Raw genomic sequence first — 113,318 nt, forward strand, 5'->3', positions numbered from 1 at the left:
GGCCGGCGTCGTGCTTTGTGCTGGTGGTTGGTCCAGCACAGAAGGTCAATTAGCCTGCTGGGTCTCCCGTGGGCTAAGATAGACCATCTGTGCGCCCTTGTTGGCGGGACTATCCACCCCGCGCGCCAAGGGTTTCGCAAAACTTCTCGATCAGCCGCCTCGGCCTTGCCCTGCGGATGGACGGTTGTTGCAGCGCTGGTTCCCGTCTGACAGGGGAAGCGGAAGGCTCTGCAGCCGGCCCATACGCCACTGGGGCAGGGGTAAGTGGCCCGGGAACATCAAATATCCGTTCCGCAAGGCTCGCCCGGCTTCGGGGGAGAACCAGCGCGACGACAGGAGTAACGAGTGATTCAGCAGGAATCGCGGCTTAAGATCGCCGACAACACTGGTGCCAAGGAAATCTTGACCATCCGTGTTCTCGGTGGATCCGGACGCCGCTATGCAGGTATCGGCGACACCATCGTCGCCACCGTGAAGGACGCCATCCCGGGCGGCAACGTCAAGAAGGGCGACGTCGTCAAGGCAGTCATCGTTCGGACCAAGAAGGAACGCCGTCGTCCCGATGGCTCCTACATCAAGTTCGACGAGAACGCCGCCGTCATCCTCAAGACCGATGGCGAGCCACGAGGCACTCGCATCTTCGGCCCCGTGGGCCGCGAGCTGCGTGACAAGAAGTTCATGAAGATCGTGTCGCTGGCACCGGAGGTGATCTGACACATGTCGAAGATCAAGAAGGACGACCTCGTCCAGATCATCGCCGGCAAGGACAAGGGCAAGCAGGGCAAGGTCCTGCGCGTCTTCCCGTCCCGTGACCGCGTGCTGGTGGAAGGCGTCAACCGCGTCACCAAGCACCTGCGTGCCGGCCAGAACAACAACGGTTCCACCGAAGGCGGCCTGCAGGTCGTTGAGGCCCCCGTTCACGTCTCGAACGTGGCCGTCGTGGATCCCGAGACCCAGAAGCCAACCCGCGTGGGTTACCGCTTCGAGACCGTGGAGAAGAACGGCGAGTCCAAGACCATCAAGGTCCGCTTCGCCAAGGCCTCCGGAAAGGAGCTGTGATGACTGAGGTGCAGACTGCAGACACCACCGCCCCGCAGGTGGCCCCTCGCCTGAAGAACAAGTACCGCGAAGAGATTCGCGGCACCCTTCAGGAGGAGTTCGCCTACGCCAACCTCATGCAGATCCCCGGCCTCGTGAAGGTCGTCGTGAACATGGGTGTCGGCGAGGCAGCCAAGGACTCGAAGATCATCGACGGCGCCATCCGCGACCTGACCCAGATCACGGGCCAGAAGCCGCAGGTGACCAAGGCCCGCAAGTCCATCGCGCAGTTCAAGCTGCGTGAAGGCATGCCGATCGGCACCCACGTGACCCTGCGTGGCGACCGCATGTGGGAGTTCCTGGACCGCCTGGTCACCTTTGCGCTGCCGCGTATCCGTGACTTCCGCGGCCTGTCGCCGAAGCAGTTCGACGGCAACGGCAACTACACGTTCGGTCTGGCCGAACAGTCGGTCTTCCACGAGATCGACCAGGACAAGATCGACCGCGTGCGCGGCATGGACATCACTGTGGTGACCACCGCCAAGACGGACGACGAGGGACGCGCGCTGCTCAAGGCGCTCGGCTTCCCGTTCCAGCCGTTCGACAAGCCCACGAAGTCCACTCAGAAGTAATTATCTACGTTGCAGGTCCCACCGGTGTACCGGGAAGGGAAACCGCAACGAGGAAGGGCATGAAGCCCACATGACCATGACAGATCCTGTCGCAGACATGCTGACGCGTCTGCGCAACGCCAACTCGGCCTTCCACGACTCCGTGGAAATGCCGTCGTCCAAGCTGAAGATTCGCGTGGCCGACATTCTCAAGTCCGAGGGCTACATCGCTGACTACAAGGAAGAGGACGCCCAGGTGGGCAAGCGGCTCGTCATCGAGCTGAAGTTCGGTCCTCAGCGAGAGCGGGCCATTGCCGGCCTGCGCCGCATCTCCAAGCCCGGTCTGCGCGTGTACGCCAAGTCCACCAACCTGCCGCACGTGCTGGGCGGCCTGGGTATCGCCATCCTGTCCACCTCCTCCGGTCTGCTCACCGACCGCCAGGCTGCCAAGAAGGGCGTAGGTGGGGAAATCCTCGCTTACGTCTGGTAACGGCTAAGACGGAAGAAAGGTAGAACAGACATGTCACGTATTGGACGTCTTCCGATTACCGTGCCGTCCGGCGTCGAGATCAAGATCGACGGATCGAACGTTGCCGTGAAGGGCCCCAAGGGCGAGCTGAGCCACGCTGTGGCCAGCCCGATCGAGATCTCGTTCGAGGAGGGCACCATCACGGTGACCCGCCCGAACGACGAGCGCGAATCGCGTTCCCTGCACGGCCTGACCCGGACCCTGATCTCGAACATGATCGTCGGTGTGACCGACGGTTACGAGAAGCAGCTCGAGGTCATCGGCACCGGTTACCGCGTGCTCGCCAAGGGCTCGGACCTCGAGTTCGCCCTCGGCTACTCGCACCCCGTTCCCGTCAAGGCCCCGGAGGGAATCTCCTTCAAGGTCGAGGGCAACAAGGTGACCGTGGTCGGCATCGACAAGCAGCGCGTCGGCGAGACCGCTGCGAACATCCGCAAGCTGCGCCGTCCTGACCCGTACAAGGGCAAGGGTGTGCGTTACGCAGGCGAGGTTATTCGCCGCAAGGCCGGAAAGGCAGGTAAGTAATGTCCACGCTGAAAGTGAAGGGCAAGGGGAAGTTCGTCTCCCGCACCCGCCGCCACTTGCGCGTTCGCAAGCGGATCTCCGGCACTGCCATCCGTCCCCGTCTGGTGGTCAACCGCTCTGCACGTCACATCTTCGTGCAGGTCGTGGACGACACCCGCGGTGTCACCCTGGCCTCGGCGTCCACCATGGAAGCCGATCTGCGCGCCCTCGAGGGCGACAAGTCCGCCAAGGCGAAGAAGGTCGGTGAGCTGGTGGCCGAGCGTACCAAGGCCGCCGGCATTGAGGCCGTGGTCTTCGACCGCGGCGGCAACAAGTACCACGGTCGTGTGGCCGCCGTCGCTGACGGTGCCCGGGAAGGTGGGCTGCAGCTGTGAGCGAGTCGAACACCGAGAGCAACAAGAAGGACACTCAGGTGACCGAAAACACCGAGAACACTGCCGTTGGTGGCGCGTCTGAGACCGCTGCCGGTTCGGCCAGCCAGTCCACTGAAGGCCAGGGCAACCGTGGCGGCCGTGGTGGCAACGACCGCGGCCGCGGCAACGACCGTGGCGGCAACGCCGGCGGGAACGACCGTGGTGGCCGTGGCGGACGCCGCGACGACCGTGGTGGTGGCCGTGGCGGTCGCGACGACGACAAGGACAAGTTCCTGGAGCGCGTCGTGGCCATCAACCGTGTGTCCAAGGTCGTCAAGGGTGGTCGTCGGTTCTCCTTCACCGCCCTGGTGATCGTGGGCGACGGCGACGGCCTGGTGGGCGTCGGCTACGGCAAGGCCAAGGAAGTTCCGGCCGCGATCGCCAAGGGCGTTGAAGAGGCCAAGAAGTCCTTCTTCCGCGTTCCGCGCGTCGGCTCCACCATCCCGCACCTCGTGCAGGGTGAGGACGCCGCCGGTGTGGTGCTCCTGCGTCCGGCTTCCCCGGGTACCGGCGTGATCGCCGGCGGTCCGGTCCGCGCCGTGCTGGAGTGCGCAGGTATTCATGACGTGCTGTCGAAGTCGATGGGGTCCGCCAACGTGATCAACATCGTGCGCGGCACCGTGGATGCCCTCAAGCAGCTGGAGGAGCCCCAGTCCGTGGCTGCCCGTCGTGGCAAGACCCTGGACGAGGTCGCTCCTCACGCGATGCTCCGCACCATGGAGCAGGATCGCGCGAAGAAGAGCGAGAAGGCAGGTGCCGCCAATGGCTAATTTCAGCACGCGTAAGAACGTCGCCGTGAGCGATGCCACGCTGGAAATCACCCAGATCAAGTCCGCCATCGGCGGTAAGCAGAACCAGCGCGACACCCTGCGGTCCCTCGGCCTCAAGCGGATCGGCCACACGGTCAACCGCAAGGCTGATGAGGTCACCGTGGGCATGGTCAACACCGTGCCGCACCTGGTGAAGGTTGAGGAGGTCAACCATGGCTGATGAACGCTCAGTTGACAGCACTGTCGAAGGCCCGAACGCGATCAAGGTCCACGACCTGCGTCCGGCCCCCGGCTCCAAGAAGGCCAAGACCCGCGTGGGTCGTGGCGAGGCGTCCAAGGGCAAGACCGCTGGTCGCGGCACCAAGGGCACCAAGGCGCGCTACCAGGTGAAGGCCGGCTTCGAAGGCGGCCAGGTGCCGCTGCAGATGCGTCTGCCGAAGCTGCGTGGCTTCAAGAACCCGTTCAAGGTCGAATTCCAGGTCGTGAACCTGGACAAGCTGTCGGAGCACTTCCCGGCCGGCGGCGACGTGACTGTGGACGATCTGATCGCCAAGGGCCTGGTCCGCAAGAACCAGCCGGTGAAGGTCCTCGGGACCGGCGAGATCACCGTTGCCGTGAACGTGAAGGCCAACGCCTTCTCGTCCTCCGCGGCGGAGAAGATCTCCGCAGCCGGTGGGTCCACCGAGACCCTCTGAACTGGCTTAGTCCGGTTCTGGGAGAGCTGAATGTAGCCTCTCGTTAATCGAGAGTTGGCCCCCGGGCCGCCATCCGCGTGCGCTTTGCGTGGATAGCGGCACGGGGGCCTTCTTCTTTCCGTTAGACTCTGTCAGTGGTTCCGGCAACGGTTCTGCCGAAGGCAACCCTTCGCCAGTGCTACTTTCCGCGTCCAACCACAGCACCATCCAACTCCAGGAGGACGCTTGTTCAGCGCGATTGCCCGGGTATTCCGGACGCCCGACCTGAGGCGAAAGATCTGGTTCACCCTAGGGATCGTCGTCATCTACCGGATCGGGGCCTTCGTCCCTGCCCCCGGTGTTGACTACGGGACCGTGCAGGTCTGCCTGGACCAGGGCAACACCACGGGCGGCCTGTACTCGTTCGTGAACATGTTCTCCGGCGGCGCGATGCTGCAGGTCTCCGTCTTCGCCCTCGGCATCATGCCCTACATCACGGCGGCCATCATCGTGCAGCTGCTGCGAGTGGTCATTCCCCGCTTCGAGGAGCTGCAGAAGGAAGGCGCCCAGGGTCAGTCCAAGCTGACCCAGTACACGCGCTACCTCACCGTGGCCCTGGCACTGCTGAACGCCACCACGATCGTCTCGCTGGCACGCACCGGCGCGCTGCTCGGTTGCAACCTGCCGATCGTGCCGGATGACAGCCTCCCCGTGATCCTGCTGATGATCCTCACACTGACCTCGGGCACCGTCCTGATCATGTGGCTCGGCGAACTCATCACCGAACGGGGCGTCGGCAACGGCATGTCTCTGCTGATCTTCCTGTCCATCGCCGCCGGATTCCCGGCTGGTCTGGGCCAGATCTGGTCCACGCAGGGCTGGCGCGTGTTCGGCATCGTGATGATCGTCGGCCTGCTGACCATCATGGCCGTGGTGTTCGTGGAAGAGTCCCAGCGCCGCGTCCCCGTGCAGTACGCCAAGCGCCAGATCGGCCGCCGCACCGTGGGCGGGACGTCCACGTACATCCCGATCAAGGTGAACATGGCGGGTGTGATCCCCGTGATCTTCGCGTCCTCGATCATGATGCTCCCGGGCATCCTCATCCAGTTCAACACCCCGCAGGATGGCACCACGCCGCCGCAGTGGGTCATCTTCCTCTCCGAGTACTTCGGCACCGGCTCGCACCCGGTCTACATGATCCTGTTCTTCCTGTTGACGATCGGCTTCACGTACTTCTACGTGACGATCACGTTCAACCCGGTTGAGATCAGCGACAACATGAAGAAATACGGCGGCTTCATCCCCGGCGTCCGTGCGGGCCGCCCGACCGAGAAGTACCTCGAGTACGTCATCAGCAGGATCACCTTCCCGGGTGCGATGTACCTTGGTGTCCTGGCGATGATCCCGATGATCGCCTTCGTGCTGATCAACGCCGACCAGAACTTCCCGTTCGGCGGCATCTCCATTCTCATCATGGTTGGCGTTGCGCTGCAGACCATCAAGCAGATCAATGCGCAGATGGAGCAGCACAACTACGAGGGTCTGCTGCGGTAGCGGTCCTCGACCCCGGTGGGCGCGCCCGGACCCCGCGTTGGAACCGGGAGATGCCACGCGTGGTCACCCCCATAGACGTAACCCGTAGACATAACCCCGTAGACGTAACCCCCAGACGTACTCCTGAAAACCGAATATTCACGCTGATCGACAGTAAGGAATACCTATGACCCGCATGCTGATGATGGGCCCCCCGGGGTCCGGCAAGGGCACCCAGGCTTCCCGTATTGCGGACAAGCTCGGCATCGTGGCCATTTCCACGGGCGACATCTTCCGGTACAACGTCAAGGAAATGACGGAGCTCGGCAAGGAAGCCAAGAAGTACATGGACAATGGCGACTTCGTCCCGGACGAGGTCACCAACCGCATGGTCGCCGACCGCATCCGCCAGTCCGACGCCGAGCACGGCTTCCTGCTGGACGGCTACCCGCGTACTGCCGGGCAGGTGGAGGCCCTCGACGGCTTCCTGACGGAGGACGGGCAGGCACTGACTGTCGTCATCGAGCTGACCGTTCCGGACGAGGAGCTCGTGGCGCGGCTGCTGAACCGTGCAGAGACCGATGGCCGCGCTGACGACACCGCCGAGGTCATCCAGCACCGCCTGGATCTCTACCATGAGCAGACCCAGGCCGTGATCGAGTCCTATGTGTCCCGCGGCATCGTGGCCCGCGTGGACGGCACCGGCCAGATCGACGACATCACGGAGCGCCTGCTACAGGCCGTGTACTCCGTCCGGGAGCGCACCGGCAACCTTCCCGTGGTCCAGCCGATCGGTCAGGGTGACGGCGAGAACCCCGAGTAATCCAGAGCTCGAACGGCTCAGAGACCGAGCAGTCCAGAATCTGAGCAGTTCATAGACCGAGTAGTCCAGAACCCGGATAATTCAGAACCCGCGCAACGAAGGATCAGAGAAGCCGCTGTGATGAGCCGCCGCCAGGTCGAACTGAAGTCCGTCCCTCAGATGCAGACCATGCATCGTGCCGGACTGGTCCTTCACCGCGCCCTGGACGCGGCCGTCGCGGCGGCTGTCCCGGGAACGACGACGGCCGCCGTCGATGCCGTGTTCGCCGCGGTTGTCGAGGAGGCCGGCGCCACGCCGAACTTCCTGGGCTACTACGGCTTCCCGGCCACCATCTGCGCCTCGGTGAACGAGGAAGTGGTGCACGGGATCCCGGGGGAGCGGGTCCTCCAGGCGGGGGACGTGCTGAAGATCGACGGTGGCTGCATTATCGACGGCTGGCACTCGGACTCAGCCCGCACCGTGATTCTCGGCTCCTCGGGAGCTGGCACGGCCGACCCCGAGGACGAGCGACTATCCGAGATCACGCGCCAGGCCCTGTGGCACGGCATCGCCGCTTTCGCCACGGCCAAGTACATCGGTGACATCGGAGACGCCATCGATGATTTCGTCTCCTCGCAGGAGGGTGCTCCGCTGGGCATCCTCCAGGACTACGTGGGTCACGGCATCGGCACGTCCATGCACCAGGCCCCTGACGTGCTGAACTACCGGTCCCGACACCGTGGCCTCAAGGTCAAGCCGGGGCTGTGTCTGGCGATCGAGCCCATGCTCGTGCGCGGGGGGCTGGCCACTGATGTTCTCGCCGACGACTGGACCGTGGTCACCCGCGACGGAGCCCGGGCCAGCCAGTGGGAGCACTCGGTCGCGCGGCATCGCGGCGGTATCTGGGTGCTCACCATGCCCGACGGTGGTGCAGCCGATCTCGCCCCGCTCGGCGTAGTGCCTGTTCCCATCGGCGAGTAGACCACAGCATTAGGGCAGAGCCCTAGAGCACAGCCGCAGAGCCCTAGAGCACAGCCGCAGAGGGCACCGGCACCGCTCGCGGCCTGGAGGCCGGCTGGGTTGACGGGCGTGGCTGGGAGGCCGGAAGAACGGCTGGGTGACGGGCGCCGCTGGGAGGCCGGCCGGCGTCGTGCATTGTGGTCTAGCCGGCGAGTGGCTGAACAACTTGCTGAACCACTTGCTGAACCACTTGCCGAAGGACTTGTTGATTCGCGCGAGTTCCGTCCTCAGCCTGAGGGGGAGGCGATATCACTCCTCCTTTCCCGGGGCGCTACCCCTCCTTTTCCAAGGCGCTACCCCTTTCCCCAAGGGCGGTCAACTCTGACGCGGGTGAATTTCACTTCTGTGCTCGAAGCAAGTAGTATTGCTTGCTGGTTGTCTCTGCGGTGCGCCGTGTCCTGGGGAGTTCCTTCGGAATTCCCGAGGTACCCCTGGAATGCGCCCTGGTGGTCAGCCGGAAACATCCCCGCCTGATTTCATCCGTCCAACGGACGTGGGGTATTCGAGTCGCCTGCGACCCGGATGCACCGCCCGCGCCGACGCCTGGAGTCTGGCACAACGTAAGTGGAGGACATGGCTAAGAAGGAAGGTGTCATCGAGGTTGAGGGCACGGTCAACGAAGCATTGCCGAATGCAATGTTCCGCGTCCGTTTGCAGAACGACCATGTCGTTCTAGCCACGATCTCGGGAAAGATGCGTCAGCACTACATCCGAATCCTCCCCGAGGACCGGGTCGTCGTGGAACTTAGCCCATACGACCTCAATCGGGGTCGTATCGTGTACCGCTACAAGTAAACCCATCCACCACTAAACAGCAAGCGCTGGAGGAGGAACCATGAAGGTTCAGCCGAGCGTGAAGCGGATCTGTGACAAGTGCCAGGTGGTGCGCCGTAAGGGCCGCGTCCTGGTGATCTGCGAGAACCCACGCCACAAGCAGCGCCAGGGCTGACCTCGTCTTTCGACGGGATCATCTACGCGCAGCACCCTCAGGTCGACCGGAGCACAACCGGATGACCAGGTCCAACCGGACCAAACAGCAGCACAGCCGGAATCCGCGGATTCCTGTCTGAGTCCCCCCGGGGTCCAGCAGGGGCCGAGGTGGACGGCAACCCCTGGACGCAAGGGCCGGGGACCCGAACCGCGGTAACGCCGGTCGGCGGAATGAAACTCCGGAACTTCGCCGGAACCGTCACCCAGGCACCGCAGGGAAGAGATTCCCAGGGGAGGGGACGTGCTGGTGCAGACCTTTGCTTCAGAAGAACAAGGAGGACGGCCATATGGCACGTCTAGCAGGCGTCGACATCCCGCGCGAGAAGCGCGTCGTCATCGCTCTCACGTACATCTTCGGTGTGGGCCAGACCCGCTCCGAGCAGGCCATCGAGGCGACGGGCATCGACCCGAACACTCGCGTCAAGGACCTGGCAGACGAACAGCTGGTTGCACTGCGCGACTACATCGAGGCCAACTTCAAGGTGGAGGGTGACCTGCGCCGCGAGGTGGCAGCCGACATCCGCCGCAAGGTCGAGATCGGCTCCTACCAGGGCATCCGCCACCGCCGCGGCATGCCCGTCCACGGCCAGCGCACGAAGACCAACGCCCGTACCCGCAAGGGCCCGAAGAAGACTGTCGCCGGCAAGAAGAAGTAGTCACCCGGAACGGGACGGCCCCCGCGCCGCAATCCCGGTTCACGGTTGGCTCCAGCTTCTCCCCAGCAAGACAGTCACTTCCGCACAACACCAGCTTTCGTAGGAGAGACACATGCCCCCCAAGACACGTGCTGCGGTCACCCGCAAGCCTCGTCGCAAGGACAAGAAGAACATCACCGTGGGCCAGGCCCACATCAAGAGCACCTTCAACAACACCATCGTGTCCATCACGGACACCACCGGTGCTGTCATCTCGTGGGCCTCGGCCGGCGATGTGGGCTTCAAGGGCTCCCGCAAGTCCACCCCCTATGCCGCACAGATGGCTGCCGAGAAGGCTGCCAAGGCCGCTCAGGAGCATGGACTGCGCAAGGTTGACGTCTTCGTGAAGGGTCCCGGCTCCGGCCGCGAGACCGCGATCCGCTCGCTCCAGGCCGCTGGCCTCGAGGTCGGCTCCATCTCGGACGTCACCCCTTCTGCCCACAACGGTTGCCGCCCGGCCAAGCGCCGCCGCGTCTGACCTCGTACCGAGCGCACGCCCCTCGGCTGGTTCCGGGCCCTTCCGGCCAGCCGGGGCGTGCGCATCGGTGCACTCCCGCCCACCCCATTCGTTTCCACCCATCGTGTGCGTCATATGGCGGACGCTCGCCGAAAGGAAATGTCAGTGCTCATTGCACAGCGCCCCACGCTGACTGAAGAAGTCGTTGCCGACAACCGCTCCCGATTCATCATCGAACCGCTGGAGCCCGGTTTCGGCTACACCCTCGGAAACTCCCTTCGCCGGACCCTGTTGTCCTCCATCCCGGGCGCTGCTGTCACCAGCATCCGCGTGGATGGGGTGCTCCATGAGTTCAGCACCGTTGCCGGTGTGAAGGAAGACGTCACCGAGGTCATCCTAAACATCAAGAAACTCTCGGTCTCCTCCGAGCACGATGAGCCCGTGGTCGCCTACCTGCGCAAGCAGGGTCCCGGCGTTGTCACCGCTGCGGACATCACGTCCCCGGCCGGTGTCGAGGTCCACAACCCGGACCTGCACATTGCCACCCTGAACGGCAAGGGCAAGTTCGACATGGAGCTCATCGTCGAGCGTGGCCGCGGCTACGTCACGGCAGCTCAGAACAAGACCGGTGACGCGGAGATCGGCCGGATCCCGGTTGACTCCATCTACTCGCCGGTCCTGAAGGTCACCTTCAAGGTCGAGGCCACCCGCGTGGAGCAGCGCACCGACTTCGATCGCCTCATCCTCGACGTCGAGACCAAGGAGTCCATGCTTCCGCGTGACGCCGTGGCCTCTGCCGGCACGACTCTCGTAGAGCTCTTCGGGCTGGCCCGCGAGCTGAACCTGGAAGCCGAAGGCATCGAGATCGGTCCGAGCCCGACGGACACCACGGTGGCCGCCGATATGGCACTGCCGATCGAGGACCTGGAAATGACCGTGCGCTCCTACAACTGCCTGAAGCGCGAGGGCATCCACACCGTTGGCGAGCTCGTTGCTCGCTCGGAGGCCGATCTCATGGACATCCGGAACTTCGGTGCCAAGTCCATTGACGAGGTCAAGGAAAAGCTGACCGAACTGGGTCTGTCCCTGAAGGACTCCCCGGCTGGCTATGACCCCTCGCTGCACTCCCAGGAGTCCGAGGAGTCCTACGGCGAGTACTGAGCCGTGAACCGGGATCGGGCTCCGGCCCGGTCTTGAGTCAGTCTCTTCACTCGCTGTACCACCACCAATAGTGTCCTGATGGCCGGTAGCCGTCAGGGTCCATCTGAGGAGAAACACCAATGCCTACCCCCACAAAGGGACCGCGCCTGGGCGGCGGCCCTGCCCACGAGCGGCTCATGCTGGCCAACCTGTCGGCCAACCTGTTCGAGCACAAGAAGATCACCACCACGGTGACCAAGGCCAAGCGCCTGCGTCCCTTCGCCGAGCGTCTGATCACCTTCGCCAAGAAGGGTGATCTGGCTTCGCGTCGCAAGGTGCAGGGCATCATCTCGGCCAAGAACCGCACCAACAAGACCATCGTGCACGAGTTGTTCACGGTGATCGGCCCGGCCATGGCCGAGCGCGAGGGTGGCTACACCCGGATCACCAAGATCGGCAACCGTCACGGCGACAACGCCCCGATGGCAGTCATCGAGCTCGTCATGGAGCCGGTGTCCCCGAAGCAGGCCGTGGTCAAGGAGGCCGAGAAGGCCGCCGAGACCGCTGCTCCGGCGGAGGCCCCCGAGGCCGAAGTTGCCGAGACCGAGGCCGCTGAGGCTGCTGAAGCTCCGGCCGCCGAGGCAGCTGAGGCTCCGGCTGCTGAAGCAGAGGCCGCTGAGGCTCCTGCCGCAGAGGAGAAGACCGAAGAGAAGTGATCTTCTCGGTCTGAACCGGCTGTCTGCAGAGGATTCGCCAGACACTAACCGAACGACCCGTTCCGACGCACAACACGTGCGGAGGTGCGGGTCGTTTGGTTTAACGGTCGCGACTTCGGGGCGTGGGCGGCGCCAGTAGGGCTTTCTGGTTGGGGTAGGGCTTGCTCCAGGCAGGCAGGCAGGCAGGCAGGCAGGCAGGCAGGCAGGCAGACAGACAGGCGGACAGGCAGGGGGCCAGGGGGCCAGGGGGACAGGCAGGCAGGCGAGGACAGGCTGAGACGAATCAATACGCGCCCGTGCAAGGCAGCGCAGGTCAAGTCAATTCGTGACAGCGCAGCGCAGGCCGATACGCGTCAGAGGGCGAGGCGCGTCAGATGAGCCCGGACGTCAGCAGGAAGATGGCGCCGCCGTGTGCCACAGTCGCCCCGAGGACGCCGTGGCGCATCGCGATGCCGGCACAGACGAGCCCTTCGAAGAGGGTGAAGGCGAGCAGCGGCCACCCCATGCCGGTGATGTTGTAGGCGAGGAACAGGTGTCCGGCGGCAAAGATCAGTGCCGAGAGCAGCGCTGCTCGCCAGCGGCCGGACCGCCCTGGCAGGTGATCCTCCAGATGGGCCTGGAGGAAGCCACGGAACAGGACCTCCTCCACGAGGTTTCCGCATAGGGCGAAGACGGCCAGGAGGACCATCACACCGGCGGCCACCGTCCCGCCGCGCTGCTCAACCGGGATTACGGGACGGTCGACGGGTGTGCCGTCCAGGATGGGGAGCAACTCGACCAGGGTGCCGTGGAGGTACAGGAAGGGCAGCGCGATCACCACGACGCCCACGAGGCCCACGAGTGCTGAGTTCCACCATCGTGGCCCCGTCCACAGCACGATCCACCGGAGGTCCCGGCAGGCGAAGACGATCGCTGCTGCGAGTGCCAAGGATGCCGCGGTCATCACCAGGAGGGCGACGGGGTCGTCAGTAAAGCGCAACCACAGGATGGGCAGGTCGAAAGAGTCGGCTGCCGTCGAGGTGCCGGGTGGACCCACCAAGCTGGACGGATCCACCATGCCGAACGTCCACAGGCCGCGGGGACTCATAGCGTCGCGGACGAAGATGAACCCCAGGACCAGCATGAGGATTCGCACACCGTGCGCCTGCCGCGGTAGCAGGACCACGATGATGCCGATCAGCAGCACACCGGGCAGCACGGTCAACAGATAGGCCACCCACGGCTCAAGGTTCTCCATTCTGTCCATTCTGGCCCGGGATTTAGAATGATCCCCATGCCCACGCCGTCTGATCCCGCCCTTGTCCGTGTCCGGATGGACTTGGCCTATGACGGCACCGACTACAAGGGATGGGCCACCCAACCTGGACTGCCGACCGTCCAGGGAGCCCTCGAGGATGGGCTGGCCATGATCATCCGCCGCCCCGTTCGTACCGTGGTCGCTGGGCGCACAGATGCCGGAGTGCACGCTCATGGTCAGGTCGTGCACTTTGACCTGACCGAGGTCGAATGGAACGCGGTGACACGGAATCCGGACGAGGCCGGACCGGCGCCGACCTTGGCGCGGCGTCTCAGTGGCGCTCTGAGCCGCGAAAGGGGTGCGCTGGTGGTGACTGGAGCATCCTTGGCGCCCGAGGGCTTTGACGCCCGGTTCTCGGCGTTGTGGCGCTCGTACCGATACGCCATTAGCGACTCCGCCGAGACGCGGGACCCGCTGAACCGCAGATCCACGTACTGGCACAAGGAACCGTTGAATGCCGAACTGATGGACGCCGAAGCGAAAGCCGTCCTCGGTCTCCACGACTTCTTGACATTCTGCAAGCCACGGGAGGGTGCCACGACCATCCGTGAACTGCAGGACTTCGGTTTCATCCGCGACGGGCAATCCGGACTGATCACTGCCCACCTGCAGGCCGACGCGTTCTGTCACAACATGGTCCGTGCACTCGTGGCGGCCGTCGTTCAGGTGGGCGAGGGGCGCCGTCCCGCCGGCTGGGTCAGTGAACGTCTGGAGGCCATGGTCCGTGACTCGCAGACGCGGCTCGCACCGCCGCACGCCTTGGTCCTTGAGCACGTCGAATACCCCGACGTCGGCTCTGATCCCCGTGCTTTGGCCTCGCGCGCCGCTGGGACACGGGCGCGTCGAACGGTGGTGTGACTGCTGCCCATGATCCATGGGGCTACCTCCGCCAGAACCGATTGCGCTGTGGTTGTCGACGTGGATCCAGATAGGGGGCCGGTATGAACCACGGCCGGCCGGAGTCCATATCGATGTCCCATGCGCCGGCGTGGACGGCGTGATGATGGTGGTTGCAGAGTAGGACCCCGTTGTCGACTGAGGTGGGTCCGCCGTGTTCCCAGTGTTCGACATGATGCACGTCGCACCACGGCGCGGGAATCCAACAACCGGGCGCGGCGCATCCTCCATCGCGGGCAGCGATCGCCTGCCGGAGTCGGGCGGGGAAGAGGCGCCGCGCTCGGCCGACGTCGAGCACCTCTCCGCTCGATCCGAGAACCACCGGAAGGATGTCCGCATCACAGGCCATGGCCCGGATCGTGGTGGGGTGGATCGGACCGGTGAAGGTTGCTGAGGACTCGAACCGGAGGAGGTCTTCGGCGGTGACCGTGCCGGCCTTCTCCAGATCGCCCAGCAATGTGTGGAAGTCGATCAGGACCGAGACCTGAGGGCGGATACCACCCGTCGAGGGCAGTTGATCCGTTTCGATCATCGCCAGGCCGCCGGCGATGCACGCCATCAGCCCGTCGAGTTGTTTCTGCTGGGTTGAGCGCGGGTCGACGGCGGTGACCGCCGTCGAGGAACCGTCCCCTTCGGAATGAACCTCTGCCGTCAACAGGTGGTCCACATGCTCGCTCCCGGTGGCGCCACCTTCGGCACCCTCCATCGACTGGCCGCGGTAGGACGCCCGGGGATTGGTGGCGGCGTTCGCCACCGTCAGCAGATACTCGTTCTGTTCATCATTGACCGCGAGCAACCACTGGTGCAGTCCATTGCGTTGACCCTTGCGGATCAGACCCTGCAGCTGGGGCAGCGTGGCATCGTTCGGCTCGGAGCCGTCGGGATCCACGACCGCCTCGACCCACTTCAGCCAGTGGGCCGCGACTTTGCGCAGCGTACCCGGGTCCACGGACTCGGCCTGCGCCACTAGGCGCTCCTCGCCGTCATCTAGGAGGTCGAAGACTGCCTGTGGATCGGCCTCCACGCGACGAGCCATCTGCCGCACGTTGTCCAAGGCCGTGGTGATGATATCCACGGCGGCACGGTCCAATTTCCCCTCGTGGACGGCGGCGGACAACCGGGGGAGGGCGGGAGGCAGGGGCTCACCGGACAGAGCGCGGGTCGGCCGCAGAGTGGCCGCCCAGCGCGTCCGGCGCCGAGCTTCGGTGCCGTCGATCCGCAGTGCGATCTTGAGGTAGTCGGTAGCATCGCGGAAGGCAGTCTTCCCTTGAGGAAGTCCGAGAAGTCGACGACGTTCTGGTGGATTGTCGAACACCTCCACCGTGTGACCCGTCAAGGTCATCTGGGCCGTCGCGACAGAGCGCCCAACGGTCTCCAGAACCTGGTGCAGCACCGGGAGGGTGACGACGGCGGGTTGAGCGGTGGCTTCCCCGGGCGGGGCAAGGGTCGACTCAAGGAAAGTGGCAGAGTCCAGCCCTGGTATCGCGTCATAATCCGGCTCGTCGGGAACGGAGGACAGCATTGCTCCCCAGTCCCTACTGCCGCTGTCGTCCGGGACAGTCATGGCGTTCAACTCGCGCAAGGCATCGGGGCCGGACAATCGACGCACCATGGCTCGGGTGGCCTCCTGCAACAAGGCCGTCAGGTGACCGAGCGGGAGCTCGCCCAGAGAAGGGAGCGGGGCGGTCCCTGAGCCATGTTCGTCCACATTCTTGTGCTCGCCCTGGCGCTCAAGTCCGTCTGGGGACTCATATTCATCAGTCACACCTGCCCTCCTTTCCCCTACTGGCTTTCCCGTACCTGTTCGCTACCGCCGACGGAGGTGACTTCTGCTGTTTCCCCGCTTGCCGTATGGGAACAGATGTTCGAATAGATCCATTCGATCACACCCTTCTGGAGCCGAAAAGGGCTTCTGGAAATCTGTGGATGACACGCCGTGATCAGTTTTCTGTGGAGTAGCGCGTTGGGTTGGAGGCGTGTGTCAGGGGGTGACGCGTTGGGGTGGAGGGTTGCGGGAGGGGAGGGAGTGGTGCGGCCGAGTGGCAGCATGCGGGGCGCCTGACGCTCGGCCCTGTGGGGCTTCCATCCCGTGGCTCACCTGCCCCTCGGCTCTCCTTCGGTATCTTCGCCTCCCTCCGCCCCGCTGTTCTTCTGCACCCGTCGTCCTGGGGGTCTCCTTCCCCCTTGGGCTCCCGCCTTCACTCGCCGGTCACCCCCTCCTTCCTCCTCGCCCGCCACTCTCCTCCCACTCTCCTCCCGCGCTCGCCCCGCGCTCCCCCCCACCTTCCTCCCACCCTCCTCCCGCGCTCATTCGGTCCTCCTCCCGCCATTCCCGCGCGCCCCCGTCCTCGTGCCGCCGTCGATCCGCGCTCATTCCACGCTCCTTTCGCCCCGCATTCCCTTGATTTCCAGCTGCTTTGCCCCGACTGCGTGGACACGGTAGTATTGACCTTCGTTGTGCGTGTCCTTTCCCGGATTCGCTGTACCCTCGGGTGGCCTGGTTGCATGGTCGCGATAGCCCAGGGCACCGCCGGGAAGCTTTCGGACCCGGCCTCACTCCAGTCCTCACCTGGCGTACCGGCTGCGCACCGATGAACTCAGTGACTGGCCCCCGGACTCACCGCCGCGGGCCGGAAATCTGTAACCGACACCGAACACGAAGGCAAACAACGTGCGTACGTACACCCCGAAGCCCGGCGATGCCGACCGCCAGTGGCACGTCATTGACGCCACTGATGTCGTGCTGGGTCGTCTTGCCAGCCAGACCGCAACACTGCTGCGCGGAAAGCACAAGCCGACCTTCGCCCCCCACATGGACATGGGCGATTTCGTCATCATCATCAACGCCGAGAAGGTGGCCCTGACCGGCGCCAAGCTCGAGAAGAAGCGCGCCTACCGCCACTCCGGTTTCCCGGGTGGTCTCTCCTCTGTCTCCTACGCGGAGCTGCTGGAGAAGAACCCGGTGCGCGCTGTGGAGAAGGCCGTGCGCGGCATGCTCCCGAAGAACTCCCTCGCTGCTGAGCAGCTTCACAAGCTCAAGGTGTACCGCGGTGCCGAGCACCCCCACACCGCGCAGCAGCCCAAGACGTACGAAATCGGCCAGGTCGCCCAGTAACGGGTCAGCACCACCACAATCTTTCAAGGAGAACCATGACTCTCAATGAGAATGAGTCCACCGAGGAAGTGGAGCTGACCAGCTACACCTCCGAGTCCACCAATGCCCCCGAGGCTGTTGCTGTCGCTGAGCGCCCCGCGCTGACCGTCGGCGGCGGCGCAGTGGGTCGTCGCAAGCAGGCCATCGCCCGCGTGCGCCTCGTCCCGGGCTCCGGCGCCTGGACCATCAACGGCCGCAGCCTCGAGAACTACTTCCCGAACAAGCTGCACCAGCAGGAAGTCAACGACCCGTTCAAGCTCCTCGAGCTCGAGGGTGCCTACGACGTCATCGTGCGCATCACCGGCGGTGGCCCCTCCGGCCAGTCCGGTGCCGTGCGTCTCGGTGTCGCCCGCGCTCTGAACGAGATCGACCGCGAGAACAACCGCGCCGCTCTCAAGAAGGCCGGCTTCCTGACCCGTGACGCCCGCGTCGTCGAGCGCAAGAAGGCCGGCCTCAAGAAGGCCCGCAAGGCCTCGCAGTTCTCGAAGCGCTGATCTTCACTCTGCCCCTGGTGGGCGGGACCGCTTCGGCTGCCTCGCCCAGCATGCAGTAGCGCAGGAGAAATCCCGCGCACGACGCCGGCCGGTCACCCGGCGCGCGTCGGCCCACGGAACCCCGTGGTCCCCTTCCCTTTGTGGAACCGGGACCGCGGGGTTTTGTATTGCCCGCAAGAAGTCTGATGCGGAGGGGAGGCCCGCAGCCAGCGCAGGGCCCGCTGGCAGTAGGAGGCCTGCTGGCCGTAGAAGGCTCGCTGCCGTAGGTAGCCCGCGGCCAGCGAGATCCCGCCGCGCGACTGACTACTTCGCGTGCTTCAGAGCGGCCCACGTCTCGGTGCCGGCGACGCCGTCCACGGTCAGCCCACGGGCCTTCTGGTAGGCGGAGACGGCGGCCTCAGTCTGATCCCCGAAGAAGCCGTCGGTGGCCAGGTCGACGCCGCTGGAGGCCTTCAGGCCCCGCTGCAGGTACTCGACCTCGGTCCCCGCGCTCCCGGAGCTCACCGTGGAGCCGGCGGCGTGATGCGTCGCGAGGGCGCCCCAGGTACGTGGGCCGGCGATGCCATCCACGCCCGTGCCGAGCGAGGACTGGTACTCGCGCAGGGCCTTCTCGGTCGCCGGACCGAACACACCGTCGGCAACGCCGGGATCGTGGCCGATGACGTCGAGGGTGACCTGGACCCGGCGCACGGCATCTCCCTCGTCACCGAGGCGCACGGTGGGGTAGTCGCCGGAGGCGCCCGAGCCGCCGTCGACCCCGTTGACCAGCGCCGAGGTCACCTCGTCACGCAAGGCGGAGAGCTTGCCGTAGAAGGCATCCCCGCAACACAGCGTCTGGGCGCCGGGCACGTCCCGGTGCGCGATGATCCGGTCCACGTGGAGCCCGTACCGCTGGCAGATGAAGGCGCTGAGGTGCACGAGGGAGCTCCACTGCGTGTCCGTGGGGACATCGTCCGTGTACATCCCGTCGACCTCGATTCCCACCGACTGGTCATTGAACCCGTAGGCATGGGCGCCCTCGATGAATCGGGTCCCGTCCACCAGAGCGTCGAGCGAGCCGTGCCGGCCCTCGAGCATCTGGCCGCCGCGGGCGATGGTGAACTGCTGGCCGGTGTCCGCCCAGCCATTGGTCATGTGGTTCCGCTGGATCAGCCGAGCCACCTCCTCGGCGGCGGCAACGGAGAAGTCGTTCGAGTTCACGTGCGTGGTGTGGTGGATGACCAGGTGCGTCGGCCGGCGCGTGAGGATCGGAAGCGACCCCTGGGCGGCCGAGGCGCCCCAGTCGCTCGTGGAGATGATGTCCGGCTGGCTCACGGTGGCGGCGAACGCAGGGGTGCTGGAGGCGGAGACCGCGGTCCCGAACGCGATGGCGCCACCCAGGGCAGCGGTGCCCTGCAGCAGCCGTCGTCGGGACAAGCGGGCCGACCGTGAGGGCGCGGAGGCGGCAGCAGTCGCGGTTGCAGTTGAGGGTGTGGATGCGGACGCAGGTGCAGGCGTGGGGACGGGCGCGATGATGTGGTCTGTCACGTCAGGCTCCATTCAGGACGGCTCGCCTTCTCGCGGGGGACTGCTGGGGAAGCACGCGAGGGACGGACCGCTGGTGGTGGTCGACTTGAGACGGTGACCCCACCGTACGCACGTGACCAGCGTCAATGCCGGTAGAAACGCCGGGGATCCGGCGACGCCGCCCTGGTCCCGCCCGTCATCGGCCCGGCCCCGTGCCCGTATTGACCTGCCCTGCCCGCCCCGAGAGCAGGTGTCGGAAAGTCTCGGGAGCCTCGAGGATCCAAGTGCCCGCTCCGGCTCGGCCCACCAGCAAGCCGAGCCAGATGACCATTGGCGCCACCACGGCAACGACTACTGGCGCCGACCAGTCGGACACCTCCACGTCGGCGACGTGCAGCAGACATGCCACTGCCACGATGAACACCGTGTGGGACAGATAGACCTCCAGGGTGTGCCGCCCCACGTGGACCAGCGGCGCCAGCACGACGCCGGCCACCAGCCATCGCGCCCGGCCCGCCCGACGTCGGGATGGGGGAGCAGAGCGGTCCCGGGAACCGAACAGCGCTGCGCCGATGAAGAGCACGAAGTACTGGGGGAAGCCATAGAGCCCGGTGCCGAGCGAGTCGCGCTGGTCGGGGCCGATGGCCGGCTGCACCACGCCAGACCAGAGGACCGAGACACCCACGGCGGCACCCAGCACCAGCCACGGCGGCAGTCGCCAAACCAGCCGTCCCAGGGAGAAGAACACGATCAGGGCCCACAGGAACCAGAGTTCGGCGTTCGGTCTCAGCGGGCTGAGTACCAGGAACAGCACCTGGCTGCGGAGGTTTCCATCGGTCACCTCGGGCAGAACGGCCCCGCCGACCACCCGATAGCCGAGGACAGTGACCGGCCAGAGAAGGAAGGCCCACAACAGCACCCGGCCTGATGCAGCCACAGCGTCGTGTGCAGGACGACCACCAGGACGATCGAGAGCCCTTTGGCAGCGTCCACCCAGTCCGTGCGTTGCATGCTTGATCCACCGATGTCACGAAACTCGAGCGCATCCACGCCGCCTCCGCCCAGGCCCGCGACCTGTCCATCGGCGTGTTCGGCTTCCTCACCCGCGCCTTCAGCCGGAACAACCGGGCCGAGGCCGTGGTGCTCGGGGCCATCCTGGGTGCCGGGTTCCTGCTCGTGTCCGCCGGACACATCACCGCCGGTGCCGTGACCACGGCGGCCCTGCTGTTCCACCGGCTGTTCAACCCGATCGGGGCCCTGGTCGGCATGTTCGACCAGGTCCAGTCCGCCGGGGCCTCGCTGGCCCGGATGGCCGGCGTCGTCTCCCTGCCGGTGCCCGAGCGTACGGCACGGCTGCACGGCGGCACGCTGGAACTGGCCGGCGTCTCCCACACCTACGACGACGGCACCCCTGCCCTGCACGACGTCCACCTGACGATCGGGCCGGGAGAGGTGGTGGCCGTCGTCGGGACCACCGGTGCGGGCAAGTCCACGCTGGCACAGATCGCGGCGGGCCTGACAGCACCGACGTCCGGCACGGCGCGACTGGGCGGGATCGAGCTGGTCGAGACCGATCCGGGCAGCCTGCGCGAGCACATCACCATGGTCTCCCAGGAGGTGCACGGCTTCGCCACCACGGTGGCCGAGAACCTGCGTGTGGCCCGGCCGGAGGCTGACCGATCGGTACTCGAGGAGGCCCTGGAATCCGTGGGTGCCAGCTGGGTGGCGCACTTGCCGCAGGGCCTGGACACAGAGGTCGGAGAGGGCGGATACCGGCTGGATCCCATGCAGCTGCAGATGCTGGCCCTGGCCCGGGTGGCGCTCGCCGACCCTCAACTGGTGGTGCTGGATGAGGCCACAGCGGAGGCCAGTTCGGCCGGAGCCCGCCGGTTGGATGTCGCGGCGGCACGGGTCCTGCAGGGTCGCAGCGGACTGGTAGCGGCGCACCGGCTCAGCCAGGCCGTGGCCGCGGACAGGATCCTGGTGATGTCAGCCGGACGGATCGTGGAGTCGGGGACGCACGAGGAGTTGAGGGCGGCCGATGGGCACTATGCCGAGCTCTCCCGCGCCTGGTTCGGCGACTGAGATAGCGTTCGGTGACCCCTGCAGGTGCGGCTACGACGTGAACCAGCTGTTGTCGTAGTCCTCGATGTGCTGTGGATAGGGATAGGCGGTCAGGGCCTCGGTGATGACCTCGCGGAGCCATTCGACCGAAGGTGATGGAGCGACCCGTCGGAGTGTGTGCAGGCCGACGTGTCCGGGCTCCAAGGTGAAGGGGAGAATGAACTTCCGCACCGGGCTGCGCTTGACGAACATGTCCCCGAGGAACAGCGGCACCACGCAGTACGAATCGGTGGCCGCAATGGTCTCGTCCACCACCGAGTAGTTCGGCAGGGCGATGGAGGATGCGTGCTGCCCCGGCAGCTGACCGAGCGTCTGTTCCACATGCTGGTGACCTAGGGCCCCGGATACCACGACTCGCTGTTCCGCCGACAGTTCCGGCACCGTCGGTGCCGCCGAGAGGCGAGGGTGGGATGCGGCGCAGACCCCTACGTAGGGCATATCCATCAGGTGGTCGCGGACCACGACGTCCGGTGAGAAGGACGGCACGGCGATAGCCCCGTCGATCTCATTGCGGCGCAGTTGGTCCTCTAGCTGGGCGACATCCAACAGCGTCACCTCGATCTTGGCCAATGGTGCCTGCTCCTGGATGGCCTTGACCACGAATGAGAAGAGTGCCATCAGGGCCAAGTCGGTCATCATCAGGCGGAACGTGCGGGTGGTCTCAGCGGCCCGGAACTCGGTGGCGCTCTGTACTACCGAGTCCATCAATTGGATGGCCTGGATCATCCGTGGGTACAGCGATTCCGCCACGGGAGTCGGTTCCAAACCTGCGCGGTTGCGCAGGAACAAGGGATCAGCGAAGAGTTTCCGAAGCTTGCCCAGGGCATAACTGACGGAGGGCTGGCTGAGGTACAGCACGTGCGCGGCTTGAGTGACGCTCCTGGTCTCGTAGACGACCACGAACGTCCGCAACAGGTTCATGTCGTATGAATCAGCCGTGCCCATGCTTCCCCAAGTCAAGCGGTTATATAGATGGTCCCGATGTTGAGTTCGGCTCTTTTGATTGGCTTGATAGTGCCTCCGATCCTACCGTTGGTTCCAGAGTGCTCTACATCACACCAAGCCGGCTCCAACCCCCACGGAGCCCTGTTCTTCGAGGTGACATCATGGGTCTTCCCCTTCGTTCTGAGCGCCGCTCCACCGTCCTCTGGACTAGTTCGGCCGCCGCCGTCCTCGCCCTGTCCTTGGCTGCCTGCGGCGGTGGCTCCCCCTCTGGCGACACTGCACCCACCGGGGCGGCGGACGACGCCGGCGCCTCGGGTGAGGTTCAGACGGTCACTGTGGGTGTCATGCCCCTGGTGGACCTGGCGCCGCTCCATCTGGGTATCGACCAGGGAATCTTCGAGAAGCATGGTCTGGAGTTGGAGCTCGAGACCGCCCAGGGCGGCGCCGCCATCATTCCCGCCGTCACGAGTGGCCAGGCAGACTTCGGCTTCAGCAATCCCACCAGCCTGCTGATCGCAGCCTCGAAAGGGCTGGACATCAAAGTAATCGCCGCTGGCGGCTCCAGCACCGGGGACGAAGCGACGGACTACGGCGCCACCGTGGTCCTGCCGAACTCGGATTTCGAGTCCGCCGCTGACCTCGAAGGCCACACCGTGGCGGTGAACACTCTGAACAACATCTCCGACTCCACTGTGAAGGAGGCCGTGCGCCAGTCCGGTGGAAACCCCTCCGCAGTCGAATTCGTGGAGATGCCCTTCCCGAACATGGTCGCGGCCGTGGAGCAGGGGACCGTTGATGCGGCCTTCCTCGTGGAGCCCTTCCTGACCATGGGTCTAGCGGAAGCGATGAAGCCGGTCTTCTGGAACTGGATGGAGGTATCCCCGGACCTGATGGCTTCCGCCTACTTCACCACCGGAGCCCTGGCCGAGGAAGACCCGGAGCTGGTCGCGGCGTTCCAGGCGGCGATAGCCGAGTCCGCGGACTATGCCGAGTCCCACCCGGAGGAGACGCGATCCATCCTCGACACCTATACCTCGATTCCTCCGGAGACCGCGGCGGAGCTTCGGTTGCCGCGCTGGGTCGACGACATCAATGACGACTCGCTCGAACGGCTGATCGAGATCAGCACGGAAGATGGACTGCTGGACGGGGGGCTCTCCGTCGAGGACGTGGTCCTGCCGGACGCTCGCTGACCTTTCACCCGCCGGCCGGAGGCAGCCGAGGTTCCGGCCGGCGTCGGAACACCTCGAACTCAACACCGCAGAGCACCACCACCAACCGAGGAGAGAACCAGATGGCCTATACCGTTCAGGACATGCGCAAAGGGCCCGAGGGCTACGCCTGGAGCCGCTTCGGATTACCCGAGTACACCGATTGGATGGACGAGAGTCTGTCCTGGAAGGAGTCCTGCTACATCGGCGACTGGTCCTTCCTCTGGCAGCACCGCTTCACCGGTCCGGACGCCCTGAAGCTGATCGCGGACTTCACCGTCAACAGCTTCGAGACCTTCGAGGTCGGCCAGTCAAAGCACGCCGTCCACACGAACAAGGACGGCAAGGTCATCCACGAGGGCGTGCTGACCAAGTTCGGCGAGGAAGACTTCATGGTCCACGGACGCGGCGGTTACTGGTTGTCCTTCAACCTGGGGCGCGGTGAGTATGACGCCCAGGTCACCCGCGACGACTGGTTCATGTACCAGGTCTCAGGGCCGAAGGCGATCAAGGTGCTGGAGTCGCTCACCGACGCCGAGGTGCTGCTGAGTGCGAAGTTCATGCATGCCGTGCCAGTGCGGATTGCCGGTCATGACATCTTCGCCCTGCGCCAGGGGATGGCCGGTGAGCTTGGATTCGAGCTGCAGGGGCCGAAGGAGTTCGGCGAAGATGTCTATCAAGCAGTCTTAGAGGCCGGGCAGGAGCACCACATCCGCAAGATGGGTGGGCGCATTGCAATGATCAATCACCTCGAGGCTTCCTACCCGACCATTGCCAGCGACTACATTCCGGCCATCTTCGACGAGGACATGACTGAGTATATGGAGTACTTCCTGGCCTCCATGCCCTCCTTCGCCCAGCCCGCCTACATCGCCGGCAGTTTCGAAGGACGGGACCCCTCGGAGTACTACCGCAGTCCCATCGAACTCGGGTGGGCCAAGGTGGTCACCACGCGGCGTGCGGACTACCTCGGCGCCCAGGCCCTCGCCGCGGAGAAGGCGAATCCGCGCCGCGTGCTCCGCACCCTGGAATGGAACGCCGAGGACGTGGCCGCGGTGCAGAACTCCCTGCTCGGGGAAGGGGAACACTATGACTTCATGGAGATGCCCCGGGACCAGCGCGGATACATGTGGTGTGACCGGATCGAGGTAGACGGGGTTCTCGTGGGCACCGCGACCTCCCGCGGCTACAGCTACTTCTTCCGCAAGATGCTCTCCCTGGCGACCGTGGACGTGGAGCACGCGGAGATCGGCACGTGCGTCAACGTGATCTGGGGTGCCCCCGGTCATCCGCAGAAGTCAATACGCGCCGTGGTGCGGCCTGCCCCCTATAAGGAGGATCGATCACGAGGCGAGCTGCGGGCCGCCTCCTGATCCTTCGCCACCACATCCTTCGCCACCACATTGTGCGGGCAGAGATGACCAGTCATCTCTGCCCGCAAAGTTGTTCTTAGGTGTGGGGTCTGGTCAGGAGCCCTCAGCGCGGCCGATCTTCCAGTACCCCATGAAGGAGACGCACTTCCGGTCGATGCCCAGGCCCTTGACCAGGTGGCGGCGCAAGCCGGTGATGGTGCCGGCCTCACCAGCCAGCCAGGCGTACCAATGGCCATGCGGGGTCTCCGGGGGAACCTCCCACAGGGTGGCTTCCGTATCGGCTGCCTCTGCGTCGGTCTCGCCCACGACGCCGGCCGCGCCAACCGCGCCGTCGGATGCGGTCCCAGCAGCACCAGCACCGGCCACTTCCGCGCCGAACTCGCGGCCCCAGGCCTGTACGGCCTCGGTCAGGGCCTGGCCGTGCGGACGATCACCGCGGGCCAGCCAATTCAGCTGCATCCCGGGTGGTGTGGCAACGGGCAGGATGTCCCCGGCGTCCGGCACCTCGATGAACACGTGCCCGCTGAAGCTCTCGTCGAGGGTCTCCAGAATGGCGCAGATCGCGGGGGCGGCGGTCTCGTCGCCCACCATCAGCACCGTGCGTGCCGTGCCCGGATCCCACTCGATGCCCCCGCTGCGGCCGCGGCCGCGCGTCTCGGAGCGCTCGTCCGGCCCGAGGATCACCATCTCGTCCCCGATGGCGGCCCCCAGTGCCCACGCAGATGCGGGTCCGGTGGTGCCGTGCAGCACGAAGTCCACGTCGATCTCGCGGACCTCTGGGCGGACCTCGCGCACGGTGTAGGTGCGCATCGCGTTGCGCTCGGCGTCCGGCAGCTCACGCCAGCGGGTATACCACTCCATCATCGCGGGGGCGGGCTCGGCGAACAGGCCCACGTCCGGCAGGGTGCCGTCCGCGCGGGGCAGCATGAGCTTGATGCGCTGATCGAGGCCGCCGGTGCCGAAGAACTGCAGGTCGTCGTCGGCGAAGGTGAACCGGACGAAGTGCTCGCCGAGCCGGCTGATCCGCGCCACCCGAGTCCGGTACGCGCGGGTCGAGGGGTACGTCTGGGTCGCGGTCGCGGTCATGGTCTGCTTTCCGTAGGGATCGAGGCGGGGCCTCCGCGTGCCAGTGGGGGGGAAGGTTAGGCACGCCTAATTAATCTACGGAATCATGTCGTAATGTGCAACGAGGGGGTGTGCTGCCCACCCCTCACTGCCCGTTCAATGTCAGCGCGGCCACCAGCAGGGCCAGATGACTCAACGCCTGGGGAGTGTTCCCCAGGAACGAATCATCCGCCGGATCGATCATCTCGGTGTACAGGCCAACGTCGTTGGCCAGTGCCAGCATCGCGTCCATCTGCTCCCGGGCCTCGGTCCGCCGGCCGACCAGGGCGAGGGCCGCCGCGCACCAGAAGCCGCACGCAGTGAAGGTCCCCTCCTCCGCGTCCATCCCGCTGTACCGGAACAGCAGCGGTCCGCGGCCCAGCTCCTCACGGAGAGCATCGATGGTGGATGACATCCGTGGGCCGGTGTCGAACCCGCTGATCGTGTGCAGCAGGACGGAGGCGTCCAGTTCCTCGCTCCCGCGGTACCAGACGTAGGCACCGCGCTCCTCGGACCAACCGTGCTCCTCGATCCAGGCCCGGATCCGGTCGCGCTCGTCTCGCCACCGGTCGTCGGTCCCTGGCAGGTGGCCGCGCTCGGCGAGGGCGATGGCCCGGTCCAGAGCCACCCAGCAGCCCATCTTCGAGCTGGTGTAGTGCCGGTGCTCGGGCAGTTCCCACATGCCGGCGTCGGGCCGGATCCAGAGGTCGCACACGGCGTCCGCCAGCCCGGACAGCATCCGGGCCGTCTCGGCGTCCAGCACATTGCCGCCGTCCACGTACAGGGTCGCCATGTCGAAGATGTCCCCGTAGACGCCGAGCTGCAACTGGTCTGCGGCGTCGTTGCCGGCCACCACGGGGCCGATGCCGCGCCATCCGGGCACCTCCAGCTCCGTGGTAACGGCCTCGGGGACGTGCCCGTTGAGCCGATTCAACACGTGCAACCGGGGCTGCTGCTGCCGCGCCAGCCGCAGCAGCCAGGAGACGGCGGCGTGCACGTCCTCCTGCTCGTCCAGCCTCAGGAGCGCGTGCAGCGTGTAGGTGGCATCACGGATCCAGGCGAAGCGATAGTCGTAGTTCTTGGTGCCCTCGCGATTCTCCGGCAGGGACGTGGTGGCGGCCGCCGCGATGGACCCCGAGGGGTCGTGCTCAAGCAGCTTCAGCACCAGCGCGCTGCGGCGCACCTCATCCCCATAGGGCCCGTCGTACTCCAGCAGGTCGGTCCAGCGCCGCCACAGGTCCACGCTGAGGTCCACGTTGCGGCGGATCGCGTGGGTCGCCGGCAACCGCAGCGGCTCCGCCGAGGTCCCGACGACGGCCAGCAGGTGCTCGGTCGCCTCACCCGAGGCGAACCGACCGGAGATGGCCTGCGGGCCGGCGTCGTGCACGCCGATGTTCTCGCCGCGCACCGCGAGGGAGACCTCGCCCACGCGGACTACCGGACCCTGGTCCGTCTGCTGGACCCACGGGGAAGCGGTGTTCAGCATGGTCCCCGGGACCACGCGCCACCGCATCGGCACCTCGCCGGCGAGGCCCTCCACACAGCGCGCGAGCTCTGTCCAGGGCAGGGCGCCGGTGGAGCCCATGTTCACGGAATCCGTGACCCGCACGGAGCCCACCGGGGTGCGGTAGGTCGTGCTGAGCACATTAGTGCCCTGGACGTACTGCCGATGGATCTGCAGTTCGGTGGTCACGTCCACGCCGGCAGCGGCGAGGGCCTCGCGGTCCGGGTGGAGTTCGATGCAACCGCCGTGGTCCGCGTCCAGCAGCCGGGCGAAGACCGGGGAGGAATCCAGGTCCGGCACGGGGAACCAGTCCACGGAACCGTCATGCGCCACCAGGGCCACCGTCCGGCCGTTGCCGATCGCGGCATAGGAGCGAAGGTCGACATAGCCGTCCCGGCGGTCCTCCAGGTTCATGCGTCCCCTCTCAGCATCTCCACTCTCAGCGTCCTCGCTCACAGCATCGGCGAGCCGCCCGTGACGGCCACGCGCGCCCCGGAGACATAGCTGCCGTCGTCGCTGGCCAGCATCACGTAGACCGGGGCCAGCTCGGCCGGCTGGCCCGTGCGGCCGAGCGGCACCTGCTGGCCGAAGTCGTGCACCTGCTCCTCCGGCAGGGTGGCCGGGATCAGCGGAGTCCAGATCGGGCCCGGGGCGACCGAGTTCACGCGGATGCCCTTCGGTCCGAGCAGCTGCGCCAGGGAGGCGGAGAAGTTGGCGATGGCCGACTTGGTCGCCGCGTACGGCGCCAGGGTTGGGCTGGGAGAATCCGCGTTCACCGAGGAGGTGCCGATGATGGAGGCTCCGGGCTTCAGGTGCGGCAGCGCGGCCTTGGCCAGGTAGAAGTAGTGGCCCACGTTGAGACGGAACGTGTGGTCGAACTCCTCGTCCGAGATGTCCTCGAGGTTTTCGTGGCTCATCTGGAACGCGGCGTTGGCCACCAGTACGTCCAGGCGGCCGAACTCGTCGACGGCCCGCTGCACCACGCTGCGGCAGTGCGCTGGATCAGAGAGGTCGCCGGGGACCAGTACGGCACGGCGTCCGGCCTCTTCGACGTAGCGCGCGGTGTCCTGCGCGTCCTCGTCCTCATTGAGGTAGGCGATCAGGACGTCCGCGCCCTCGCGGGCGAAGGCGATGGCCACAGCGCGGCCGATCCCACTGTCCCCGCCGGTGATGATGGCGGCCCGTCCCTGAAGCTTGCCGGAGCCCCGATAGCTGGTCTCGCCGCAGTCCGGCAGCGGAGTCATCTGCGACTGCACGCCCGGCGGCTGCTGGTGCTGCGCGGGGATGTGCTCCGGGTAGCGGTCGGTGTTCGTCTCGGGTGCTGGAGTCATGGTGTTCTCCTGTCGTCGATCACGTGCAGCCCACTGTAGCGAGCACTCCGGACGTGAACCACCGGTGGCGGTCACGGCCCTATGACGGGCACCGCCGAGTCCTGGTGGTCCGAGGGGGTGGGAACGCTGGTCGTGGCCGATGAGCTCGTCGAGGCTGGCGAGGCCGGGGACGCAGGGCTTTGGCGCAACGATCCCGGCCACCATCGCGGTGCCGACCACCGCCGCAGCGCCGCTGGTGTCTCCAGCAGCCAGGTGCCCCGGGCGGCCCGGCCCAGCAGCAGTCCCGCGCCGATCGCGGTGAGCGCCACGGCGAGCACCGTCCACGCCGCCCAGGGGGCCGTGAGCAGGGGGGAGCCGGTCAGGTAGAGCACGCAGGTCAAGGCGACCACGATCGTGGTGTGGGAGAGGTACACCTCCAGCGTGTGCCGGCCCAGGAACGCCAGCGCGTGGGCCGCCGGGCGAATCCGCTGCAGGGACACGGCGAGGGCGATCCCGCCGAGCACCCCGCAGACCTGGCACAGGAACACGACGCCCGGCTGCTCCCGCTGGTCCTCGAGCAGCCCGAACCAGGCGAAGGCCACGAACCAGCCGACCGCGACGGCGGCCCACACGGTCTGGGGGACCCGGGCGACGCCGTCGCGCACCCAGGAGCTGCCGCGCGCGGCGGCGATGAAGAAGAGGAAATACGTGGGGGCCTCATAGAGGCCGGTACCCACCAGGTGCCGCAGTTCACCGCCCTCCAGCCCCGTGGAACCCGGCCAGACCACGCCGGACCACACCATGGACAGCGCCGCGGCCGAGCCGATCATCCACCCGGTGGGGATCGTCCGCAGGAGGCGGCCGGCGAGCAGGAACAGCACCAGGGCCCACAGGAACCACAGTTCGGCGTTGGCGCGCAGCGGTGACCACGCCCAGGTCTCCAGCTGCGACCCCAGGTCCGTGTGCACCATGCCCGGCAGCAGGTGCCCGCCGATGATCCGGTAGGCGATCACAGGGATCTGCCACAGCAGGAACACCCAGGCCAGCAGGGAGGCCTTGGTGCGGAGGAACTCGCCCCAGCCCGCGGTCAGCCACTTCGCGGCGAACAATCCGGACACGGCGAAGAACAGCGGCATGCGCAGGTCCTCGAACGCGGTGTTCAGGGCGCTGAACGCGGGAATCCGGTCCATGTCCGCCTGGCGCAGCCAGAGGCTGGTGTGCAGCAGGACCACCAGCAGGATCGAGATCCCCTTCGCGGTGTCCACCCACTGGGCACGCGCAGATTCGGCGTGCTGGGTGCGGTGCATGGGATCTCTTCTGCTTTGGCGGTGCGGTGGAGGGGCTGGGCGGTGCGCAGCGGCCCACATTACCGTGTCCGGCTTCCACGGCGACGGCGGGGGTATGATGGGGCACACGCTGATGAGAGTCAGCGCGTTCTGTGGGAGCCCCTCCGGGGCTGAGAGGGCCCGAGCGCCGACCACCATACCTGATGCGGGTCATGCCGCCGTAGGAAAGGACATGTGGGTGACTTCTGCGCATCGTCCTGGCCGTCCACGCCCTGGGGCCGTCGATGTCGCCATCGTGGGCGCTGGGCTGATTGGCTTGGCCACCGCGTGGGAGCTGCGCCGCCGCGGTCGCTCCGTCGCGTTGATCGACCCGGCTCCGGGAGCGGGGGCGTCGCGGGCGGCCGCCGGAATGTTGGCTCCGGTCAGCGAAGTCCAGTACCAGCAGGAATCTCTTTATTCCCTGATGAGTGCTTCGGCTGCGGAGTACCCGGTCTTCGCCGCGGCTGTCGAGCAGGCGGCCGGAGAATCCGTGGGATACCACTCCACCGAGACCCTGGTCTGCGGCGTGGACTTCGCCGACCGGCAGGCTCTGGCGGACCTGCGTCAGTTGCAGCTACGTCAGGGCATGGAGGTAGAGCCACTGGCGCTCCGTACGGCCCGCTCCCTCGAACCGGCGCTGACGCCGCGACTGTCGGCGGTGTACCGCATCCCCTCCGACCACCAGATTGACCCAAGACGACTGGTGACTGGATTACTGGCAATCCTGGTCGAACCAGAGGTGGACCCTCGGCGCCCCGCTGGTGCCGTGGACGGTGGGCCGGTGCGCCTTGTCTGCGAGCATGCGAGGGCGCTGCGTCGGGACAGACGCGGAGCAGTGACCGGCGTCGCCCTGGCCGACGGGCAGGACGTGGTTGCGGCCCAGACGATCTTGGCCCCGGGCCTGGGAACCCGTGAGCTGAACGGCCTGCCCGCTACCTGCCGGTTGCCGCTACGTCCGGTGCATGGCGACATCGTTCGCGCCCGCCTTCCCAGTGGCGCTCGGCGACTACTCGAACGCACCGTCCGGGGACTGGTCCACGGTGTGCCGGTCTACCTCGTCCCGCGCGCCGACGGCACCGTCGTGATCGGAGCCACCTCTCGCGAGGACGGCCTGGCCGGAGTCAACACCGGGGGCGTGTTTCGGCTGTTGCGCGACGCCCAGACTCTCGTGCCCAGCGTGGGTGACCTGGAACTGACAGAGGTCATGGCCCGAGCCCGGCCTGGCACTCCGGACGACATTCCCTATCTCGGCCGCATCCGTACGCCCGACGGGGACCCCGTCCCCGGCCTGGTGGTCTCGACCGGTTATTTCCGCCACGGCGTGCTGCTCACCCCTTTGGCTGCTCGCCTCGCCGCTCAATTGGTCACCGGCGAGACGGGGACCGACCCGGACGCCGACGCCTCCCACCTGACCACCACCGATCCGCACCGCTTCGACGCGACGGACCTCGATCGGCGCACCGTCGAGGTCCGAGCATCCGCGTCCGCATCCGAGTACAGGAGGACTTGATGTCCGGCATCACCCTCAACGGCGCCCCGCACGCCGTACCTGAAGGCACGACCATCGTCGACCTTGTCGCCGAGGCCGTCGGCCGGCCCCTGGGCCCCGACGGCAACATGCTGGATGGGGGCCGCCTGGGCATGGCCGTGGCCGTGGACGCCGCAGTCGTCCCCCGCAGCCGCTGGCACCGCACACCCGTGGTGGAGGGCCAGAGCATCGAGATCATCACCGCCGTCCAAGGAGGCTGAGACATGACCACCATGCACCCGGACCCGCTCGTCCTCGACAGGGTAGAGCTGTCCTCCCGACTGATCATGGGCACCGGGGGCCTGAGCTCCCTGCACACGCTGGAGCAGGCCCTGCTCGCCTCCGGCACCGAGTTGACCACAGTGGCGCTGCGCCGTTATTCCCCCGGGCAGGGAAATTCGCTCTTCGCCCTGCTCCGGCGCCATGGCATCCGGATCCTGCCCAACACGGCCGGCTGCTACACCGCACGCGACGCCCTGTTGACCGCCGAGCTGGGCCGGGAGGCGCTGGAGACCGACTGGGTCAAGCTCGAGGTCATCGCCGACGAGGAGACGCTGCTACCCGACGTCGTCGAACTGCTGGAGGCCACCGAGCAGCTGGTGTCCCGCGGCTTCAAGGTCTTCGCCTACACCTCCGACGACCCAGCTGTCGCCCGCCGCCTGGAGGACCTCGGCGCTGCCGCCGTCATGCCCCTGGGCGCGCCCATCGGCACCGGACTCGGCATCCTCAACCCGCACAACATCGAACTCATCGTCTCCCGCGCTCGCGTACCAGTGATCCTCGATGCCGGTATCGGGACCGCCTCCGAAGCCGCCTTCGCCATGGAACTCGGGTGCGACGCCGTGCTGCTGGCCAGCGCGGTGACCCGGGCCCAGGATCCTGTGGCCATGGCCACGGCGATGCGGCACGCCGTGGCCGCCGGACGGCTGGCCGCCGGTGCCGGGCGCATCCCCGCGCGCCGCCACGCCATCGCGTCCTCTCCCCTGGACGGACGGATCGATGCCAACGAGCCGGCGGATGTGCCGCGAGGGGACTGGATGCCCGTAGGGGAGCGCCGGTGAGCCGATTGCGCCCGCTCGTGGAGCCCGGGCCCGAGCTGACCCCGGAGGAGCTTGAGCGCTACGCCCGCCACTTGTCACTGCCCCAGGTCGGTGCCCTCGGTCAGCGGCGCTTGAAGAACGCCCGGGTCCTCGTTCTCGGGGCCGGAGGTCTGGGCACCCCGGCACTGCAGTACTTGGCCGCCGCCGGGGTCGGAATGTTGGGGGTCGTCGACGACGACGTGGTCACGGTCTCCAACCTGCAACGCCAGGTGATCCACACGGTCGCCGACCTCGGACGGACCAAGACGGACTCCGCCGCCGACGCGGTTGCCCGGCTCAACCCGCTAGTGGTGGTCCGGACTCACCCCGTCCGACTCAACGTGGACAATGCCGTGGACCTGGTGGGCCAATACGACCTTGTACTGGACGGAGCAGACAACTTCGCCGCCCGCTACCTTGCCAGCGATGCGACGACCTTGACCGGACGCCCGTGCGTGTGGGGCTCGATCCAGCGCTTCCAGGGACAGGTCAGCGTCTTCTGGGCCGGGCACGGACCCACCTACCGGGACCTCTACCCCGAGGCGCCACCGCCCGGGGAGGTGCCCAGTTGCGCCGAGGGCGGTGTGGTGGGGACTCTTCCAGCGATGATCGGCTCCATCATGGCCACCGAGGCCATCAAACTCATCACCGGTACCGGGGAACCCCTGATCGGACGCGTCCTGATGCACAACGCTCTGGAGATGACCTGGCGGGAACTCGGTCTGGCCCTGGACCCAGACGCCTCGCCGGTGACAGCCGTGGAGGACCCCGCACTCAGCTGCGAAGTGCCGGGCGACGCCCCGGCCGCCGCGCATGAGACACTCACGGCTCCCGAATTGGCGGCCCTGCTCGAGCGTCGGGAGCGCAAGCAGGCTTCCTTCACCTTGGTGGATGTCCGTGAAGACTGGGAACGCGAGCTGGTCAGCATTCCGGGCGCGTTGCCCGTCCCTCTGCAGGACCTCCTCGACCGCGGGCCGGCCGCGCTGCCTGAGGGGTACTGCGGCACTGACCTCGTGCTGCACTGCAAGGCCAGGACACGCTCCGCCGCCGCCCTGGCCAGGCTGCGTCCGTACTTCGCCCAGCGGGAGGAGAACGTGCGGCACCTCGAAGGCGGCGTGCTGGCGTGGGTGGCACAGGTCGAACCGGGAAAACCCACCTACTGAGCCAGCGCGGAAGCACCACATCCACAGACACGTGCCACGGCAACCTCCGCGGCGCTGCCGACCTGACCGACCGGCCTACTCCGGCACCACGTGGTGCCGACCCACCGGGACCACCAGGGGACCGCCGGACACCGGGTCGTCGATGATCCGGCTGCGCAGCCCGAATACGTCCTGCACGCACTGCTCGGTGAGGACGGCGGAGGCCGGTCCTGCCGCGTAGACCCTGCCGCCTTCCAGTGCCACGAGCCGGTCGGAGTAGCGGGCGGCGAGGTTGAGGTCGTGCAGCACCATGACGATGGTGGTACCGCGGTCCCGGTTGAGGTCCGCGAGGAGGTCCAGCACCTCGATCTGATGGCTGACGTCGAGGAAGGTGGTGGGCTCGTCGAGCAGCAGCAGGCCCGTCTGCTGCGCCAGGACCATGGCGATCCAGACCCGCTGGCGCTGGCCGCCGGAGAGCTCGTCCACCGGGCGATCGGCCAGGTCCGCGGTGGCGGTGGCGTCGAGGGCGTGGGCCACCGCGGAGTCGTCAGCGGCACTCCAAGCACGGAACATCCGCTGGTGCGGGTGCCGGCCGCGGCCCACCAGATCTGCCACGGTGATCCCGTCCGGGGAGACCGGGGACTGGGGCAGCAGGCCGAGCACCCGGGCCAGCTCCTTGGAGGGCATCGAGTGGACCGAACGGCCGTCGAGCAGCACCCGGCCGCCGGCAGGGGAGAGCAGCCGGGACAGGGTCCGCAGCAGGGTGGACTTGCCGGAGGCGTTGGCCCCCACGATCGACGTCACGGTTCCTGGTTGGATCTCCAGGTCGAGGCCGGAGAGCACGTGCCGCTCGCCGTAGCCGACGGCCAATCCCTCGGCCCGCAGTTCGTGGGTGCTGGTCAACGTCGTCATGAGGTGGCTCCGGTGCGGTGTTGGCGGACGATCAGGTACAGCAGGAAGGGTGCCCCGAGCACGCCGGTCACCACGCCTACGGGGAAGCGGGTTCCGATGGCGTACTGGCCCACGATGTCGGCCACAAGCACCAGCAGCGCCCCCACCAGGGCGGACGGCACCAGCAGGGAACCGTTCGGGCCGAGCAGCCGGACCGCGATGGGACCGGACAGGAAGGCGACGAACGCGATCGGGCCGCAGGCCGCCGTCGCGAAGGCCACGAGGCCCACGGCGGCGATCACCGCCACCAGCCGCGTGCGGTTGACTCGGACGCCGAGCCCTGCGGCGGTGTCGTCGCCCAGGGTGAGGGACTCCAGGTTCGCGGACTGCCCCAGCAGCACGGGGGCGAGCACGAGCAGGGCCACCACTGTGGGCAGGACCTGTTCCCAGCCCACCCCGTTGAGCGAGCCGGTCAGCCACCGCAGCGCCTCCTGCAGGTCCCAGGATCCGGCGCGGGAGAGCAGGTAGTTGGTGATCGAGGTGAGGATCGCGGCGATCCCGATGCCCACGAGGATCAGCCGGGTGCCGGCCACCCCGCCCTTCGAGGAGAGCAGATAGATCAACAGGGCCACGCCCAGGCCGGCCGCGATGGCGAAGGCGGAGCGGGCCGGGCCGTCGATCCCGAGGACGATGATCGCGAACGCCGCCGCGGCCGAGGCGCCCGAGGAGATGCCGATGATGTCCGGACTGGCCAGCGGGTTGCGCAGCATGGTCTGGAACGTCACGCCGCCCAGCCCGAAGCAGGCGCCGGCCACCACGGCGAGCACCGCGCGTGGCAGCCGCAGCGTGCCCACGGTGAACGTGGCCCCGTCCACGTCCTGCCCGAACACCACGCCGAGCACCTCGGCGGGCCCGTAGAAGGTCCGCCCGATCATCAGGGACGCGGCGAAGACCACCGCCACGAGCACGGTCAGGGTACCGATCACCAGCGCACGACGCCGGCGCCGCCCCTGCCGCGCGCCCTCCACCTTCGCCTCGGTGCCGGCGGGAGAGCCGGCGGGAGAACCAGCCGGAGGACCGGTGGGGAGGGTGCCGGGGTAGGTGCCGTGATCGGCGGGTGGGCTGGCTGCGTGGGGTGCGTGGACGGCGTCGTGGGTCGGAGCGGGGGCGGAGCGTGTGGAGGGTGCCATCACAGTTCACGGACCTTCCGCTGGCGGACGATGTGGATGAAGAACGGGGCGCCGATCAGGGCGGTGAGGATGCCGACGTCGATCTCGGAGGGGCGGGCGATGATGCGGCCGAGCACGTCCGAGGCGAGCAGCAGGACCGCGCCGGCGACGGCGGAGTAGGGCAGGAGCCAGCGGTGGTCCGGCCCGGCGAGCAGGCGGCAGGCGTGCGGGACCACGAGGCCGACAAAGCCGATCGGCCCGGCCACGGCGGTGGCGGCGCCGGCCAGCAGCACGGAGGACAGGGCGGCCAGCCCGCGGGCGAGCATGACGCGTTCGCCCAGGCCGGCGGCGAGGTCGTCGCCCAGGGCCAGGGAGTTCAGGCTGCGGGCGCTCAGCAGGGCCAGCAGCAGTCCGACTCCCAGGAATGGGGCCACGAGGGCGATCGCGTCCCAGGCCGCCCCGCCGACCCCACCGATCTGCCAGGAGCGGATGTTCGCGGAGATGTCCCCGCGGGGCAGGGCCACGGCGGTGATGTAGGAGGTCGCCACCGCGGTCAGGGCCGCCCCGGCGAGGGCCAGCTTGAGGGGGGAGGCCCCGCTGCGGCCCGCCGAGGCGATGGCGTAGACCAGCACGGCGGTCACCGCGGCGCCGAGGATGGCCATCCAGATCATCTGGTGCGCCGCGAACATCCCGAACCACGCCATGCCGACCACCACGGCCAAGGAGGCGCCCATGTTGATCCCGAGGATGCCCGGATCGGCCAGCGGGTTCCGGGTCACGCCCTGCATCACGGCCCCGGCCACGCCCAGTGCCGCGCCCACCGCCAGGGCCAGCACGGTGCGCGGGATGCGCTTCACGACGGCGGCCTGGTCCAGTCCCTCGACCGGCTCGCCGAGCGAGCCCAGCGCCTCGACGATGATGGGCAGGCCCACGGTGCGTGAGCCGATGGCGACGGAGGCCGCGCAGAGCAGGGCCAGCACCACGAGCCCGGCCCCCAGCCAGGCCAGGCGGTGCCGCTGCCCCCTGCGCAGGGCAAGGGGCAGTCCGGTGGGTGCGGAGGTGGCGGTGAGGGTCACGCGGACAGGGTCACTTTGATGCGGCGGCGGCCTCGGCCAGGAGGTCCGCGTAGTCCTCGAGGACGTAGGGCAGGGCCAGCGGCGTCGGGTTGGCGGCGGTGCCGAGAGGGCCGGTGCCGTCCATGGCCACGATGGCCCCGTTCTCGACGGCAGGCATCTGGGACAGCAGCGGGTCCGCCTCGAGGGTGTCCACCAGGGACTGGTCGCCATAGGTGACGATCACCTCGACGTCGTCGAACTGGTCCACCTGTTCGGCGGAGACGGTGCCCGAGAACTGGTCGGTCTCATCGGTGACCTGTTGGACGGATTTGGCCACGGTCATGCCGAGGTCCTCGAAGAACATGGTCCGCGTGTCATGGCCGGTGTAGAAGTTCACCGTGGACAGGTCTGCGGTGTCCACGTGGGTGAGGAACATGGCGGAGGTGCCCTCGAGCTCGGGGTGCTCGGCGGCGGTCTCGGCGATCTGGCCCTCGAGGTCCTCGATCAGCGCGTCGCCCTCGGCCGCCATGCCCATGCCCTGCGAGTTCAGGCGGATCATGTCCCGCCAGTCGGTGCCCCAGGCGGTCTCCGGGAAGGCGATCACGGGGGCGATCTCGGACAGGGTGTCATAGTCCTGCTGCGTCAGTCCCGAGTAGGCGGCCAGGATGACGTCCGGGTCGGTGTCCGCGACGGCCTCGAAGTCGATGCTGTCCGTCTCGTCGAAGAGGACCGGTGTCTCGGCGCCGAGCTCGGCGAGCTCGTCCTCGACCCAGGGCAGGACGCCGTTGCCGTCATCGTCACCGAAGTTGGCGGCGGCCATGCCGACCGGGACCACGCCCAGGGCCAGCGGCACCTCGTGATTGGCCCAGTTCACGGTGGCCACCCGCTCGGGCTTCGACTCGATCGTGGTGGTGCCGAAGGCATGCTCTACCTCGATGGGGAACTGCTCGCCCGAGGCGGCGGCTTCGGAAGAACCGGAGGAACCGGCGGAAGCGTCCGCAGCGGGTTCCGCTGTTCCGGACCCGCAGGCGGACAGGGCGAGGGCGAGGCCGACGGCGGCAACCGAGGCGGCGAAGGGGCGGGAGGTGCGCACGATGATGACTCCACTCTGATGACACTGGATGACACTGACGGTGGCTGGGATTGGGGTTCCGCAGTCTGGCCTCAATCAGGTAAGGCTTACCTAAATAATGTAGACAGGCGTGCGCTAATGAGCAATCGCGATGAACTGCAGGGTTATGTCGTATTTCGGACAGACCGGCCCCAGAGTTAGCCCCGGAGCGAGCTCGGTGTGGTGCCCGTCAGCTTGCGGAAGGCGGCCCCGAAAGCGCTGGGGCTGCGGTAGCCCATGGCCTCGGCGATGTCCTCGAGCGGTTCGCCGTCCGCCAGCAGGGTGGTGGCTCGCTGAACCCGTACCGAGCCGACCCAGCGCGCGAAGCCCAAGCCGGTCTCGGCTCGGAACGCCCGCGTGATGGTGCGCTCGCTGACCCTGAGCTGCCGCGACCAATCGCCCAGGCTCCGGACGTCGGAAGGGTCGGCCAGGACGGCCGCCACGATCGGTTGCAGGAGTCCTGCGGTGGGTTCGTGGACGAGGAATTGGTGCGGGGCCGGGGCCAGGACGTCCAGCACCATGGTCTCGGTCAGCCGGCGAGAGTGCTCGTTCAGGCTCTCTTCGCCGAGTCGCAGCAGCAGTTCCCTCAACAGTCCGGTGACGCGGAGGGAGACCGGTTCGGTGGGCAGGGGCCGAGCCGCCTCCCCGGCCATCTCGAGAGAGAAATACGTGGCTCGGTACGCGGTTCCCGCCGGCGCCTCGGCGGAGTGCACGGTCCCGGCCGGCAGCCAGAGCCCGATCGTCGGGGTGACCGTCCAGGTCCGCGGACCGGCGCGCAGGGTGGAGGGGCCGGCGTCGTTCCAGAGCAGTTCATGCACCGTGTGCGAGTGGTCCGGCCAGCGGGTTGCGGTGTCCAGGGACTCGGCGATGCCCACGCTGGTGAAGTCCACCGGCACGGAGCCGGCCGGCTGCAACGGCATCCGCCGGTAGGGGCCGGTGGGCGCGGACGAGGCCGGCGGCGCGTCGGAGGCCTGGGTGCTGGACACGTCGACGAGCCTACGCCGGGCCAGCCGACCTCATCGCCTCCCAACGCTTTGCGGGCAGATATCAGTACTGATATCTGCCCGCAAAGCGTGGAGTTCTGGAGTCCAGGAGAGACTCGCCGCTCCGACGCGGGGCGAGCCCCCAGCGGCGGGCCGCATGAGCACCCCGCCGTGACGGCCGTCATCGGCTTCGGGTGGCCGCTCAGGGACAACCCCGCGGTAGGTATGCCATCCTTGGACCCCCGTCCACCGCACCCGTCCGCATCGAGGCCCCGCACCCATGGCCCTACTGTCCCTGCCCGACCCCACGTCTCTGCCCCACCCCGCTCTGCCGCGTTTCCTGGGCTCTCCCGACGCCGGCGAGCGGCTCCTCGTGGTGCGCACCCCGGCAGGGACCGAAGCCCAGCGGTTCGCCCACGGCTGGGCAGGTGGACGTGGCCGCGTCCTGCCGTGGCCCGTCGAGAACGGCCACGCGGTGGAGGCGGCCGAGATCATCAGCCGGGTGGGCGCGCTCCTGGAGGATCCGGCCGCGGGCCGGGTCGCCGTCGTCGCCGATCAGGGGGCACCCGTGGGGCGCCTCGCCGCCGCCTTCCCGACGCGGATCGCGGGTCCAAGGGATCTGCACCTGACGGAGTCCGAGATCCTCACGCTCGCCGAGCAGCTCTCGGCAGGCTCCGCACCGGACCCTGCCGCGGGCACCCTGACCACCGGTGAGCACACTGGCGGGCAACCTGGCCGGTTACCGCTGCCGCTGACCCCGCGCCGGATCCATCAGAAGACCGGGGGGTGGTTCCTGCCGGCCGCCATCCTCATCGCGGACCCGCTGGGGGTGCAGTCGGCGCGGCAGTCCTTGTTCTCTGCCCTGATGCGGTGGCTGCACCCGCAGGACGCTGACGGCAGCATCTCCCAGGCCGGGTACCTGCCGCAGTTCACCGAAGACGTCATCGACGCCTTCCGCCCGGAGGGTTTCGGGGCGATGCCGAGCGCGCGGGACCTGGAGTCCCTGGGTCTCCTGATCCGGGACGGTTCCGGCGGTTGGTTCATGCCATGGCTGGTCCGGGACTGCCTGCGGGACGCGATGCAGGAGGGCCACCCCCATCGTGTCGCCGAGCTGAACCGGGCCGTGGACGAGGCGCTCGCGGCCACGGGCCACATCGAGGCTGTCGTCCAGCGAACCGTTGATGCGCGGGCCTGGAACCGGCTGGAAGAGCTCTTGTTGGAGCATTGGGCCGACCTCTTCGTGTGGAACGAGCCGGTCCTGGCCTCGGCGGTTAACAGCTTCCCCCGAGCAGAGGTCGCCGGAGTGGATGTGACCGCATTCATGCCCGGACTGTTGAATGCCACCGACCCGGACACCGTGCCGTTCACGCTGCCCGCCCAGCGGCCGGACCATGACCGCGATGAGGGGTTGCAACGCCTGCGCGCCGGGACGGCCCGCCTGTACCGCACCCCGGACCGGAAGGCCCTGACTCTCGGCACCATCGAGGTGGCCTACCTGCGCCGAGTGGGGCTGTTCACAGAGTCAGCCGATGCCGCCGTGCGACTGAACGTCGCCCTGTCTGCCGCTCTGTCCACGACGCCCGTGCGTCCGGTAATGGCCAGCTTCGTCAGATTGCAGGCCGGGATCTCCCTGCACCTGGCGGACCGGGTGGCCGAGGCGAAGACGGCCTATGAGAAGGCCTTTCGCTGGGCATTGCGGAGTTCTGCCGAGCCCCTCATCGCCGAGGTGGCCGGCAAGCTCGCTCTGCTGTCCATCCACCAGGGCAACACGGACCGGGCTCGCTTCTGGGTCGCCAAGGTCGAGGCACCGCTGGCCCAGGTGCGGTGGGCGCGTAACGTCGCCGCCTTCGCGGCTGACGTGGCCCGCGCACACCTGGCCTTGACTGAACTGGACCTCGTGAAAGCCCATGCCGTGCTGGACGAATTGCCACCGGATCTGGACACAGACGAATTCTGGGCCAGTCATGCGGCCCTACTGGTCCGTGCCGCGAGTGTTGAAGGCCGCGGTGCGGATGCCGCCCGGTGGGTCCTCGGTTGGCGCCAGGAGCGGCCCGCCGCAGCTCAATCGCCCCTGGCTAAGCGGATCCTCAGCGAGGCATTCCACGCGGCGCGGATCAGTGCCGGAGACCTCACCGTGGTGCCCGGCTGGGACCGCAATCAGGAGCTGGCGGACCTGGAGGCCCTGCGGTGCCTGTTGAAGGGTGATTCGGACGCCGCCCTGCGGGCCCTGCGCATGCCGGAACGGTTCGGTCAACGGAACCGGAACCTGTCCGCCCTCATCGGGGTGCTGGCCCGAGCCCGGTGCACCCCGGCCACGGTGCCGGATCCAGTGGTGCGCCAGTTGGCGTCCATCCATCAGCATGGCGGCGCATTGGCGGATCTCTCCGCCTTCCACACGCTGGGCTGGACACCCGTCTTCCGGCGCGCGGGCCTGGTGGACGACGCCGGCCTGGCCCGGCTGCAGCAGCTGGCCAGCCCTGCGCTGGTAGAGCGAGAGGCCCCGGCGCTGACCTCACGGGAACGCGAGGTGCTGCAATCGCTGAAGGCCGGTATGACGCGCCGGCAGATCGCCGAGTCCACCTATCGCTCCGAGAACACCATCAAGGGCCAGATCCGCAGCCTGTATGCCAAGCTCGGTGCGTCCAGTGCGGCGGAGGCCATGGAGCAGGCTCGCCACTTCGGCCTCTGACGGTTGTCTCCACCGGTCCTGTCCCCACACAATGAGGCATGACCGCCCTGCTCAGATCGCTGCACACCGCCGTCCCACCCACCGTGCTGCATCAGGAGGAGGTGCGTGACGTCCTCGCTGCACAGCCGGGTCTGAGCCGGCTCGGCACCCGGTTGGTCACCGCGGCGTTCAACGCCTCGGGCATCGAACGCCGGCACACGGTCGTGGAGGAATGGCAGGACGGCGGCCGAGGCACCGGCAGCGGTGCCGGTACGTTCTTCGACCCGGAGACCGGCCACATCCTCAATCCGAGCACGGGGGTCCGCAACACGGTCTACACCGACCATGCCAACGACCTCTACGAGCGGGCCGCCCGGGGAGCGCTGGAGGGCTGCCCCGGACTCGGCCCCGAGGACGTCACCCACGTCATCACCGTCTCCTGCACCGGCTTCTTCTCCCCGGGTCCGGACTACCAGCTGGTCCGCCGCCTCGGCCTGGCCGCGACGACCAAGCGCATCCACCTGGGGTTCATGGGCTGTTATGCCGCCATCCCGGCCCTGCGCGAAGCCGCGGCGCTGTGCGAGGCGGACCAGGCCGCCGTCGTGCTGGTGGTCAGTGCCGAGCTGTGCACCGTGCACGTGCGCGTGGCCAATGACCAGGACACCATCGTGGGGGCCTCGCTGTTCTCGGACGGGGCGGGCGCCGCGATCGTGACGGGAGAGACGGCAGGGACGAAGGCGGAAGGCGGCGTCGGCGCGGCACGGACGCCGGCCCTGCGGCTGGACGGCTTCGCCACGGTGCTGACCCCGGTGGGGGAGGAGGCTATGGCGTGGAACATCGGCGATCACGGCTTCGAGATGATCCTGGGCACCTATGTCCCGCACATCATCGACGAGCACATCACCGGCGCGCTGGAGCCCCTGCTGGCCGCCGAACCCGAGCTGGCCGCCCGTCCTTACGCGGAGCTGGAGCACTGGGCCATCCACCCCGGCGGGCGCAGCATCCTGGACAAGGTGCAGGCCCGGCTGGAGTTGACCGATGCCCAGCTCGAGCCGGCCCGGGACACCCTGCGGGACTTCGGTAACATGTCCAGCGCCACGGTCCTGTTCGTGCTGCAGCGCATCCTGGAACGCGCGGGCGAGGTTGGTCAGGCCGGTCAGGACGGGGCCGGCACGGGGGTGGAATCGGAAGGCGAGCGCGTCTGCGCCATGGCGTTCGGACCGGGCCTGACGGTGGAGTCGGCCCTGATGACGTTGGTGGGATGAGGCTGCCGATCTCGGGGCTGCCCGCGCTCGACCTGCGCGAGCGCCGGCCGTCCGCCGTGGAGCAGATGGATGATCCCGACTGTGACCTGGAGGCCCTGCACCGTACCTACCAGGGCTTCGGTGTGGTCAATCCGGTGGTCGCCGGCTGGCAGCTGACCTACCGGCGCTGGATCCGCCCCTTGCTGGATCCCGTCCGCACGGTCACGGTGCTGGACATCGGTTCCGGGGGCGGGGACCGGCCCCGCGCGCTGACGCGGCAGGCGCGGCGGGACGGGTTCCGGGTGCACATCACGGCCATTGATCCCGACGCGCGGGCCCACGCCTGGGCGACCGCGCGCCCCGCCGTGCCGGGACTGGGCTTCCGCCGGTCCACCAGCGGGGACCTGGTGGCCGCCGGCGAACGGTATGACCTGGTGGTGTCCAACCACCTGCTCCACCACCTGGATCCGGCGGAGCTGGACGGGCTGTTGGCAGACTCCGAGCGGCTGGCCGTGCGCCGGGCCGTCCACAGTGACATCCGGCGCAGCCCCGCAGCCTACGCCCTGTTCTCGGCCGGCGCCGGGCTGGCGAGACCGTTGTTCCCCGGTTCGTTCATCCGCCCCGACGGGCTCGCCTCGATCCGCCGCAGCTACACGCCCGCGGAGCTCGCCGCCGTGCTGCGCCCTGGCTGGCGCGTGCAGACGCAGCTGCCTTGGCGGAACCTCGCGGTCTGGGACGCCGATCGTCACTGAGTGCCTGTCGCCACGGACATGGCTGGAATAGACCCTGGTCAGTCTGAGACCGAGCCCGGATAGGATGACGGCCAGGACGAGCGAGGGGAGTGCCAGCATGGCGGGTCAGGAGGTTCTCGACGGTTCACATCGCGGGCCTGCCGAGCACGAGTCCGAGCCGCATCCAGCGCTGGAGCGGTATCTTTCCCGGGCGGCCAGCCATGAAGCGCTTTTGATCCTCCGGGTTCCCGGGGGCACTGGATCGCGTCGGTTCGCGAGCGGTTGGCTCGCGGCCGGTGGTGGACCGGCCGGTGGTGAACCGGCCGGGGGTGAACCGGCCGGCGCGGACGGGCCCGGCCTCGAGTCTCGACTCCTCGACTGGGACCACGCCGCAGGTGACCACCAGGCCTTGATACACCGGGTAGGCACCCTCCTGGCGGATTCGCTCGGAGGCAGGGTCGCCGTCGTCGCCGGACCGACCGTACCGGTGCATCGCCTGATGGCCGCCTATCCGAGCTCATTGGTCGGCCCACGGGACGTGATGCTCACACAGGAGGAGGTGGCTGGCCTCAGTGGCCGGGGCACTGGTGATGAGGTCTTCGCCCAGGTGGGTGGGTGGTTGGAGGCCGCGGAGGTGTTGTTGGCGGATATCGGAGATCTCGAGGGGGCTCGGTCTGCGGTGCTCTCGCCCCTGCTGCGCTGGATCGCAGCCCGGGACCCGGAGCGGCTGGCCGCTGCCACGGCCTTCCTGCCCGAGGTCACGGAACAGACGCTCGAGGCCTTCCGCCCGGACCTGTCCGGCAGGGTGCCGACCATTGAGGAGCTCCGGGAATTGGGGCTGCTGTGCCGTGACAGTGGGGGCCGGTGGTTCATGCCTGAGCTCGTGCGGAACCTGCTGCAGCAGACGTGCCGAGAGCAGGACCCACAGCAGGCCAGCACCCTCAGCCTCGCGGCGGCGCAGGCCACGGCCGGCACTGGGAGCGTGGAGCAGGCCATGGAGACCGCATTTGAGTCGCGCTCCTGGAACCGGATCGCCGAGCTGATGCTCGAGCACTGGGTGGACCTCTACATCGCCAATGCCCAACTGCTGGGGAAGTTCATGGCCCGCCTGCCCCGGTTTTTGCTGGAACAGGTGGACGCGATCGGTGTGGCAGCCCGGATCGCGGCCGGGGCAGGTCCGGACCGGATGGTGTTCCTGCTCCCGAGCCTGGCGCCGGACTACGATCGGGACGAGACCGCCCACCGGCTGCGGAGGACCACGGAACGGCTGTACCGGTCTCCCGGCACCCGTGCGCTGACGATGGGCATGCTGGAACTGAGCCACCTCCGGCTGGCCGGGCACTTCACCGAGTCCGGCCACGCCGGCCTGCGGCTGCGCCAGGCCCTGGAGAAGGCCACGGCCCAGAACGGGGTCCGCCCCGTGTTGGCAGGGTTCACAGAATTGCAGGCGGGAATCTCGCTCCATCTGGCGGACCGGTTGGCGGAGGCACGGGCGGCTTTCGAGGCGGCTGCCCACTGGACACGCGGTGGTGTCAGTGACTACGTCTATGCCGATGCCTGCGGCAAACTGGCGCTCCTCGCCGTGCATGAAGGGAACATGGAAACGGCCCGCCATTGGCTGGGCCTGCACGAGCCGCCGTTGTCCACGGTGAAATGGGGTCACCCCATGGTGGCCCGCGCCGGGACGCTCGCCCGAATCGAGTTGGCGCTGGCTGACCTCGATGTGGCTGCCGCCCGCGAGCAGCTGGCCCTGTTGCCCGCGGAGGTGGACACGGACGAGTACTGGTGCGCCCACGCTCGCGTGCTGGCCCTGACCCGAACCCTCGAGGGTCACCCGGACGAGGCCGCAGGACTGGTGGTCGGCTGGCGCCAGGAACGGACCTACTCGGCGCGGGCCCCCCTGTCCGACCGGTTGCTGACGGAGGCCTTCCACCTGGCCCGTCACGTGCACGGGGAGAACACGCCCGTACCGCAGTGGGAGCGCAGCCCCGGCCTGGCGAACCTGGAGGCCCTGCGCTGCCTGCGTACCGGGAACCCGGATGAGGCCGCGAGCGCCCTGCACCGGCCCGTGCGCACCGGACGCCGGAACATCGCCGTCGCCGCGCTGCTGAGAGAGCTCGCGCGCACGGGGGCAGATCCGGCGACGTCGGATCCGCAGGTGATCGGTTCCGCCGCTGAGGCGCGGGCCTCAGGCGCGGCGCTCGCGGACCTGGCCGGACTGCATCAGCTGGGCTGGACGCCCGCACTGCACGCCGGCGGCGTGCTGGACCAGGACGACGTGGACCGGCTGGACGCGCTCGGCCTCCCGGTCACTGATCTGACTCCGCGGCCCGGGCTGACCCAACGGGAACAGACGGTCCTGGACCTGTTGCGGCAGGGCATGACCCGGAAGCAGATGGCCGAAGCCACCTTCCGGTCAGAGAACACCATCAAGGCGCAGCTGAGCAGCCTATACGCCAAGCTGGGCGCTGCCAGTGCTGCAGAGGCCCTGCAGCAGGCCCGTCACTACGGGCTCTGAGCAGAAGGGTCAGATGGCACACACGGAGGTTCTCATCGTCGGCGCCGGTCCGGTCGGCCTGTTCCTGGCCGGACTCCTCGCGACGCGGGGTGTGAACGTGGCCGTGCTGGAGCGCCGTGAGCACCCGCGGGAGCACTCGCGTGCCATCGGCCTGCACCCGCCGGCCCTGGACGCGCTCGCCGTCTTGCATCTGGACCGGGCCGCAGTGGCCGAGGGCCTGGCGGTGCGCCGCGGGTTCGGTGAGGGGGATGGCCGCCTGCTCGGCGAGATGACCTTCGAGCATGTCCATCCGCGGCACCCGTTCGTCCTGACACTGCCGCAGTCACGGACCGAGCACCTGCTCGCCGAGCACCTGGAGCGGCTGGCCCCCGGCGCGCTGCATCGTGGGGTGGAGGTGGTGGGCCTGGACCAGCCCGCCGACGACGACGGTGGCCCGGTCCGAGTGTCCGTCCGGCCGGTGGGGGAGAGTCGCGCTGACGCAGTCGCAGTGGCGGAGGCTGGCCCTGAAGCCTGGACGGCCGACGTGATCGTGGCCGCGGACGGCGCCCACAGCACGGTGCGCCGCCTGGCGGGTATCGGCACGGACCGTAAGGACTGGGGAGACAGTTACCTGATGGGTGACTTCACCGACCGAGAGGACCCTACCGGACAAGGGATCGATCCGACCGCCGTCATCCAGCTGCACCGGGACGGCGTGGTCGAGTCCTTCCCGCTGCCCGGCGGTCAGCGGCGCTGGGTGGTGCACACCGGCCGGCAGCAACGGCCGGTGCGCGCCGAGGACCTGGTCGCGCTACTCCGCGAACGCCATGGCGCGCAGAGGACTGCGAATACCTCAGCCCTACCGGAACTGCCAGATCCCGAGAGTGCCACCATGGTCCGGTCCTTCTCCGTGTACCGGCAACTGGCCCGCCGCATGGTAGCCGGACGCACGGTGCTGATCGGTGACGCGGCTCATGCCATCAGCCCGATCGGCGGCCAGGGGATGACCCTGGGCTGGCTGGACGCACTGGCGCTCTCACCTTTACTGGCTGACACCCCCTCACGGCGCGGGCCAAGGGACACCCCACCACTTTGCGGGCGGAAACAAGTACTTTTTTCTGCCCGCAAAGTCGGAGGGGCCGGGGAAGCGGAAGCGGACCGTGGGGCGCTGACGTCGGGACCGTTAGAGGACCGTCCGGAGTTCGCCGCCTGGGAACGAAGCCGACAACGCGCCGCTCTCCGGGCCGCCCGCCAGGCGGAGGCCAACATGCTGCTGGGGCGCCCCCTGGCCTCGATCATCTGCCGCGGCCGGGACGGCCTGGCCCGGAGCGTCATGGCGACACCTCTGAGGCACCGGCTGGCGCGGCTGTACACCATGGGCTGGGCGGGGCAGCCATGACCGTCGGCGTCGTCATCGCCGCCGTTGCCGCCATCCTGGTCGGCTCGGCCCTGCAGAGGCTCTCCGGCACCGGGGTGGGACTGGTGGTGGCCCCCGTGCTAGCCCTGCTGATGGGGCCAGCGCTCGGGGTATTCGTGACGAACTCGACCACGGTGGTCTCCGGCTTCCTCATCATGCTCGCCGTGATCCGAGACGTGGACTGGAAGCGCTATCTGATCTTCCTGCCCATGGCACTGCTAGGGGCAGTCCCGGCGGCCTTCATGGTGCGGGAACTCGATGCCGGGTGGCTGAACATCGTCATCGGCGCGGTGGTGCTGGTGGCCCTGGCGCTGACCTTCGGCACCCCCTCCGTGCCACGGATCCGATCCCCTTTCCTGACGGCCGCCGCCGGGGCGGTCGGAGGCTTCCTGAACACCAGTGCTGGTGTGGCCGCGCCGGCCATGGTGATGTACTCGAGGTTCGCCCGCTGGGATCAGCGCTCTTTCGCGGCCACCATGCAGCCCACGTTCATGACCATGGGCCTCTTCTCGGTGGGGATGAAATTGGCGGTCGGAGCCACGACGTTCGACCAGCTTCCGCCGTGGTGGCTGTTCCCGATCATCGTGGTCACCGTGGTGGTCGGCATCCGGTTGGGCGGGTGGCTGGCCGGGAAGGTCTCGTTGCGGACCGCGCGGACGGTGGCGATCACGCTGGCCGGGCTGGGCGGGGCCGTGGCGCTCGTCAGGGGCTTGCTGGCGTTGGTCTGAAGGACCCGAGCCACGCCGTGACGAGGATTATCCAGTCAGGGGGCATAGAATCCACGGTGATGAGCAGATTATTCGGAACTGACGGCGTCCGTGGCCTGGCCAATGGGATCCTGACCGTCGAATTGTCGATCCAACTGGCCCAGTCCGCCGCCGTGGTGCTGGGGCACCAGGAGACCCACGGGCGCCGCCCGGTCGCCGTGGTGGCCCGAGATCCCCGCATCAGCGGTGAGTTCATCATCTCCGCGGTCTCGGCCGGCCTGGCCAGCGCGGGCGTGGACGTCTACGACGCCGGCGTGCTCCCCACCCCGGCCGCAGCCTTCCTCGTGGACGACCTGGACGCGGACTTCGGCGTGATGATCTCCGCGTCCCACAACCCGGCCCCGGACAACGGCATCAAGTTCCTGGCGCGCGGTGGCGAGAAGCTCACCGACGAGCAGGAGGACGCCATCCAGCGGCAGATGGACGAGGAGCCACACCGGCCGACCGGCGGCGACGTCGGGCGGATCCAGCGCTTCGCGGACGCCGAGGACCGCTACGTCCTGCACCTGCTCAAGACCCTGCCGCACCGCCTCGACGGACTGAAGGTCGTGCTCGACTGCGCCCACGGTGCCGCCGCCGGGTGCTCGCCGGAGGTCTTCAAGGCCGCCGGCGCCGACGTCGTGGTGATCGGTGCGGACCCGGACGGCATCAATATCAACGACGGCTATGGCTCCACCCACCTGGAGAAGCTCCAGGCCAAGGTGGTGGAGACCGGCGCGGACTTCGGCATCGCCCATGACGGCGACGCCGACCGGTGCCTGGCCGTGGACGCCACCGGCACGGTGGTGGACGGGGACCAGATCATGGGGATCCTCGCGGTGGCCCTCAAGGAGGGCGGCCGCCTCAAGGAGGACACCCTCGTGGTGACCGTGATGAGCAACCTCGGGCTGAAGCTGGCCATGCAGCGCGAGGGCGTCCGCCTGGTGGAGACGAAGGTGGGGGACCGCTACGTGCTGGCCGGCATGAAGCACGGCAGCTACTCCCTGGGCGGCGAGCAGTCCGGCCACGTGATCTTCTCCGACTACGCCACCACCGGTGACGGCGTGCTGACCGGCCTGCAGCTGGGTGCCCGCATGGCGGAGAGCGGCAAGACCCTGGCCGAGCTGGCCGGGGTGATGGAACGCCTCCCGCAGGTGCTCATCAACGTCAAGGACGTGGACCGGGGGCGCGCGGCGGAGGATGCCGAGGTCCAGGCCGCCGTGGCAGACGCCGAGGCCCGCCTGGGCGAGACCGGCCGGGTGCTGCTGCGCCCCTCCGGGACCGAGCCCGTGGTCCGCGTGATGGTGGAGGCCTCCGACGAGGAGCAGGCTCGCCGCGAGGCCGAGGACTTGGCCACGGTGGTCGAGCGCGAGCTCGCGCTCTCCGCCGACGCGGTCTGAGTGTGACCGAGGAACGCCCGCCTGGGGAGGATCCTGCTGAGCCAGATCCGGCCGAGATCGATCCGGCGGCGATTGACCCGGCAGAGACGGACCCCGCCCGGGAGGTGTCGCCGATCGGCAAGTGGATGGTCTTCCTGGTGTGTGCGGTCGCCACCGCGGTGCTCGTGGCGCTGGTCTGTTTCGCCATCAGCCTGCCGGCCTGTGAGGATCCGCCGAACTCCTGGACCCCATGCATCGGACCGTGAACTGAGTCAGGCGCGCAGTCGACTGCGAGGTCAGGGATGGAGCACGAGCAAGGGCGCGATTCCCGGCTGGGATCGCGCCCTTGGTTGCCCGCGGTGGGCGGTAGCGGTCGTCCAGTGTGGTCAGTTCCCCGTCCGCGGAGGCACGGAGCCATCGCCGCGGTTCGCGGCCAGCAGGTCGCGGATCTCGGTGAGGAGGACGACGTCGTCGGAGATCTCCACGGCATCCGGGTCGATGCCGAGCTTGCGATTGCGCATCTCGATCATCTTGTTCATGGGCATCACGACGACGAAGTAGATGGCCGCGGCGATGAGCAGGAAGTTGACGACGGCGGTCAGCAGCACCCCGAACCGGATGTCATTGCCGTTGAGGGTGACCACGGCGAACGAGTCGAAGTTCGGCGCCTTGGTCAGGCCGGAGATGAATGGCATCAACACAGAATCGACCATGGCGGTGATGACGGCGCCGAAGGCGGAACCGATGACGACGGCAACCGCCAAGTCGATGACGTTGCCCTTCATGATGAAGTCTTTGAATCCCTGGAGCATGGCCTCAACGTAGACCGATCGGGCCCCGGCGGCCATCACATCCGGGGTGACACGCCGGGGACACTGGCCCTCCCATCACAGAGACGTGCAGGTCAGGGGCATCACCACCGGTGTGCCACGTCGACGACGAGTCGCGATCCGGAGCCCGGACCGTCGAGAATCATCACCCGGTACGGCAACTGGGCGCGGTTGCCGATGCCGAAGACGGTGTGGCCCTCGAAGCTGCCGCCGTAGGCCACCTGCCGGAAGGTGGAGTACCCGGCCACGTTGGCCACGTTGTCCCAATTGGACGGATTGTAGGTGGGCCGGCCAGCGGAGTTGTAGGCGTTGGCGTAGACGGTGATGCTCAGGTCCCGTCCGACCATCGGAATGTGGGTGCCGGTGCCGACCTCCTGGATGGATCCGTAGCGCGTCGCATAGCCCTTGACCTTGTAGTTCAGGTCCACGACCAACCGGTCGTAGCAGTCGTGCCGCCCGGTGCGGACCCCGGTGACCTGGGCGCTGGACATGGTGGAGACGGACTTGGCGGTGGAACCCCACGTGATGCCGCAGTACGGGGCCGCCGCGGCCGGTGGTGGGGCGGCCGCACTCATGCCCGTGGCGAGTCCCACGGCGAGAACGAAGGTCACGAGGGTTGCAAGTGGTTTCTTCATGGCCGTGCCTTCTTCCCGGGGCACCGCAGCTGCAGCGCCAAGTGAAAGAATTGTGCGCCGGGCGCCGGGAGAGGGACAGTCTGGCCGGGCGTCCAGGGCGTTTCGATTCAGTGCCCAAATTCACCGGCTCGCCGCCCCTTGGCTACGGTTCGGTCAAGGGGCGGAATCGGATCCGTAGTACGGGGCCGGGGCGAAGCCCCAGGCCGTCTCCAGCACCCCGCCGGATTGCACGACGCCGGCCGCGGACTCGGTGCCCACGTACCGCAGGTGCCACGGCTCGGGGGAGTAGCCGGTCACGTCCTCTGAGCCGTCCGGGTAGCGGATGACCCACCCGTGCTCGGCCGCGTGCTCCGCCACCCAGGCGCCTTCCGGGGTGTCTCCAAAGCACTGCTCGAGCGTGCAGGCTCCGTCCGCGGAACCGACGTCCATGGCCAGGCCGGTCTGGTGTTCTGAGAAGCCGGGGCGTGCGGAGATCCGGTCTGCCTCGACCTGGCCGTACCGTTCCACCCAGCCCCCGTAGGTGCCCTGTTGGTAGCCGTAGGAGCGGTAGGCGCTGACCAGGGTCAGGTCCACGCCGTCGGCAGCAGCGGCGGCGAACAGGTCTTCGGCAGCAACTGCCGCCTCGTCCCGGAGCTCCATGCCCGCCTTCGACGCCGGCACGTCCGGTCCACGCAGGTCCTGCGGGGCGTAGTCGGCCGGGTCCAGGGGATTGAGTTTGTTGACCACGACGTGCAGGGAGTCGGGGGACCCGTGGTCCATCGTCGACTCGTCGGGCACGGGGCTGGCCGTGGTCGTCTCCGGCGAGGCGGACGGCGTGACGGAGCTGGATGTGGCATGGGCGGACATGACGGGCGGCGAGACGGACACCGTGGGGGGAGCTGTGGCCCTTTCCGGCGTGGAGACTGTGGGACTGTTCGTGGCGGATCCGACCGGCGGCTCGGACGTGCTCGAGCACGCGGTCAGCAACAGGGCCAGGACGCTGAGCGTCAGAAGTGGGCGGACGGCGCGCATGGTCAGACCTTCCGGAGGAGTACGCGGGTGACGGTGTGGCCCACGTCCTTGGTCATCACGAGCTTGGCGCGGCCACGGGTGGGGAGCACGTTCTGGGTGAGGTTCGGCCCGTTGATGCGGTCCCAGATGTCCGAGGAGGTGGCGATCGCCTCGGCGTCGGACAGGGTGGAGTAGCGGTGGAAGTAGCTCTTCGGGTCAGCGAAGGCCCCGGAACGCAGGCGCATGAACCGTTCGGTGTACCACTGCCGGATGGCCGTGGTCTTGGCGTCCACGTAGATGGAGTAGTCGAAGAAGTCGGAGACGCTCAGGCCCGCGGTACCGTCGGAGCGCACACGGGGCGGAGCGAGGACGTTGAGCCCCTCGATGATGAGTACGTCCGGGCGGTGCACCACCACTTCCTCGTGCGGAAGGATGTCATAGGTGAGGTGCGAGTACATGGGGGCCCGTACCTCTGGGGCACCCGACTTGATGTCGGCCACGAAGCGCATCAGCCGGCGTCGGTCATAGGACTCCGGGAATCCCTTGCGCTGCATGAGGCCACGGCGTTCCAGCTCGGCATTCGGGTAGAGGAAGCCGTCCGTGGTCAACAGCTCCACGCGGGGGGTATTGGGCCAGCGGCGCAGCATTTCCTGGAGCACGCGGGCCGTGGTGGATTTCCCGACGGCGACCGAACCGGCCACGCCGATCACGAAGGGCGTGCGCCGAGTGGACTCACCGAGGAACTCGTTGGAGGCCCTCCGGAGATGGGCGGCCGCATCCACCTGAATGCTCAAGAGCCGGGAGAGCGGCAGGTAGACCTCGGCGACCTCACGCAGGGAAAGGTGCTCTCCGATGCCCCGCAGCCGGTCGATGTCCGACTGGTCGAAGGGCTGTTCCATCTCCTTCGCCAGCCGAGCCCACGTGTCCCTCTCCAGCTCAATGAAGGGGGAATAGTGATTTTCGGAGTCGGCGGGCTCCGGTGGGGAGCCTGCCCAGGTGGCGGGCCCGGCCGGAGTGACAGGCGTGGCCTGCGGGATTCCGGAGCCGGTGGCGTCGGGTGGATTCACCCACCCATTATCCATCCTGAGCGGGGCGGGCCGTGTCCTGGGTCATGGCGCGCACCGGCCGAGGCCTTGACGAGCGCCCGGACAGGACCGAACTGGAGCACTATCGGTCATTGGCCAACAGTGCCAAGTCGACGGCACGGTCCAATTCCTCTCGGCTGAGGAGGCCGCTCTCTAAGGCCACGTCGAGGATGCTCCGGTGCTCCAGCAGGGCGGCTTGTGCCAATTCAGCTGCTTTCCCGTACCCCAGATGAGGCGCCAGACCGGTCACGATGCTGACGGACTCGTGCATGCGTGCGGCTAAAGCGGGCCTGTTCGGTTCGATTCCCTCGACGCACCGAAGCCGCAATTGAAGGCAGGCGCTGGTCAGGAGCCCCACGCATTCGAACAACTCGTGGACCATGATCGGTTCGAAGGCATTGAGCTGCAGTTGACCCGCCTCCACGGCCATCGTCACCGCAGCGTCGGCACCCACCACGCGGAAGGCGACCTGGTTGACCACCTCGGGAATCACCGGATTGACTTTTCCCGGCATGATCGAGGACCCGGCCTGCACGGCTGGCAGGCTGATCTCACCGAAGCCGCCCTGAGGCCCGGAGGACAGCAGCCGAAGGTCGTTGCAGATCTTGGAGAGTTTGACCGCCGCGCGCTTGAGCATCCCGGAAATCAGGATAAAGACGCCGGCGTCGGACGTGGCTTCCATCAGATTCTCTGCGGAGACCAGAGGAAGTCCACTGATCCGGCACAGCTCACTGACCACCAGCTGGCGGTAGTCAGGTGAGGCGGTGATGCCCGTGCCGATGGCGGTTGCCCCGAGGTTGGTCTCGAGCAGGTACTCCCGGAACTCCCCGAGCCGGGCGTGATCTTCCCGCAAGGTGGCCCCAAAAGCCCGGAATTCCTGGCCGAGGGTCATGGGCACGGCATCCTGCAGCTGGGTGCGTCCGACCTTGTAGATTCCCTGGAACTCACCGGCTTTGCGGTCGAACGCCTCACTGAGAAGTCGATGCTCGGCGAGAAGCCCCTGGATCTCTACCGCCAACGCCATCTTCGCGGCCGTCGGATACACATCGTTGGTCGACTGGCTGCGGTTGACGTGGTCGATGGGATGGAGCACCGCGTAGTCGCCCTTGGTGCGGCCGAGAATTTCCAAAGCCCTGTTGGCAATGACCTCGTTCGCATTCATGTTCGTGCTGGTGCCGGCGCCGCCCTGAATGAGGTCAACGACGAACTGGTCATCGTGCAGACCCTCCATCACCTCTCCAGCAGCCGCACGAATTGCCTGTGCCACAGAGGCGGGGAGCAGGTCCAGCTCCTCATTCGCGGTGGCTGCGGCGTGCTTGATCGTTCCCAACGCCCAGACCATCGAGCGCAGTGTGCCGACGCTTCGTCCGGTCATGGGGAAGTTCTCCGCGGCTCGCAGGGTGGAAATCCCCCAGTAGGCGTCCTGGGGCACCTCCCGGACGCCCAGGCTGTCGCTTTCGGTCCGGGTATTCTGCCCAGAGTCGTTCTGCATCTGCTGCTCCATGCTCAGGACCGTCCCGACTCGGCGATGTAGTCGATCGCGGTGAGGGCCAAGGCGATCGCTCCGTCGGTGATGGCCCGGTTGGCGGCTTCGCCCACGCAATGGGCCGCGAACTCTGGCTGATGGTTTGAGGCCGGAAAACATCCCAGGCCGATGTAGGGGTGGATGGCCGGCACCACCTGGGACACGTTGCCCATGTCCGTGGAAGCGCGGTTCATGGTCGCCTGCTCCGGCGGGGCGTCGAAGGTCCGGCCGAGGGCACGAGCGTGTTTCACGTACAGCTCGAGCGCGCGCTCGTCAGTGCGGAACTCCGAATATGGTTCGGATTCCGGCGAGATCCTCAGCTCGGCGCCCGTGGCCAGGGCGCCGGCCTCAAAGCAGCGCTCCACTCGCTCCTGCAAGTCCTGCAGGTCGTCCAGGGTCTCTGCGCGGACATACCAGCGGCCCTCGGTGGTCTCGGGGATCGCATTGGGCGCCTCTCCACCGCGCGTCTGTAGCCCGTGCACCCGGGTTCCGGCCGGCAATTGCTGCCGGAGCAGACCGATCGAGACCTGCGCGACCACGAAGGCGTCGTTGGCGTTGACACCCCGGTGTGGGTAGGCCGCCGCATGGGCAGACTTCCCGTGATAACTGACGTGGGAATGCGACACCGCGTAAGGGCGGGCCTCGGCCGAGTCGACGGGGCTGGGGTGGGCCATCATGGCCAGATCCAGACCGGCGAAGGCTCCCTTCTTGAGCAGCTCGATCTTGCCGCCGCCGCCCTCTTCGGCTGGAGTGCCATAGACCTCGACGGTCAGGTCGCGTTCCGTAGCCACCTCGGCCAGCGCGATGGCCGCGCCGACCGAGGTCGCGGTGATGATGTTGTGTCCGCAGGCGTGCCCCAGACCGGGCAGTGCGTCATATTCGGCCATCAGGCCGATACGATGGCGCCCCGTCCCGACCACTGCGCGGATCGCGGTCGGGAAACCGAGGTATTGACGCGTGACCTCGAAGCCGTGTGCGGCCAGGACGTCCGCGGTCCACTCGGCCGCCTGATGCTCCTGCCACCCGAGTTCAGGGTTGGCGTGCAGTCGTTCGGACAGGGCGATCAGCTGCGGCGCTACCTCATGGACCCGGTCATGGACACGGGAGTCCGCAGGCTCGCTGGACTCGGCAGTGTCAGCGGTCGTCACCGGGCACCCCGTATCCAATGGAAGCTGCCGGGTCCAGGCCGCGGACCACATAGTCCTCGCGTTGCGGCAGCCAGATCTGGAGCAGTCGACCGAGTTCGCCGATCGGATCCTCGTGCCAGTCCACCCGCAGGTCGGTGTCCCGCCAGCCGTGGCCAGAGACCACAGAGAGGCCGGCCGAACGGACGGGACCCTCTTCGCCGCCGGCTTCCGCTCCTGCCGCGAGCCCGGCCATCAATCGCGTCTCCAACTCCCCGCTGGTGCGCGCGAACGCGTCGCAGGCGGCGTGTGGGATGTTCTCGTTCGCCAGCATGTTGCCTGCACTGACACAGCCGGCCCCAGATGCATCGGCATGGGTGCCCAGGGTGTGTGCGCCGCTGTGCACGGCGGACCGGCCAGCGGTATCCAGCACCACGAGCTGGCGGTACTCCCGCGTGGATTCGCCGGCCACCAGCGCGTCCAGTGCCGCCTGGGCCGCTTGACCCTGCTCGAGCAGGGTGAGCAAGGCGTCACCGAGTCGGGGATCGGTGATGTTCTGCGAGCTCACGGCGCCTACCCCGTCTCGCAGGTGGACGCACCGTGCTGCCACGGCGGGGGAGGACGATGAGACGGCCATCCCGAACCGGCCGGACCCGTCGGTGCCGGCGATGGAGAAGGTCACTTGGAGTCCTCCTCGGACAGGACGGCGGTGGCGTCGATCTCCACGAGCCACTCAGGCCGTGCCAGCGCCTGAACCACGATCCCGGTAGACACGGGGAAGACGTTTTTGAGGTAGGTGCCCATGGTTCGGTAGACGGTCTCGCGGTAGCGGATATCCGTGAGGTACACGGTCACTTTGACGATGTCCTCCATCTCGCCGCCCGCCTCCTCCAGGAGCATCTTGATGTTGTCCATGGCCTTGACCGTCTGGGCTTCTACATCGCCGATCCCCACCGACTCGCGGGTGTCCAGGTCTTGCCCGATCTGTCCCCGCAGGTAGACCACGCCACCGGCCACCACGGCCTGGCAGAGGTCATTGTCGAGGTTTTGTTCTGGGTAGGTGTCCTTGGTGTTGAACGGACGGATGCGCGTGTACTTCATGGGTGTGCTCTCCTGGTGGACTCAAGCGGTGGTGGGGTGCAGACGGTAGGGTCAGGCGCCGACGCCGGCCGAGACCGGCCGCGCGCCAGATTCGTCCGCAGCGGATGGTAGAGACGGTCGGTAAGCGTCGTAATCGCGCTGGATGGCGATGTGGTCGGCGAGGTACTTGGCGTCGTGCCAGACGCCCCAGATAAAGCTGGAGCCGCGGCGGGACTGCCAGGGCAGCCCCAGGAAGTACACCCCGGGCTCTGCCGAGACGCCGCGCTGATGCACGGGCTTACCGTGCTGATCGAAGGCGTCCGCGTGCAGCCAGCCGTAGTCCACGGAGAACCCCGTGGCCCAGACGATCGAGGTGACGCCAGCGGCTTCGAGGTCCAGTTCTCGCAGGGGATGCTCGACGCAGTCAGGGCTGGACCCGAGGTGGCGAGCCTCTGGCTCCTCGGGGAGGTCGAGGCCGTTTCGTTCGACGTACTCGTCGGCCTCGTCGAGCAGGGCCAGGTAGTTCGCGTCCCCACGGGCGATGTTCTCCGCGAGGTCTGCACCGAAGTGCATCACGCCGTCCTGGAACGAATTGGCTCGGCCCACGAGGGTGATGCCGCTGTGGGCCAGGTCGCGGAAGTCCACCGTGTGCCCGCCGTTGGCGCCGCTGACGGCGATCGTGACGTGTTCAGCACCCTGCGGAGGGGCCGAGGCCTCCCACTTGTTCAGTACGCCCAGCCACCACACGAAGTCGCGGCCGCGGTAACTCCGCGGGGGCCGGTCATGGGGCCCCACGGCCAGATAGGTCTGCCGTCCGGAGGCCCGGAGCTCGGCCGCGATCTGCACTCCGGAGGAACCGGCACCCACCACCAGCACGCCCCCCTCTGGCAGTTGCTCGGCGTTGCGATAGGAACTGGAATGGATCTGCGTCAGTCCGGAGTCGTGCGGTACCACCTCGGGGACGACGGGTTTCTGGAAGGGGCCGGTGGCTGCCACCACGTAGCGGGCCTGCATGGTGCCCTCTGAGGTCTCGACCGTGAATCCGGGCCGGCCCTGGTTCTTGCGGACGGACGTGACCTCCACGCCGGTGCGGATCGGTGCGTCGAAGCGCTCGGCATAGGACGCCATGTAGTCGGCCACCTGATCCTTGGTGGCGAAACCGTCCGGTCCGACGTCCGCGAACTCCATGCCCGGGAAACGATCGTGCCAGGCCGGTCCGTTGGCCACGAGGGAGTCCCACCGCTCCGTTCGCCACCGTTCGGCGATGCGGTGGCGTTCCAGGACGAGGTGGCGGACACCCTGGCGGTTGAGGTGTTCGCTCATGGCCACGCCGGCCTGGCCCGCCCCCACGATGAGTACCTCGGTGTCTTGGATCGACATGCATACCTCCGGTTGACGCGGCCCACCGAGTGATGGGGCTCACGATTTGGTTTGGTGACTGGTAATCAGTCTCCGAAGGCAGTGGATCGATATCAAATACCCGAATGTGAGGCCGTCCATCGAAAAACCAGATGCGAAACGGTGGGCGATATCAGGGTGAGGTATGCACCGGAGAAGGACTCAGGTGAAGATCGTGCGACATTCCTCGACAAAAACCTGCCCTTTGCGGGACAGGGGTTCACCGGCCCGGTGCGCCACGCCGATCTGGAGATACGAGCGCACCCCGTCAATGGGCAATCGGATGATACGGCCACCGTCGTTGGTGAGGTCGTGGGCCGGTCGCTGGTTCAGAATGGTGTAGCCGTGGCCCCGGGCCACCATGGAACGCACCACCTCGAAGCTCTCGAACCTGGCGTGGACGTGAGGCTGGAGGTGCGCGTCCTGGAAGATGGACAGGAAGTAATTGGTGCTCTTGCCCATGTTCAGCAGGATGAGGGGTTCGCTGGCAAGCTCCTGAAGAGAAACCGAGGTCCGGCTGGCCAGGTGGCTGTCCTCCGCCACCGCCGCGTAGACGGGCGCCTCGCTGAGCCGTTCGAAGTCGATGCTCCGGCCGTAGTCGAAGCTGTAGGTCAGTGCCACCTCCAGCTCTCGGCGGAGGAGGAGTTGCTCCACCTGATCGCCGGTGACCTCCCGAAGGCGGACGTCCAGCTCCGGGTGGGCTGAGGTCAAAGTCTCGTAGACCGTCGGCAACCAGAACGGGGCCAGGGTGGTGAAGCAGCCGGCGGCCAGTGGGCCCGTCAGTCGCTCGGGGCTCAGGGAGTGAATCGCATCGTCAACAGACCGGAGGATCGTCTGGGCGGCTGCGTAGAAGGTCTTCCCCTGTTCTGTCATCACGACCCCGCGGGAGCGCTGGCGCAGGAGGAGGCGGTGACCGACGGTGGCTTCCAGTTGGGCGATGGCGGTGGAGACTGCTGATTGGGCGATGAAGAGTTCTCCCGCCGTCTCCGTCATCGAGCCGAGCTCCGCGGTCCGGACGAAGTACCTGATCTGGCTGAGCGTGATGTTCCGTTGCTGTCTGGTCATGCGCCGGGATACCTCCGCAGTCAGTGCGCCAGTCACGGGATCACCGCCCGGCGGAGGGGCGGTAGGTCCGCTCGCATCTAATTTGAAGATGCTATGAGTCAATTCTACCTATTTTACAGATATGTCGTAGTTCACAACAATGATCGAAACGGTCGCGTCCATGTGGGAGCCATGGGTTCGTGCCTTCGCGACATCCCGTGAAGTGGAGCGGGTCGACGTCGAGACCGCCCCGAGGCCAAGAAGCACACGTGCGGAACCCCGCCTGGAACTCGGATCGGGCGCGAATTGAGCTAAGGAAGAGGTAGATATGACTCGCACCTATGAAGAGTGGAAAGCCGCCGCCGCAGGACTCGCATTCGACGGGCGGCCGGTGATCGGCGGAGTCCGGATGGACTCCCGCTCCGGTCGCACGGTGGAGAAGGTGAATCCGGCCACCGGACAGGTCATCTCGCAGGTCCATGAGGGCAACGCGGAGGACGTCGACGCAGCGGTCTCCGCCGCTCGCCGCGCCTTCGACGCCGGGGAGTGGTCCCGGGCTGGTGTGTCCTTCCGCAGGGAACGCCTGCTGGAGTTGGCGAATCTGATGGAAGCACACGCCGACGAGTTGGCCCTGTATGACACCTTGGACATGGGCAAGCCGATCCGTGAGTCGTCCAGTATTGACGCCCCGGGTTCGGCGGCCCTCTTCCGCTTCTACGCCGAGGCCATCGAGAAGCATGAGGACCTGATCCCGGTGACGGCCCCGGGCTCGACCGCCATGGTGACGCGGGAGCCGCTGGGCGTCATCGGCGTCATCGTCCCGTGGAACTACCCGCTGGAGATTCTGACGTGGAAGGTCGCCCCCGCCATCGCGGCGGGTAACGCCGTCGTCGTGAAGCCGCCCATGGAGGCGCCCCACTCGGCCTTGTTCCTGGCAGAGCTCGCCATGAAGGCCGGGATCCCCGCCGGCGTCCTCAATGTCATCACGGGCCGTGGCTCGGTGGTCGGTGAGGCCATGGGGCGGCATGGCGACATCGACATGCTGGCGTTCACCGGATCCACCGGGGTGGCCAAGCAACTACAGGTCTACGCCGGCGAATCGAATATGAAGCGGCTCGCGCTGGAAGCGGGCGGCAAGAGCTCGAACGTGGTTTTCGCCGACTGTGACGACCTCGAGCTGGCGGCCGAGAAAGCCGCCTTCGGTAGCTTCTACAACCAGGGTGAAGTCTGCTCCGCGAACTCGCGCGTCCTGGTTGAGCGTTCGGTGTACGAGAAGTTCCTCGGGTACTTTCACGAGGCCTCGCGGAACTTCACTCCTGGGGATCCGCTGGATCCGGAGAGCGGTACGGGTTCCCTGGTCTCCGCGGCCCATGCCGACGGCGTCTGGGCCGCCATCGAGGGCGCGCGGGCGCAGGGCACGGTCGTCGCCGGCGGCGTGCGCTCAGAGATTAACGGGTCTCGTGCCTTCATCGAGCCGACCATCGTCACCGATGTTCCGGCCGACCATGAGCTGCACACCCGTGAGATCTTCGGACCCGTCGCCGTGGTGGCACCTTTCGACACTGAGGAGGAGGCGGTGCGCCGAGCGAACGAGACGCCCTTCGGACTGGCAGCGTCCCTCTGGACGGGAAGCCTCGCGCGAGCACACCGAGTGTCCCAGCTTCTGACAGCCGGCACCGTCTCGGTCAACACCGTGGACGCGCTGGGATTCACCACCCCGTTCGGTGGCTTCAAGCAGTCCGGTTTCGGCCGCGATCTCTCCGTCCATGCACTGGACAACTACACCGACTTCAAGACCACCTGGATCCAGTGGGGCTGAGCGGCCAGGTCCAGAGACGGGCCAGCCATTCCATCTCCCCCAGCCGAAGACCCAATCACGAGGAGCAATCATGAGCACGAAATCTCCAGAGTTGAGATTCGTCGAGTTCATCCCACATAGCGAACGTCATGGCCGTCCGGCCAGTCAGTTCCCGTTGTGGTTCAGCGTCAACATGATGGTGCTGACCACCTTGACCGGTGGCATCGGCGTCCTTGCGGGGCTCAATATGTTCTGGAGCCTCGTTGCCATCGTCTGCGGCAACTTCCTCGGCGCCCTCTTCGTGGCAGGACACTCCGTCCAGGGCCCGAAACTCGGCATCCCCCAGATGATCCAGAGCCGCGCGCAATTCGGCTTCTACGGCGCCGCCATTCCGCTCCTTGCCGTCCTGGTCATGTACATCGGCTACTTCGCGAGCAACTCCGTCATCGCCGGCGACGCCATCCAGTCGGGCACGCCGATCGACAAGAACTGGGGCATTCTCCTGTCCGGGCTCGTCATCCTCGTGATCACTTACTACGGTCACGACGTGATCCACAAGGTGGAACGCTGGTTCGCCGTGATTCTCGGTCTTGGATTCCTGGTGCTGACCGTGGCGGTGCTGCAGTACGGCATTCCGGGCGAGAGCTGGAATCCGGGCGACTTCAACGTCAACGCCTTCCTCCTGCTCGTCGCCGCCACGGCCACCTGGCAGTTGACCTTTGCCCCGTACGTCGCGGACTACTCGCGCTACCTCCCCGTGAATACGAGTGGGCGGCAGACCTTCTTCTTCACGTACTCAGGTCTCGTGGTCAGCACCACATGGTTGATGACTCTTGGTGCGATGTTGACAACCGCGTTCCCGGATTTCGGCGACCGGCCCAGCGAGACCATCGCCGCGTTGTTCCCGGACGCTCTATCCCCGGCCGTCTACATCTTCATCGTCCTCGGCGTGATTGCGACCAATGTCTTCAACCTTTACGGCGCCTTCATGTCCCTCACCACGATTGTCGACACCTTCAAGCGGGTGAAGACCTCCCTCTCGGCACGGGCGGTCCTTTTCTTGATCGTCTTTGTGGTCGCCACCCTGGTAGCTGTCCTGGCCAGCAGCAACTTCATGAGCTTCTTCGGCAACCTGTTGATCGTGTTGGGCTACATGCTGTTCCCCTGGACGACCATCAACCTGGTGGACTTCTTCTTCATCCGCAAGGGCCGGTACGTGGTGGCAGACATCTTCGCCCCGAACGGCCGTTACGGCCGTTTCAACGCCCGAGCGTTGGCGGCGTACCTGGTGACAATCCTGGTGGAGATCCCCTTCATGAGCACCGCATTCTTCACCGGATTCATGTTCGAGGCCGTGGGGGGAATTGACTACGCCTGGATCATCGCCCTGATTCTGCCGGGCATCATCTACTTCGTCTTGATGAGAGACACCCGACGGATGGCAGACGAACTCGAGACGGACACGATCTCGCCTGACGACGAAAGCCATGACGAGCTCACGACCCCGGTGGGGGCCGTCTGAGCCCATGACCGGCATGGTCCTTCACTACGTGACTTCCCTGAAGAACGTCTAGAAATCAAGAGGAGCAGGAATAGTGCAAAAGTTTGAGAACACGATCTACATCGTCACCGGTGGTGGCTCTGGGCTGGGCCGGGCGACCTGCATTCGCCTTGCCGCCGAGGGCGCCAAGGTTGCCGTGATGGACCTCCGTCTTGAAGCCGCGGAAGCGGTGGCGGAGGAGATCAACCGCTATTCGGCGAACGGCGCGCTAGCCGTGCAGGCTGACGTCACCGACAACGAGGCAGTTCAGGCTGGCATCGAGAGCGTCGTCCAGCAGTGGGGCGCAATTCACGGTGTGGTGAACTGTGCCGGTATCGCCCTCATGGAGGGCGGCGTGGTGGACTGCACTGAAGGCGCCTGGGACAAGATGATGGCTGTGAACGTGAAGAGCATCTTCCTGACCGGCAAGCACGCCATTCCCGAGATCATCAAGGCCGGCGGCGGTTCGATCGTCAACATAGCCTCCGTCTTCGGATTCGTGGTCAACATGGATGAGTGCGCGTACGCAGCGTCCAAGGGCGCAGTCGTCAACCTCACCCGACAGATGGCGCTCCAGCATGCCAAGGACAAGGTGCGGGTCAATGCCGTGTGTCCAGCGGACGCCGATACCCCCCTGATCGAGGGACTCCTCGGCAAGCAGGGGGAGGAACTGCTCGCAGGCAAGGCGGAGTTGGCCGAGCCGATTCCCATGGGCCACCTGACGAAGCCAGAGGATGTGGCAGCGGCCATCTCGTTCCTCCTCTCACCGGACTCGACCTTCATCACGGGCATCTCCCTGCCAGTCGACGGAGGCTTCCTGATCCGTTAGCTCGGCAGGCTGTTCATTCCAGATCGACACGGTGTCGGTTCCTCGATGGGAGCCGACACCGTGGCGTTCCGGCTTGCCGGCGAGGGCGGCTTGGCTCGACCCGGCGAGGTCGTGGGTCCTTTGTGGACGCCGCAGACTCAGCACAACCATTCGAGGTTTCGGTTTAAGTGAGGCACCTCTCGAAAGATATCGATGGTAGTGACGCCACTCACAGACTTAGCCTGATTTCCAAGCTTCTGGGCACTATCCACCCGATCAAGGGAGAACACCATGTCCCGCACTTCCGAAGCCGACCGCCAGGTCGCCAAGACCGGACTCAAACGCAACGTCGTCGCCGGCGCCATCGGCGTTCTGGTCCATTGGTTCGACTGGGCGATCTATGCCTATCTGGCGACCACCATCGCCGTGATCTTCTTCCCCTCCCAGGACGGGGCGGCGGGCCTGCTGTCCGTGTTCGCGGTCTTCGCCGTCGCATTCTTCGTGAGGCCCGTCGGGTCCCTCATCTTCGGCCATCTCGGGGACCGGTACGGGCGCAAGAAGACGCTGTCGATCGTGATCGTCACCATGGCCGCCGGCACACTGCTGCTGGGTCTGATCCCTTCCTATGATTCGATCGGCATTCTCGCCCCGATCCTTCTGGTGGTGGCCCGCATCATTCAGGGCATCGCCGCGGGCGGCGAGTTCGGTTCGGCTGCGGCCTTCCTGGCCGAGTATGCACCCACCAAGCGGCGAGGGCTGGGCGTCTCGTGGCTGGAGTTCGGCTCCGTCCTCGGCTTCCTGCTGGCATCCCTGGTGGTCGCGGGTCTCCACTTCTGGCTGGACCCGGCCGAGGTTCTTGCGTGGGGCTGGCGCATTCCGTTCCTGCTGACGGTGCCGCTCGCCCTGGTGGGTCTGTACATCCGCCTCAAGATTGAGGACACCCCCGAATATCAAGCCCTGCAGGAACTGGACACTGTGTCCTCGGCTCCCATCCGGGAGGTGTTCAGCCACAACAGCAAGCAGTTCTTCCAGACCATCGGCATTGAGATCTTTATGAACTGCACGTTCTATGTGGTGCTGGTCTACCTGATCACCTACCAGGAACAAATGGTGGGGATGCCGAACGACCAGGCGGCCGTCTTGTCCGCCGTCGCCTCGTTGACGGCCATCGCGATCATCCCGTTGTCCGGCATCGTCTCCGACCGAGTGGGCCGGAAGCCCGTTCTCGTGACCGCTGGCATTCTGCTCATCCTGGGCTCCTATCCGCTCTTTATGCTGATGAACCAGGGTTCGGTGCTGGCCGGCTTCTTCTCCACCTTCGGGCTGGCCGCAATCCTGGCACTCATCCTGGGCACCCATGCTGTGACCGTTGCCGAACTCTTCCCCACGCGAACGCGTCAGAGTGGTCTATCCATGGCCTACAGCATCGCCGGCGCGTTCTTCGCCGGCACGCTGCCCTACATCAACACCTGGCTGATAGACCTCACGGGAAACAATATGGTGCCGGCTTTCACGCTGATGGTCGTCGGATTGATCGGCCTGGTCACCCTGTACACCATGCCCGAGACCCGCGGGGTGGACCTGCTGCACGATTCCGACCGGGCTCCGGCGCGTGCTCCCTCGAAGAACTCGAAGAACTCGAAGAACTCGAAGAACTCGGAGGGGGCGGAGCCGGACGTCGCCCGGGCCTAGCCTGCCCCTACGCTAGGTGCGGGACCCTGGACCCGGCCGTCGAGGCATCATCGATGGCCGGGTTGGTCCGTGCCCAGATGTCCACCGCCTGACCGAGGAGCCGGGAATGACCATCACCTTCAGGCAACTGGAACACTTCGCGGCGGTCGCTGAACTCGGCACGGTCACGGCCGCCGCCCAGCACCTGCATCTGTCCCAATCAGCGGTGTCCACGGCCGTTTCCGATCTGGAGAAGGCGCTGAAGGTCCAGTTGTTCATCCGGCAGGCGCGGGGACTGGTGCTGACCCGCGACGGCCAGTCGATCCTGGCGCATGCCCGGCAGTTGTTGAGGGACGTGGACAACCTGGAACGCAATGCCGGACGGCTGGGTCAGGAACTGACAGGGACCTTGCACATCGGCTGCTATGCCACCATCGCCCCGGTCCTCATGCCCCGCCTCGTGGCCGAATTTGCGGAATCCCACCCGGCCATCGACATCCGGTTCTCCGAGGGGTCCCGCAGCGATCTGCTACGTCAGCTCATGAAAGGTGAATGCGACGTGGCGGTGATGTATGACTACCGGTTCGGCGACCAGCTGACGGAGGTGGGCGATGTGGTGCCCTTGGGGTCAGTTCGGCCCTATGCGCTACTTCCAGCAGAACACCCCCGGGCCACGGCGGGGGAGGTCTCCTTGGCCGACCTGGCTCAGGAGCCATTCATCCTCTTCGATCTCGAACCCGCCAGCGAGTATTTCCTGTCGCTGTTCTCGGCAGCTGGACTGACCCCCACCGTCCGTTTCCGCACTGCCAGCTTCGAAGTGCTGCGGGGGCTGGTGGCTCAGGGGTTGGGCTGCTCGTTGCTCAGCCAGAGGGCAAGTCACATGGCCAGCCTTGAAGGACTCGACTATGCCGCCGTAGAACTGGATGGCAGCCCCGAGGCGCTGGATATCGTGGCGGTCATGCCGGGAAATGGAAACCATAGCCGACGGGTCCAGCTCTTCCTGCGCCAGGCCGCAGAAGTTCTGTCCACCAGCCCTAGGTACTACCCTGCGTGCGAACGGTAGCCAACGCCCCGAGCCGTCATGCCCTCTGACCCGCTCAGTGCTCGCCCTCAGGGCCTTCTCTGCAGGTAGGATCTGCCCTTGTGAGAGAAAAATTGGGCGATACGTCGAAGCTTCAGTGGGCGGCACTGGTCGTGTTGGTCGTGGCCATTGCGGCCTTGCTGGTGGTCCTTTTCACCCAGCAGAAGGACTACCGTACCGACGCTGAGGCAGCGGGCGAGAGCAATGCCTCCGCTCAGGAGTCCCCGGGGGAGGTCGTCGAGCCCTCGGTGAGCCCCTCCGCCAGCCCCACCGCCACGGAGGCGTCCGAGGAGGCCCCTGAGGATGCGGTCGACGCCGTCACCACAGCGGCTCAGTCCGTGGTCAACCGGGGTGATGACTCTGTCATCAACGTTCTCGGGGACTCTACGTCCAACACCAGTACTGAATGGGTGTACCGCTGGGCCGAGGAGCTCGGCGGGGACGCCGCGGTGACGGTCCATACCTGGAACGCCGAGGCAGGGACCTGGTACCGGGAGCCCCGCACCTACGGCGGCGGCGATCGGACGATCACCATCTGGAATGGTTCCGTTATCGAAGGGACCCCCGGCTTGCCGCTGGAGGTGGACGGCATGATCGAACGCGAGGCCGACCTGACGATCCTGAACTATGGGCACTGGGGTGACCCGGATTTCGTGAGCTCCTCGCTGGAGGAATTGCTCAACACCCTGGACGGCGGTGCTGAGGATGCTGCTCCCGTGGTCCTCACTGCCCAGAACCCGGCACGACCCACCTGGGTGGGTTACGCGGACACGAACCGGGACGCCATGCGCGCCGCCGCGGAGGAGCGTGAGCTGCCGGTGATCAACATCGAGAAGGTCTTTGAGGACTCCGGCGACTGGGAGTCCCTGCTGGCGGACGAGGTCAACCCGAACGAGGACGGCCACCAGCTCTGGGCGGAAGCCGTCAGCGGCTACTTCGCCGACTGAGTCATTCGGGCTGGCCACCCCTTGCAGAGTGGCCTCCGGACGCGTACCCATGGGGATATGGACACTTCCCACGGCACCCTGAACCGCGACGAGCTTCAGGACTACCTCAACCACCACCTGCTCGGATCCAAAAGCGGCGTCCGCCTCTTCCAGGCCGCCGCGAGCACCTGGAACGGCACCCCGTATGAGAAGGAGTTCCTAGAACTCTCCCGGCAGGTCAGCGAGGAACAGGACGAGCTCAAACGGCTCATCGACCAACTAGGCCTGCGTCAGTCTGTGGTGGAGAACGTCCTCGGTCTCGCCGCTGAGACGGCCGGTCGGCTCAATCCGGTGAACATCACCCGGTCGAAGTCCGAGGGCATGACCCAGGTGGAGATGGACATCCTCCAGAGCGCCTTGCAGGGCAAAGCTGGCATGTATGCCGTGTTGGCCAAGCTGGCGGAACGCATTCCGGACGCCGGCCTGGACGGCCAGCGGATGAAGGACCTCTACCAGCAGGCGCAAGACCAGCAGGCCAGGGTGCGCCGCGTCAGCGACGAAACGATGGACACCCGGTTCCTGACCTCCTGAGTCCTGCCCCTCTGCTGGCCTCTATTCGAGCGCAGAACTCGAGCGGTGACCGGCATTGCCGAGCCCCTCAGCACCGTCAAAGCCGTCCAGCAACGCCCGGAGGGCCTGCTGGGAACTGACGGTCTCACTCCAGCCGGTCGTCTCCCGCAGTTTCGTGGTGTCCATGACTGGGACGGTTGCGGCCATGTCCACCCAACCGGGGTCTGTCGGCTGGAGACGGGCCGCGTAGGTGGCGGCGACCAAGCCCTTGAACACCGGCACCGGCAACTCCAGGTACCGGCGGGAGCCGAGCAGTTGGCCCACCGTCTGGGCGTCCAGGACTGGCTCAGCGGACACGTTGAAGGCGCCGCCGGCCCGTTGCCGGACCACCTGCCAGTAGGCCTCCGCGATGTCCACCGCCGCGACGGCCTGGAACCGGATGCCCGCCGGGAACGGCAGCACCGGCAGTCGTCCCACGGCCAGCAGCCACGTCAACAGCCGGGCCGGGATCAGATCGCCGATGAAGTAGTCCCTGATCTCGGGTGCCGGTACCGCCCCGAAGATCAGTCCTGGCCGCAACCGGGTGACCAGGATCCCGGGGTTCTCCGACTCGAAGGCATCCAGCAGGTCCTCCACCTCGGCCTTCTGAGCGCCGTAGTGGGAGGTGGGCGTGCCGGTGGTGGGGTGGGATTCATGCACGGGGACGGTCTTGGAGCCTGGGCCATAGGCGCCGATCGAGGAGGCATAGACCAGGTGTGGCACGCCCGCTTGGGCCACCGCCTGGAAGGCCGTGCGATTGCCTTCCACGTTGACCGCGCGCAGGAAGCCGCGGTCGCGGTTGGGGCGGATCACCCATGCCAGGTCCACCACCGCGTCCGCGCCGCGCATGGCCGTCTCCAGCCGAGGGCCGGCGTCGGGATCCGTCACGTCGATCTTGAGCCATTCCACGCCGTCGAAAGGCGGACCGGGGCGGTCCGGGCCCCGGCGGGACACGCCGACGATGGAATCGACCTCACCGGAGGCCTTGGCGGCCTGGAGCCGGTGGAGCAGGGCGGTGCCCACGTTGCCGGTGGCACCGAGGACCACGATTCGCATCAGCGGTTCTCCTCTCCCTCGGGCTTGAGAACCACCTTGATGCAACCGTCCTCCTTCTTCTGGAACGTCTCATACATCTCCGGCGCGCGGTCCAGTGGAACCTGGTGGGTGGCCAGGTCCAGGGTGCCGAGCGGGTCGGAGGGGTCGTCCACCAGAGGCATCAGGTCATCGATCCAGTGCTTCACGTTGCACTGGCCCATGGTGAGCTCGATCTGCTTGTCGAACAGGGTCAGCATCGGCATGGGGTCGGCCATGCCGCCGTAGACACCGGAGAGGGAGATGGTGCCGCCGCGCCGCACGGCGTCGATGGCGGTCTGCAGGGCGTTAAGTCGGTCCGCCCCCGCGGTTTTCATGGCCAGTCGGCCGATGGCGTCCGGGAGCATACCGACGGCCTGGTGGGCGAAGCCGGCGACCGGCGACCCATGTGCTTCCATCCCGACGGCGTCCACCACAGCGTCCGGGCCTCGCCCGTCCGTGGCGAGGCGGAGGCGATCGCCCACGTGCTCGTCCTGGTCGATGGTCTCGATACCGTGGCGTTCGGCCATGCCCCGCCGCTCACTGACCGGGTCCACGCCGATCACACGGTGACCCAGGTGCTTACCGATCCGCGCCGCGAACTGACCGACCGGTCCTAGGCCTAGGACGGCCAGGGTGCCGCCCTCCGGGAGGTGGGCGTATTGCACGGCCTGCCAGGCGGTGGGCAGGATGTCCGAAAGGTAGAGCCATTGCTCGTCGTCGCCGGTGTGCGGGACCTTGATGGGCCCGTAGTCGGCGTTCGGGACGCGCAGGTACTCCGCCTGGCCGCCGGGTACTGAGCCGTAAAGCCGGGAGTAGCCGAAGAGGGCTGTACCGGAGCCCTGCTCACGGACCTGATTGGTCTCGCACTGGGACTGGAGCCCCCGCTCGCACATCCAGCAGTGTCCGCAGGAGATGGTGAAGGGGATGACCACCCGGTCACCGGGGGATAAGTTGGTGATCCCGGAACCGACCTCCTCCACGATGCCCATGGGCTCGTGGCCGATCACATCGTCCTTGTCCATGAACGGGCCGAGGACCTCGTAGAGGTGTAGGTCTGAGCCGCAGATGCCGGAGGACGTGACCCTGATGATGGCGTCATTGGGCGCCTGGATCACCGGGTCCGGAACGTTCTCGACGCTGACGTTTCGCTTGCCTTGCCAAGTGAGTGCCTTCATGATTGTCACGTTATGGGTGGCGGGGGGCGTGTGTGAACCCCTCTGGCGTGGTCGGTGCGCAGCGCATGGTCGCCGGCGGGATAACCTAGTGCTCATGTGTGGAATCGTCGGCTACATCGGCCAGCCCTCTTTGTTGGATCAGCACTCGTCCTTGGACGTGCTCATGGAAGGTCTCAAGCGCCTCGAATACCGCGGATACGATTCTGCCGGTGTTGCCGTGGTGACTGACGGTGCTGTGGAGCACCGCAAGAAGGCCGGCAAGCTGGCCAACCTCACGGCGGAACTCGAATCCCGTCCGGTCCCGGTGGCGTCCGTGGGCATCGGTCACACCCGGTGGGCCACCCACGGCGGTCCCACGGATCTCAACGCCCACCCGCATCTGGCTGATGATGATCAGCTGTCTGTCATTCACAACGGAATCATCGAGAATTTCGCCGAACTCAAGAAGGAACTGCTGGCCAACGGAGTCACGTTCCGTTCGGAGACCGATACCGAGGTAGCCGCAGCTCTGCTCGGCCACATCTACCGCCACGAGGGCGGACAGGACCTGACCACGTCCATGCGGTTGGTCAGCCAGCGCCTCGAGGGTGCGTTCACCCTTTTGGCCGTTCACGGCGACCATCCCGACCGCGTCGTTGCGTCCCGCAAGAACTCCCCGCTGGTCGTCGGTTTGGGGGAGGGAGAGAACTTCCTCGGTTCGGACGTCTCCGGCTTCATCGACTTCACCCGCCGCGCGGTGGAACTCGAGCAGGATCAGGTGGTCACCATCACCGCTGACTCCGTCGAGATCACTGACTTCTTCGGTAATCCCGCCCAGGGCAAGGAATTCACCGTCGACTGGGATGCCTCCGCAGCCGAGAAGGGTGGCTTCGCCTCCTTCATGGAGAAGGAAATCCACGATCAGCCGGCTGCCGTGGCAGACACCCTGCTGGGCCGCAGCGACGTCGACGGAAATCTCATCCTCGACGAACTCCGCATCGACGAGGACGAGCTCAAGTCCATCCGGAAGATCATCGTGCTGGCCTGTGGCACGTCCTCGTATGCAGGCATGGTCGCCAAGTACGCCATCGAACGGTGGTGCCGGATTCCCGTGGAGGTGGAACTCTCCCACGAGTTCCGGTACCGCGATCCGATCATCGACGCGAACACGCTGATCGTCTCCATCTCCCAGTCCGGCGAGACCATGGACACCCTCATGGCGGTGCGTTACGCCAAGGAGCAGGGCGCCCGCACGGTATCCATCTGCAACACCAACGGATCCACGATCCCGCGTGAATCCGACGCTGTGCTGTACACCCACGCCGGCCCGGAGATCGCGGTGGCGTCCACCAAGGCCTTCCTGGCCCAGATCACGGCTGCCTACCTGTTGGGCCTCTATTTGGCCCAGTTGACCAAGAAGCTGTACCGCGAAGAGATCAAGGACATCCTGTCCGACCTCGCGGACATCCCCGCCAAGGTCCAGCAGATCCTGGACAATGCCGACAGCATCAAGGAACTCGCCCGTTCCATGGCAGAGGCTTCGTCCGTGCTGTTCCTGGGCCGCAACGTCGGTTACCCGGTGGCCCTTGAAGGAGCCTTGAAGCTCAAGGAGCTGGCCTACATCCACGCCGAAGGGTTTGCAGCCGGCGAATTGAAGCACGGCCCGATTGCGTTGATCGATGAGGGCCAACCGGTCTTCGTGGTGGTGCCCTCGCCGATGGACCGTCACTCCTTGCACGCCAAGGTGGTCTCCAACATCCAAGAGGTCCGCGCCCGTGGCGCGAAGACCATCGTGGTGGCCGAAGCTGGCGATGACACTGTCAGGGACTATGCAGAGCAAGTCTTCTACGTCCCGGAGACCCAGCCCATGCTTATGCCGTTGTTGACCACTGTCCCCCTGCAGATCTTCGCCTGCGAGTTGGCGACCGCCAAGGGCTATGACGTGGACCAGCCGCGTAACCTGGCGAAGTCTGTAACGGTGGAGTGAGACGAAACACAATACAGTTCTGACAAGGAGTTTCTACCCGGTGTTTAGGAAGATGTAACTTCCACATCGGTGAACCCGGCATTGAATCACTTCCAGAAAGCGCCGTAGTTCGATTTCGATGTTTCAGGTTGTAGCCCGTGACGTAGTATCTATTTGTCACTCTGTCACCCACCTGAGGGGGCTGGGTAGAGCACGGCACAGCTGGAACGCCTAGGGGCGTGCCAGGACTCGCACATCTTGGAGGACCATGAACCGGCGGACTCGTACACGCGTGGCCAGAACGGCGTTCTTTGCCGTGGATGTAGCGAGTTGGATCATGATGATCCTGTTCGCCGCGTGGCTGAGATACGAGTTCGACTTCTCTCAGATGGCTGGGGGCCGACTGCTGGTCTTCGGTCTCGTCGCTGCGGCGCTGCAGACCATACTCGGACTCGTCAGCGGCATCTACCGGGGACGGCATGTCTACGGCACCTTCGATGAAGTCAAGACCCTGACATACATCGTCGTTCTGGTCGGCCTGATGACGACGGCGCTGATGCTCGTGGTCGGCAACGTGTTCGACGCCCCGCGCAGCACCGGCATCATTGCCACTCCCATGGCACTGATCGGCATGCTCGGCGTGCGTTATATGTACCGCTTGCTGATGGAGCGGCGACGTAAGCCGGGCAGGCAAGCCAACGCGACCATCGTTTACGGTGCCGGCTATCTAGGCGAAACCGTCATTCGCCGCATGCAGACGGATGCCGATTCCGAGTACCGGCCGGTCGCCCTTCTGGACGACGATCCTCAACTCTCCAATCTGGAGATTCGAGGTGTCAAGGTCATGGGAGGCTTTCACGAAATCAACGAAGTGGCCGAGAAAACCGGAGCCCAAGAACTGGTGCTGGCGATCGGCAGAGCCGATTCCACTCTCGTCCGCGAGATCTCTGACGCGGCGGGTGCCGCGGGGCTGCACGTTAGGGTGCTGCCGCTCATGGAGCAAATCATGGCCGGCCGTACCAGGCTTTCGGATCTGCGTGACATCTCCATCGAGGACCTAATCGGCCGCAATCCCGTCGACACCGAGGTCGAGTCGATTGCCGACTACATCGCGGGAAAGCGGGTCCTGGTTACGGGCGCCGGCGGGTCCATCGGGTCGGAACTGTGCCTGCAGATTTCCAAGTATGCCCCCACCGAGCTCATCATGCTGGACCGGGATGAAACCGGCCTGCAGATGGCCCAGATTGGGACGATTGGCCACGGTTTGCTCCACACCCGCGACGTGGTGCTGGCCGACATTCGTGAGCCTGACGTACTGGAACGAATTTTTCAGGACCGCAGGCCGCAAGTGGTTTATCACGCGGCCGCACTGAAGCACTTGCCGATGTTGGAGCAGTATCCAGAAGAGGCCTGGAAGACCAACGTTTTGGGTACGTTGAACGTCCTCAACGCTGCTAAAAATACAGATGTCGAGACCTTCATCAACATCAGTACGGACAAGGCTGCGAATCCGACGAGCGTACTGGGGCATTCCAAGCGCGTCGCGGAGAAACTAACCGCTTGGATGGCCCAGGAAACGGGGCGCCCGTACCTTTCCGTTCGGTTCGGCAACGTCATCGGCAGCCGCGGGTCCATGTTGCCGACCTTCCGTTCGCTCATCGATAAAGGGGGCCCGGTCACCGTCACCCACCCTGACGTGACGCGGTATTTCATGACCATTCCCGAGGCGTGCCAACTGGTGGTCCAAGCTGGTGCCATTGGAGCCCCCGCTGAGGTGCTCATCTTGGACATGGGAGAGCCGGTCAGAATCCTTGACATCGCCGAGCGCATGATCGAGATGTCCGGCAAGGACATCGAGATTACCTTTACCGGGCTCCGCGAAGGCGAGAAGATGCACGAGGAGCTGGTGGGCCTGGGCGAAGGTAACGAACGCCCCTATCACCCCAAGATCGCACACGCACACGTGCACACGCTATCGCCACAAGACATGGACAAGAACGTGTGGTTGGAACGTTGTGGCAAGAAGGACGAAGAATTTGGAGCCAAGATTGTCAACTGAGCGAATCCTGATGTCCAAACCTGACGTCGGTGAACTTGAAGAGCAGTATGTCGTGGCGGCCATCCGCTCTGGCTGGATCGCGCCGCTCGGCCCTGACGTCGACCAATTCGAAGACGAGATCAAGCGGCGAGTAGGCGTGGATCACGCGGTCGCGCTGGCTTCTGGTACTGCCGCGTTGCATATGGGACTATTGGCCCTCGGGGTCGGGTCCGGGGACATTGTCGTTACCTCAACCATGACGTTTGCAGCCACCGCAAACGCGATCGCTTATACAGGTGCCACACCCTACTTTGTCGATTCCGATCCGGTGACCGGAAACATTGACCCTGCGCTCCTCAATGAGGCATTGACGGACCTGGAGTCATGTGGGACACCCGCAACATTGGTTCTGCCAGTGGACCTGTTGGGGAAGGCCGTTGACTACACGGAGGTCGGCCGCGTTTGCGAAACCCATGGCGTTGAGATGCTCTGTGACTCCGCAGAGTCATTGGGGGCCTCACATAAGGGCCAGGCCGCTGGGAAGTTCGGTCGTGCTTCTGTCTTCTCGTTCAACGGCAACAAGATCATGACGACATCGGGCGGGGGTATGTTCGTCACTGATGACGAGGAGCTGGCATTGAGAGTGAGGTACCTGTCGACGCAGGCCCGGCAACCCGTCGTCCACTACGAGCACACAGATATCGGTTACAACTACCGTATGAGCAACATCCTGGCCGCCCTGGGACGAGCTCAGCTCAGCCGCCTTGATAGCATGATCGACTCGCGCCGCTGCTGGCGGGAGCAGTACCGGGAGTTTTTCTCCTCTGTCTCGGGGATCGAGATATTCGGCGGGGAAGGGGATAATGAGGACAACTTTTGGTTGTCCTCGATTGTCGTGAATCCTCAGGCCGCTCCGATCCCAGCGTCGCTGATCCAATCCCGCCTGAACGATTCAGGTATCGAGTCGCGACCCCTATGGAAGCCCATGCATTTACAGCCAGTGTTCAAGGACGCGCCCCGCAAGGTCAATGGCGCTTCCCAGACATTGTTTGAGACAGGACTTACACTACCCAGCGGTTCGGCGATGACCACTGATCAGTTCGATCGTGTACTCACGGCGTTGGACGAAGCCTTGGTGCAGCCTTGATCCCATATCGGACGCTCAAGCGGGGCATGGATATCGTGGGGTCTGCTGGAATTCTCTTGCTCTCATCGCCGATCATTGCCACCACGGCAGTCCTCGTGCGTAAGAATCTTGGCAGTCCGGTTCTCTTCACTCAGGATCGCCCGGGTAGGCACGGAGAGGTGTTCAAACTATACAAGTTTCGGAGCATGAAGGACATTGACTTCGAACTCGGCCTGATTAGCGACGAGGACCGATTGACGAATTTCGGTCGTCTTTTGAGGTCGACTAGCCTCGATGAGTTACCTTCCCTAATGAATGTACTTAAAGGCGACATGAGTTTCGTCGGCCCGCGGCCGCTCTTGGTTTCGTATCTTGAAAGATATTCGTCGGAGCAGGCCCGTCGGCATGAGGTTCGTCCGGGCATCACTGGCCTCGCGCAGGTCAACGGCCGAAACCTCGTGGCATGGGAGGAGCGATTCGAGATGGACGTGAAGTACATCGACAGCATGAGCATTCGTTCTGACCTCCAGATAATCTTGAAGACGTTCTTTGCAGTGTTTGTCCGGAGCGGTATTTCGGCCGAAGGCCACGCAACTATGGCGGAGTTCCGTGGAACATCGCGGCCGGTGACGCCGTCGGAGGTCATTACCGTGCGTGATGGTGCAACAGCGTGACTGGTCGGCAACTCGCCATCGTTGGCGCCGGAGGCTTCGGACGTGAGGTAGCCGACGTTGTAGAGGCAATCAATAAAGATTCCGAAGGCGGAGTCTGGAATCTCATCGGAGTCTTCGACGATGCTCCGTCGGAAGCAAACCTCCGACGACTCAGCGATCGCGGAATCAGTTACATTGGGGCGATCCCCGAAGTCTGGTCCGGTCCGGAGATACATTTCGTGGTAGGTATCGGCAGCCCAACGATCCGTATGAAGGTTGCGAATCTCCTCGAAGGCCTTGAATGGAAACCGGCAACTCTAGTCCATCCAGTCGCCCAGTGTGGTTCCAGGGTGCGGATCGAGCCTGGAACGGTCGTGTGCGCCGGGGTTCAGATTTCGACTAACGTCAGTCTGGGCCGTCATGTTCATGTGAATCCCAACGCCACCATCGGACATGATTCGGAACTGCAGGACTTCGTCTCTGTCAATCCGGCCGCCACTGTTTCCGGTGAGGTACTGATCGCTGCAGAATCGTTGATAGGAGCGTCTGCCACCATCCTTCAAGGACTACGAATCGGTCAGAGGAGCCTTGTTGGCGCATCCGCTTGCGTTGTTCAGAACGTCGAAGCTGACACTCGGGTCAAGGGCATTCCGGCACGATAGTCACTGCGCTGTACTAGGGAAAGTTTCAATGAAGCATGCTTGGATAATCAACCACTACACTCCTTTCGCGGAGAAGGACGGCTGGGTCGGCCTTCATCTGGAGATGGCCGATGACATGGCCGGTGGAGAGTGGCAAGTCACGGTCCTTGCCGCGAGCACCTCGCACCCGGACGGCAGACAGCATTTGCGGCAAGGAGAACGTCGCCGTCTGGTCCGATGGAGGAATACCGAGTCTTTGTGGATCAGAAGTGCCGAGTACTCAGGCAATGGACTGTCTCGGATCAGAAACATGGCGACTTTCGGTGCGACACTGATGCTGCCGGCGACGACCAGAGTGCTCCCGAACCCCGACGTTGTCATAGGTAGGGTCGTCAATCCTGTTGCAGCGTGGGCTAGTGCGCGAATCGCCAAGAAGTTCGCAGTACCGTTCGTCCTTGAGATCAGCGATATCTGGCCGGATACCTTGGTGCAACTCGGGAAACTCTCAGCGCACAGCCTCCCCGCACGAGGCCTTGGAGCACTAGAGAAGTGGCTGATCTCCAGAGCCGATGCGGTGATGTCCCCAATGCCCGCCATCGACGACTACTTGGCGACCAAGGGATTTGGCGACGTTCCGTTTTATTGGGTCCCCAATGGAGTCAATGGCAACCAGCGACTGCCCTTGAATGATGAGACGGTTAGGGTTGATGTGCGACATGAACGACCGTTTCGATTCATGTACCTGGGTTCGCTGGGGCATGCCAATGCAGTGGATACGATTCTGGAAGCGTTCCAGCAGTTCACTAGCTCTCATCCCGAAAGACGAGTTGCACTGGAGATCGTCGGTGGCGGACCGTTGAAGAGCGACCTCAAGGAGACGGCAAAGCAATTAGGAATCGATCACCTCGTTGAGTGGACGGACCGGATTCCTCGCGAGGATGTCCTGGACCGTCTCTCGGGAGCCGATGCCCTGGTGGCGAACATGCGTGATCTTGAACTGTATCGATATGGGATCGCACTTAACAAGCTCTTCGATTACCTACTGTCGGCTCGCCCTATAGTGTTCGCTTCCAACGCTGTCAACAACATCGTGGATGACGCCAAAGCCGGCATCACAGTTCCGGCCGATTCAAGTCTTGAACTGGCGCTTGCTATGGCCGACATGATGGACGCCGACGCCGAGCAGCGGAATGCTTGGGGACGTGCCGGGCGCCAGCATGTACTGGAGAACTATACGTACAGTGACTCGGCAACACGCTTGAAAAAAATGCTTTACAGGGTCTCAGGAGATTCATAGGAGTAATTTGTTATGAGCACCACGGAAGTCACCAGCGTTCTCCACCTATCTTCTGCTCATCCTTGGACGGACAACCGTATTCACATGCGGGAGGCAGCCAGCCTCTCCCAGGCTGGTTACGATGTGGGTCTGTATGCGGTCGACAATGAACTTCATGTTGGAGGTACCGGAGTCACGGTGACGAGAGTCCCTGCAGCACCTAGATGGCGGCGCGTCACCCTGGAATCGATTCGGGCTGTGCGTTTCGCCGTCAGTTCCAAGGCGTCGATCGTCCATATCCACGATCCGGAACTAGTGTGGGCGATTCCTCTGCTGCAGATCCGTGGAAAGCGTGTCATTTACGACGCCCATGAGGACCTGCCTTCCCAAGTCATGCATAAGCCATATATTCCTGAGACTTGGCGAGCTCCTGTCGCATTTGTCGCCGACCGACTGTTGCGCATCGCCAACTTAAGCGACCACGTCATCGCCGCAACCGAAGTCGTCGCCAAGCGATTCGATGCAAACAAGACCACGGTGGTGCGGAACTATCCACTGATCGATACTTCGGAACAGTGGTCGGACCCTCAGCAAAGGGGCCTTTCGGTGGTCTACGTCGGCGGTCTCTCGGAGGCACGGGGCACGAGGGTGTTGATAGAAGCGCTCGATTCGGCGCAGATGCCCACTGGATGGAGCTTAAAGCTCGCCGGTTGGGGTGCCTCAGGATTCGTCCAGTCGTTGTCCACGCTTCCAGGCTGGGACCGCGTCGAATTTTATGGGACCGTAGCTCCACCAGCAGCACGAGAGCTCGTCGGTTCGAGTCGGGTTGGTTTGGTTGTGCTGGGCGATACCCCAAACCATCGAGATGCATTGCCGACCAAGATGTTCGAGTACATGGCCTCAGGGGTTCCAGTAATCGCCTCAGACTTTCCGCTGTGGCGACAGATTCTAGAGGAACATGACTGCGGACTCGTTGTGGATCCCGACTCTCCCGAGGACATTGCGGCGGCCATCGCATTGTATGCAGGAGATCCTGGACTCTTAATGCGACACAGCGTAAATGGTTTCAACGCCGTTCGAAACTCGCTCAACTGGACCAGTGAGGCCGAAGGACTCGTTCGAGCGTATCGCGCCGTATCGCGTTAGGCAGTCGTCCGTGAATGGGATCGCCTGATCGGGCTGCAGTTTCGTCTAGCGCATAGAACTGCTATCAGAAACCCCGGAAAACAATGGATCTAAACCTCTCGGCCTCCGGAATCAGGCCCAAGGGGACGAATCAGGATGCTATTGATTGTCCACTATGCTCTGGTGTGGCGCTGCTTCTGCAAGCCGCATAAGACTAAGAATCAGGCAGACCTGGTCAAAACGCGAACTGGAAGGAACCAGTACATTGCTGAAAGTTCGAGACCGCTCCGGGATGCGACCCAATAGGCGAAGCGCTACAACCAGGAAAGTACTGCCTGGGGCCCGATTTCTCAAGATTCAGGTCGGGGGGACTCTTGCTCGAAGTAGCCGGAATAGGCGTGAGCTGGAAGTGGTCCGGGACTTGGGACTGAACCCGTTGGTCATGGTTAAGGGCGACGAATCTAGTAGCTTTGTGGTTGAAGGTTGGGAGTGTCTCCCCACGACCACACGCCCGTTGGGCGATGCTAAATCAATAGTCGGCCTCAATCGGTGGGTGAGTTTGTTGACGTGGGCAAGGCGTGCTCGTCAACTTAAACCTGCCGTAATCAGCGGGCACGACCTCATCGGTACGACAATTGCTTGGTTGTCGACCCTGGGGACCCCGAGGGATCGGCGTCCTCACCTCATTTACGACTCCCACGAGTTCGAGATGGGACGGCACACTAGTAGTCGCAGGGGCCGGGTAGCGCTCACTCTCATTCGTCTACTTGAACGCTTCCTGATTAGCCGTTGCACATTCAGCATGATGGTAAATGAGTCTATTGCGGACCGCGTACAGGCGATTCATCACTTAGAGGACCGACAACGGCCCGTGGTGGTGCGCAGCATGCCTGCAGAGTGGTTCCACCCAGCTGATTCGAAAGAGCGGCGTAGGGCAGCGCTTCTTGGTCAGCTTGGACTGGAACTCGACACGTTTCTGATGATGTACCACGGAGTTGTCGTACGCAATAGAGGAATCGAGACAGCGATCCGCGCCCTGGTGGGGAGGGACGCTGCAGCGCTTGTTGTCGTTGGAGACGGTGATCTCGGTTATCTGCAGCAACTACATGAACTCGCATCTGAGCTAGGTATCCGGGAAAGAGTCCTGTTTAGACCGGCTGTAGCATTCGATGTGCTAGGTGAGTATGTGGGAGCGGCGGATGTGGGGTTGGTGACGATACCCGCAGCCACAGAGAGCTACTACCTAATGTTGCCCAACAAACTATTCGAAAACATCCAGGCCGGTACGCCAGTTGTGGCGAGTGACTTTCCTGAGGTTCGGGCGATAGTGAGCGAATTCGACATAGGGTTGCTCGTAGACCCGTTGGACCTTGATCAGATCAACGAAGCGCTCGACAAGTTGCAAAGCGATGCCACTCTCCGGCGGAGAATGAGCTTGAACGCCAACCGTGCCAAGTCAGTTCTCTGCTGGGAACGGGAGCGCGAGTCACTCGCGAAGGCGTATGCAGAACTATTCAGCCGATGAAGCTTATCTATAACTCAAAAAAGCCCATGGACGCGCACGAATCTGGCCAGAGGGGCGAGCTGGCACTCATTGTAGTGGGAGTACTTCTAACCCTGAGGACTGCCCTTCTCGTCTTGGTTCCAAGTGCTCTGGGGTTTATAGGAATCCCCAGCGAGCTGAGCAATCTCATCGTGAATTTCGGGACTCTGGCAGTCGGCTGTGCTGCGATTCCTTGGATTCTGAGCCGAGCGCCTCGACCTGCTTGGGTGGTTGTTTGGTTTCTGGCAGTAGCCCTGGTCATTAGCATGCTCTTCTATGGTGGGGGAGTGGCACTTCTCGGGGCCTTCGGTGTGGATCTGGCGTTGGGCTTGATTTGGTTGCTCGTCATGTCTTCAATCAGTGATTTTAGGAGTTTTAGAAGGCTTCTATACTGGGGCGGTTACGTGATTCTGGTTGCGACAGCTCTCCAGCTCGTGCGGACATCTGCCGCGGAAGATGAAGTCGGATATTCGCAGTTCTTGGCGTACGTCGCACTCCCGGCGGCACTGATTTTCGCTGATGCAGCCTTCGAGCGCCACGCTTTCTTCAATGCTGCTCTGGCTACAGCAGCCGGCGTCATGGTGATGAGTACTGGCGCTAGAGGGCCTCTCGTGACAATCGTGCTGTTCGTAGCTATTCGGGGTGCCCTAAAAATGCGCTCATCCCCGCGCTTAGTTCTCCTATTTGTCGGTGGAGGCGCGGCACTACTAGTTGCATTGCAGTATGTGAGAGACTCACTGCTGTCGTGGCTGTTCGAAACGCTTGAGAACTTGGGCCTGAGCACCAGGGTTGTCACTCGGTTACTCGAAGGCACCCTTCTTGAAGATCGGGCAAGAGGTGCCCTTGCACAACACACTGTCGACCTGATTGTCGAGCATCCAGTCGTCGGCCTGGGCTTGGGGAACGAGCGAAGGCATGTGGCGGTGTTGATGGGAGATTCTGGTCCATCCCAGTGGACGGGTTGGTATCCGCATAACGTTTTTCTCGAAGTACTCTCGCAATTCGGCGTGATCGTCGGTTCATTGATTCTCATTTGGGTGGCAGTGAAGATTCTTCGAGCCGTGGTGGCGACCGATGACATGGATCGGAGTCTTACTGCACTCATTTTCGTTGGGATGGGTCTGGTGCCGCTGCTGTTCTCGGCGAGTTACTTGAGCTGGCCTCAATTCTTCGCGCTCATTGGAGTATGCCTCGCTGCGCAACGATTGCATACGTCACCATCCGCATTAGTGCGGGAGGCCAAGTGAAAAAAAAGGGGAGATTGAAAACCCGGCTCAGAGTGAAACTGAGTTCAACTTTCGTCCGGGGCGTGGGTGTACTTTCGTCAGGGGCAATGCTTGGTCATGCAATTAGCCTGGTGACTCTCCCGATCATTAGCCGTCTGTATGAGCCGGTCGCGTTCGGCGAACTTGCGCTGATCGTATCGATTGCGTCTGTTCTCACTTCCGTTGCCTTGCTTGGGCTGCCACACGCGGTTGTCAGAGCCGACACGGACGAGAGTGCTGTTAGGACTATGATTGTTGGTGCCATTCTGGGAATAGGGCTTGTCTTCGTGGCGCTGTTGATTGCTGTAGTCCTGATGTTATTGGGGGTCGAGCTGAGGACCACACTTCATGGTGCCCTTTTTTGTGGTCTTGTGGGACTGATGTCGATTCTAACGTCCATGTCCAGCTATCTTCGATATTATGCCAATCGCAGGGAAGCCAATAGCGTTCTTTTCACGAATTCGATTATTGGGTCACTGGCCACTCTCTTGATTACGGTTCCACTTGGATTCGCAGGAATGGGTACGATCGGCCTGGTTGCAGGCTCCGTGGGTTCTCTTCTGGTCGCGAATGCACAAATGTACCTCCGTCTAAAGATTCGTTTCCCAAAGATCACGGGTGTTGAGTTTCAAAACACGCTTAAATCTAATCGAGCTTTCATGCTATATCAGTACCCTGCGAACCTGTTGGAGACAATTTCCACTCAAACGCCGCGGCAAGCAATATCTGCGTTCTTCGGAACGGTTTCACTCGGTTGGTACTCCATGACGGAGAGGGTTTTGGCCATCCCGATGCGTCTTGTAGGTGCCCCTATTTCTACGTTGTATTTCCGCGAAGCGAGCAGTCGTACCAGACAAGGTAGGGCTATCGGGGCGTTTACGAATCAGCTCGTGGTGGTGCTGTTAGCCGGTTCGCTAGCTCCGGTGATAGTTCTGCTGGTCTGGGGGGAGCAGATTTTCAGATGGGCTTTGGGTGCAGAATGGGCGCCGGCTGGTGTGCTGGCATCAATAGTCGTAGTTCAGTATGTTTTCCTTTTAGCAAGAACGTCTGTTGGAACGGCAAGAATTGTCGTAGATCGTCAGGGGGTCAACTTGATTATGAGTGCGACTCGTGCGTTGATTGAGATTGGCGCACTCGTGGTCGGCGCTATTTTGACGGGCGGCATATTCGGAGCCATAGCTTGGTTTGCCATCGGTTCAACGGCCTTTCTAATACTCGATATGACGACGACAATGCGCTTGCTGGGCGCGGATCATTGGCGTTTCGTGTTGGTTTCGGTTAGTTACTGTGTCATTGTCTGCCTTGTGTGGCTCATGACTATCTATAACTAGATCCGGGGCTCATCTCGTCAAGGTAGGTTAAGAGTTTCGAATCCGCCGTCGTTTATAGAGGAAGGTCAGGACCGTGGGAGAGTCAGGGCGCCAAGATGGATGAGATACTCGGTGCGGCGTGTGTTGGTTTCGTCCCGTGGATGTCCAAAGTCAGCGTTTATCTGGGAAGTCGCCTTCGTTCAGAAGTTGACCGGCCGCTCGAGATGGGTCGAATGTCGGATCTCGTGGGTGGATGTGGCAAGACAATCATCGTCAACGAACCGGGGGGCTCAAATATTCGGCGCCCCGCCTCCACTTAGGACTTATCGATGGCATTTCAGCAGTACTTGGGTATCGTTCTGCGATTTTGGCGAGGTACGTTGGCGGTTGTTGTCGTCTGCGTCGCAGGGGCCGCCGTATTCAGCAATCTTCAGTCGCCTGTCTACTCGGCCTCTGCGTCAGTATTTTTGACCGTGAAGAGTGAAGGTGGACCAGGTGAACTTTCGCCCGGGGCCTTCTATACACAGAGCCAGTTGGCTTCATATTTGGATGTCGCGACGTCAACGCCTGTTCTAGAATCAATTATCGAGGAACTCGGCATGGACGCGACACCGGAAGCGTTGGCTACCCAGCTGAGCGTCTGGTCTCCTGAAGAAACGTCCATTATCCACATATCAGCACGGAGTGAGACTGCGAGTGGCGCAGCCGTACTAGCTAACGCCGCCACAGAGAGCGTGCTGACGGCGGTCAATGAACTCTCCCCCACGGGAGCAGACGGGCAACGTCTAGCCGGCGCGAACATGATTGACAGTGCAGTCGCCCCCAGTTCGCCCTCAGAGCCCAATCTAAGGGTCAATGTCGCCCTTGGGGCGGCATTGGGAATACTGCTCGGTGTAGGGCAAATAGCTGTTCGCAGCGATCTCGACACGAGAGTGCGAGATAAAAAGGATATCGAGTTACTGACCGGCGCTCCAATTCTAGGCGAAGTCAAGTGGAACCACGTGGAGGCACGGCAGAATGCTGAGCGCCAAGTTTCGTCAGGAGTAAACGCAGAGGCCTTCCGCAGGCTCCGAACCAACCTTTCGTTCGTGGGTTCAAAGAATGATGGCCGGGCAATCGTATTTACATCGGCAGGACCAGGGGAGGGGAAGACTGAAATCGTCTCCGCCCTTGCGCTTGTCCTGGCTCAAGCGGGAGAGTCAGTGTTGCTCATTGATGCAGACCTCCGCCACTCGAATGTTGCGTCACGGATGGGCATCGACGCTGGAAGAGGACTAGCAGATCTACTCGCGGACGCTGCTGTGCCACAAGATGTGCTTCATATTGACTCAAGCGGTTTTCTTTCTGTATTGCTGGCCGGCACTATGCCACCTAACCCATCTGAGCTGCTTGGCTCGAAATCCATGTCGAGTTTCTTGAGCATCGCCGAACGCCAATACGACTACGTTCTGATTGATTCACCGCCCCTACTCCCCGTTACCGACGCAGTTGTCTTGTCTGCCCATACGAGATCTGCCGTCTTAGTCTCGCAAATTGGGAACGTGCGGGGCAGCCAATTACGGGAGGCGGTGACAATCCTTGAAGCGAGCAGGGCCGATTTATTGGGCGTGGTGATTAATGAGGTGGAGCCGTCCGGAGAGAAAGTCAATTGGCACGCAGCTACTTCGATTTCCTTTGCAGTGCGCGACTGAGGACTTTGCGGGATTCCCATTTGCGTCTCTCAAGGGTGTCACCTCACCCGGGTGGCGGGGTCCTGGACTGATGGACGTTGTTTAGGACCGTCTGGCATAGAGCGCCAGACGGAGCCGAACCGTCAGATAGCCTTGATGGCATTGATTTGGGGAAAGCGTCATTTTCAGTTTCAGATCAAAGTCCTGGCTCTCTTCGTAGCATATAAATAATAGCCGGACTTTCGTGAGAAGTGTTGTCATTCTGTTAGGAAGGTAGGACATTCACTGGTGATTCAATGTACTCCCAAGGGGCACTCCGTAGTGGGCGTCGATATCAATATGGCCCTCGTTGATCTCGTCAAAGACGGTATCGAACTCCTCCCTGGCTAGGATCAACTTCAGTACAAACTTGCTGAGGCTGTGAACCGTGGGCACCTACGGGCGACGACTGAGTACTGTGACGAACTTCCTGACACCGGTGGTCCTGACGCAGGGCGTGCAGGCCTCGCTGTTAATTCTCGCACCTCGGCACTTCACCTCAGTCTGTTGGCTGCAGGGATCGGGCCGGGTGACGAAGACATCGTGGCCTTCACGTAAGCGGCGACAACCAACTCGGCCGCAGTTGTAGCGGATATAACGCGGGCCATTATGCCGGTATACCCTTACGGTCAGTCCGCCGATATGGCGGCATTCCCAGTGCTGGCTCAACAACATGGACTCGGAATACTCGAAGACGCGGCGAGGGCTCATGCATTGTCATGGAACGGGCAACCGGTTGGTACGTTCGTAGCATTCCCGGCGTTCAGCCTCTACCCCACGAAGAAGGTGACCTCCGGCGAGGGAGGCATGGCCTCCACTCAGGATAAGGGCGTCGCCTGGTCAGTGCGACTGCTCCGGAACCAGGGGATGTAACAGCGGCACCGGAACGAGGTCGCGGGGCTGAACAACCGCATGACGGACATCCACGCTGCCTTTGGCTGTGTCCAGGTGATCAAGATCCTCGACTGGACCGCCAAGCGGCAGGCGAACGAGGCCCCTGGCTTGATGGAGCTGTCTAGTTCAACCACCGCCAGGAGGCCTCTGTGTCCCACGTTAATGCCTGTCTGACCGTTCCGACTGCTCGTCGCACGGGTTCTCGAGGACCGACGCCCCGTATCCCCTGTCACGAGGGAACTGGGCGTCTCGCGTCAATGCGCCCACCGGTGGGTGTGCCGGTTCCGCGAAGCGGGCCCCTAGGGCCTGGCCGACCGAAGGGGTCGGCCCCGCCGGATGCCGAGCGGGACCAGCGCCGAGCGCGAGCAGGCCGTGCTCGCGGCCCGAACGCGGCACCGATTCGGACCAGCCAGGCTTGCCCGCGCGACGGAAGTCCTTGCTCGGACAGTCTCTCGAATCCTCGCCCGGCACCGATGCCGCCGCTGTCGTGGCTGGATCCGGTCACTGGGTCTGCCGTCCGTACCACCAGGTCCATAGTCCACCGGTACGAGCATTCCAGTCCTGGCGACCTCGTGCACCTTGATGTGAAGAAGCTCGGACGCATCCCCGACGGAGGCGGCTGGCGAGCGGTCGCGAAGCAGTTGCGCGTGAGCCATCGCACCGGACGATCTCGGGCCGGCTTCGACTACGTCCACGCAGCAGTCGACGATCACAACCGGATCGCCTACGCCGAGGTCCATCCCGACGAGAAGGGAGCGACCGCGGCCGGGTTCCTGACCCGGGCGGCCGACTACTTCGCCTCCTACGGCATCGCCCGGATCGAACGGGTCATCACCGACAATGCTTTCGGCTACCGTCATTCGGCCGCGTGCAAGGCAGCCGTGGCCGGCCTGAGAGCACGGCGCAAGTTCATCAAGCCGCACTGCCCCCGGCAGAACGGCAAGGTCGAGCGCTTCAACCGCACCCTCGCCATCGAACGGGCCTACCGGCACCCTTCACCAGTAGCCAGGCCCGCAGCGACGCACTGGCACCATGGCTGAGGCGCTACAGCACTGAACGCATCCACTCAAGACACGGCCTCGTCCCAGCAGCCCGAGTGTCACCAACGCCATGGCCGAGTACACCTAGTCCGTCCGGCTCGGTCGACGAATTGCTTGTCACGAGTGCTGATCGAGTACCCGGCACCGGGGACTCCAGGATTGCTCGCAACTACCTTGAGCGTGTGAGCACCTTCCTTGTCACCGGCGGAGCCGGCTTCATCGGGTCTAACTTCATCCGCTACGTCCTGGAGTCCACGGACCATCGCGTCATTGTGCTGGACAAGCTGACCTACGCCGGCAACCGCTCTTCCTTGGAGGGCCTGCCTGCCAACCGCATGACGTTCATGCAGGGAGACATCGCGGACCTCGGCCTCCTGGACGAGCTCATGCCCCAGGTGGATGCCGTGGTGAACTATGCGGCCGAGTCCCATAATGACAACTCGCTCAACGACCCACGGCCCTTCGTGGACACCAACATCCTGGGGACCTACGCGCTGATCGAGTCCGCCCGCCGCCATGACATCCGGTTCCACCACATCTCCACGGACGAGGTCTACGGGGACCTGGAGCTAGACGACCCCGATCGGTTCACGGAGACCACCCCGTACAACCCCTCCAGTCCCTACTCCTCCACGAAAGCCGGTTCAGATCTCCTGGTGCGGGCCTGGGTGCGCTCCTTCGGTCTGCGGGCCACCATCTCCAACTGCTCCAACAACTACGGCCCCTACCAGCACGTGGAGAAGTTCATCCCGCGGCAGATCACCAACGTGATCGACGGCGGGCGGCCCCGGCTCTACGGGGAGGGGCGCAACGTGCGGGACTGGATCCACGCCAATGACCACTCCTCGGCCGTGCTGAGCATCCTCGAGCGGGGCGCAGTGGGGGAGACCTACCTCATCGGCGCGGACGGGGAGCAGAACAACAAGGCCGTGATCGAGACCATCCTGGAGGTCATGGGCGAGCCGGCCGGGGCCTATGACCACGTGGTAGACCGCCCCGGGCATGACCTGCGCTATGCCATCGACTCCGCCAAACTGCGCACCGAGCTCGGCTGGCTTCCGCAGTACTCCGACTTCCGGGCGGGCCTGGAGGACACCGTGCAGTGGTACCGGGACCATGAACCTTGGTGGCGGCCCCAGAAGGCCGCCGCGGAGGCCAAGTACCAGTTGACAGGACAGTGATGGGCGCAGCTCAGACGGCGGGACAGGAACGCACGACGGCGGCGGTCGACTTCTCGAAGCAACTCGCCGCCCAGCCCACCACCATCCCCGGGCTCACCCTCTTCGACCTTCCCGTGCACGGCGACAACCGTGGCTGGTTCAAGGAGAACTGGCAGCGGCAGAAGATGACCGATCGCGGGCTGCCTGACTTCGGGCCGGTGCAGAACAACGTCTCCTACAACGTCAGCCGCGGCACCACGCGGGGCATCCACGCCGAGCCCTGGGACAAGCACATTTCCGTGGCCACCGGTTCGGTGTTCGGGGCGTGGGTGGACCTGCGCCAGGGCACCACCTTCGGCCGGGTGTTCACCGCCGTGATTGATCCCTCCACCGCAATCTTTGTTCCCCGCGGGGTCGGCAATGCCTTCCAGTCCCTCGAGGACAACACCGCCTACACCTACCTGGTTAACGACCACTGGTCCGCCGAGGCTCAAGCCGAATACACGTTTCTCAACCTCGCCGACTCCACAGCGGCCATTGATTGGCCCATCCCTCTGGAGCAGGCCGAGCTCTCGGACAAGGACCGTGCGCATCCGCCGCTGGCCGAGGTGGTGCCCATGGCCCCGGCGACCACGCTGGTGCTGGGGGCCACCGGCCAGCTGGGCCGGGAGCTGGCCCGCCTACTGGCCGACCGATCTTATGTGGAGTTCCTTGGACGCGACCGCTTCGACCTCGCCGATCCCGCCGCCGTCGGGCGCATCGACTGGCGCCGCGTGGAAACCGTGGTCAACGCCGCGGCCTACACGGCAGTGGATGAGGCCGAGACCGAAGACGGTGGTAGGGCCGCCTGGGCGGCCAACGCCGAAGGCGTGGCGCGGCTGGCGCAGGCCTGCGGGCAGCACCGTGTGACGCTCATTCATGTCTCCACGGATTACGTGTTCGACGGGACGAAGGACGGCGCCTACACCGAGTCCGACCCGCTGCGCCCGGCAAACGTCTACGGGGCCTCCAAGGCCGCCGGGGATCTGGCCGCCATGGTTGCGCCGCGGCACTACCTGCTGCGCACGTCTTGGGTGATCGGGGACGGTAGCAACTTCGTGCGCACCATGTGCTCGCTGGCCGAGCGGGGCATCGCCCCCTCCGTGGTCTCTGATCAATTCGGCAGGTTGACCTTCACCCGGGACCTGGCCGAGGCCATCGTCCACCTGCGCAACGGCGATGCTCCCTACGGGACCTACAACGTCACCAATGGTGGGGCCCCCGGGAGCTGGACAGAGGTCGCCCGTCACGTCTACGCGCACGCCGGCCGGCCGACGAGCGACGTGTCTGAAGTCACGACCGAGGAGTACTTCGCCGGCACGTCCGCGGCGCGGCGGCCGCTGAATTCGGTTCTGGACCTGGCCAAGCTCGAGGCCACCGGGTTCACGCCACGGGACCAGTGGACGGCGCTGGAGGAGTACCTCGCCGACTCCCGGCCCTGAACGTGAGGCAGTCGCACCAGACTGGACTCCCACCGCCATAGACTGTGCTCGGAGTCCATTTCCAACCGAGGAGTGACATGGTCGAGACCACTGTTGGCGTGCCCTATCCGCTGGGTGCCACCCCGGACGAGGACGGGACGAACTTCGCACTTTCCGCCGGTGAGGATGCCGAGAAAGTACAACTGTGCCTCGTGGATGCCGAGGGTGCCGAAACCTGCGTTGAGTTGACGGAGCGGTCGGGGAACACCTGGCATGTGCACGTGGCAGGAGTCGGCGATGGGCAGAAGTACGCCTACCGGGTCCACGGACCCTGGGACCCGGCGTCCGGGCTGCGGTACAACCCGGCCAAGATCCTCCTCGATCCCTACGCCAAGGCGATCACGGGCGACTTCAACTGGGGCCAGTACCAGTTCTCCTACGACTTCGAGGACCACGACGCGATCGACACCTCGGACTCGCTGGGTCACACCATGCTCGGTGTGGTGGTGGACGACGCCTTCGACTGGGGCCAGGACGAGCGGCCGGACATTCCCTTCAACGAGACCGTCATCTACGAGACCCACGTCAAGGGCATGACCAAGCTCCATCCAGAGGTCCCCGAGGAAGCGCGCGGAACGTATGCCGGCCTGGCCCATCCCGCTGTGGTGGAGCACCTCACGCGGCTGGGCGTCACCGCGGTGGAACTGATGCCGGTCCACCAGTTCACCAACGACTCCTCTTTGCAGGACAAGGGGCTCTCCAACTACTGGGGGTACAACACCCTGGGTTACTTCGCGCCGCAGAACACCTACTCCTGCGCCGGGGACACCGGCGGACAGGTGCGCGAGTTCAAGCAGATGGTCAAGGACCTGCATGCCGCCGGCCTTGAGGTCATCCTGGACGTGGTCTACAACCACACTGCCGAGGGCAACCACATGGGCCCCACGTTGTCTTTCCGCGGCATCGACAATGTGAACTACTACCACCTGGTGGAGGGCGACGAGCGCCACTACATGGACTACACCGGGACGGGAAACTCGCTGAACCTCTCCCATCCCATGGTGCTGCAGCTGGTTATGGATTCCCTGCGCTACTGGGTGCAGGAGATGCATGTGGACGGCTTCCGGTTCGACCTGGCCACCACGCTGACCCGTTCCGAGGGTGAGCAGGGGCCGGACATGATGGGCGGGTTCTTGGACGTGGTTCGCCAGGACCCTGTGCTGCGCACCGTAAAGCTCATCGCCGAGCCTTGGGACGTGGGCTGGGCCGGGTACCAGGTCGGCAACTTCCCGGGCCTGTGGAGCGAATGGAATGGCAAGTACCGGGATTCTGTCCGCGATTTCTGGCGTGGCGAACCCGGGACCCTGGCCGAGTTCGCCACTCGCATCACGGGATCCGCGGATCTCTACGAGGACGACGGACGCACTCCGCGAGCATCGGTGAACTTCGTGACGGCCCACGACGGCTTCACCTTGCGGGACCTGGTCTCGTACAACGAGAAGCACAACGAGGCCAACGGCGAAGACAACAACGACGGCGAAAGCCACAACCGCTCGTGGAACTGCGGCGTCGAAGGGGACACGGACGACGCTGAGGTCCTGCGGGTACGTGCCCAGCAGCAGCGCAATTACCTCGCCACGCTGATGATCAGCCAGGGCGTGCCCATGATCAGCCACGGTGACGAGTTGGGACGGACCCAGCAGGGCAACAACAACGTCTATGCCCAGGACAACGAGCTCTCCTGGATCCATTGGGACCAGGCGGACGAGAATCTGATCGAGTTCACCTCTCGGGTGGTGGCCCTGCGGCAAGACCATCCGGTGTTCCGGCGCCGGCGGTACTTCGATGGCCGACCCGCCGCACGGTCGGATGCGAAGGCTCTGCCGGACATCGTCTGGCTCGAGCCGGACGCCACAGCCAAGGACGAGTCCGACTGGGAGACGTACTATGCCCGGTCGATCGCGTTCTTCCTCAACGGCCACGATCTGGCCGAATCCGAGCGGGGTGCTGATGCCGACGGCAACGGGGGAGACCATGACTTCTACGTGTTGCTCAACGCGTACTGGGAGCCGGTGGAGTACACCCTGCCCGGTGAGCCGTTCCCGGCCGCCTGGGACCTGGTGGTGGACACCGCCGACGCCACCCCGGATGTTCAGGAGTTCCAGGCGGGGGACAAGGTGACCGTCCCCGGGCGGGGCATCGTCATCCTGAAGTCCGCGCAGCGGTGACACTGGACGAGCTCATGGACGGCCGGGCCGGTGATCGAAGGGAAGGCGACGCCCGCGGGTGCCGCCTGCGGAAGCAGACGGGCCGTCGTCGGGCTCGCCGGTGGATCCTGCGGGGAGTGGGACTGGTGGTGGTCGCATTCCTTGCGGTCGGCGTTGTTCTCGCGTGGCTGACCGTGAACCCGCGGGTGGATCCGGCACCGCAGGTGGACGCGTTGATCGTGCTCGCGACCCAGCCCGGCGCCCACGACGAGGCCCGGCGACTGGCCGAGGAGGGCGTGACCGACCGGCTGCTGGTCTCGACACCGCAGGATGCCCCGGCGAGCCTGTGTCACGAGTCCCCGGGCGGGGCCACCGTGGAATGCTTCGCGCCGGACCCGGTGACGACTCAGGGGGAGGCGATCAACGGGACCGAACTGGCGCGTGAGCACGGGGTCGAGAGCCTTGGGGTGCTGACCTTTGACCACCACATCGAGCGGTCCCGCCTGCTGATGGACCGGTGCTGGGACGGCGAGTTGCACATGTACGAGTTCCAACCCACCCGGAGTCGGCGAGGGTACGCGTACGACTTCGTGTACGCCATGGCCGCCTACGCGAAGACATTTATGACTCCAGGGTGCTCCTCCGAACCGCCCGAATGGATGCAGACCCCGATCGACAAGGTCAAACTGGGTCTCTGACTCCGGTGGCGCGCGGGGGCTCGTCCACCAGCGATCTCTGGCTACCTGGATAAGATGGCCGAATGATCATCGGCATTGGCGTGGACGTAGTCCTAGTAACCCGTTTCAAGCAGCAACTGACCAAGGCGCCGGCCCTGAGGGACCGCCTCTTCACGCCCGCCGAGCGTGAACTCAACACCCGCTCCCTCGCGGCCCGCTTCGCCGCGAAGGAAGCCGTGGCCAAGGCACTCGGCGCCCCGGCCGGCATGAACTGGCAGCACTGTCAGATTGACATCGACGCCGCCGGCGCCCCGCACGTCGTGGCCATCGGCACGGTGGCCGACGTGGCCGACGCCAAGGGCGTCAAGAAGTGGCACCTGTCCCTCAGCCATGATGGGGACGTGGCCACCGCGATGGTCGTCGCTGAGGGCTGACCCGCTGAACGGAGGTTCACGGCTGTGATCCACGCGTATACCGGCGCCGCGGTGCGGGCCGCTGAGAGTCCACTGCTGCGCGCCGGCCAGGGCGCAGCGCTGATGCGCCGCGCCGCGTGGGGGCTTGCTCGGGTGGTCGTTGGGGAGCTGCGCCGCGGTCCCGTGGCCGGGGCAACCGTGACGGCACTGGTCGGCACCGGGAACAACGGCGGCGATGCCCTGTGGGCGCTCGCCTTCCTGCGTCGGCGGGGCGTGAATGTGGTGGCCGTGCCGACCGGAGAGCGGATGCACGCGGCCGGGGGAGTTATCGCGGCTGACGTGACCGTGACCTTCGGAGGGATCAAGCAGGGCTGGTGGTCGGAGCCGGTGCTCATGCCGCCGGACGGGTGGAACTGGTGGACATCGGCCTCGAACTGCACCTCAAGGAACCTGAAGTTTCCTCGTGCGAACGTGACGCTGCACTCACGGTCTTCGCCCGGCCTTCCTGGGACGATCACAAGTACAGCCGCGGGGTGCTCGGTGTCTGCGCCGGATCTGAGCAGTACCCGGGGGCGGCTGTCCTGGTGTGCTCGTCCGCGTTGGCCTCCGGGCCGGGCATGGTGCAGTATGCGGGCCGAAGCGGGCCGCTAATCTTGTCTTATTGGCGCGCCCGGAAGTGGTGGCCGGCTCGGGCGTTGGAGGGAAAGCTCAGGCGTGGGTCGCCGGTCCGGGGCTGGGATCAGATGACGACGCCCTCCCGCCTGGCCGAGGTCATCAATGCCTGCGTGGACGGCGGTCTGCCACTGGTCCTAGATGCCTCCGCACTGGGACTGGTGGAACTCGAGGATCTGGACCGTCTCCGGGCGGCCGCCTGCGACGTGGTCCTGGCGCCCCATCAGGGAGAGTTGTTGAAGCTCGTGGACCGGCTAGCCCCGGACATCGCCGCCGGCTTCACGAACGTGGCGAAAGCCGACCCCGTGGCCGCAGCGCGCCGCACGCCGCACGGCCGAGGCGCTGGGCGTCGTCGTCCTCCCCAAAGGCTCCACGACGGTTTGCGCTACGCCTGATGGCAGGACCTTGGTACAGAACGACGGCGGAGCGGAGCTGGCGACCGCTGGGACCGGTGACTGTCTCGCAGGGCTCGTCGGGTCGGCCTTGGCCCGGAGTAAAAAAGGTGGGCCGGCCGCGACGGCGAAGAACGCCGCTGCGGCGGCCTAGCTTCACGGGATGGCCGGCACGCGGGCGTCCGAGGACGGTCCGTACGGCACCTCGACCTTGCGTAGCGCGGTGTCCGGCGTTGTGAGGATTGTTGAAAGCCCTTAGGGCGCGAAAGGTGAGGTCCAAACGACGTCCCTACTGGGCCAATCCGGCAATCGGGGCAGGCGGCGGCAACGCTCTACTCCTCTTTGCATTGCATTTATGGGCTGCACGAGGTCATACCCCTTCGCTACGTGATTCGGCACGTGTCAGGCGGTAGCGCTCGATGTACCTGCCGATCAGCGCAGGGTGTTTGTAACAGCAGGTCGACTTCCTCCGCCGCTCCTTTGCACCGCCTCATCGAATCGATATCGCCAGGGATCTATGAATAGCGAACAGCGCCAAACTAAGTACCGAACGGGCTACACCCAAAAGAAGCAGGTCAACCCCGGCACAGTGGCGGCCGTGGTCATCGGTCTAGCCGCGGTGGTCGTGCTCTTCGTACTGATTGTGGCCATGGGCTGACACCCGGCCTAAAGTTCCGTTCTGGTGCACTAATCCGGCGGTTGGTTCTAGACGGGATTCCTCATCGCATCGCGCCAAATCGTGCCGTCTGACCAGAGGGGCATGTCCAGGTCGTCGTCGTAGATCATGGTTCCCTTGCCTGCAACCACGGGGTCGATGCGGCCTGCCGTGGTGAACACTCCAGGCGTGATTCCGGAGCGGGCGCGGATATAGCCCGGCCGCCAACCGATATTCGTTGGATGGCCAATGCTGTTGGCAGCGGTCATGTGCAGGTTTGCCCCGGTGATGCTCAGGCCGCCATTGTTGCTGTCCCAGCCAAACTGCGCTGGAGGGCCAGTAGTTCCACCGGGGCCAAAGGAGGTGCGTCCAGTTACCCAGTTGAGGAGCATACGTTCACGCTCGCCCGGTGCCGCACGCCCCAGCATGAAATTGTGGGCGTAGGTGACTGCTGCGGCACTAGCTCCGTGCGCCCCGTTGTAAGTGCTCAAACCGGCAGCCCGTGAGCCTGGGAACTGGATGGCAATTACGGCACCGCCATTGGAGTTCTCAGCGACCAGCACCGGCCGGTTGTAATCGACTAGCCGGAGCTGGTTCGGCGCGTAGATCTGGTTCGTCGTGGCGATGACGGACGTGTCGTCAAAGATTTCCTCGACCCACTGAGCCCCGTAGCCCATGTGGATGGTGTTATACCGGGCGGTCATGGCCCATCGAACACGAGCGCCCTCAGTGGACTCCCAGCGGGCCTGGTCGATGATGTTATAAGAGCCGGAAAAGATGGCATGGAACTCGGCAACGTTGCCTTCAACGGAAGGCTTGATCCACCGGTTGTTATTGATCGGATGGTGACCTTCGCGGTACACCATATTAATGTGCGCGGTGCCGGGAACGCGGGTTGTCCCATACCAGGTGCTATGTCCGTAGCGGCCGTTGAAGAAGACGTTCTCGTTGACCCAGCCGCCAGCGTTGCGGTCGAGCTCCATGTTCACGCGGTTCGTGTCGAGGTGACCTATGGAGAACTCGTTGTAGGCGTTCCCTTGGCTCTCGGCCCACACCAGCAGACCCTTGCCGAATGATCGGATGTACGGGATGTAGATCCGAGCCGTGTTCAGGTTGACAGCACGGATGCCAACAGTGTCATGGTTGGTCGCCCGGTCGCCGGTGTAGATCGCTTTGGGTGCTGACCCAGCAATCCTCCATGACACCTCAGACATTGACCCAAGGACTACTGCGTCACCAGCGCCGCCATAATTGATGGTCAACCCGGCCATGTCCAAATCACAGTTCAGATGCAGCGTTTCGGTGGTGAATAAATCACCGGCCGCCCATAGCCGCTCGCCCTTAGCCTTGGCCTCATCTGCGGCCGCTTGCAAGCCGGCCAAAGTCAGTTGTGACGGGGTGACAACGCCAAGCTGCTGGCTCATGTACGCGCTGGTCAGGCCGATCAGATCCTCATGGAGCTGGGACCCAGGGGACGTGATCTGCGTGGACACGGCCAGTGCACTCTGTGCATTTAGCGCAGTCTGGATTGGATCGTCCGGGGTCTGGATGCCATGGACTGTTGCGGCCTGAAGCGCGGTACGGGTTTGGGTTCCCTCGGTCTTGATCTTGGCGGCAATTTGCGCGTCATCCATCTCGATCACGTTCTTCGGGATGCTCGCGGCCGCTGAAGTCACGAGCCCGGCCACCACCGCCACGGCGGCTCGCCGTGTCGGCTTGCTGCCAATGTTTGAGGCCTTCATCTGTGCCACCTTGCGTTGGAACTGTGATCCCCTCCGTTCCAACGAAGGTAGGCCGAACCTGAATTGCTGGGAACACGAGTCCGTACTCGTCCACCACGTTCAGGGTCTCGACCAACAGGGGTCCGTACTCTCCCCAGTCCGCGTTGCGTAGCCGCATCGTCAAGGGGGATCTCGGCTGCAATTTCTCCCTGAACGGTGTTTCCCCCGGAGCCGATCCTGACGGTCAAGGCATAGATAGAACCGGGATCGCGGGCGAGGTGGGGGAGCCGGCAAGTTCACTCGACCGTCACCACAGGTCCAAGTCGGCCCTGGCTTGTGGTTGCTCCACCTCATGCGTGATCGCAACCCGCCTACGCTGGATTTGCCGAAGTCGAAGACCATGACCTCGCATGTTCCGGCCCTCGTCCTGCATGCCGGGGACATCCCCGAGGGAGCTGACGCCGAGTACCACAGCTATCTGGTACGGATCCCGTCCGGCCTGCGCGACCGCATCCGGCATATGCCGGGCTAGCAAGTGATTCGCTGGAACGCGAGCGCCTACGAGAACTACGAGGATCATCTCAGCACCTTAATGCGCAGGTGACCGTCGGTGGAGTGCAGTTCCTGCTGCTGGATCCCACCGTGGTCCAGCAGGAGATGGGCTTCGGTTCGCATCTGGGGAGCCCGACGTCTCATCGCTGGAGCGGGATAACTCGCTCGCGGTCTGCGCCCTGCACCTATGGGATGACCACAATCAGACACACTCAGGAAAGAATGGAACAGTGCTAGTGAGACTACGAGAGAGTTCTCGTGCGCAAAATTCGGCGCAGCGAAGGCTAACTTCAATGTTGCCGGCAGTTAGCATTACTCGCATGCTCATCGGCATAGGCGTGAACCTTGTCCTGGTAGCCCGTTTCAAGCAGCAGCTGACCAAGGTACCGGCCCTGCGGGATCGCCTCTTCACGCCGGACGAGCGTGAACTCAACACACGGTCCCTCGCCGCGAGATTCGCGGCCAAGGAGGCCGTGGCCGAGGGCTGACCCGTTCTGCTGGAGGTATGGCCATGATCCACGCGTATACCGGCGCCGCGGTGCGGGCCGCTGAGAGCCCACTGCTGCGCGCCGGCCAGGGGGCAGCGCTGATGCGCCGCGCCGCGTGGGGGCTTGCTCGGGTGGTCGTTCGGGAGCTGCGCTCCCACGGTCCCGTGGCCGGGGCAACCGTGACGGCACTGGTCGGCACCGGGAATAACGGCGGCGATGCCCTGTGGGCGCTGGCCTTCCTGCGCCGCCGGGGCGTGAATGCGGTGGCCGTGCCGACCGGAGAGCGCATACACGAGGCTGGACTGGCTGCCTTGCGCCGTGCTGGCGGTCGCGTGGCGGACCAGATTCCCGTCGACGCCGTGATGTTGATCGACGGCGTCCTGGGGACTGGTGCCCGCGGTGGATGGGAACCACCGCTGGTGCCTGCGGGAATCACCGTGGTGGCCTGCGATTTGCCTTCGGGGGTGGACGCCGAGACCGGGCACGTGGCTGGCGGGGTGATCCCGGCCGACCTGACCGTCACCTTCGGTGCGCTCAAGACCGGCCTGGTGGTCGGAGCCGGCGCGCAGGCTGCCGGCCGGGTGGAAGTGGTGGACATCGGCCTCGGTACGTACTTGGAAGAATCAGACGTCTCATCGTTGGAGCGCGACGACGCGCTCGCCGTCTTCGCTCAGCCTGCCTGGGATGACCACAAGTACAGCCGCGGGGTGCTCGGGGTGTGCGCGGGATCGGAGCAGTACCCAGGGGCTGCTGTCCTGGTGTGCTCGTCCGCGCTGGCCTCCGGACTGGGCATGGTCCAGTACGCCGGACCGAGGCGGGCGGCGGACCTGGTTCTGACGGCGCACCCCGAGGTGGTGGCTGGCTCGGGCGTGGAGGGGAAGGCCCAGGCCTGGGTCGCCGGGCCGGGACTGGGGTCGGACGATGATGCCCGGTCTCGGCTGGCCGCGGTGGTCGACGCCTGCGTAGACGGCGGTCTGCCGCTGGTTCTGGACGCCTCGGCGCTAGGTCTGGTGACCCTGGATCACCTGTCTCGGCTGCGGAGCGCCGGATGTGAAGTGGTACTGACGCCCCACCAAGGGGAGTTGGTGAAACTCGTGGACCGGCTGGCGCCGCACCTCGCTGGCGGCTTCGCGGACCTGGTGAAAGCCGACCCCGTGGCCGCCGCGCGCCGCACGGCCGGGGCGCTGGGCGTCGTCGTGCTCCTCAAAGGTTCCACCACGGTGAGTGCGGCGCCCGGCGGCAGGACCCTGGTCCAGAACGAGGGCGGTCCTGAACTGGCGACGGCAGGAACGGGCGACTGCCTCGCCGGCCTGGTGGGCTCGACCCTGGTGCGGACTCAGCATGGTGGATTGAGCGCCACGGTGGAGAAGGCAGCTGCGGCCGCGTGGCTGCATGGGACGGCCGGATCGACGACGGCCAGCGGCGGGCCTTTCGGCGCTTCCTCGCTGGCGAGTGCCGTGCGTCACGCTCTGACCGATCGGTAGTAGGGAGTTCACCAGGCATATACCCGGCCGCACCGTTTCAGCTTGAATGAGCTGCACAGGGCGGTGATACGTTGCGATGTCGCCTGAGACTCAACTCGAGAGTGAGGGGTTCACATGTCTGAAGAACAGAAACCCATCAAATACCGAACCGAGTACGTCAAGAAGAAGCGGTTCTCCACTCGTCAGCTGCAGATCGCGGCCATCATCCTCGTGGCGGTTGTCATCGCCGTCCTGCTCGGAATCATCCTGACCGGCCTCTGATGCCGACGCCCGAGCGGTGATATCGACGCAACGGGGCGGTGATCACCTCATCGTCCGATTGTCCTGTCACCACTGATGCCGTCACGATCAGGCCGGGCCACCCGAGGGCGGCCCGGCCCGACCGGCTGCGGGGAACCCCGCGACGGCTACTTCTCGCCGCCTTGCTGATCCTTGTCCTTGTTGCCGTCGACGAAGTCTTGGGCCTTGTCCTTGGCCTGGTCGACTTTCTCCGGATGGTCCTGTCCGTACTGCTTGGCCTTGTCAGCCGCGTCACCGATTCCCGACATGGCACTTCCTTCCCTCGTTCCACTCCGTGGCACCCGTTCCTGTCGCCACGGTCTGACGCGTCCATGATCTGGTCTCGCGGGGCTGGAGTCCACCCTTGAGGTGATGCGGCTTCGTATCGCACGCGAACGGTTGCGGTAGGCGGGGGTGCGGGTGAAATCTAAGGCCACGTTGGCGATTCGACCCCAACCACAAGGAGCGCATCATGAGCACCGAGAATCCATCCGGATCCACCACACCCCGCGGGCGGCGAGACGAGGTCGTCACCGCGGAGAGACAGAAGTTCGGCGGCATGAAGATCGGCGCAGCCTTCTTCGGCTGGCTGGCGGCCACAGGGATGGCCGTGCTCCTCGCCGCCGTGCTCTCGGCCATCGGTGTCGGCGTGGGTCTGGCGACGGGCACGGACGCCGGACAGGCAACAGAGGAGGCGGCCCAGTCACCGACCGCCGTGGGAATCACCGGTGCGGTCATCCTGGCCGTCATCCTGCTGATCTCCTACCTCAGCGGAGGCTATGTGGCTGGGCGGATGGCTCGCTTCGACGGGGCCAAGCAGGGGGTCGCCGTCTGGTTGTGGGCGATCGTCATCACCGTCATCCTGGCGCTCGTGGGGCTGGTGGCCGGCAGCCAGTTCGACCTGCTGGGCCAACTGGGCGGCCTGACCGGTATGCCGATTGAGGCAGAGGCACTGACCACCGGTGGCATCATCGCCCTGGTCGTTGCCGTGTTGCTGGCCCTGGCCGGCGCGGTGCTGGGCGGAATTCTGGGCATGCGGTACCACCGCAAGGTCGACCAGTACGGCATCGACCACCGTGGCGGCCGGGACGGCTGACCGCTGCCGCTCCGTGCCGATTGCAACTGGCAGTGGCGCAACCCTCGCCGCGGGCCTGGCCACTGATTAGTCTCACGAACCACAGGCCGTTTGGACATCAGGGGCCATGGCCGTCTACCGGAAGGACACCCCATGACGCTGAACCCGGATCACTCCACAGAGCACGACGGCGGAACTCGGGACGCCGCACAACAAGAGGCCGGACGCTTGGGCTCGGAAGCCCAAAGTGCGGCCCGTGATGTAGCTGGGACCGCCCAGGAGGAGGCCGCCCACCTCAAGGACGAGACGATGACCCAGGCCAGGGATCTGGCGGGGTCGGCCAAGCAGGAGGCTTCCTCCCAGCTGGCCGCCCAGAAAGACCGTCTGGCTGCACAATCCCGCACGGTCTCGGATGACCTCGATCGCATCTCCCGCGGGGAGAAGCCCGAATCGGACCTGGTGAACCAGGCCGTCTCGATGCTCTCGCAACGGGCCCGCCAGGTCACGGAGCAGCTGGAGTCCAAGGAACCCCTGGATCTGCTGGATGACGTCCGCCGGTTCGCGGCCCGCCGCCCCGGGACGTTCCTGGCGATCGCGGCCGGCGTCGGGCTCGTGGCCGGCCGGCTCACCCGTGGAATGAAGGACGCTCACGACGATGACAGTCACGGTCATTCCACGCCGACCCACCGCGCTGGTTCCTCCGGTCCCGCGCCCATCGAGAGGGTTCCGGGCTCTGTTGACCCGGATGACGTTCCGGCCACCGGCCCCTCGGGCGACATCCCTCTCCCGCCGACGGCGCCCCCGGCTCCGGTGGTGCCTCCGGCTGCGGGCCAACCTGATGTGGGCATGGGCGCCCCGGCCACGGAGGTCCTGGGCACGCCCGCGGTGACCGATCCCTCCGGGACCGGCCGCCCCCGCCAGGGAGGCCGTCCGTGACCACCGATCCCCGCTATGACGGCGTGCCGACGGGCAGCCCCGCTGCCGATGCCGCCGGGACGGGTCCGTCGGCACCGGGTTCCGGGTCCACGGAGGCCCTACCTCCCGAGGCTGAGTACCGGGCCCGGACGGAGTCCCTGGGCGAGATGTTCGGCAGTTTCTCGGAGAACCTCAGCACGCTGGTGCGGCAGGAGATCCAGCTGGCGAAGGCCGAGGCGACGGTGGAGGCCAAGAAGGCCGGGACAGGTGCAGCGATGTTCGCCGGTGCCGCCTGGGCTGCCTTCTTCCTCCTGATGTTCCTGTCCACGGCCCTCATGTGGGCGCTGGGTTCACTGATGCACCTGGGCTGGGCCGCTCTGATCGTGGCCGTGCTCTGGGGCGTGGTGGCCACCGTGCTCGCCCTGATGGGCAAGAAACACTTCGAACGCATCAAGGGTCTGACACAGACCCAACAGACGGTCCAGGAGATCCCCGCGACCCTGAACCCGGAGAAGGAGACCCCATGAGCAACAATCCCGATGAGATCCGCGCTGACATCGAGCGCACCCGCCATGAGCTCAGCAGCGACGTGGACGCCCTGGCCGAGAAGACCAACCCGACCAAGGCCGTCCACCGACAGGGAGACCGTGTCCGTGAACGCCTGAGCACCATGAAGGAATCCGTGATGGGCGAGCCTACGGACCCGTACTCCAGCCAGCGGAGTTCTACCGGTCTGACGGATCGAGCCAGGACCGTAGCGGATGGCACCCAGTACCGCGCGGAAGAGGCCATGCATGCCGTGCAGGAAGCCCCGACGGCGGTCCGCCGCAGTACCCGAGGCAACCCGCTGGCAGCCGGACTGATCGCCCTGGGCGCCGGCTGGCTGATCGGCTCCCTGATCCCCGCCTCCCGCCCGGAACAAGAGGCGGCAACCAAGGTCAAGGAGGAGGCCGGGCCTCTGGTGGACGAAGCCAAGTCCATGGCCCAGGACATGGGTGAGCACCTGAAGCCGCAGGCCCAAGAGGCCATGGAATCCGTCAAGGACACGGCCACCTCCGGAGTGGAGCACGTCAAGGCCGACGGCCAGGACCAGGCGGGCCGCCTCAAGGACGAGTCTGCGCAATCAGCACAACACGTCAAGGGCGCCGCACAGGATTCATGACCCAGCGCATCTGCTGACCGCCGCCCAGGACTCAACCGTTCTGGGCGGCGGTCGGCTTTCGCGGGAAGCATCGGGTAGGTTCGATAGCCTGCCCATTGCCGAGTTCTCGACGTTCTCGACACATCGGGCAGCAGATGAGAACTTCTTGGGAAAGGACCCAGCATGATCGGATTCATCGTCGCAGGACTCGTCATCGGCGCCTTGGCGCGCCTGATTAAACCCGGCAAGCAGAACCTCGGCCTCCTCGCCACGCTCATCCTGGGCTTGGTCGGTTCGGTCATCGGAGGCCTGGTGGCCAATCTGATGGGCACGGGGGACATCTTCGAACTGAACATCGTGGGATTCATCGTGGCCGTGGTCGCCGCGGTGGCCCTGATCGGCGTCGCTGAAGGTCTGGCCGGACGTCACCGCTCTCGCAGCCGCTCCCACTGAGCACAACGGCACCAAGGGCAGCCTGCCGCTGGCGGTAGCTGATCCGTCTCGGGACGAGGCCAGCGGCAGGCGACCGTAGTGTCCCGCCGGCAGCGGGCATAGGCTGACGCGCATGGTGGTGCGCAGTGGTTTCCCCCTTCTGATGACCGAAGATCTGCCACGGTTGGCCCGGTTCTACCGGGAGGCCTTCGGCGCCGTGCGCACGTACGGCTTCCCTGATCCGGACGACGAGACGCGGGATGTGTACGTCACCTTGCGGCTGGGCAGGAGCGTCCTGGCGATCGGCCGGAAACTGGACATCGGCGGGGAAGACTCTCGCGCCGCCCTGTGGCTCTACGTCGACGACATCGATGAGGCCGCCCGTAGAGCACATGCCGCCGGCGCCTCCATCGTGGCACCCCCGCAGGAGATGCCCTGGGTCGAGCGGGTGGCCCAGATTCGAGACCCGGCTGGATTTCTGGTGTACCTGGGCGCCGGTCCCGCCGACGGGGACGTCGACGCGTCGTAGGCCCCGGAGCGCGCGCCTCAAACAGGCCGAATTCCGCCCAGATTTCCGTATAGGTTAACTACCGAGGCGCAGCAGCGCCCGCACCGAGTTCCCGTCACCACACGCTAAGGACCAGAATGCCCCACCTCAGCTGCCGGACAGTGGCTGTCCCTCTCTCTCCGACTGGGTTGGGGGTGGGCTCTTGCTGACGCCCGAGAGCCGGGGCTCGCTGAGCGAGGCTGTCTTCCGGGCCCTGCGCACCGGTGAGACGTCGCGATTGGCCGAAGCGCCGCCGTCGGACACCGCCGAGGATGCGCAGCTCACGCTGTGGGCGCTCTACGAGCAGCACTATCGCGGCTTCGAGGACGTGGCCGGAGAGTTGGAGTGGGATCCGCAGCTGATTAGCCTGCGACGCGGTCTGGAGCAGGAGTTCGAGCGGACACTGCGGTCCCGGATGCCCGAGGTGCCGGAACCGGAGGGGTTCGCGGAGAAATTCTTCGACTTCGTGGCAGACCATGACGGACCCTCGCTGGCGGCCCACGTCCATCGGAAGGCCACCGAGGAGCAGGTGCGCGAGTTGCTGCGGCACCGCACCATCTACCACCTGAAAGAGGCGGACCACACCACGTGGGTGATTCCCCGCCTGTCTGACCGGGTCAAGGCCGCCGTGATGGAGCTGCAGTTCGACGAGTACGGGGGAGGTGACCCGAATCTTCTGCACGCCCACCTGTTCGTCCGTGGCCTGCAGGACAGCGGCTTGAACTCCGAGTACGGCGCCTACATCAACGAGGCGCCGCTGGAGGTCCTCGAGGAGAACAACGCGATGTCCCTGTTCGGGCTGAACCGCCGGCTCCGCGCGGCCTCACTGGGGTTCCTGGCGGCGTTCGAGGCCACCAGTTCCGCACCCTCCCGCCGCATGGCCCAGGGGCTGAAGCGGCTCGGGTTCCCGGCGACCATGATCGAGTACTACACCGAACACGTGGAGGCCGATGCGGTGCACGAGCAGCTGGCGGTACGCACCATCTGCGGTGCCCTGCTGGAGGAGGAACCGGAGTTGCATGATGACGTCTACTTCGGCGCCTTCTCGGCGCTCGACCTGGCGGATCGGTACGCCGAACGGATGCTGACGCAGTGGGCGGGATGACCGGCGAGGAGGAGCCCTCCCCGGGCCACCCGGACGTGGTCCTGTGTCCCGGCGGTCCCATGCTCTTGCGCGGTGACCATGTGGTGCAAGACGAGGACGGCAACGAACACCGCACCTGGCGCCCGGTGAGCGCGGTCTGCCGGTGTGGAGCCTCCACGGTCAAGCCCTGGTGCGATGGCACGCACAAGGTCCTGCGCAAACGCACCACCTGACTGGCTGTATAGAGTGTCAGGCATCCGGCCTCCACTGCCGAAGACCGCAGGCGCCGTGCCGGCACAGTGCATCCTCAGGAGTCGCCATGTCAGGAACAGTCATCGTCGGCGTTGACGGCAGCGATACGTCGTTCAAAGCCGCGACGCGAGCCGTCGCCATCGCCGTCGGCCTCGGAGCCGACCTGTCCGTCGTCACCGCGTACGCGAAGGACAGCACCGAAGTGATCCGTAGCGGAGGAGACACCTTCATCCTCGATGACGCAGAGCAGGCCCAGAAGCTCGCTGAGAATATCGCGACCAGGCTCCGCGAGGTGGAGCCCGGCGTGAAGGTCCACGCGTCTGCGGTCAAAGGAAAACCGCAGGAGGTGCTCGTCGACGTGGCTACCCGCTCCGGAGCGCAGTTGATCGTCGTCGGAAACGTGGGAATGAAGGGCCTGGGCCGCGTCCTCGGAAGCGTTGCGAGCAGCGTCGCTCACTCCGCCTCCTGTGACGTCTACATCGTCAAGACCGCCCAATAGCGTCGGGCCAGGCGCCCTTCGGTACCCGGAGAGATTGGACGGCGCTGAACCCTGGAACCGAGACAAGTGCCGTGCTTATCTTGGCCTCGCGCGTGGGTTTCGGCTCCCGCGACCAATGTCTCAACGGGAAGGTTCACGACTGTGTTTATTCATCAGCAGAAACTTCAATACAACTCCTCGCCGGAGAAGCCCGACGCCGTGTATGCACGCAAGCTCCAGGAGGTGATCGGTGGACAGTATGGGGAGATCACGGTAGCCATGCAGTACAGCTTCCAGGCGTGGAACGCCCATATACCCGGAAAGTACCGGGACCTGTTGTTCAGCACCGCGGCGGAGGAGTTCGGGCACGTGGAGATGCTGGCCACGATGGTGGCCCAGTTGTTGGAGAAGGCGCCTCTGGGGATCACCGAGGACGCAGTCCAGAACGATCCGGCTGTGGCCGCGGTCATCGGCGGGACGGACATGCAGCAGGCCATTGTCTCCGGTGCCGGAGCGCGGCCGGTGGACAGCATGGGCAATCCGTGGACGGCAGGGTACGTCACGGCCAGCGGAAATCTGTTGGCGGATATGACCTCGAATGTGAACGCGGAGATGCAGGGCCGTACCCAGGTGGCGCGCCTGTATCACATGACTGATGACCCGGGGATCCGGGACCTGCTGTCCTTCCTGTTGGCCCGGGACACCATGCACCAGAACCAGTGGGTCGCAGCGGTGCGGGAACTCCAGGAAGAGGGCTTGGAAGAGATGCCGTCGCCGAGCAACTTCCCGCAGTCGAAGGAGGCCTCGGAACATGCCTACACGGCGTACAACTTCTCCGATGGCCAGGCGATGGACCAGGGTAGTTGGGCCGCCGGGCCCGCCCCGGATGGCAAAGGCACCTTCGGCTATCAGCCCGAGCCGATGGCTGGAGTCCCGATGCCTCCGCCGACCCACCCGGATGCGCGCTTCTACGGCACCACCGAATTGCCGAATACGGTGGAGAAGGCCGCCGGAACCGTCCAGGACAAGCTCAACAAGGAATAGTGGCCGGACCGACATCTACGAACTGAGTCCCTGAGTCACCAACCTCGGAGGATAGCCCGGGTGCCCGCCGGCCCCGGGCTTTCCTCGGTGACCGCTGCCCTAGGAGACCAAATGACCCTCGATCGTCCGAGCGTCTTCGACGCTCTCGTGGTCGGTGGCGGACCTGCCGGATTGTCCGCGGCGACGTGGCTGGGCCGCTACCGCAGCTCTACGCTCGTGGTGGACGCGGGACGCCAGCGCAACCTGTCCGCTGACCATAGCCACGGACTGTTGGGACGGGACCCCACCACACCTCAGGAGCTGCTGACCGATGCCCACGCCGGGCTGGAGCAATACCCCGAGGTGATGCTCCGCCACGGCTCAGTGACCGCTGTGCACCAGAGCGACGAGGGATTGTTCCGCGCCACCGTGGACGGCGCTGCCGTCTTCGCGAAGCGCATGGTCCTCGCCACCGGGATGCGCGACCAATTGCCGGAACTGGCCGGCTTCCATGCGCACTACGGCACAGACGTCTTCCACTGTCCGGCCTGTGACGGATACAACGCCCGTGAGCAGACGGTCATCGTGCTGGGCTCCGGAGACCAGCTTCCCGCCTATGCAGCGGAATTGCTCGACTGGGCCGTCGCCGTGCGGATGATCACCGGTACCGACGGCGAGTCCGTGGATGACGAGCAGCGAGCAGTCTTGGGCGGTCAAGGGATCGAAGTGGTGGACGGGGTGGCCGAAGCCCTGGTCGGGCCACCCGGCTCCCTCCGGGGGGTGCGGCTGGCCGGGGGGAGGTTGGTCGAGGGGGACCAGGTCTTCTTCTCCCATGGCCACCACCCACTCAACGTGCTCGGCCATCAGCTGGGATGCCGGCTCGACCACGAGGGGCGGATCGCCGTGGACGATTTCCAGCTCACCAGTGTTGACGGGGTCTATGCCGCAGGTGACATCACCGCAGGGTTCCAGTTGATCCCAGTCGCCATGGGTGAAGGAACCACCGCGGGTGTCGCTTGCGCCACCTCACTGCGTGGAGACTCCGGCACAAGTGCGGCATCCAGGCCTGAGTGAATTGCGTCCGCCTCCGCACCCCGATGTGGGAGGGTATCTGGGCAACGGCCGAGGGTTACGTGGCGATGGCCCCGCTGTTACCTTGGGTGATCCGAGCAGCCCATCCGTCAGGAGAAGCAATGAACGACGCACCAGAGCATGACCAGCTGCCTCTGCCCGGTTACGACCACATCCCCTTGGGGACACTGCCGACCAGGATCAACGGGCTTCGCGAGGACCAAGTGGGCCAGTTGCTCGCGTACGAGACGGCTCACGGCAATCGACTTCCCGTGGTCCGGGTTCTGGAACAACGCCTCGACGACCTGCGCGGCGGAGCCGAGCCATCGGGTCCCACGGTTCCGGACACCCCCGAGGTCAGCGAGGGCCGCGCCGGTTCCCCGGTCTCGCCACAGACCTCTGGACCGAATATCGTTCCGCCGTTCCACGGCAACCCCGCCTACCCTTCACAGCCGGAGAAATAGCCAAGGGATGATCCGACAGCAGATCGGCACCACGAGGAACGGTGGACATGACTGACAACGTGCCCCTGATCGGCAGCCTCGCCGAACTGGAGTCCCTGGTCGGGGAGGAGGGCGATCTCTATGTTCGATACTCCGAGGGATACGAGGCTGACCAGGACGGTGGCAGCATCGATACTGAAAGCGGCCTGGAGCTTCCCGGGCTCTCGGTGAATCCACTTCGGCCCGAACCGTGGTGGACGAGGCCGGCGACTGACTGGCTGGCCCGCCAGCTGTGCCAGTACAAGCAGTTGCAGGACAAGAACCCTGACCGGTTCGCCTGGGTTCTGCACGGGCACTGCATCGGGCGTGGTCCGGACTGCGAGCCGTTGATGACCCAGGTGGTGCCGGTGGCCCGGCTCGCGCAGTCGCTGCTCGCGGAAGCAGAGGACGTGTATCGGCAGCGCTTCGACGCCGGGCATGCACCGGAGGATTGAGCACACACCTGGACCGGGCGGTGCTGATGGCGGTGTCTAGGCCGCCGAGGAGTTTTCGGTTAGCGTGACAGATGGGTCTAGCAGTGGGCTCTTCCGAAGCGACTTTCAGGAGAATCGTGGAGCACTCACTGCGCGTTGATCATCAGGCCCCCGTACTGACCGGGCCGGTCCGGACTATCGTCCCCAGCCCTCCACATCCCCCTTCGCCGTCAGACTCTGGTCCGGTGCGGCTGATTCTCAAGGTCGGCCCCATGGCCCATGGCGGCCACTGCGTGGCTCGCCACCAGGGCAGGCCGGTGTTCGTCCGCCACGCGATCCCCGGTGAGACCGTCATGGCGGAACTCACCGCGGCGGGTTCCTCGGATCAGTTCTGGCGAGCAGACACCGTCAAAGTGATTCGCCCCTCGGAGTTCCGGCGCTTCAACCAATGGAAGCTGGCCGACTCCCTCCGGTCCTACCCGGCTGGCCGCCGCCCCGTAGCCGGTGCAGAGTACGGCCACATCGTGTTGGAGTATCAGCGCCGGCTCAAAGCGCAGGTCTTCCGGGACACCATGGTCAGGTTGGGCAGACAGGCTGTGGAGGACGTGGAGGTCCTCGTCCACGGAATGACTGCGGACGAACCCGCCGGATTGCATTGGCGCACCCGCACCACCTTCGCCGTCTCGGCGAGTGGCCGGTTGTCCATGCCTGTCCACGATGGCCGGGGCACTATTCCGGTGAGCAACATCCCGCTGGCCGTCCAGGAACTCAATGAGTTGCACCTGTGGGAGATCGACTTCTCCGGCGCAGCCAGCGTGAGGGTCACCACGCCGGCCACTGGCCGCGAGGCCCTCGTCATCGTCACCCCGCTCGCACAGATCGCTGAGTCACCGGAGATGTTGAAGAGCTATACGACTGCCTGGCGGCGCCAGCTGTCCGGGCTCCCGAAGAAGGTCTCCGCGATGGTGTCCGTGCGCCAGCGGAACGACGAGAACCACCAGGTCACGGCCCAGAAGTCATCGAGCGGAGCGGCGGAGCACCACCTGCTGCGCGGCCGTTCCTGGGTACAGGAGGAGGTCAGTCCGGAGCAACTCGGCACGCAGACGTTCCGGGTCACGGGGGGCGGGTACTGGCCGGTCCACCGCGACGCCGCTGCCACCCTCGTCAAGACCGTCCTCGAGGCCGCCGAGGTCCAGCCGGGCCAACTGGTCGTGGACCTCTATGCCGGGGCGGGACTGTATTCCCGATTCCTCGCCGAAGCGACGGGCCAGGACGGGGCAGTCCTCTCCGTCGAAGCCGACCCCAGCGCGAGCCGCGACGCTCGGCACAACCTGAAGGATGCGCCCCAGGCGATTGCGCTCAACGGGAATGCCGAGGAGGTGCTGTGCCACTGGCTGCGCACCCCGGACTCCGGATTCTCTCGCGGGGGGCTCGCCGGCCGCCGTGTGGACACCGTGGTGATGCACCCACCCCGCACAGGCGCCGGACGTGCGGTCCTCAGCCGGCTTCATGAGCTGGATCCCGGGAAGATCGTCTACGTCTCCGGTGATCCGGCGGCGTTCGCCCAGGAGACGCGCTGGTTGATCGAGCAGGGTTGGAGATTGGACGCCGTGACGGTCTATGACCTGTCCCCGGACACGCACCACATGACCTCGGTCGGCCAGTTCACGAGGCCGGGGGCTGGCAACGCCTAGCGGTCGAAGTGCGTCTCGGTCGGTGCTTGGCCTACCTGGTCCACCAGGCTGGCGGCCAGGTCGCGGACCTTGATGTTGCGGTGGTTGGAGACCTCGGTCAGGATCCGGAATGCCTCGTCCTGCGAGCACCGGTTCTGACCCATGATGATGCCCACCGCCAGGTCGATGGAGGTGCGGGACCGCAGGGCTGCGTCCAAGTCCTCGTGTGTCTCCTGGTGACGCGCCAACCGGACCGCCAGGCGCAGGCCCTTGGAAGAGATCCCGAGGATGCTCTCGACCTCGTGGCGTGAGACCGCGTCATAGCTCTGCTGATCGGAGAAGTAGATATTGAAGCAACCCGAGGCCTCACCGGCGAGGTCGAACGGGAACGCCAGGATGGAACTGACTCCCGCTTCCGCCGCCAACGATGAGAAGGCGGGCCAGCGCTCATCGGTAGCGCAGTCAGGTACGAACTGGGGCACCAATTCGGCCGCCGCGGTCAGGCAGGGACCGTCGCCCAACTCGTACTGTTTGATGTCCAGATTGTTGACCCAGTCTGCGCTTGAGGCCATGGTGGCCGCGCGCTTCTGGCGCAGTACCGTCACTGAACACCACAGGACACCGGGGTTGGTCGACATGCCCTCGTGCAACGCTGTGGTGAAGTCCTCCACGAACGCCTGCAAGTCGGGGCTGTCGAGCAACAAGTCATAGAGCCACTCTCTCGTGGTGCCCTGCTCCGTCTCAGTCATGTATCCATGCTATCCCTGCCGGTGACTGCGGGCCGTCGCCAGGTCAGCGGCAGGTGAGCGCCACATCAGACGTGAATCAGCGCGCAAGGCGTACCAGCACCCCTCGGTCGAAGGCGCGCGTCTCGACGATCTTGACCGAGCCCTCCGGGTGCCGGGCGGCCTCGGCCGCGATCGTCTCCGCCTGCGTGGTGTTGCCGAGCTGGAGCAGGCCGGAGCCGCCATCGGCCAGGTGCCGGTCCATGAGGCCCACGCAGGCCCGCGCGAGGTCGAGACCGTCGTCGCCGCCGTCGATGGCAAGCACCGGGTCCTCCGGGAACCGCGAGGTGTCCGCCGAGCGAACCCACGGCGGATCCGCCACCACCACGGCGAAGCGCTCACCGTCCGCGAGGGCCTGGTCCAGCCGGGCCAGGCGGAAGTCGATGCGCTCGCCCAGCCCGTTCGCCGCCGCATTGTGCAGGGCGAACTCCTCGGCTGCGGGATTGACGTCCACCATGACCAGGTGGCGGTCCGTGCTCCGGATGGCGCCCAATCCGATATGCCCGACGCCGGCGCAGAGTTCCAGCACCGGGCCCGGTCCCGCCTCGGACAGCAATTCGGCCGCCCACGCGGACTGCGCCTCGGTCCAGGGGCGTGGCTCCAGCACGCGCTCGTCGAACGAGATGGCCAATCCGCAGAAGGTCAGGTGTCGCATGGCTTTCATTGTGCCGGATCGACGCCCACCGTGGCCGCCGATTCGTCTCAGGACGTACAGGGCATCCTGGACCTTCACGAGACAGCGCGCAGACTCATTTCCGGAATCCTCCGCTCATGCTCGAGCAGCTGGAGAAGGTACTGGCCGTAGCCGGACTTGAGGAGGGGCTCGGACACGCGGCGGAGGTCGGCGTCGCTGAGGAAGCCGCGGCGCCAGGCGACCTCTTCGGGGGCGGAGACCTTGAGTCCTTGGCGTTTCTCCACCGTGCGGATGAAATCCGAGGCGTCGTTGAGGTCATCGAAGGTCCCCGTGTCCAACCAGGCGGTGCCGCGGGGCAGGATCGAGACTTGCAGCCGGCCCGCCTCCAGGTAGTGGCGGTTGACGTCGGTGATCTCGAGTTCGCCGCGGGGTGAGGGTTTCAATTGCCGGGCGATCTCGATGACGTCGTTGTCATAGAAGTACAGTCCGGGCACGGCGTAGTTGGACTTGGGTTCGGCGGGTTTCTCCTCGAGGGAGATGGCACGGCCGTTTTCGTCGAATTCCACGACTCCGTAGGCGGAGGGGTTCTTGACCCAATAGCCGAAGACGGCGCCGCCGGTCAGGTCCTGGAAGCGTTCCAGCTGTTCGCCCATGCCGGAGCCGTAGAAGAGGTTGTCGCCCAGGACCAGCGCCACCGTGTCGGTGCCGATGTGGCGTTCGCCGAGCAGGAAGGCCTGGGCGAGGCCGTCAGGGGAGGGCTGGACGGTGTAGGTGAGGTTGATGCCGAAGCGAGAGCCGTCGCCGAGCAGGCGGTGGAAGGCGCCGGCGTCGTGGCCGGTGGTGATGATGAGGATGTCCTGGATGCCGGCCAGGATGAGGGTGGACAGCGGGTAGTAGATCATCGGCTTGTCATAGACCGGGACCAGTTGCTTGCTCACACCCAGGGTGATGGGGTGTAGCCGGGAGCCGGTGCCCCCGGCCAGGATGATGCCCTTCATGGGTTCGAACCTAGAGGCCCGGACCGTCCTGGGTAAGGCGGGCCCGTACTCGTCCCCTACGTGGCAGGACAGCCCGTGCCGGGCGGTTCACTCTCGACAGTGCCGGCCGGGCGAGGTCTTCGGCATCCGGGAAAATCTTCGGTGTGCGGCTCGGTTGCCGATGCCGGACCGCCGGCGGGTGGAAGAATGGCAGGCACTATGTCGACTGACTACCTGCCCGAGCACCGTCATCCCGTCCGGGACCGTCCGCGCCCCGGATCCGGACCGACCGGCACCTCCAGCACCACAGGGCCCCTGAAGCGCAATGGACCGGCCGAGCGCGCCGCCGTCGTGGACCTGGCCGCCATCCGGCACAACGTGGCCACGCTGCGTTCCTGGGTGCAGCCGGCTGCCCTGATGGCCGTGGTCAAGGCGGATGCCTACGGTCACGGTTCCCTACCCGTGGCCCGCGCCGCCCTGGACGCCGGGGCCACCTGGCTCGGGCTGGCCCACGTCTCCGAAGCCCTCGAGCTGCGGGAGGCCGGCGTCTCCGCGCCCATGCTCGCCTGGCTGCACACCACTGGCACCCCCTTCGGCCGGGCCGTGGAGGAGAACATCGACCTCGGGGTCTCCGGCTGGGAACTCGAGCCGATCGCCGAGGCCGCGCAGCGCCTGGAGCGCCCGGCCCGCGTGCACCTGAAGATCGATACGGGGTTGGGCCGCAACGGTGCCACCATCGAGGACTGGCCGGCCGTGGTGGCGCGAGCTGCCGAGCTGCAGGAATCGGGACTGATCCGCGTGGTCGGGATCTTCTCTCACTTGGCCGTGGCCGATGAGGAGGGCCGCGAGGCCGAGACCGATGAGCAGCTCGAACTGTTCCACCAGGCCGTCGAGACCGCGCGTGAGGCCGGAGTAGACCCGGACGTGCGGCACATCGCCAACACCCCCGGCATCCTGCACCGTCCCGACTCCCACCTGGACCTCGTCCGCGCGGGACTGGGGATCTACGGGCTCACCCCCTTCTCCGACCGACCCGCCTCAGACTTCGACCTGATTCCCGCCATGACCGTCACCACCACAGTGGCGCAGAACAAAGCGGTGCCTGCCGGCCAGGGGATCTCCTATGGTTACCGCTACCGCACCGCGGCGGCCACGCGCTTGGCGCTCATCCCGCTCGGCTACGCGGACGGCATCCCACGCCCGACCATCGCGGCGCCCGTGGCGATCGGCGGTCAGCGGTACGAGGTGGCCGGGCGGATCGCCATGGACCAGTTCGTGGTGGACCTGAAGACGGATGACCCCGCCGTTGCCCCGGTAGGAGCCACCGTGGAGGTGTTCGGTCCCGCATCCGGGATCACGGCCGATGAGTGGGCCGCCGCCGCCGGCACCATCAACTACGA

113 protein-coding genes, 3 pseudogenes and 1 riboswitch (1 of these 117 running past the window's edge) are annotated in these 113,318 nt (G+C 65.5%); of the genes and pseudogenes, 84 read left to right on the forward strand and 32 right to left on the reverse strand.

Annotated features, from left to right (window positions below; genetic code table 11):
• Window positions 1-345 precede the first annotated feature (345 nt).
• The 18 genes from rplN to rplQ all read left to right on the forward strand — a co-directional run bounded on the left by rplN (window position 346) and on the right by rplQ (window position 11,913).
• Entirely contained in the window at window positions 346-714 is a 369-nt protein-coding gene (gene rplN, locus ABD134_RS12575) for a 50S ribosomal protein L14 (RefSeq protein WP_115931886.1), read from the forward strand.
• Between the two features lie 3 nt (window positions 715-717).
• On the forward strand, window positions 718-1,059 hold the full coding sequence (gene rplX / locus ABD134_RS12580) for a 50S ribosomal protein L24 (RefSeq protein WP_344229940.1): 342 nt from the start codon (window positions 718-720) through the stop codon (window positions 1,057-1,059).
• Complete coding sequence (gene rplE / locus ABD134_RS12585) at window positions 1,059-1,670, forward strand: 50S ribosomal protein L5 (protein ID WP_344229942.1); 612 nt, start codon at window positions 1,059-1,061, stop codon at window positions 1,668-1,670. The genes rplX and rplE overlap by 1 nt, the downstream gene beginning before the upstream one ends.
• 70 nt (window positions 1,671-1,740) lie before the next feature.
• Window positions 1,741-2,139, forward strand: coding sequence for a 30S ribosomal protein S8 (rpsH, locus tag ABD134_RS12590; protein ID WP_115931883.1), 399 nt, complete (start codon window positions 1,741-1,743; stop codon window positions 2,137-2,139).
• A gap of 30 nt (window positions 2,140-2,169) precedes the next feature.
• Complete coding sequence (gene rplF / locus ABD134_RS12595; protein WP_344229944.1) at window positions 2,170-2,703, forward strand: 50S ribosomal protein L6; 534 nt, start codon at window positions 2,170-2,172, stop codon at window positions 2,701-2,703.
• Window positions 2,703-3,077 (forward strand): 50S ribosomal protein L18, encoded by a 375-nt coding sequence (gene rplR, locus ABD134_RS12600; protein ID WP_344229946.1) that lies wholly within the window; start codon window positions 2,703-2,705, stop codon window positions 3,075-3,077. The genes rplF and rplR overlap by 1 nt, the downstream gene beginning before the upstream one ends.
• Window positions 3,074-3,886 carry a 30S ribosomal protein S5 gene (gene rpsE / locus ABD134_RS12605; protein ID WP_344229948.1) on the forward strand — a complete coding sequence of 271 codons (813 nt, stop codon included), beginning with the start codon at window positions 3,074-3,076 and terminating at the stop codon, window positions 3,884-3,886. Before rplR ends, rpsE begins: the two co-directional genes overlap by 4 nt.
• Entirely contained in the window at window positions 3,879-4,106 is a 228-nt protein-coding gene (gene rpmD, locus ABD134_RS12610; protein ID WP_344229949.1) for a 50S ribosomal protein L30, read from the forward strand. The genes rpsE and rpmD overlap by 8 nt, the downstream gene beginning before the upstream one ends.
• Window positions 4,099-4,581, forward strand: a complete 483-nt coding sequence (gene rplO, locus ABD134_RS12615) for a 50S ribosomal protein L15 (RefSeq protein WP_115931878.1) — start codon at window positions 4,099-4,101, stop codon at window positions 4,579-4,581. The genes rpmD and rplO overlap by 8 nt, the downstream gene beginning before the upstream one ends.
• 225 nt (window positions 4,582-4,806) lie before the next feature.
• Complete coding sequence (gene secY, locus ABD134_RS12620) at window positions 4,807-6,114, forward strand: preprotein translocase subunit SecY (RefSeq protein ID WP_344229951.1); 1,308 nt, start codon at window positions 4,807-4,809, stop codon at window positions 6,112-6,114.
• A 166-nt stretch (window positions 6,115-6,280) separates the two neighbouring features.
• Window positions 6,281-6,916 carry an adenylate kinase gene (locus ABD134_RS12625; RefSeq protein ID WP_115931876.1) on the forward strand — a complete coding sequence of 212 codons (636 nt, stop codon included), beginning with the start codon at window positions 6,281-6,283 and terminating at the stop codon, window positions 6,914-6,916.
• Between the two features lie 120 nt (window positions 6,917-7,036).
• Window positions 7,037-7,876 carry a type I methionyl aminopeptidase gene (gene map, locus ABD134_RS12630; protein WP_344229953.1) on the forward strand — a complete coding sequence of 280 codons (840 nt, stop codon included), beginning with the start codon at window positions 7,037-7,039 and terminating at the stop codon, window positions 7,874-7,876.
• Between the two features lie 612 nt (window positions 7,877-8,488).
• Window positions 8,489-8,710: a translation initiation factor IF-1 gene (infA, locus tag ABD134_RS12635; RefSeq protein ID WP_115933332.1), complete on the forward strand. Its 222-nt coding sequence runs from the start codon at window positions 8,489-8,491 to the stop codon at window positions 8,708-8,710.
• A 40-nt stretch (window positions 8,711-8,750) separates the two neighbouring features.
• On the forward strand, window positions 8,751-8,864 hold the full coding sequence (gene rpmJ / locus ABD134_RS12640; protein ID WP_010145295.1) for a 50S ribosomal protein L36: 114 nt from the start codon (window positions 8,751-8,753) through the stop codon (window positions 8,862-8,864).
• Window positions 8,865-9,192: 328 nt separating this feature from the next.
• Window positions 9,193-9,561, forward strand: a complete 369-nt coding sequence (rpsM, locus tag ABD134_RS12645; RefSeq protein ID WP_115931873.1) for a 30S ribosomal protein S13 — start codon at window positions 9,193-9,195, stop codon at window positions 9,559-9,561.
• Window positions 9,562-9,673: 112 nt separating this feature from the next.
• A complete protein-coding gene (gene rpsK, locus ABD134_RS12650) occupies window positions 9,674-10,078 on the forward strand; it encodes a 30S ribosomal protein S11 (protein WP_115931872.1) in 405 nt (134 codons plus the stop codon).
• A gap of 144 nt (window positions 10,079-10,222) precedes the next feature.
• Window positions 10,223-11,218: a DNA-directed RNA polymerase subunit alpha gene (locus ABD134_RS12655; protein ID WP_159552306.1), complete on the forward strand. Its 996-nt coding sequence runs from the start codon at window positions 10,223-10,225 to the stop codon at window positions 11,216-11,218.
• Window positions 11,219-11,337: 119 nt separating this feature from the next.
• Window positions 11,338-11,913: a 50S ribosomal protein L17 gene (gene rplQ, locus ABD134_RS12660; protein WP_344229958.1), complete on the forward strand. Its 576-nt coding sequence runs from the start codon at window positions 11,338-11,340 to the stop codon at window positions 11,911-11,913.
• A gap of 370 nt (window positions 11,914-12,283) precedes the next feature.
• On the opposite strand, the gene ABD134_RS12665 is transcribed toward rplQ, so the two are convergent.
• Entirely contained in the window at window positions 12,284-13,150 is an 867-nt protein-coding gene (locus ABD134_RS12665) for a CPBP family intramembrane glutamic endopeptidase (RefSeq protein ID WP_344229959.1), read from the reverse strand.
• 27 nt (window positions 13,151-13,177) lie between these two features.
• Between ABD134_RS12665 and truA the strand changes: the two genes are divergently transcribed.
• Complete coding sequence (gene truA / locus ABD134_RS12670) at window positions 13,178-14,068, forward strand: tRNA pseudouridine(38-40) synthase TruA (protein WP_378108181.1); 891 nt, start codon at window positions 13,178-13,180, stop codon at window positions 14,066-14,068.
• A gap of 22 nt (window positions 14,069-14,090) precedes the next feature.
• Here truA and ABD134_RS12675 read toward each other — a convergent pair whose 3' ends face one another.
• Window positions 14,091-15,872 (reverse strand): HNH endonuclease signature motif containing protein, encoded by a 1,782-nt coding sequence (locus ABD134_RS12675; protein ID WP_344229963.1) that lies wholly within the window; start codon window positions 15,870-15,872, stop codon window positions 14,091-14,093.
• 906 nt (window positions 15,873-16,778) lie between these two features.
• Between ABD134_RS12675 and rplM the strand changes: the two genes are divergently transcribed.
• Window positions 16,779-17,222 (forward strand): 50S ribosomal protein L13, encoded by a 444-nt coding sequence (rplM, locus tag ABD134_RS12680; RefSeq protein ID WP_115931866.1) that lies wholly within the window; start codon window positions 16,779-16,781, stop codon window positions 17,220-17,222.
• 35 nt (window positions 17,223-17,257) lie between these two features.
• Window positions 17,258-17,755 carry a 30S ribosomal protein S9 gene (gene rpsI / locus ABD134_RS12685; protein WP_313817047.1) on the forward strand — a complete coding sequence of 166 codons (498 nt, stop codon included), beginning with the start codon at window positions 17,258-17,260 and terminating at the stop codon, window positions 17,753-17,755.
• Between the two features lie 303 nt (window positions 17,756-18,058).
• On the opposite strand, the gene ABD134_RS12690 is transcribed toward rpsI, so the two are convergent.
• Window positions 18,059-19,171, reverse strand: a complete 1,113-nt coding sequence (locus ABD134_RS12690) for a peptidoglycan recognition protein family protein (protein WP_344229968.1) — start codon at window positions 19,169-19,171, stop codon at window positions 18,059-18,061.
• A 286-nt stretch (window positions 19,172-19,457) separates the two neighbouring features.
• Window positions 19,458-20,198, reverse strand: a complete 741-nt coding sequence (locus ABD134_RS12695) for a hypothetical protein (RefSeq protein ID WP_344229969.1) — start codon at window positions 20,196-20,198, stop codon at window positions 19,458-19,460.
• 149 nt (window positions 20,199-20,347) lie between these two features.
• On the opposite strand from ABD134_RS12695, the gene ABD134_RS12700 reads away from it, so the two are divergent.
• Entirely contained in the window at window positions 20,348-21,346 is a 999-nt protein-coding gene (locus ABD134_RS12700; protein ID WP_344229970.1) for an ABC transporter ATP-binding protein, read from the forward strand.
• A gap of 30 nt (window positions 21,347-21,376) precedes the next feature.
• Here ABD134_RS12700 and ABD134_RS12705 read toward each other — a convergent pair whose 3' ends face one another.
• Window positions 21,377-22,306 (reverse strand): LysR family transcriptional regulator, encoded by a 930-nt coding sequence (locus ABD134_RS12705; RefSeq protein WP_344229972.1) that lies wholly within the window; start codon window positions 22,304-22,306, stop codon window positions 21,377-21,379.
• 185 nt (window positions 22,307-22,491) lie between these two features.
• On the opposite strand from ABD134_RS12705, the gene ABD134_RS12710 reads away from it, so the two are divergent.
• Together ABD134_RS12710 and ABD134_RS12715 are read left to right on the forward strand one after the other, a co-directional pair.
• Window positions 22,492-23,523 (forward strand): ABC transporter substrate-binding protein, encoded by a 1,032-nt coding sequence (locus tag ABD134_RS12710; RefSeq protein ID WP_344229974.1) that lies wholly within the window; start codon window positions 22,492-22,494, stop codon window positions 23,521-23,523.
• A gap of 101 nt (window positions 23,524-23,624) precedes the next feature.
• On the forward strand, window positions 23,625-24,914 hold the full coding sequence (locus ABD134_RS12715; RefSeq protein WP_344229975.1) for a hypothetical protein: 1,290 nt from the start codon (window positions 23,625-23,627) through the stop codon (window positions 24,912-24,914).
• Window positions 24,915-25,007: 93 nt separating this feature from the next.
• Here ABD134_RS12715 and ABD134_RS12720 read toward each other — a convergent pair whose 3' ends face one another.
• From ABD134_RS12720 to ABD134_RS12735, 4 genes are all read right to left on the reverse strand, one after another.
• Complete coding sequence (locus tag ABD134_RS12720; RefSeq protein ID WP_344229977.1) at window positions 25,008-26,000, reverse strand: siderophore-interacting protein; 993 nt, start codon at window positions 25,998-26,000, stop codon at window positions 25,008-25,010.
• A gap of 124 nt (window positions 26,001-26,124) precedes the next feature.
• Window positions 26,125-27,936, reverse strand: a complete 1,812-nt coding sequence (locus ABD134_RS12725; RefSeq protein ID WP_344229978.1) for a glycoside hydrolase family 15 protein — start codon at window positions 27,934-27,936, stop codon at window positions 26,125-26,127.
• Window positions 27,937-27,974: 38 nt separating this feature from the next.
• Window positions 27,975-28,853: an SDR family oxidoreductase gene (locus ABD134_RS12730; RefSeq protein WP_344229980.1), complete on the reverse strand. Its 879-nt coding sequence runs from the start codon at window positions 28,851-28,853 to the stop codon at window positions 27,975-27,977.
• A 71-nt stretch (window positions 28,854-28,924) separates the two neighbouring features.
• The gene (locus ABD134_RS12735; RefSeq protein ID WP_344229981.1) at window positions 28,925-30,139 is read right to left on the reverse strand and encodes an acyltransferase family protein; all 1,215 of its coding nucleotides are present in this window, start codon (window positions 30,137-30,139) and stop codon (window positions 28,925-28,927) included.
• A gap of 121 nt (window positions 30,140-30,260) precedes the next feature.
• A riboswitch (TPP riboswitch) is annotated at window positions 30,261-30,362 on the forward strand.
• Between ABD134_RS12735 and thiO the strand changes: the two genes are divergently transcribed.
• From thiO to moeB, 4 genes are all read left to right on the forward strand, one after another.
• A complete protein-coding gene (thiO, locus tag ABD134_RS12740) occupies window positions 30,351-31,667 on the forward strand; it encodes a glycine oxidase ThiO (protein WP_378108180.1) in 1,317 nt (438 codons plus the stop codon). It overlaps the preceding riboswitch by 12 nt.
• Window positions 31,667-31,906, forward strand: a complete 240-nt coding sequence (thiS, locus tag ABD134_RS12745) for a sulfur carrier protein ThiS (RefSeq protein WP_344229985.1) — start codon at window positions 31,667-31,669, stop codon at window positions 31,904-31,906. Before thiO ends, thiS begins: the two co-directional genes overlap by 1 nt.
• Before the next feature lie 3 nt (window positions 31,907-31,909).
• Window positions 31,910-32,746: a thiazole synthase gene (locus ABD134_RS12750; protein WP_344229987.1), complete on the forward strand. Its 837-nt coding sequence runs from the start codon at window positions 31,910-31,912 to the stop codon at window positions 32,744-32,746.
• Window positions 32,743-33,927 (forward strand): molybdopterin-synthase adenylyltransferase MoeB, encoded by a 1,185-nt coding sequence (moeB, locus tag ABD134_RS12755; RefSeq protein ID WP_344229989.1) that lies wholly within the window; start codon window positions 32,743-32,745, stop codon window positions 33,925-33,927. The genes ABD134_RS12750 and moeB overlap by 4 nt, the downstream gene beginning before the upstream one ends.
• A gap of 75 nt (window positions 33,928-34,002) precedes the next feature.
• Here the strand turns inward: moeB and ABD134_RS12760 are convergent, their stop codons facing one another.
• From ABD134_RS12760 to ABD134_RS12780, 5 genes are all read right to left on the reverse strand, one after another.
• A complete protein-coding gene (locus ABD134_RS12760; protein ID WP_344230899.1) occupies window positions 34,003-34,809 on the reverse strand; it encodes an ABC transporter ATP-binding protein in 807 nt (268 codons plus the stop codon).
• Between the two features lie 5 nt (window positions 34,810-34,814).
• Window positions 34,815-35,987 carry a FecCD family ABC transporter permease gene (locus ABD134_RS12765; RefSeq protein ID WP_344229991.1) on the reverse strand — a complete coding sequence of 391 codons (1,173 nt, stop codon included), beginning with the start codon at window positions 35,985-35,987 and terminating at the stop codon, window positions 34,815-34,817.
• Window positions 35,987-37,042 carry a FecCD family ABC transporter permease gene (locus tag ABD134_RS12770; RefSeq protein WP_344229992.1) on the reverse strand — a complete coding sequence of 352 codons (1,056 nt, stop codon included), beginning with the start codon at window positions 37,040-37,042 and terminating at the stop codon, window positions 35,987-35,989. Before ABD134_RS12770 ends, ABD134_RS12765 begins: the two co-directional genes overlap by 1 nt.
• 10 nt (window positions 37,043-37,052) lie before the next feature.
• Window positions 37,053-38,114 carry an iron-siderophore ABC transporter substrate-binding protein gene (locus tag ABD134_RS12775; protein WP_344229994.1) on the reverse strand — a complete coding sequence of 354 codons (1,062 nt, stop codon included), beginning with the start codon at window positions 38,112-38,114 and terminating at the stop codon, window positions 37,053-37,055.
• Between the two features lie 176 nt (window positions 38,115-38,290).
• Window positions 38,291-39,118, reverse strand: a complete 828-nt coding sequence (locus ABD134_RS12780; protein ID WP_344229996.1) for a helix-turn-helix transcriptional regulator — start codon at window positions 39,116-39,118, stop codon at window positions 38,291-38,293.
• A gap of 277 nt (window positions 39,119-39,395) precedes the next feature.
• Here ABD134_RS12780 and ABD134_RS12785 point away from each other — a divergent pair, with 277 nt between their 5' ends.
• The 3 genes from ABD134_RS12785 to ABD134_RS12795 are packed head-to-tail and all read left to right on the forward strand — an operon-like array spanning window position 39,396 to window position 43,779.
• A complete protein-coding gene (locus tag ABD134_RS12785; RefSeq protein WP_344229998.1) occupies window positions 39,396-41,804 on the forward strand; it encodes a helix-turn-helix transcriptional regulator in 2,409 nt (802 codons plus the stop codon).
• Between the two features lie 38 nt (window positions 41,805-41,842).
• The gene (locus tag ABD134_RS12790) at window positions 41,843-43,048 is read left to right on the forward strand and encodes a type III polyketide synthase (RefSeq protein ID WP_344230000.1); all 1,206 of its coding nucleotides are present in this window, start codon (window positions 41,843-41,845) and stop codon (window positions 43,046-43,048) included.
• Complete coding sequence (locus tag ABD134_RS12795; protein ID WP_344230003.1) at window positions 43,045-43,779, forward strand: class I SAM-dependent methyltransferase; 735 nt, start codon at window positions 43,045-43,047, stop codon at window positions 43,777-43,779. The genes ABD134_RS12790 and ABD134_RS12795 overlap by 4 nt, the downstream gene beginning before the upstream one ends.
• A gap of 124 nt (window positions 43,780-43,903) precedes the next feature.
• Here the strand turns inward: ABD134_RS12795 and ABD134_RS12800 are convergent, their stop codons facing one another.
• Window positions 43,904-44,251, reverse strand: coding sequence for a hypothetical protein (locus ABD134_RS12800; RefSeq protein ID WP_344230005.1), 348 nt, complete (start codon window positions 44,249-44,251; stop codon window positions 43,904-43,906).
• A 48-nt stretch (window positions 44,252-44,299) separates the two neighbouring features.
• Between ABD134_RS12800 and ABD134_RS12805 the strand changes: the two genes are divergently transcribed.
• From ABD134_RS12805 to ABD134_RS12825, 5 genes are read left to right on the forward strand one after another with little or no spacing between them, the layout of a single operon-like run.
• On the forward strand, window positions 44,300-46,276 hold the full coding sequence (locus tag ABD134_RS12805; protein WP_344230006.1) for a helix-turn-helix transcriptional regulator: 1,977 nt from the start codon (window positions 44,300-44,302) through the stop codon (window positions 46,274-46,276).
• A 13-nt stretch (window positions 46,277-46,289) separates the two neighbouring features.
• Complete coding sequence (locus ABD134_RS12810; protein ID WP_344230008.1) at window positions 46,290-47,654, forward strand: FAD-dependent oxidoreductase; 1,365 nt, start codon at window positions 46,290-46,292, stop codon at window positions 47,652-47,654.
• Window positions 47,651-48,400 carry a TSUP family transporter gene (locus ABD134_RS12815; protein WP_344230010.1) on the forward strand — a complete coding sequence of 250 codons (750 nt, stop codon included), beginning with the start codon at window positions 47,651-47,653 and terminating at the stop codon, window positions 48,398-48,400. The genes ABD134_RS12810 and ABD134_RS12815 overlap by 4 nt, the downstream gene beginning before the upstream one ends.
• Window positions 48,401-48,459: 59 nt before the next feature.
• Window positions 48,460-49,818 carry a phosphoglucosamine mutase gene (gene glmM, locus ABD134_RS12820; RefSeq protein ID WP_344230012.1) on the forward strand — a complete coding sequence of 453 codons (1,359 nt, stop codon included), beginning with the start codon at window positions 48,460-48,462 and terminating at the stop codon, window positions 49,816-49,818.
• 2 nt (window positions 49,819-49,820) lie between these two features.
• Window positions 49,821-50,063, forward strand: a complete 243-nt coding sequence (locus ABD134_RS12825) for a hypothetical protein (protein WP_344230014.1) — start codon at window positions 49,821-49,823, stop codon at window positions 50,061-50,063.
• Window positions 50,064-50,183: 120 nt separating this feature from the next.
• Here ABD134_RS12825 and mscL read toward each other — a convergent pair whose 3' ends face one another.
• From mscL to ABD134_RS12875, 10 genes are all read right to left on the reverse strand, one after another.
• Entirely contained in the window at window positions 50,184-50,609 is a 426-nt protein-coding gene (gene mscL / locus ABD134_RS12830) for a large conductance mechanosensitive channel protein MscL (RefSeq protein WP_344230016.1), read from the reverse strand.
• Between the two features lie 101 nt (window positions 50,610-50,710).
• On the reverse strand, window positions 50,711-51,262 hold the full coding sequence (locus ABD134_RS12835) for an AMIN-like domain-containing (lipo)protein (RefSeq protein ID WP_344230018.1): 552 nt from the start codon (window positions 51,260-51,262) through the stop codon (window positions 50,711-50,713).
• A 153-nt stretch (window positions 51,263-51,415) separates the two neighbouring features.
• Window positions 51,416-52,273, reverse strand: coding sequence for a M15 family metallopeptidase (locus ABD134_RS12840; protein ID WP_344230020.1), 858 nt, complete (start codon window positions 52,271-52,273; stop codon window positions 51,416-51,418).
• A gap of 2 nt (window positions 52,274-52,275) precedes the next feature.
• Window positions 52,276-53,193 carry a type I pantothenate kinase gene (coaA, locus tag ABD134_RS12845; RefSeq protein WP_344230901.1) on the reverse strand — a complete coding sequence of 306 codons (918 nt, stop codon included), beginning with the start codon at window positions 53,191-53,193 and terminating at the stop codon, window positions 52,276-52,278.
• 226 nt (window positions 53,194-53,419) lie between these two features.
• On the reverse strand, window positions 53,420-54,841 hold the full coding sequence (locus tag ABD134_RS12850) for an aspartate ammonia-lyase (RefSeq protein ID WP_344230022.1): 1,422 nt from the start codon (window positions 54,839-54,841) through the stop codon (window positions 53,420-53,422).
• Between the two features lie 2 nt (window positions 54,842-54,843).
• Window positions 54,844-56,010 (reverse strand): M20 family metallopeptidase, encoded by a 1,167-nt coding sequence (locus ABD134_RS12855; protein WP_378108178.1) that lies wholly within the window; start codon window positions 56,008-56,010, stop codon window positions 54,844-54,846.
• Window positions 55,997-56,668: a DUF1028 domain-containing protein gene (locus ABD134_RS12860; protein WP_344230024.1), complete on the reverse strand. Its 672-nt coding sequence runs from the start codon at window positions 56,666-56,668 to the stop codon at window positions 55,997-55,999. The genes ABD134_RS12855 and ABD134_RS12860 overlap by 14 nt, the downstream gene beginning before the upstream one ends.
• Entirely contained in the window at window positions 56,665-57,087 is a 423-nt protein-coding gene (locus ABD134_RS12865) for a RidA family protein (RefSeq protein ID WP_344230027.1), read from the reverse strand. Before ABD134_RS12865 ends, ABD134_RS12860 begins: the two co-directional genes overlap by 4 nt.
• A gap of 51 nt (window positions 57,088-57,138) precedes the next feature.
• Window positions 57,139-58,446, reverse strand: coding sequence for a flavin-containing monooxygenase (locus tag ABD134_RS12870; RefSeq protein ID WP_344230029.1), 1,308 nt, complete (start codon window positions 58,444-58,446; stop codon window positions 57,139-57,141).
• Window positions 58,447-58,626: 180 nt separating this feature from the next.
• Window positions 58,627-59,529 carry a LysR family transcriptional regulator gene (locus tag ABD134_RS12875; protein WP_344230031.1) on the reverse strand — a complete coding sequence of 301 codons (903 nt, stop codon included), beginning with the start codon at window positions 59,527-59,529 and terminating at the stop codon, window positions 58,627-58,629.
• 307 nt (window positions 59,530-59,836) lie between these two features.
• On the opposite strand from ABD134_RS12875, the gene ABD134_RS12880 reads away from it, so the two are divergent.
• From ABD134_RS12880 to ABD134_RS12910, 7 genes are all read left to right on the forward strand, one after another.
• Complete coding sequence (locus ABD134_RS12880; protein ID WP_344230033.1) at window positions 59,837-61,327, forward strand: aldehyde dehydrogenase family protein; 1,491 nt, start codon at window positions 59,837-59,839, stop codon at window positions 61,325-61,327.
• 70 nt (window positions 61,328-61,397) lie between these two features.
• Complete coding sequence (locus tag ABD134_RS12885; protein WP_344230035.1) at window positions 61,398-62,828, forward strand: purine-cytosine permease family protein; 1,431 nt, start codon at window positions 61,398-61,400, stop codon at window positions 62,826-62,828.
• Between the two features lie 73 nt (window positions 62,829-62,901).
• Window positions 62,902-63,675 carry an SDR family NAD(P)-dependent oxidoreductase gene (locus ABD134_RS12890; RefSeq protein ID WP_344230037.1) on the forward strand — a complete coding sequence of 258 codons (774 nt, stop codon included), beginning with the start codon at window positions 62,902-62,904 and terminating at the stop codon, window positions 63,673-63,675.
• A gap of 270 nt (window positions 63,676-63,945) precedes the next feature.
• The gene (locus tag ABD134_RS12895) at window positions 63,946-65,346 is read left to right on the forward strand and encodes an MFS transporter (RefSeq protein ID WP_344230038.1); all 1,401 of its coding nucleotides are present in this window, start codon (window positions 63,946-63,948) and stop codon (window positions 65,344-65,346) included.
• Window positions 65,347-65,452: 106 nt separating this feature from the next.
• Window positions 65,453-66,388 carry a LysR family transcriptional regulator gene (locus ABD134_RS12900; RefSeq protein WP_344230040.1) on the forward strand — a complete coding sequence of 312 codons (936 nt, stop codon included), beginning with the start codon at window positions 65,453-65,455 and terminating at the stop codon, window positions 66,386-66,388.
• Between the two features lie 80 nt (window positions 66,389-66,468).
• Window positions 66,469-67,353 (forward strand): SGNH/GDSL hydrolase family protein, encoded by an 885-nt coding sequence (locus ABD134_RS12905; protein ID WP_344230042.1) that lies wholly within the window; start codon window positions 66,469-66,471, stop codon window positions 67,351-67,353.
• 57 nt (window positions 67,354-67,410) lie between these two features.
• The gene (locus ABD134_RS12910; protein WP_344230044.1) at window positions 67,411-67,923 is read left to right on the forward strand and encodes a hypothetical protein; all 513 of its coding nucleotides are present in this window, start codon (window positions 67,411-67,413) and stop codon (window positions 67,921-67,923) included.
• A 21-nt stretch (window positions 67,924-67,944) separates the two neighbouring features.
• Here ABD134_RS12910 and ABD134_RS12915 read toward each other — a convergent pair whose 3' ends face one another.
• Window positions 67,945-68,997 carry an NAD-dependent epimerase/dehydratase family protein gene (locus ABD134_RS12915; protein WP_344230046.1) on the reverse strand — a complete coding sequence of 351 codons (1,053 nt, stop codon included), beginning with the start codon at window positions 68,995-68,997 and terminating at the stop codon, window positions 67,945-67,947.
• The gene (locus ABD134_RS12920) at window positions 68,997-70,190 is read right to left on the reverse strand and encodes a zinc-dependent alcohol dehydrogenase (RefSeq protein ID WP_344230048.1); all 1,194 of its coding nucleotides are present in this window, start codon (window positions 70,188-70,190) and stop codon (window positions 68,997-68,999) included. Before ABD134_RS12920 ends, ABD134_RS12915 begins: the two co-directional genes overlap by 1 nt.
• A gap of 94 nt (window positions 70,191-70,284) precedes the next feature.
• Between ABD134_RS12920 and glmS the strand changes: the two genes are divergently transcribed.
• The 22 genes and pseudogenes from glmS to ABD134_RS13030 all read left to right on the forward strand — a co-directional run bounded on the left by glmS (window position 70,285) and on the right by ABD134_RS13030 (window position 94,394).
• Window positions 70,285-72,156, forward strand: a complete 1,872-nt coding sequence (glmS, locus tag ABD134_RS12925; RefSeq protein ID WP_344230050.1) for a glutamine--fructose-6-phosphate transaminase (isomerizing) — start codon at window positions 70,285-70,287, stop codon at window positions 72,154-72,156.
• 316 nt (window positions 72,157-72,472) lie between these two features.
• Complete coding sequence (locus ABD134_RS12930; protein WP_344230052.1) at window positions 72,473-74,194, forward strand: polysaccharide biosynthesis protein; 1,722 nt, start codon at window positions 72,473-72,475, stop codon at window positions 74,192-74,194.
• Between the two features lie 10 nt (window positions 74,195-74,204).
• Window positions 74,205-75,320, forward strand: a complete 1,116-nt coding sequence (locus ABD134_RS12935) for a DegT/DnrJ/EryC1/StrS family aminotransferase (RefSeq protein WP_344230054.1) — start codon at window positions 74,205-74,207, stop codon at window positions 75,318-75,320.
• A 26-nt stretch (window positions 75,321-75,346) separates the two neighbouring features.
• Window positions 75,347-75,973 (forward strand): sugar transferase, encoded by a 627-nt coding sequence (locus tag ABD134_RS12940; protein WP_344230056.1) that lies wholly within the window; start codon window positions 75,347-75,349, stop codon window positions 75,971-75,973.
• On the forward strand, window positions 75,970-76,614 hold the full coding sequence (locus ABD134_RS12945; protein ID WP_344230057.1) for an acetyltransferase: 645 nt from the start codon (window positions 75,970-75,972) through the stop codon (window positions 76,612-76,614). The genes ABD134_RS12940 and ABD134_RS12945 overlap by 4 nt, the downstream gene beginning before the upstream one ends.
• A gap of 28 nt (window positions 76,615-76,642) precedes the next feature.
• Entirely contained in the window at window positions 76,643-77,890 is a 1,248-nt protein-coding gene (locus ABD134_RS12950; protein WP_344230059.1) for a glycosyltransferase family 4 protein, read from the forward strand.
• Window positions 77,891-77,902: 12 nt separating this feature from the next.
• Window positions 77,903-79,015, forward strand: coding sequence for a glycosyltransferase family 4 protein (locus ABD134_RS12955; protein ID WP_344230061.1), 1,113 nt, complete (start codon window positions 77,903-77,905; stop codon window positions 79,013-79,015).
• A gap of 865 nt (window positions 79,016-79,880) precedes the next feature.
• A complete protein-coding gene (locus ABD134_RS12960; protein ID WP_344230063.1) occupies window positions 79,881-80,519 on the forward strand; it encodes a glycosyltransferase in 639 nt (212 codons plus the stop codon).
• Complete coding sequence (locus ABD134_RS12965) at window positions 80,516-81,784, forward strand: O-antigen ligase family protein (RefSeq protein ID WP_344230065.1); 1,269 nt, start codon at window positions 80,516-80,518, stop codon at window positions 81,782-81,784. The genes ABD134_RS12960 and ABD134_RS12965 overlap by 4 nt, the downstream gene beginning before the upstream one ends.
• A complete protein-coding gene (locus tag ABD134_RS12970; protein WP_344230067.1) occupies window positions 81,724-83,133 on the forward strand; it encodes an oligosaccharide flippase family protein in 1,410 nt (469 codons plus the stop codon). Before ABD134_RS12965 ends, ABD134_RS12970 begins: the two co-directional genes overlap by 61 nt.
• Window positions 83,134-83,441: 308 nt before the next feature.
• Window positions 83,442-84,803, forward strand: coding sequence for a tyrosine-protein kinase domain-containing protein (locus tag ABD134_RS12975; RefSeq protein ID WP_344230069.1), 1,362 nt, complete (start codon window positions 83,442-83,444; stop codon window positions 84,801-84,803).
• Between the two features lie 399 nt (window positions 84,804-85,202).
• A pseudogene (locus tag ABD134_RS12980) lies at window positions 85,203-85,889 on the forward strand (DegT/DnrJ/EryC1/StrS family aminotransferase).
• Window positions 85,865-86,823: pseudogene (locus ABD134_RS12985) on the forward strand (IS481 family transposase); the annotation flags it as partial. The pseudogenes ABD134_RS12980 and ABD134_RS12985, both read left to right, overlap by 25 nt.
• Before the next feature lie 114 nt (window positions 86,824-86,937).
• Complete coding sequence (rfbB, locus tag ABD134_RS12990; RefSeq protein ID WP_344230904.1) at window positions 86,938-87,936, forward strand: dTDP-glucose 4,6-dehydratase; 999 nt, start codon at window positions 86,938-86,940, stop codon at window positions 87,934-87,936.
• On the forward strand, window positions 87,936-89,396 hold the full coding sequence (locus ABD134_RS12995) for a sugar nucleotide-binding protein (protein ID WP_344230071.1): 1,461 nt from the start codon (window positions 87,936-87,938) through the stop codon (window positions 89,394-89,396). The genes rfbB and ABD134_RS12995 overlap by 1 nt, the downstream gene beginning before the upstream one ends.
• 77 nt (window positions 89,397-89,473) lie before the next feature.
• The gene (gene glgX / locus ABD134_RS13000) at window positions 89,474-91,603 is read left to right on the forward strand and encodes a glycogen debranching protein GlgX (RefSeq protein ID WP_344230073.1); all 2,130 of its coding nucleotides are present in this window, start codon (window positions 89,474-89,476) and stop codon (window positions 91,601-91,603) included.
• Window positions 91,600-92,280, forward strand: a complete 681-nt coding sequence (locus ABD134_RS13005) for a hypothetical protein (protein WP_344230075.1) — start codon at window positions 91,600-91,602, stop codon at window positions 92,278-92,280. Before glgX ends, ABD134_RS13005 begins: the two co-directional genes overlap by 4 nt.
• 62 nt (window positions 92,281-92,342) lie before the next feature.
• Window positions 92,343-92,693 (forward strand): holo-ACP synthase, encoded by a 351-nt coding sequence (locus ABD134_RS13010; protein ID WP_313817141.1) that lies wholly within the window; start codon window positions 92,343-92,345, stop codon window positions 92,691-92,693.
• A 24-nt stretch (window positions 92,694-92,717) separates the two neighbouring features.
• A complete protein-coding gene (locus ABD134_RS13015) occupies window positions 92,718-93,323 on the forward strand; it encodes an NAD(P)H-hydrate epimerase (RefSeq protein WP_344230079.1) in 606 nt (201 codons plus the stop codon).
• Between the two features lie 92 nt (window positions 93,324-93,415).
• Window positions 93,416-93,739: a carbohydrate kinase family protein gene (locus tag ABD134_RS13020; RefSeq protein WP_344230081.1), complete on the forward strand. Its 324-nt coding sequence runs from the start codon at window positions 93,416-93,418 to the stop codon at window positions 93,737-93,739.
• Complete coding sequence (locus ABD134_RS13025; RefSeq protein WP_344230905.1) at window positions 93,687-93,890, forward strand: NAD(P)H-hydrate dehydratase; 204 nt, start codon at window positions 93,687-93,689, stop codon at window positions 93,888-93,890. The genes ABD134_RS13020 and ABD134_RS13025 overlap by 53 nt, the downstream gene beginning before the upstream one ends.
• Before the next feature lie 363 nt (window positions 93,891-94,253).
• Window positions 94,254-94,394 carry a hypothetical protein gene (locus ABD134_RS13030; RefSeq protein WP_344230083.1) on the forward strand — a complete coding sequence of 47 codons (141 nt, stop codon included), beginning with the start codon at window positions 94,254-94,256 and terminating at the stop codon, window positions 94,392-94,394.
• Between the two features lie 47 nt (window positions 94,395-94,441).
• On the opposite strand, the gene ABD134_RS13035 is transcribed toward ABD134_RS13030, so the two are convergent.
• On the reverse strand, window positions 94,442-96,133 hold the full coding sequence (locus ABD134_RS13035) for a hypothetical protein (protein WP_344230085.1): 1,692 nt from the start codon (window positions 96,131-96,133) through the stop codon (window positions 94,442-94,444).
• A gap of 379 nt (window positions 96,134-96,512) precedes the next feature.
• Here ABD134_RS13035 and ABD134_RS13040 point away from each other — a divergent pair, with 379 nt between their 5' ends.
• The 4 genes and pseudogenes from ABD134_RS13040 to ABD134_RS13055 all read left to right on the forward strand — a co-directional run bounded on the left by ABD134_RS13040 (window position 96,513) and on the right by ABD134_RS13055 (window position 98,897).
• Window positions 96,513-96,644, forward strand: coding sequence for a hypothetical protein (locus ABD134_RS13040; protein WP_344230087.1), 132 nt, complete (start codon window positions 96,513-96,515; stop codon window positions 96,642-96,644).
• 340 nt (window positions 96,645-96,984) lie between these two features.
• Window positions 96,985-97,146 (forward strand): annotated as a pseudogene (locus ABD134_RS13045) (holo-ACP synthase); the annotation flags it as partial.
• 29 nt (window positions 97,147-97,175) lie between these two features.
• Window positions 97,176-98,636 (forward strand): NAD(P)H-hydrate dehydratase, encoded by a 1,461-nt coding sequence (locus tag ABD134_RS13050; RefSeq protein ID WP_344230089.1) that lies wholly within the window; start codon window positions 97,176-97,178, stop codon window positions 98,634-98,636.
• Window positions 98,637-98,750: 114 nt separating this feature from the next.
• Window positions 98,751-98,897 carry a hypothetical protein gene (locus ABD134_RS13055; protein WP_344230091.1) on the forward strand — a complete coding sequence of 49 codons (147 nt, stop codon included), beginning with the start codon at window positions 98,751-98,753 and terminating at the stop codon, window positions 98,895-98,897.
• Between the two features lie 146 nt (window positions 98,898-99,043).
• On the opposite strand, the gene ABD134_RS13060 is transcribed toward ABD134_RS13055, so the two are convergent.
• A complete protein-coding gene (locus tag ABD134_RS13060) occupies window positions 99,044-99,184 on the reverse strand; it encodes a hypothetical protein (RefSeq protein ID WP_344230093.1) in 141 nt (46 codons plus the stop codon).
• 203 nt (window positions 99,185-99,387) lie between these two features.
• On the opposite strand from ABD134_RS13060, the gene ABD134_RS13065 reads away from it, so the two are divergent.
• The 14 genes from ABD134_RS13065 to ABD134_RS13130 all read left to right on the forward strand — a co-directional run bounded on the left by ABD134_RS13065 (window position 99,388) and on the right by ABD134_RS13130 (window position 109,543).
• A complete protein-coding gene (locus ABD134_RS13065) occupies window positions 99,388-100,011 on the forward strand; it encodes a hypothetical protein (protein ID WP_344230095.1) in 624 nt (207 codons plus the stop codon).
• 132 nt (window positions 100,012-100,143) lie between these two features.
• Entirely contained in the window at window positions 100,144-100,926 is a 783-nt protein-coding gene (locus ABD134_RS13070) for a hypothetical protein (protein WP_344230097.1), read from the forward strand.
• Complete coding sequence (locus ABD134_RS13075; RefSeq protein ID WP_378108176.1) at window positions 100,923-101,432, forward strand: phage holin family protein; 510 nt, start codon at window positions 100,923-100,925, stop codon at window positions 101,430-101,432. The genes ABD134_RS13070 and ABD134_RS13075 overlap by 4 nt, the downstream gene beginning before the upstream one ends.
• Window positions 101,429-102,067, forward strand: coding sequence for a DUF3618 domain-containing protein (locus ABD134_RS13080; protein ID WP_344230099.1), 639 nt, complete (start codon window positions 101,429-101,431; stop codon window positions 102,065-102,067). The genes ABD134_RS13075 and ABD134_RS13080 overlap by 4 nt, the downstream gene beginning before the upstream one ends.
• A gap of 162 nt (window positions 102,068-102,229) precedes the next feature.
• Entirely contained in the window at window positions 102,230-102,499 is a 270-nt protein-coding gene (locus tag ABD134_RS13085) for a GlsB/YeaQ/YmgE family stress response membrane protein (RefSeq protein ID WP_344230100.1), read from the forward strand.
• A gap of 142 nt (window positions 102,500-102,641) precedes the next feature.
• A complete protein-coding gene (locus ABD134_RS13090; RefSeq protein WP_344230102.1) occupies window positions 102,642-103,007 on the forward strand; it encodes a VOC family protein in 366 nt (121 codons plus the stop codon).
• Between the two features lie 181 nt (window positions 103,008-103,188).
• Window positions 103,189-104,130, forward strand: coding sequence for an iron-containing redox enzyme family protein (locus tag ABD134_RS13095; protein WP_344230104.1), 942 nt, complete (start codon window positions 103,189-103,191; stop codon window positions 104,128-104,130).
• Window positions 104,127-104,342 (forward strand): CDGSH iron-sulfur domain-containing protein, encoded by a 216-nt coding sequence (locus ABD134_RS13100; RefSeq protein WP_344230106.1) that lies wholly within the window; start codon window positions 104,127-104,129, stop codon window positions 104,340-104,342. Before ABD134_RS13095 ends, ABD134_RS13100 begins: the two co-directional genes overlap by 4 nt.
• A gap of 86 nt (window positions 104,343-104,428) precedes the next feature.
• Window positions 104,429-104,860, forward strand: a complete 432-nt coding sequence (locus ABD134_RS13105) for a universal stress protein (RefSeq protein ID WP_344230108.1) — start codon at window positions 104,429-104,431, stop codon at window positions 104,858-104,860.
• A gap of 141 nt (window positions 104,861-105,001) precedes the next feature.
• Complete coding sequence (locus tag ABD134_RS13110) at window positions 105,002-105,883, forward strand: manganese catalase (RefSeq protein ID WP_344230110.1); 882 nt, start codon at window positions 105,002-105,004, stop codon at window positions 105,881-105,883.
• Window positions 105,884-105,994: 111 nt separating this feature from the next.
• Window positions 105,995-106,936, forward strand: a complete 942-nt coding sequence (locus ABD134_RS13115) for an NAD(P)/FAD-dependent oxidoreductase (protein ID WP_344230112.1) — start codon at window positions 105,995-105,997, stop codon at window positions 106,934-106,936.
• Window positions 106,937-107,055: 119 nt separating this feature from the next.
• Entirely contained in the window at window positions 107,056-107,397 is a 342-nt protein-coding gene (locus ABD134_RS13120; RefSeq protein WP_344230114.1) for a DUF8129 domain-containing protein, read from the forward strand.
• Window positions 107,398-107,444: 47 nt separating this feature from the next.
• Window positions 107,445-107,870, forward strand: coding sequence for a DUF6098 family protein (locus ABD134_RS13125; RefSeq protein ID WP_344230116.1), 426 nt, complete (start codon window positions 107,445-107,447; stop codon window positions 107,868-107,870).
• Window positions 107,871-108,094: 224 nt separating this feature from the next.
• Window positions 108,095-109,543 (forward strand): class I SAM-dependent RNA methyltransferase, encoded by a 1,449-nt coding sequence (locus ABD134_RS13130; protein WP_344230118.1) that lies wholly within the window; start codon window positions 108,095-108,097, stop codon window positions 109,541-109,543.
• On the opposite strand, the gene ABD134_RS13135 is transcribed toward ABD134_RS13130, so the two are convergent.
• The 3 genes from ABD134_RS13135 to rfbA form a co-directional block, all read right to left on the reverse strand.
• Window positions 109,540-110,271 carry an ANTAR domain-containing protein gene (locus ABD134_RS13135; protein ID WP_344230120.1) on the reverse strand — a complete coding sequence of 244 codons (732 nt, stop codon included), beginning with the start codon at window positions 110,269-110,271 and terminating at the stop codon, window positions 109,540-109,542. The genes ABD134_RS13130 and ABD134_RS13135 overlap by 4 nt on opposite strands.
• A gap of 76 nt (window positions 110,272-110,347) precedes the next feature.
• On the reverse strand, window positions 110,348-110,962 hold the full coding sequence (locus ABD134_RS13140) for a methyltransferase (protein WP_344230122.1): 615 nt from the start codon (window positions 110,960-110,962) through the stop codon (window positions 110,348-110,350).
• A 74-nt stretch (window positions 110,963-111,036) separates the two neighbouring features.
• Window positions 111,037-111,939, reverse strand: a complete 903-nt coding sequence (gene rfbA / locus ABD134_RS13145) for a glucose-1-phosphate thymidylyltransferase RfbA (RefSeq protein ID WP_344230124.1) — start codon at window positions 111,937-111,939, stop codon at window positions 111,037-111,039.
• Between the two features lie 198 nt (window positions 111,940-112,137).
• Between rfbA and alr the strand changes: the two genes are divergently transcribed.
• On the forward strand, window positions 112,138-113,318 hold the 5' portion of the coding sequence (gene alr / locus ABD134_RS13150; RefSeq protein ID WP_344230126.1) for an alanine racemase. It continues 94 nt past the right edge of the window; only the first 1,181 of its 1,275 coding nucleotides appear in the window; it begins with the start codon at window positions 112,138-112,140; its stop codon lies beyond the right edge, outside the window.

The sequence above is a fragment of the Citricoccus alkalitolerans genome, assembly GCF_039528175.1.
Lineage (GTDB): Bacteria > Actinomycetota > Actinomycetes > Actinomycetales > Micrococcaceae > Citricoccus > Citricoccus alkalitolerans.

Bases quoted from the DNA above. Each gene is read 5' to 3' on its own strand.
- rplO (WP_115931878.1), top strand. From the start codon at position 4,099: ATGGCTGATGAACGCTCAGTTGACAGCACTGTCGAAGGCCCGAACGCG.
- ABD134_RS12765 (WP_344229991.1), bottom strand. From the start codon at position 35,987: ATGGCACCCTCCACACGCTCCGCCCCCGCTCCGACCCACGACGCCGTC.
- ABD134_RS12795 (WP_344230003.1), top strand. From the start codon at position 43,045: ATGAGGCTGCCGATCTCGGGGCTGCCCGCGCTCGACCTGCGCGAGCGC.
- ABD134_RS12885 (WP_344230035.1), top strand. From the start codon at position 61,398: ATGAGCACGAAATCTCCAGAGTTGAGATTCGTCGAGTTCATCCCACAT.
- rpsK (WP_115931872.1), top strand. From the start codon at position 9,674: ATGCCCCCCAAGACACGTGCTGCGGTCACCCGCAAGCCTCGTCGCAAG.
- rplR (WP_344229946.1), top strand. From the start codon at position 2,703: ATGTCCACGCTGAAAGTGAAGGGCAAGGGGAAGTTCGTCTCCCGCACC.
- ABD134_RS13115 (WP_344230112.1), top strand. From the start codon at position 105,995: ATGACCCTCGATCGTCCGAGCGTCTTCGACGCTCTCGTGGTCGGTGGC.
- ABD134_RS12840 (WP_344230020.1), bottom strand. From the start codon at position 52,273: ATGCGCGCCGTCCGCCCACTTCTGACGCTCAGCGTCCTGGCCCTGTTG.
- ABD134_RS12730 (WP_344229980.1), bottom strand. From the start codon at position 28,853: ATGACTCCAGCACCCGAGACGAACACCGACCGCTACCCGGAGCACATC.
- ABD134_RS12805 (WP_344230006.1), top strand. From the start codon at position 44,300: ATGCTCACACAGGAGGAGGTGGCTGGCCTCAGTGGCCGGGGCACTGGT.
- ABD134_RS12835 (WP_344230018.1), bottom strand. From the start codon at position 51,262: ATGAAGAAACCACTTGCAACCCTCGTGACCTTCGTTCTCGCCGTGGGA.
- truA (WP_378108181.1), top strand. From the start codon at position 13,178: ATGATCCCCATGCCCACGCCGTCTGATCCCGCCCTTGTCCGTGTCCGG.
- ABD134_RS13010 (WP_313817141.1), top strand. From the start codon at position 92,343: ATGATCATCGGCATTGGCGTGGACGTAGTCCTAGTAACCCGTTTCAAG.
- rplX (WP_344229940.1), top strand. From the start codon at position 718: ATGTCGAAGATCAAGAAGGACGACCTCGTCCAGATCATCGCCGGCAAG.
- ABD134_RS12710 (WP_344229974.1), top strand. From the start codon at position 22,492: ATGGGTCTTCCCCTTCGTTCTGAGCGCCGCTCCACCGTCCTCTGGACT.
- ABD134_RS12790 (WP_344230000.1), top strand. From the start codon at position 41,843: ATGACCGCCCTGCTCAGATCGCTGCACACCGCCGTCCCACCCACCGTG.
- ABD134_RS12995 (WP_344230071.1), top strand. From the start codon at position 87,936: ATGGGCGCAGCTCAGACGGCGGGACAGGAACGCACGACGGCGGCGGTC.
- ABD134_RS13060 (WP_344230093.1), bottom strand. From the start codon at position 99,184: ATGTCGGGAATCGGTGACGCGGCTGACAAGGCCAAGCAGTACGGACAG.
- ABD134_RS12665 (WP_344229959.1), bottom strand. From the start codon at position 13,150: ATGGAGAACCTTGAGCCGTGGGTGGCCTATCTGTTGACCGTGCTGCCC.
- ABD134_RS12875 (WP_344230031.1), bottom strand. From the start codon at position 59,529: ATGACCAGACAGCAACGGAACATCACGCTCAGCCAGATCAGGTACTTC.
- ABD134_RS13035 (WP_344230085.1), bottom strand. From the start codon at position 96,133: ATGAAGGCCTCAAACATTGGCAGCAAGCCGACACGGCGAGCCGCCGTG.
- ABD134_RS12900 (WP_344230040.1), top strand. From the start codon at position 65,453: ATGACCATCACCTTCAGGCAACTGGAACACTTCGCGGCGGTCGCTGAA.
- ABD134_RS12930 (WP_344230052.1), top strand. From the start codon at position 72,473: ATGATGATCCTGTTCGCCGCGTGGCTGAGATACGAGTTCGACTTCTCT.
- ABD134_RS13125 (WP_344230116.1), top strand. From the start codon at position 107,445: ATGACTGACAACGTGCCCCTGATCGGCAGCCTCGCCGAACTGGAGTCC.
- ABD134_RS12935 (WP_344230054.1), top strand. From the start codon at position 74,205: ATGTCCAAACCTGACGTCGGTGAACTTGAAGAGCAGTATGTCGTGGCG.
- ABD134_RS13080 (WP_344230099.1), top strand. From the start codon at position 101,429: ATGAGCAACAATCCCGATGAGATCCGCGCTGACATCGAGCGCACCCGC.
- ABD134_RS13020 (WP_344230081.1), top strand. From the start codon at position 93,416: ATGACGACGCCCTCCCGCCTGGCCGAGGTCATCAATGCCTGCGTGGAC.
- rpmD (WP_344229949.1), top strand. From the start codon at position 3,879: ATGGCTAATTTCAGCACGCGTAAGAACGTCGCCGTGAGCGATGCCACG.
- rplQ (WP_344229958.1), top strand. From the start codon at position 11,338: ATGCCTACCCCCACAAAGGGACCGCGCCTGGGCGGCGGCCCTGCCCAC.
- ABD134_RS12920 (WP_344230048.1), bottom strand. From the start codon at position 70,190: ATGAAGGCACTCACTTGGCAAGGCAAGCGAAACGTCAGCGTCGAGAAC.
- ABD134_RS12970 (WP_344230067.1), top strand. From the start codon at position 81,724: ATGCCTCGCTGCGCAACGATTGCATACGTCACCATCCGCATTAGTGCG.
- ABD134_RS13085 (WP_344230100.1), top strand. From the start codon at position 102,230: ATGATCGGATTCATCGTCGCAGGACTCGTCATCGGCGCCTTGGCGCGC.
- ABD134_RS13070 (WP_344230097.1), top strand. From the start codon at position 100,144: ATGACGCTGAACCCGGATCACTCCACAGAGCACGACGGCGGAACTCGG.
- ABD134_RS12705 (WP_344229972.1), bottom strand. From the start codon at position 22,306: ATGAACCTGTTGCGGACGTTCGTGGTCGTCTACGAGACCAGGAGCGTC.
- rplF (WP_344229944.1), top strand. From the start codon at position 2,170: ATGTCACGTATTGGACGTCTTCCGATTACCGTGCCGTCCGGCGTCGAG.
- ABD134_RS12800 (WP_344230005.1), bottom strand. From the start codon at position 44,251: ATGCACCGGTACGGTCGGTCCGGCGACGACGGCGACCCTGCCTCCGAG.
- ABD134_RS12785 (WP_344229998.1), top strand. From the start codon at position 39,396: ATGGCCCTACTGTCCCTGCCCGACCCCACGTCTCTGCCCCACCCCGCT.
- ABD134_RS12715 (WP_344229975.1), top strand. From the start codon at position 23,625: ATGGCCTATACCGTTCAGGACATGCGCAAAGGGCCCGAGGGCTACGCC.
- infA (WP_115933332.1), top strand. From the start codon at position 8,489: ATGGCTAAGAAGGAAGGTGTCATCGAGGTTGAGGGCACGGTCAACGAA.
- ABD134_RS12940 (WP_344230056.1), top strand. From the start codon at position 75,347: ATGGATATCGTGGGGTCTGCTGGAATTCTCTTGCTCTCATCGCCGATC.
- ABD134_RS12960 (WP_344230063.1), top strand. From the start codon at position 79,881: ATGCCTGCAGAGTGGTTCCACCCAGCTGATTCGAAAGAGCGGCGTAGG.
- ABD134_RS12720 (WP_344229977.1), bottom strand. From the start codon at position 26,000: ATGACCGCGACCGCGACCCAGACGTACCCCTCGACCCGCGCGTACCGG.
- ABD134_RS12750 (WP_344229987.1), top strand. From the start codon at position 31,910: ATGACCACCATGCACCCGGACCCGCTCGTCCTCGACAGGGTAGAGCTG.
- rplE (WP_344229942.1), top strand. From the start codon at position 1,059: ATGACTGAGGTGCAGACTGCAGACACCACCGCCCCGCAGGTGGCCCCT.
- ABD134_RS12965 (WP_344230065.1), top strand. From the start codon at position 80,516: ATGAAGCTTATCTATAACTCAAAAAAGCCCATGGACGCGCACGAATCT.
- ABD134_RS12810 (WP_344230008.1), top strand. From the start codon at position 46,290: ATGGCACACACGGAGGTTCTCATCGTCGGCGCCGGTCCGGTCGGCCTG.
- ABD134_RS12895 (WP_344230038.1), top strand. From the start codon at position 63,946: ATGTCCCGCACTTCCGAAGCCGACCGCCAGGTCGCCAAGACCGGACTC.
- ABD134_RS12815 (WP_344230010.1), top strand. From the start codon at position 47,651: ATGACCGTCGGCGTCGTCATCGCCGCCGTTGCCGCCATCCTGGTCGGC.
- ABD134_RS13135 (WP_344230120.1), bottom strand. From the start codon at position 110,271: ATGACTGAGACGGAGCAGGGCACCACGAGAGAGTGGCTCTATGACTTG.
- ABD134_RS12975 (WP_344230069.1), top strand. From the start codon at position 83,442: ATGGCATTTCAGCAGTACTTGGGTATCGTTCTGCGATTTTGGCGAGGT.
- ABD134_RS13090 (WP_344230102.1), top strand. From the start codon at position 102,642: ATGACCGAAGATCTGCCACGGTTGGCCCGGTTCTACCGGGAGGCCTTC.
- ABD134_RS13050 (WP_344230089.1), top strand. From the start codon at position 97,176: ATGATCCACGCGTATACCGGCGCCGCGGTGCGGGCCGCTGAGAGCCCA.
- ABD134_RS13055 (WP_344230091.1), top strand. From the start codon at position 98,751: ATGTCTGAAGAACAGAAACCCATCAAATACCGAACCGAGTACGTCAAG.
- ABD134_RS12915 (WP_344230046.1), bottom strand. From the start codon at position 68,997: ATGCGAATCGTGGTCCTCGGTGCCACCGGCAACGTGGGCACCGCCCTG.
- glmS (WP_344230050.1), top strand. From the start codon at position 70,285: ATGTGTGGAATCGTCGGCTACATCGGCCAGCCCTCTTTGTTGGATCAG.
- ABD134_RS13100 (WP_344230106.1), top strand. From the start codon at position 104,127: ATGACCGGCGAGGAGGAGCCCTCCCCGGGCCACCCGGACGTGGTCCTG.
- ABD134_RS13030 (WP_344230083.1), top strand. From the start codon at position 94,254: ATGAATAGCGAACAGCGCCAAACTAAGTACCGAACGGGCTACACCCAA.
- glgX (WP_344230073.1), top strand. From the start codon at position 89,474: ATGGTCGAGACCACTGTTGGCGTGCCCTATCCGCTGGGTGCCACCCCG.
- thiS (WP_344229985.1), top strand. From the start codon at position 31,667: ATGTCCGGCATCACCCTCAACGGCGCCCCGCACGCCGTACCTGAAGGC.
- ABD134_RS13040 (WP_344230087.1), top strand. From the start codon at position 96,513: ATGACCTCGCATGTTCCGGCCCTCGTCCTGCATGCCGGGGACATCCCC.
- ABD134_RS12870 (WP_344230029.1), bottom strand. From the start codon at position 58,446: ATGTCGATCCAAGACACCGAGGTACTCATCGTGGGGGCGGGCCAGGCC.
- thiO (WP_378108180.1), top strand. From the start codon at position 30,351: ATGTGGGTGACTTCTGCGCATCGTCCTGGCCGTCCACGCCCTGGGGCC.
- ABD134_RS12880 (WP_344230033.1), top strand. From the start codon at position 59,837: ATGACTCGCACCTATGAAGAGTGGAAAGCCGCCGCCGCAGGACTCGCA.
- ABD134_RS12865 (WP_344230027.1), bottom strand. From the start codon at position 57,087: ATGAAGTACACGCGCATCCGTCCGTTCAACACCAAGGACACCTACCCA.
- rpsI (WP_313817047.1), top strand. From the start codon at position 17,258: ATGACTCTCAATGAGAATGAGTCCACCGAGGAAGTGGAGCTGACCAGC.
- ABD134_RS13120 (WP_344230114.1), top strand. From the start codon at position 107,056: ATGAACGACGCACCAGAGCATGACCAGCTGCCTCTGCCCGGTTACGAC.
- mscL (WP_344230016.1), bottom strand. From the start codon at position 50,609: ATGCTCCAGGGATTCAAAGACTTCATCATGAAGGGCAACGTCATCGAC.
- ABD134_RS12950 (WP_344230059.1), top strand. From the start codon at position 76,643: ATGAAGCATGCTTGGATAATCAACCACTACACTCCTTTCGCGGAGAAG.
- ABD134_RS13065 (WP_344230095.1), top strand. From the start codon at position 99,388: ATGAGCACCGAGAATCCATCCGGATCCACCACACCCCGCGGGCGGCGA.
- ABD134_RS12735 (WP_344229981.1), bottom strand. From the start codon at position 30,139: ATGCACCGCACCCAGCACGCCGAATCTGCGCGTGCCCAGTGGGTGGAC.
- ABD134_RS12725 (WP_344229978.1), bottom strand. From the start codon at position 27,936: ATGAACCTGGAGGACCGCCGGGACGGCTATGTCGACCTTCGCTCCTAT.
- rfbA (WP_344230124.1), bottom strand. From the start codon at position 111,939: ATGAAGGGCATCATCCTGGCCGGGGGCACCGGCTCCCGGCTACACCCC.
- ABD134_RS13140 (WP_344230122.1), bottom strand. From the start codon at position 110,962: ATGCGACACCTGACCTTCTGCGGATTGGCCATCTCGTTCGACGAGCGC.
- ABD134_RS12910 (WP_344230044.1), top strand. From the start codon at position 67,411: ATGGACACTTCCCACGGCACCCTGAACCGCGACGAGCTTCAGGACTAC.
- map (WP_344229953.1), top strand. From the start codon at position 7,037: ATGAGCCGCCGCCAGGTCGAACTGAAGTCCGTCCCTCAGATGCAGACC.
- ABD134_RS12850 (WP_344230022.1), bottom strand. From the start codon at position 54,841: ATGGAGCAGCAGATGCAGAACGACTCTGGGCAGAATACCCGGACCGAA.
- ABD134_RS12625 (WP_115931876.1), top strand. From the start codon at position 6,281: ATGACCCGCATGCTGATGATGGGCCCCCCGGGGTCCGGCAAGGGCACC.
- ABD134_RS13105 (WP_344230108.1), top strand. From the start codon at position 104,429: ATGTCAGGAACAGTCATCGTCGGCGTTGACGGCAGCGATACGTCGTTC.
- ABD134_RS12955 (WP_344230061.1), top strand. From the start codon at position 77,903: ATGAGCACCACGGAAGTCACCAGCGTTCTCCACCTATCTTCTGCTCAT.
- rpsH (WP_115931883.1), top strand. From the start codon at position 1,741: ATGACCATGACAGATCCTGTCGCAGACATGCTGACGCGTCTGCGCAAC.
- glmM (WP_344230012.1), top strand. From the start codon at position 48,460: ATGAGCAGATTATTCGGAACTGACGGCGTCCGTGGCCTGGCCAATGGG.
- rpsM (WP_115931873.1), top strand. From the start codon at position 9,193: ATGGCACGTCTAGCAGGCGTCGACATCCCGCGCGAGAAGCGCGTCGTC.
- rpmJ (WP_010145295.1), top strand. From the start codon at position 8,751: ATGAAGGTTCAGCCGAGCGTGAAGCGGATCTGTGACAAGTGCCAGGTG.